The sequence below is a fragment of the Nesterenkonia sp. CL21 genome, from assembly GCF_031705515.1.
Classification (GTDB): domain Bacteria; phylum Actinomycetota; class Actinomycetes; order Actinomycetales; family Micrococcaceae; genus Nesterenkonia; species Nesterenkonia aethiopica.
Window position 1 is genome coordinate 1 of the sequence record NZ_JAUTWR010000004.1, and the last position, 115343, is coordinate 115343.

Genomic DNA, 115343 nt, shown 5'->3' on the forward strand with positions numbered 1-115343 from the left:
GAGGCTGGCTGGGGAGATCTTCCCGGCCGGGGTGGTCAATGTGGTCCTCGGTGATGGTTCGACCGGGCGGCTGCTCACGGAGCATCGGGCTGCGGCGATGGTCTCGTTGACCGGGTCGGTGCGGGCTGGAGAGGCGGTGGCCGCCTCGGCGGGGTTGAAGCGCACGCATCTGGAGCTCGGAGGGAAGGCTCCGGCGGTGGTCTTCGCGGATGCGGACCTGGCTGCGGTGGCGAAGGCTGTGGTGGAGTCAGGCACGTTCAATGCGGGGCAGGACTGTACGGCGGTGACTCGGGTGTTGGTCGAAGAGGCGGCTCATGATGAGTTGGTGGAGCATCTGGTGGCTGCGGCGGAAGCGACCCGGACCGGCAATGTCGATGATGGGCTCAATGATTATGGGCCGTTGAACAATGCGCGGCATTTCGCGGCGGTGCAGGCCAAGATCGAGGGTCTGCCGGGGCATGCGCGGATCCTCACCGGGGGTCGTCCGGTCCCGGAGAGTCCCGGGTTCTTCTTTGAGCCCACGATCATCACCGGGGTTGAGCAGTCGGATGCGATCGTGCAGGAGGAGGTCTTCGGGCCGGTGCTCACGGTGCAGGCGTTCTCTTCGGAGGATGAGGCGTTGGAGCTGGCCAATGGGGTGGATTATGCGTTGGCTTCGAGTGTGTGGACGGCTGATGGGGCGCGGGCGATGCGGTTCACCCGGGATCTGGACTTCGGGTGTGTGTGGGTCAATACGCATCTGTTGCTGGTCGCGGAGATGCCTCATGGTGGGTTCAAGGCTTCTGGGCATGGGAAGGATCTCTCCGGGTATGCGGTGGAGGAATACACCCGGGTCAAGCACATCATGCACGCGATCGACAGATGAACACGACGAGTCCTTCGCGTTGAGCGCAGGACTGTCCGCCGGATGCCGCAACGCTGCTGGGCGGGCCGCTCACGTGTGGCCCGCCCGCCTCTGAGGAGCCGGTCGCTCAGCGGAAGGCAGCCTCCCCCGTGAGCCGCTGACCGATGATCAGGGTGTGGACCTCGTCAGTGCCCTCATAGGTGCGCACCGACTCCAGGTTGTTGGCATGCCGCAGCGGCGAATGTTCGGCGGTGATGCCGTTGCCGCCCAAGATGGTGCGGGCCTCTCGGCAGATCTCGATGGCGGCCCGACAGTTGTTCAGCTTGCCTACGGAGATCATGTGGTTCTCCAGCGTGCCGGCGTCCTTCGCCCGGCCCAGCTGCAGGGCCAGCAGCTGGCCCTTGGTGAGCTCCAGGGCCATGTCCGTGAGCTTCTTCTGGGTCAGCTGGTAGCCGGAGAGCGGGCGACCGAACTGCTGGCGCTCCGCCGCGTAGTCCAGGGCCGCCTCCAAGGCGTCCCGGGCCGCGCCCATCGCGCCCCAGGCGATGCCGTAGCGGGCCTCCGAGAGGCAGGAGAAGGGGCCGCGCAGGCCCGGGTGCTTCGGCAGGATCGCATCGGCCGGCAGGCGGACGCTGTCCAGGACGATGTCGCACTGCAGCGAGGCCCGCATGGAGAGTTTCCGCTCGATGGCCTCGGCCCGGAACCCGGGGGTGTCGGTGGGCACGATGAAGCCGCGCACCACCTCGCCCGCGTCGTCGGGGCGGGTGCGGTGCTCGCCGTCGACGGCTGCCTCGGACTCCCCGGCCGCGACCTTGGCCCAGATGATCGCCACACCCGCGATGGTGGCCAGGCCGATCCAGCGCTTCGCGCCGTCGAGCACCCACTCGTCGCCCTCGCGGCGGGCGCGGGTGGCCATGCCTCCCGGGTCCGAGCCGGCGGTGGGCTCGGTCAGCCCGAAGCAGCCGATCATCTCCCCGGCGGCCATGCCCGGCAGCCACTGCTGCTTCTGGGCCTCGGAGCCGTGCTTGTGGATGGCCGACATCGCCAGCGAGCCCTGCACGGAGACCACCGTGCGGATCCCCGAGTCCCCGGCCTCCAGCTCCTGCATGGCCAGCCCGTACTCGGTGGCGCTGCGCCCTGCGCAGCCGTAGCCGCTCAGGTGCATGCCGAACAGCCCTAGCTCCGCCATCTCCGGGAACAGCTCCGTGGGCAGGACCGCCTCGTCGTACCAGCGGGCGATGTGCGGACGGATGCGGCGATCCACGAACTCCGCCACTCTGTCCCGAGTGGAGATCTCCTCGGCCGAGAGCTGAGTCTCGATGCCCATCAGGTCGGTACGGCGGAGGGTGGGGCTGCTGGTGGTCATCAAGACTCCTTCGTCGCGTGACGCGGGCGGGCTGCGGGCGGGAGGCGGAAGCGTGAGGACTCCGACGGCCTGCCCCTCACTCTGGCTGACAACACGTAATCAGCGTATGGAGCGTTTGGCAACGTGGACCCTGCGGTCCAGGGGGTCGAAGGCCGCCGGTGGCTGCCGTGCGGGGTTCCGTTCGGGGGAGCGAGGCCCGATCCGGCGCGCTATTCCGCCACAATGCATATTCTGGGGCAGATTGATACGGATTGAGGAAGAATCGTCGGCGACGTCGGCGGCTCACCGGGACGCGGAAGGCGATCGCGGATCGGGGAAGGCGTCCTGCGCGATCTCGATCACCGTGTGCAGGGCGGGATTGTCATCGGTGCGCCGCCAGATCATGCGCACTTCCAGAGGTCTGTCTTCCCCGGCGATGGAGCTGAACAGGACGCCCTCGGAGGAGACGTTGTCTCGGACGGAGTCCAGGCTGAGTCCGCACCCCATCTGTGCGCCGACCAGCACCACCTGGGTCCAGGAGTCCGGGGCCGTCTGCGCGACCCGGGGAACGAAGCCGGATGCCATGGCCAGAGAGTTCAGGCGGTTGGGCAGGGCCGCCCCCAGTCCGCCGGGCAGCGTGATCCACGATTCTTCGGCCAGGTCGGCCATGTCCACGGACGACTGTGAGGCCAGCGGATGAGCGGAGGGGAGGACGACCATGACCTCCTCCAAGGCGATCACCGCGGAGTCCACTTCGGCAGGGAGGAAGTCCCAGCGGCCGATCACCAGGTCCAAGGAGCCGTCCAACACCCGCTCCAGCCCGAGGTGGGAGAACTGGGAGCTGTAGAGCTCGAGCATCAGCCCGGGGCGGGCCGTGCGCACCTGCCGGGCCAGCTCGCCGACCTTCCTGTTGATGGAGGCGCCGGCGAATCCGACGCGCACGCGACCGGTCTCCCCCGTGAGGGTGCTGTGCACTGCCCGCTCCGCCGCCTCGGAGGCTTCGACCAGATGGCGAGCCGGATCCAGAAGGGCCCTTCCTGCCGCGGTGAGCTTCACGTGGCGGGTGCTGCGCTCGAAGAGCGGGGCGCCCAGGGAGCGCTCCAGCTGCTTGATGAGCCGGCTCAAGGGCGGCTGGGCCATGCGGAGGCGGGCCGCCGCTCGCCCGAAGTGCAGCTCCTCGGCCACTGCGATGAAGGCCTGTGCCTGATGAACCTCCACCGAGACCCTGCTTCCTCACCGTCCGGCGATTATTGCTGATGCAGCATCAGCTGTGATGCGAATCTGTCTTAGACAAAGCCTAATCACCGTGGTTGTGTGGTGCCAGACACAGCATCGACGGCGATCGGGGGACAGGATGGCAGGCACTGCGGAGGGGGGCCCCGGCCCGCTGGCTGGCGTCGTCGTCGCGGACTTCTCCCGAGTGCTGGCCGGGCCCTACTGCACCATGCTGCTGGCCGATATGGGAGCCACCGTGATCAAGGTGGAGGGTCCCGGCGGGGATGACACCCGCCAGTGGCTGCCGCCGGAGCGCGACGGAGTGAGTACCTACTATCTCTCGGCGAACCGCAACAAGCAGTCGATCGTCCTGGATCTCAAGGAGCCCGGTGATCTGCAGACCGCCCACGAGCTCCTCGACGTGGCCGACGTCTTCGTGGAGAACTTCAAGCCGGGCGGGCTGGAGAAGTTCGGCCTCGACGCCGCCTCGGTGGCTCGCCGCTGGCCTCAGGTGGTGCATGCCAGCATCACCGGATTCGGCACCGCGGGCGGCCGGACGATGCCCGGATATGATCTGTTGGCCCAGGCGGTCTCCGGCTTCATGTCGGTGACCGGGGATCCGGATGGGGCTCCGCAGCGGGCTGGAGTGGCGATGTTCGACGTCATCACCGGGCTGCACTGCGCCGTGGGGATCCTCGGGGCGCTGCGCGAGCGGGAACGGTCCGGCCAGGGGCAGCGCCTGGAGCTGGATCTGCTCTCCTCGGCACTGTCCGGACTGGTCAACCAGACCTCCGGGTACGTGGCCGCCGGCAACGTGCCGCGCCGGCTGGGGAATGACCATCCCAGCCTGTATCCCTACGGCCCGTTCCCCGCCGCTGACCGTGACCTGGTGATCTGTGTGGGCAATGACCGTCAGTTCCGTCTGCTGATGGGCGTGCTCGGGCTGCCAGAGCTGAGCGAGGACCCACGGTTCGCCACGATGGCGGGACGGAACACGAACCGTGATGAGCTGCGGCCCCTGCTGGTGGACGCGCTGGCCGCAGGATCCGCGGACCACTGGTTCGAAGCGCTGCAGGCTGTCGGGGTCCCATGCTCGCCCATCCTCGGCATCGATGAAGGCGTCGAGTTCGCGGCCTCGTTGGGACTGGCACCCGTGGCGGAGGCCGGGGAGGGCGACGACGCGGTCCCGACCGTCCGGCACCCGGTGACCTACAGCCGGACGCCAGCGACGTATGCGAAGCGCCCGCCGACGCTGGGGGAGGACCAGGAATCCGTGCTCGAGTGGCTGCGGCGGCGCCGGGCGGAGTGAAGCTCGGGCATGACGCACGCGGTGTGTGACCGCACCTCCACGTTGGTGGCGTGGTCACACACTTGGTGCGATTCCGGCGGCGTGAGTTCTGCAGGTGCCGGGCCGGGCCTCCGGTCGCTTGGCTGGCAGCTCTCGACCTCCGCAGAGGTGAGGGTTGTGCCGTGACCGTCCCCGTGGGAGCGCGTGGCGGTGTGCTCTCGGGTGGGTTGGACATCGAGTCGCACGTTGAGCCACCGGCGGAAGAGTCGCCGATGTCGACGACGCTCCCGCCGGTCGACCTCGACCAGCGCGACTCCAACGCGTGCTCTGGTGCGTGACCGCGGAGCACCGATCTGTAGGGCGCGCTGCGGCGGTGGTGGGGAGCGGGCGGCGGGCCACACTCTGACCGTGGTAGTCGACATCGTATGACGGAGCCTTTCCTCTTGGTTAGTGATGTAGACCACATCGTAGCACGGAACCTGTTAATTAAGACAGCACATGTTTGGGTGATATGGAAGGGTGCCCATTGGACCAGCGCGCCGCGGCCATGGGCTGGGCGACGCGCTGACGTTGCGGTCCTCCGGACGGGTGCATCGTCGAGGGAGTGGCTTGCATGTCGGGGGCCATTACTTGGGGTTAATGACCTGGGCGCATTCACTTGTCGGCAGGGGCACGCTGCCCGGACTGGCCGGGCCAGTCCGGACAGCGACTCATCGCCGCGCAGGCGGGGAACACCGGGGCTCGTCCGCCGGCGCCCGTCTGGGCTCGGGCTCATCCCCGCGCAGGCGGGGAACACGTCGGAAGCCCCTTCTCCCCCGCACTCCGGGCGGGCTCATCCCCGCGCAGGCGGGGAACACGGCATGCTGGTCGGCGCAGGCACTTCGCAGATGGGCTCATCCCCGCGCAGGCGGGGAACACCTGACCTTCGCCCGCGTCGCCCACGTGGGGACGGGCTCATCTCCGCGTAGGCGGGGAGCACTTCGGGCCCCGCACCACCCGTGCGCTACAGCGGGGCTCATCCCCGCGTAGGCGGGGAGCACACATCGGTGCGTGCGGCGGCGATGGACTCCGCGGGCTCATCCCCGCGTAGGCGGGGAGCACGCTGATGACGTGGATGGCTCGTGAGGTGGGTCCGGCTCATCCCCGCGTAGGCGGGGAGCACGCATCAGCAACAATGCCCTCACGGGCCACCTTCGGCTCATCCCCGCGTAGGCGGGGAGCACCCCACCACCGGCACACCCGTCCTATTGGGCGAGGGCTCATCCCCGCGTAGGCGGGGAGCACCCGACGTTCTGCATCCGGGTGCCGGTGACCAGGGGCTCATCCCCGCGTAGGCGGGGAGCACGCGGCATTCTCCGCTGTGTAGCCGAGCTGCTGGGGCTCATCCCCGCGTAGGCGGGGAGCACTCGAGGAGGGCGGAGCCGAAGTCGGCGGCCATGGGCTCATCCCCGCGTAGGCGGGGAGCACGTGGCCCTCCGGCGTCCCTTCGCCACGGAGTGGGGCTCATCCCCGCGTAGGCGGGGAGCACTCCATCCCGGAGGACACCACCCCGGCACGCCTGGGCTCATCCCCGCGTAGGCGGGGAGCACAACGGCGACGTGATCGTCATGGAGTCGATCGCGGGCTCATCCCCGCGTAGGCGGGGAGCACGACAGCCTCACGGGGCCAGCGGGGAATACCGGGGGCTCATCCCCGCGTAGGCGGGGAGCACCACATCACAGCGTTGACCCCGGTCGGTGCGACCGGCTCATCCCCGCGTAGGCGGGGAGCACGCAGATTCGCGGAGCCGGTGCAGCTCACTCTCGGGCTCATCCCCGCGTAGGCGGGGAGCACGCCGCCTGCATGGCGTTCCCGCCCGCGGCGATGGGCTCATCCCCGCGTAGGCGGGGAGCACCACGACCTTCGTCCCCACGGGCAGCGCGTCCAGGGCTCATCCCCGCGTAGGCGGGGAGCACACCTGGGCCGAGTGGGGCGAGGGCGGCGACCCGGGCTCATCCCCGCGTAGGCGGGGAGCACGTTAACCAGCTCTGCGTAGTCGTCGTCCGACAGGGCTCATCCCCGCGTAGGCGGGGAGCACTCGTCGATGCCGATCGAGGACAGCGTGCCGTTGGGCTCATCCCCGCGTAGGCGGGGAGCACTTCTGCCACTCCACCGTGGACATGCTGACAACGGGCTCATCCCCGCGTAGGCGGGGAGCACGAGATTGACCCGATCCGTCACACGGTGCGGCTGGGCTCATCCCCGCGTAGGCGGGGAGCACATGACGCAGGGGCGCGCTGACTTTGGGTGCGAGGGCTCATCCCCGCGTAGGCGGGGAGCGCAGGGGCGCGATGAATCGCCGCGTGTCGTACACGGGCTCATCCCCGCGTAGGCGGGGAGCACGAGACTTCCGGAGAACCGGCCGAGTACTCGCTGGGCTCATCCCCGCGTAGGCGGGGAGCACGGGTATGCGCGGATCTCCACCGCGGATCAGCAGGGCTCATCCCCGCGTAGGCGGGGAGCACATCGTGTCGAGAGAGGATGTCGATCCCCGAGTGGGCTCATCCCCGCGTAGGCGGGGAGCACTACATGGTCTTCCCAGATTCGACGCACTGCAGGGGCTCATCCCCGCGTAGGCGGGGAGCACTTGGGGCGCTAAGACTACGAAGCGTCGTCCGGGGGCTCATCCCCGCGTAGGCGGGGAGCACGCCTCATGCTCACTGATCTGCGCCCGCAGATCGGGCTCATCCCCGCGTAGGCGGGGAGCACGACGCCAAGTCGTACGAGCTCAGCTTCAAGGCGGGCTCATCCCCGCGTAGGCGGGGAGCACGTCACGCCGGGCATGAAGAAGGTCAACCGGCTGGGCTCATCCCCGCGTAGGCGGGGAGCACCTCCCGCTGGAGGTTGCCGTCACCGCGCCGGCGGGCTCATCCCCGCGTAGGCGGGGAGCACGGCGGTGCTGAGTACGTTTTCAATCAGTCTCAGGGCTCATCCCCGCGTAGGCGGGGAGCACGGCTCTTTGGCTGGACTTCTATCTGCGGGTGCGGGCTCATCCCCGCGTAGGCGGGGAGCACACTTCCTGACCTGCGGTTTCATCGACGGTCAGGAAGTTTCAGATGTAGTTTCTGCGTTGGAGGGATCATAGCGTCGCATCCACGAGGCGCGTCGACTGCGCACTTGTCCTCGGGCTGCACTCCAGCCGGTCTTTCTCTGCTGCGAACGCTTGTTGGTCGGCCGCTTCATCACGGTGATGCCATCCAGGTCGGTGGGCTCCCAATGATGGTCATGGACGTGAAACTCGAGGCGCTGCTCGTTGCCACTGGAATGGACCATGAGTGCGCGTCCCTCGCGGGCCATGCTGCAGACGCGTTCCCAGAGCTTCTCCCGGACACGTTTGTTCACGTTCCCGACGAAGACCCCGGGGCTGATCTCCAGCAGCCACTTCGTCAGATCTCCACGAAGCCCCGGGGGAGTGGCGGTGAGGACGAGAACGATCACGCTGTGCCCTCCTCGTGGTTCTTCCCTGCGTCGACGCCGCCGTCGGGGTCCCAGAGCTGAAGGTCGTCAGCATCCCGATTCCAGTCGTCTCCAGGATCACGAGAGGTCTCTGCGAGCAGTGATTGAACCTGACGGGCGCAGCGGGCCAGCATGTTCGTCTCCACCACGTAGTCACGAAGACGCCGTCGCACGGCGGAGGTGATCGACTCGGTGTTCTCCACTGCTGCGTCGAAAGCTGCGGGAATCGTAGTCTCAGCCTTGAACAGATCGGCCACATCGTAGACGAATGCGCGGGAGGTGCCCGAGTGGACGAACCCCAGCCCAGGAGAACAGCCGAGAGCGGTGATCACTGAATGCGTCACCCCGTAGAGGGCTGCGTTCCCCGCAGTGAGAGCCTGATTCACCGGATTGCTGGCGTCCAACTCCCCAGGCCGGTAGTACCGACCCGACCAGGGGATGCCCACCCGTTCGGCGTGCTGGCGGTATATCTTGCGAACGCGGGCACCTTCCCGGCCGCGGAGCTGATCCATCGTGAGGGACGACACGTCCTCGCCGGGGAACCTGATCTGATACATCCTGCGCGCCACGCGCAGGCGGCTCCGGGTGTTGGACACCAGAGCCGCCTGACGTTGGAGCAGCGTGGAGTTCCTCGCCGTCGCGGATCCATGGGCATAGAACCTCACTCCTTGTTCACCGCACCAGACGACGCTCACGCCACAGTCGCCGAGCAACGATATCGCTGCATGGGTGATGCGTGTGCCCGGCCCGAGCATGAGACATCCGAGCCCGACGGCAGGAAGGTGGACGGTCCCCTCGCCGTCAGTTGACGTGATCGCGTTCTCCTCGCGATGGATGACCGACCTTTCCAAGTAGACGAACGACAGGCGATCCTCTGCCCGCAACAGCTCAGTGGGCACTGGTGGTGGAACTCCGGGGATGGACATGTCAGATCCTTCTCAGGGTCAGCAGTCCGCAGCCGTAGGCCTTGCCGCGGCCGATGCCACGGACGAGTGAGTGACGCAGCCGATCCACGTCCGTCACCGTCAGCACGCCGTCGAACTGCGCCTGACGCAGAGTCACGCGACCGTACGTGTCCGTTGCGGGGTCTGCACGACGGAATCTGCGGTCACCTCGAGATGTAACGGCAACTTGCGGGCCGTCGCCCCCGGCCCCTTCAGAGCCACTGCCGGGGATCTCGAAACCCCACCGGTCTGATTTCTTCAGCAGCCACGAGATCTGCTGGGGCACCGTGACGTGAGGAATCACCTTGCCACGGGGGCCATCGCTGCGCGGGAGTGCCTTCACCGGGTTCGCACGCAGTCGGAAGCCCCACTGCTGGCCCCGTTTCAGCTGGTTCAGGAATGCCTCATAGTCGGCGGATCGGGCTGGGCTGGTCTCCCAGCCCGCCCGCTCCACGACGTTACTGAGATCAGGCTTCTCCGGAGAGACCATGTAGAGAGTCTGTTGGCCCTCCGCTTCATCGAGTCGCCACAGTACTCGGCCGTCAGCCGAGTCGGTCACGGCGTCGGGAGGGAACGCGCCCATCACTTCGGCGTGCATCGCCTGGGGGCTGCCGAGCAACTGGCGGGTCTTCCGTCGCCGCGGATTCAGTGAGAGTGTGGTGAACCATGTCATGTCGCCTGCACCGCCTCGAAGAATGGATCAGCTGACTCTGAACTGTCTGGATTGTCGAGTTCAACAGCATCGCCGGAGACGACCGTCCGCCAGTCATAGCGGCGATGGGTGGGGTCGTAGCTGACAGGGACATCGCGATGAGCGTCGCCGTCCTCTCCCGCAGCGGCATCGCGCAACACAGGGAGGTGGACGACGCGAGCGCGGGTCTTCCGGTGGGATCGCGAGGCCTGCCAAGGCACAGAGTGCAGTGCCTCCTCCACTCCGCCGGGATGTCGGCCGATCAGGATGTCCGGGTTCGCAGGGCAGGAGCGGCGTCCCAGGTAGAGCGGGAACCGGGGGGCACGCAGTGCCGCCTCGAGGACGTCGAGGAAGTCAGGATCACCGGAGACAGCCGCCACGAATCGGGCATCTGACAGGTAGTGCCTGGATGAGAGCGGCTGAGAGGACCCGTTCCGCCAGTCGATCGCTGTCTGGAAGTCGCGCAGCAGTGATCCGGGCTGATCGATCCGGACCCCGAAGGACAGGGCGGCCAGATCCTCCAGCGAGTCGGAACGACGTCGACCTTGCGCCGCCGCCAGCAGTCCGAGGACGCCGGACTTGGTGGGGGCGCGTTGCGTCTCGCGTGTGGTGTATCGGCTCTCAGAGCCCCAGGACTGCAGGGGTCCGCGAAGCCTCAGGAGCAGGGTTGTCATGCGGGCTCCTCCGTGGCCAGAGCCGACTCGAGCTCGTCCAGCAGCTGCTTCCGGCTCACCTGGGTTCCCACCGCAGACAGAGCTTCCTGCAGCGGAGCGATGGCCATCACCCAGGTCTTCTCAGCCGGCGCGTCATAGATCTCTGCGATCTGTGCGGCCTCTGCGGCGAGCTTCCGGGCTGCCTGACTCCGACGGTTCTCCTCGAGCGAGTCGACGACCGGCTCCTCGAACGCGTTGACCCATGAGACGGGTCGGTCAGACCGGAGTGAGACGACGACGGCCTCCGGCATGGTCCTGTTCGCGAACGCGTTCTGCTTGCCGGTGGGCATCGACGTCACGAAGGCCTGCACGAAGGCCTTCGCCGCTTCGGTCGCGGCTTCTCGAGATGCCAGATTCTTCTCCAGCTGAGCCATGTTGACTGTGGCGTAGCGATAGAGGGTGGACGACATCATCTGCACCGTCCCGATCATCCCCGCCCCGGTCTCATCCGCCTCTTCGACGACGTCGTCGACCGCCGTGTAGTAGTCGAATTCGGGCTCAGCCGCAGAGGTGCCCAGCGCATGTGCGACCTGGACAGCGGCATCGACGTTGTAGTTCGGCGAGTCAGCGACCATCCGTCCGAACATCGCAATGTCGACGCTGTGCTCCTCATCCAACAGCTTCTGCGCGTCCTTCTTGCTGGGCTTGGCCCCGTCGTGTTCGATGACGTGGCGTGCCACACGCTCGATCTGGTGGGTGCTCAGGAACAGCAGATAACTGGTCTCGCCGAGGAGCTCCTTCGGCTCCTCGTCGTCGGCGGGGTCCTGATCCTTCTTGGGCTTCGGACGGCTCGTCGTGATGCGCGCCGCGTCGAACACGGCCTCAACGGCCTCCGCCGCTCGGGCAGTCTCCCAGCTGCCGTCGAGCTCCCGAATCTTCGTGACGGTCTTCTCCACCACCCTTTTTGTGCGGGTCCCCAGCTTGTCCTGTGACAGGTACGTGGGGAAGTCCTTCCGGATGGCTCGCTTCCAGGCCTGGGAGGAGACGCGCTGCCGGGGGACTCCGCCGAAGGTCGCGGTCTTCGGTGCGCCGGTGTCGTCGCGGTTGATGTTGTTGGGAGGAAGCGTGTGTAATGCGTGGACGTCGATGTAGAGGGTCATGGGTCGGCCTTTCGTCGGGATCAGGTTCACAGGGTCAGGTCAGGGCGTCGAAATTGAGGGCGGTCAGCTGTCTGACGGGCCATCTTCTGGCGAGGCGGAGGCTCCCCAGGCATAGCCGCGCCCCCACCGCAGGCTCACGCGTCGGCGCCCTCCGGGGCCGCGAAGGACCGCCAAGTCTTGGGCGAGCAACCCGTAGTCGGTGGGAATCTCCTCTGTGCGGAGCAGCTGCACCATGCTCCGCAAGTGATGGCGCGCGGCGTTGTCTCCTGGGTTCAGAAGAAGCGCGTCGAAGCGGCTCTTGATCGAGGCGCTCCCCCGCCGGCTGGACAGCAGGCCCGCGGCGTAGCCCAGATTCTGGTCCCGGCGTGGGGCGGAGATGTGCATGGGCTTGCTCTGGGACTGCTGGTGCAGGGCCCAGTGGGTGATCGCGGTGTAGGCGGCCCACTCTTGGCGGCTGGGCTCGTCAGTCGGCAGCCAGTACGCGTGAATGTCGGGAACCATCTCCTCTAGGACTAGGGTCCAGGCTCGTGCGTGGTCTCCTGGGGCGAAGCCGGACGCGTTTCGCAGTGTCGCCACCACGGCGCGGGAACTGCCGGACTGCCGCGTTCTGTCGTGCGTCACCTCGCTCTGGAGGCGGTGGACCGCGGCCGATACGGTGCGGGCCAGGTCGGGTGCGACATCTGGTGCTTCGTCGGATGTGGGCGCTGTGTCAGTGGACATCGGTCTTCTCCTGTTCAGCGGGCGGGGGTGTGGCGGGGGTCGACTGGGGAAGGGCAACGGTGAGTCGTCGGAGCAGGCTGCTCCAAGCTGTGGACGCGGAAACCAGGCGCGGTCGCTCGTCGCCAATCAGCCGACCTGTCAGCGCGGCGGGGTTGGCGCCGTCGAGCTGGATCCTCGCGTGGTCGAGCACGATGCCTCGCACGGTGCGGTGCCATCGGGCCTGGTGGGTGTCCCGATCTGTGGAGGGGCCCAGGTGGATCAGCCAGTCCTCGAAGGACTCGGCCAGACTGTGCAGCGCAGCCTGTCGGGAGGCGGCATGGAAGGCGTAGTCTCCACCGGCCGCCTGTCCGAGAGCCCCGACGAACTGGCCGAGAGCCACCGTCGCTTCCAAGGCAGAGGAGACGGCGTCGACGGCTGCCTTGACAAGACCCGAATCTCCGGCAGTCAGGAGGTTCAGCTGAAACGGCACCGTGCTGCTGATGGTGTTCGCATGCGAGGACTGCTGCGCCCCGTAGACAGCGCCCACCAGTTCGGCGTGGACCAGGCGATCCTCGGGAAAGTCATCACGAGATATTCCATGGAGCCATTCCACAGTGGCGGGTTGCTGACCCGGGGGAGTGTTCTCCGCAAGAGTCACCACACCTTCCCGAACCAGGAGGCCAGGGACCCCCCGCCAGACTGTCAGGTCCTCCTGATGCTCTCGAGCCATGAATACGTCCTGCGACTTGGACGACTGATTCCGGCTGTATCGATAGCCGGTCATCGGGTCCTCGAACTGGTTCTTGGTGACGATCTTGTCACCGTTGGAGATCAGGAGGCCTGTGACCAGGTCATCGGTGAGATGCAGTCGAATCCGCCGAGACTGCCACGTCACCGCATCGCAGGGGCCGGTGGGATGCGACGCCTCGATATGCCGCGGCGCCGCGGTGTGAGGCGCTCGTTCCCAGGCCGGGGCGTCTGGTTCGTCGTCGATGCCTCGGCGGATGGTGCTCGGAGTCGTATTGAGCATCAGGGTCTCAGCGAGGGAGCTCCCGTGGAGGATGACGACGCCGGCCTGCCCTGACCATCCCGGTCCGATCGGGTAGCCCTTCCCGTTCTTCACCCGGGGATCGCCCACGGCGCCGGGTTTGATCCCAGAGTAGTCGTAGGCCTGAGCTGTGATGAGCCAGCGCGCGGCTTCGGCCAGGCTCAGAGCGTCCCGTCCTGGGCCTTCCCGCATGGTGAAGTAGTCGGATTCCGCCTCGGGGATCAGCCGCCTGACGTTCAGGATGCTTCCGTCCTGCTTCTGGAGGTCGGCGACCTGCATGAACGGGGCTGACGTGTCGAGGAGATCGAAGCGTCGACGATGCTCCTCCAGGTAATTCAGGACCGGATCATAAAGTTCAGGGCCATCCGGAGCCTCGAAGAGACGCAGCCACCATGCGCTGGCCCGCGTGCGGCGCGATGCGAGCCCACCATGGGTGAGATGGCCTCGCCAGAAAGCGGCGAGAACCACCCGGAGGACCGCAGCCGATTGAAGAGGGCTCTCACCACTAATGCGCGAGATCTCCGGGCTGAGGAGGTACACCTCTCTGAGGGACAGCTCCGTCGTCGATCCGTCGAGCATCAGGCAGCTGATCCAGGGATTGTCCAGCAGGTTGAACTCCTGGGACGTGGTTGTGGGGGCGGGTGTGGATGGAGGTCGGGCGGATGTGGGCATAGTCACTCCTGAGGGTCGTGCGCTGATCGCGCGGCGCTGTCGGTGCGTGAATGGTCGATGAGCCCCAGCTCCGGGTCGTACTCGAGACGTCGGCCAGCGACCATTGCCTGGTTCGATGCGTCGAGGGTCAGCATCAGCTGTCCTTTCAGCGGGTAGGAGTGATGCCACGCCGGATCCGTCTCCTGTTCCAGCTGTTTCAGAGCGGCCTCAAGTCGGTCCGGAAGGGAAAATGCCCTGGGCAGGCGAACCGAGCTGGCTGCGATTCTGTGCGCGTGGTGTTCCTCCGGGACGGCGTTGTGCATGATCTCGACGCTGTCCTCTGAGTTCGAATCATCGGGGTCCAGGATGCGGTAGCCATAGTCTGTGCCGCTGACGAGCAGGACTTCGATGGTCGGATCGGTGTCCCGCACCTGAGCCAACCCGCGTTCTTCGCCCCAGGAATCGCGGTCGATGTCATCAGCAGGGTTCTGGAACAGGTCAGTCAGTGTCTCTGGTGACCATGGGACGGTCAGGCGGAACGTGTCGGCTCGTCGAGACTTCTCCGCCTCGTCCGCTGCGCGGCTGGCCAGGGCCTCCTGGAAGTCGTCCTGCCAAGATTCGGGCACGACGGGATTCTCGTAGGTCTGATCCACCAGCTCGGGGATGTCGTCGGGGATCGTCACTGGCCCGGGTCCGCGCTCCAACTCCAGGGCGGAGGTGCTCGCCAGCAACAGCACCTTCGGGTAGATGAACTCGATAGTGTCGGCGAACTCTGGCGGCCTGGCAGCAGATGGGGGTCGGGTATATCCGCGGATGAGAGTGCGTGGATGCCTGGCCCACTCGGGACGGTCTTGTCGTGGCCGTGTGTGGCGATGGAGGCGCCCCATGCGTTGCAGGATCAGGTCGCTGGGTGCGATGTCGGTGATCAGCAGGTCGAAATCCAGGTCGAGAGACTGTTCGATGACCTGCGTGGCCACGACGATCCGGCGTCGCGGACGCTCACCATCACGCGTGCTCCTAGGGCCGAGCTCGTCAAGTAACTGTGCTTCCATGCGGACTCGCTGGGAGGCCATGAAGCGCGAATGCAGCAGCCGGGCGTCATCACCCGCCTCCTCTCGAGCGATCCGATAGGCGGCCTGGGCTCGATCGACGGTCGAGCAGACGACGGCCACGCATCCTCCCTGCTCCTTGACCGGGTGGAGGGCCTGCCGCAGGGCAGTGTCATCATCGTCGATAAGCTCGATCTCCACATTCTGGGGCGTCGCGCTGCCCTCGGGAGTCACCACTGTCGGCTCCCTCTCCGTCGAGAGCGTGAGCACCGGATAATGGTCCCCCGTGTCCAAGTCGGCGGAGGAGGGGGCGTCAGGGTTCAGGCCCTGGCGATACGCGTCGATGAGTTCGCGTCGCCGGGACGCCGGGAGCGTGGCCGACAGCAGAACGACAGGCGCTCGGTACTCGCCCAGCCAGGTGAGGGCTCTCCGCAGGTACTGCGACATATAGGTGTCGTAGGCATGAACCTCATCGATGATGACCACCTTCTGGGCCAATCCGAGGTGGCGGAGCATCATGTGTCTGCTCAGCAGTGCGGAGAACAGGACTTGGTCGATGGTGCCGACGACGGCATTGGCCAGGATCCCCTTCTTGCGACCTCGCAGCCATTGGTGAGCCAACACTTCACCCCCCGTATCGTCACCGATGCCCCCGAAGCGAGGAAGGCGTTGATACGCGGGGTTCAGGTGGCTCTTCGAATGACCGAGGAACAGTGACGCCGGTGTCTGTGAAGCCATCGCGTCCCGGCACCAGTCCGTGACTCGTCCCAGGAGGCCGTCGGCGGTCGCCATAGTCGGGGCAGCGACCATGATCCCGCCGGCGCCGCTGCGACGAGCGAGCTCTTCAGCCGCGAGGAATGCCGCCTCGGTCTTCCCGTGGCCCATGGGCGCCTCGATCGTCAGCAATGCTCCCTCACCTTCGGGGACTGTGGAGGCCAGTTCGAGGGCGGCGCGCTGTGCGGGGTGAGCGACACGTTCTGCCGGCCAACGGAAGCGAGTCGCAAAGGCCGCCGACGAGTCTCCCTCAGGCGGTTGCGGGGCCCAGGGGAGTCCCGGATCCACGGACTCCAGCGCCCTGAGAGGCCGGTCTGGATCGTCGTCCCGCCCGGAGGGCGTCAACGGGCATGCATCGGCGTTGGAGGCTATCCAGTCGGTCATGATCACTAGGCCTGTCAGGATCATCTGCGTCGACGCAGGCCAGCCGTCGCCGCTCAGCTGCGGCAGGAACTCATCGAATCCGATGTCTCTGCTGAGAGCCTCCAGCAGATCGTGCTGCAGCGCCTGCCAGGCGTCCGGCAGATGCTCGACATGTGCGGTGGCCTGCGACAATGACGTGTTGGCCGGAGGCAGACCATGATGAGCGCCCGCGATGGAGGCGATGCTGTGAGCGAGGGGGCCTCGCATGCCCGCCTTGTTGCGAAGAAACCGCGTGATGGCGACCCAGCTGATGTGTGAGTGGGGAAGCTTCGTCTGGAAGAGCGCCTGCGTGTGCTGGGGGAGCCCTGCCTCATAAGCCTGAGCGGAGAGATGCGCGAACTCCGGTCTGTCGGCCAGGACATCGATGAACAGCGGGTCAGCCTTCCCGATGTCATGGCTCCCGGCGAGCCACATGACCACCTGTCGGGTCTCGTGGCTGGAAGTTCCCAAGGCGCGCTCGGTCCGACGACGACATCCGGGAGCCACCCACTGGTCCCACAGGAGCCCGGCGATACGGGCGCTGTCCTTCATGTGCTGGGGGAGGCTCAGCCAGCCGTGTTCGTCACCGGACTTGGCCCACAGGCGCCACCCGAGGGTGGGCCACTCTGTGTCAGTGGTGCGTGTCATGGTGGAACCGAGCTTCCCGCTTGTCCTGTGATGTAGGTCCTACGGTATCACGGGGCTGATAATTTAAACATCACATGTTCATAAAGGGTTGACGTGCGCCCATGTGGTGGGAATCCCCGCGGAGGCGGGGAGCACTCATAATTGACACACCACATGGGCTCATCCCTGCGGCGGCAGGGCGCGCTCATTATCTCAGGCTCACCTGGATGCTGCTTCGCCGATCGGCTCTTCTTCGGGTAAGCGGGGAGCGCCTGACGTTCCACACCACACCCAGATCACCCCACCACGCGCGCCGGCGCTGACGGCTCCACATGCAGGAACCGCGGAGCGGTGAAACCCTGCTCCTCGCACACTCGGGCCGCAGCTCCGATGACCGCATCCTCGCGGTCGCGGGGCACCAGTGCCAGCACCGAGCCGCCGAATCCGCCGCCGATCAGCCGTGCGCCCAGCGCCCCGGCCCCTGTCGCGGTCTCCACCAGGGCGTCCGCCGCCGGGAAGGAGACCTCGGCGTCGTCGCGCATCGAGGCATGCCCGGCGGTGAGGATCCGGCCCACCTCAACGGCCGCCGTCGTCGGCTCCAGCCCATCACCAGTGAGGATCCGGTCCAGCTGCTCAGATCGCAGCATCTCGGTCAGCGCATGTCGCAGTCGACGTCGGCATGCCGCCGTGCTGCGCCCTTCGAGAGCCTCTGCGTCTCCAGCCAGCCCCGCGCCCCCGGCCAGCTCATCGAATCGTGCGAGCGCGGCGTCGACGTCGCCCGCCTCCGGGCGCTCCGGCAGCAGATCCCGCAGCCGGTCCACACCGAGCATCCGCATCGCCGCCTCCGAGTCGGCGCGACGGTCGTCGAACTGCCCGTCGCCCAGCCAGTGGGCCTGCCGGGTGTCGATCGCCAGGAAGGCGTGCTCGGCAAGCAGCCCGTCCGCTGGCAGGCGCGCCACCGTGAAGTCCCGGCAGTCCAGGGACACCACATGTCCGGCCCGGCCCCGCAGGCTCACCGTCTGGTCCAGACCGCCGGTGCCCGCACCGACCACCTCCACCTCGGCGCGCATGCATGCCGCCGCGAGATGGGCGCGCAGCTCGTCATCCAGCGCCGCGTCCAAAGCGGTTCCAGGATTCGCCGCGCCCAGCGGGGTGGCCAGCGCGACGAACGCCAGCATCGCCGAGCACTCCAGCGCCGCGGAGGAGGACAGCCCGCCGCCGATGGGCAGGGTCGAGCAGATCAGCAGGTCCGCACCGAAGCCCCCCGGCACCGTCAACTCTGGGATGTCCTCGCCCAGCCGAGCCAGCGCCCACAGGGTGCCGGCCACATACCAGGTCCAGCCGGACACCTGGCCGGGCACCAGCGTGTGCACATCGGTGATCACCGGCGCCTCGCCGTCGTCGGCGCCCCCGGCGTCACCCCCGACGACGGCGTCCACCGCCGCGATGCTGAGGGTCTGCACGCCGGCGTCGAGCTCCGGGTCCATGGTGCGCAGCCGCAGCAGGCCGTCCTGCCGCGGGGCGGCGGCCACATAGGTGCCATGTGCCAGCGCCATCGGCAGGCACCGGCCCCCATGGAAGTCCACGTGCTCCCCGTTGAGGTTCGCCCGCCCCGGAGCGAACCAGACGCCGTCGGGATCCCGGCCGAACTCCTCGGCGAACCGGGTGCGGAGCCCCGCGCTGATGCGGTGCGGCTCCCCGGGGGAGAGGCGGGCGGCGTCGTCGGAATGCATGGTTCCCTATTCTGCCTGGCGGACTGCCCGGACACGGCATCGGTGACACGAGCCAGGTTCACCGGCGACGTCCCGCACCCGGGGAGGACTGGTTGAACAGCGCACAGCTCTGAGCGAATACCCGCACGAACCCCTGGTCAAGGCCGGACAGATGTGTTGTTCTGATGCAGGACTGATCGTCGACCGAGAGGAGATCACCATGGAGACCCTGTACACGGCGGAGGCCATCGCGACCGGGGGAGGCCGCAACGGCCACACCCGCACCGACGACGGCCGCGTCGATCTCGACCTGGCCGCCCCGAAGGCCATGGGCGGATCCGGCGAGGGCGCCAACCCGGAGCAGCTCTTCGCCGCCGGCTACGCGGCCTGCTTCCACGGCGCGCTGCAGCTCGTCGCCAGCCAGGAGAACGCCGAGCTGGGCGACTCCTCCGTGGGCGCCAAGGTCGGCATCGGCAAGCTGCCCGAGGGCGGTTTCGGCCTGGAGGTCACCCTCGAGGTGGTCGTGCCGGACCTGCCCCAGGACGAGGCGCAGAAGCTGGCCGACAAGGCCCACGAGGTGTGCCCCTACTCCAACGCCACCCGCGGCAACATCGAGGTCAAGGTCGTCGTCACCGACGACTGATCGACCCGCGAGGAGAAGCGCCCGCGCTTCCTCCGGACACGCTGTCGGCCCGTCTCCCTGATCAGGGAGACGGGCCGACGTCGTCTCAGCGGCGGTGGACCTCCAGTGCGGCCGATCCCTGAGGGATCGGGCACCTCCGCAGAGAGGAGGGGCCCGACCCGAAGACCCGCCAGCACCACTCCTGGTGGGCGGCGGCGACCTGAGGGGCCAGCGTCCAACGGTCCGAGGCGTCTGCGGGGGACGGAGGGGCCGCCTCGGTGCGGCTGATCCTATGCTGGCCGAAGGTCGACGCGACGGTTCCGGCGGGGACGGCCGACGGAACCACGGTCTCCGGGTCGGGGGACTGTGGGGTGATGAAGCTGTGGGGTGGTGCGGCTGTGGGGTGGTGCGGTCCACGAGCGTCGCAGGCCCGGCTTGGATGCGGACCAACCCGAGCGCTTGTGACCACCTGGGCACCAGGATGACCGCTCACTGTGAGAGTCTGATGAGAGAGGCGATGCCGTGGGGCTCTCGCCCTCGCGGTCCTCTCGGATACAGTGGAGATCATCAGATGATTCAAATCTGAATGACCATCGTGGTGGATCGTCGGAGGTGCCAGCATGAGCAACGTCGAGCGCTCCCCGCAGGAGCAGATCTGTGTCAACGGCCCCCAGGGCAGCCGCGGTCTGCGCGACGGCGTCGCCGTGGCCGACTCGGGGATCGAGATCCTCGAACCTCGGGAGGTTCCGCTCGGAGGGCCGCGGGCCATGACCGTCCGCCGGACCCTGCCCCAGCGTGCGCGCTCCCTGGTGGGAGCCTGGTGCTTCCTGGACTTCTACGGTCCCGACGAGGTCTCCGCCTCCACGCCGATGCGGGTGCCCCGCCATCCGCATACCGGGCTGGCCACGGTCTCCTGGCTGTTCTCCGGACGCATCGACCACCTGGACTCCGCCGGACACTGGGCCACCGTCCGCCCCGGGGAGCTGGCGCTGATGAACGCCGGGCGCGGCATCAGCCACTCCGAGTACTCCACGGAGGACACGACCGTGCTGCACGGCGCCCAGCTCTGGTTCGCGTTCCCGCAGGGGCACCGGTCCTCCGAGCCCTCCCTGGCGGCGCACCGCCCCGAGACCGTCTCCGGCCGGGGGTGGGAGGCGAAGGTCTTCCTGGGCGAGCTGCTCGGCAGCAGGTCGCCCGTGCCCACGCCTCTCCCGCTGACCGGCGCCGAGCTGCGCCTGGAGCCCGGTGCGAGCCTGGAGCTCACGATCCCCGCAGACCACGAGCACGGGCTGCTCCCGGTCTCCGGCCAGGTGCGCCTGGACGGCGCGGACGTCCCCGCCGACCATCTGGCCGTGGCCGACGTCGGACGCACCACTCTGCGGATCGAGGCCGGTGAGGAGCCCGTGGTGGCGCTGCTGCTGGGCGGGCGACCCCTGGGGGAGCAGATCGTGATGTGGTGGAACTTCGTGGGACGCAGCCACGAGGACATCGCCGCGTATCGGGCCGCCTACCAGTCAGAGATGGGATTCGAACCACCTCCCGCGGGTTCCCCGCTGCACCGGCACCTGCCCGAAGGTGAGTCGCTCGGAGCGCCGCTGAGCGGGGAGCTGCGCGACGCGCTCACCGGTGAGACCTACGACGACGGCCGCCCCTTCCCACAGTTCGGTGACTTCCCGCCGCACACCGCGCCGCCCCTGCCTGCACCGGCGCTGCCGACCACTCGCATGAAGCCCCGGGGCTGAGCAGTCCTCTGGGGCTGTCCCCGGCGATCGCGTCGTTGAACCTCGCGTCAGTGCGTGGGTTCCGGCCGACGTTCCGGAGGCATCGTGGTGTCCGGGGCGGGGCGTTCCGGCCAGCTGGAACGGGCGCTCGAGATGCGGACGGAATCTGTCCTCATCGCTCCGTAGCGTGAGATTCATGATTACTGCAGCACCCCGCCAGTCACCCCGACAGCCGCCCTCTCCGTCCTCCCCGCCAGCGGCTGCGCCGACAGCCGAAGCTCCTGCGTCTCCGCCGCGGGTTCCCGCGCCCCGGCCGAACGACCCTCCGTCCGAAGGGCCGGACGCTCCGCCCCGTCGGCAGGATCGCGCCGCACGCCGGGAGGCGCGGCGCCGTCGTCGGGCTCTGTCCCGCGAGGTCCGACTCGTCCGCGCTCGCGAGCAGGCCCTGCTGCGACTCGACGCCGAGCGGGCGGCCCGCGGGTGGCGCCTCGGGGGCTCCGGGGACTTCCGCTGGCTCTGAGCAGGGGCGACCGGGGGCCGACTTCGTCCTCGGCGCTCGCCGTCCCGTCACCTCTGCCCGTCACCTCTGCCCGTCTGCGGGGCCAGTCGTGCCAGACTGGCACCGTCGACGACGGGAAAGGAGCGCAGATGGCGCGGATCGGGTACATCGTGGGCAGCCTCGCGGAGGATTCGGTGAATCGGAAGCTCACCGAGGTGCTGGTGGCTCAGGCCCCGGAGCGGGCAGAGCTCACAGAGATCGACATTCGGCCCCTGCCGCTCTATGACCGGCACCTCGACGAGGACTTCCCTGCCGAGATGACTGCCTTCAAGGAGCAGGTCTCGGCCTGCGACGGCCTGCTGCTGGTCAGCCCGGAGCACAACCAGAGCTTCCCCGCTCCGGTGAAGAACGCGATCGACATCCTCACCCGACCCCCGCGGCAGGGCGTGCTGCGCGGCACACCGATGGGTATCGCCGGTGCCTCGCCCAGCAGGTTCGGGACCATCAACTCGCAGACCCAGCTGCGGACCTTCCTGCCGCTGCTCGGAGTCAAGCTCATGGGCACCCCGCTGATGGCGGTGCAGGTCACCGAGGACACCTTCGGCGACGCCGGCCCCGACGAGCAGCTCGCCACGCGCGCCGCGAAGTACATGGAGGCGCTCACCACCTGGGTGGAGCAGCACTCCTGAGCGGTTCACATGAGGTCTGCGCCGCGATGACCCCGCGGTTCGGGCCCTTCTGAGCGCTCAGATCCCCGGATAAGGGCCCGAACCGCAGAGGCACCTCGGCCGGGAGGGTGTTCAACGGCCGTGCGCCAGCAGTCCGCAGGCCTGCGCCGCGGTCTGGGTGATCAGCTCGGGTGCCCGCTCCAGCAGCTGGTCCAGCTCCGCAGCCCCGGGCGCGATGGAGAACGCCCCGGTCAGGCCAGCGTCCCGGCACTCGGCGGCGGTCAGCTTCACGGTGCCGGCGATGACGACGACGGCGGCACCCGCCGGCGCGTTGCGGCGCACCGCCTCCACGACCTTCCCACCCAGCGACTGGGAGTCCAGGGAGCCTTCGCCGGTCAGCACGATGTCGGCTTCGGCCAGTGACTCGGCCAGACCCACGGCCTCGCCCACCATCTGCGAACCCGGCACCACCTCGGCCCCGAGCAGGCTCACCAGTCCCACGGGGATGCCGCCGGCGGCCCCGAACCCGGCGGCCTCCCGATAGTCCTCGGCGGCAGCGCCGGTGTGGGCGGCGAGCACTCCTGCCAGGTGGGAGAGGCCAGCGTCGAGCGCAGCGACGTCGTCCTCATCCGCGCCCTTCTGCGGACCGAAGACGGCGGCTGCTCCGCGCTCACCGGTCAACGGATTGTCCACGTCCACGGCGATCCGCCACCGCACCTCGGCGGCGCGGGGATGCAGTCCGGAGACGTCCACTGCAGCGATCTCGGCCAGCCCCTGCCCGCCGGGCGCCACCGGGGCGCCTGCGTCGTCCAGGAACTCCACGCCCAGGGCGCGCAGCAGCCCGGTGCCTCCGTCGGTGCTGGCCGAGCCGCCGATGCACAGCAGGATCTCCTCCACCTGGGTGCCTCCGGGCGCGGTGTCCAGCAGGTGCTGCGCGATCAGCCCGACCCCGTAGGTGTCGGTTCGGCGCGGCTGCAGCGGCACATCGCTGACCTGCGGGAGGCCGTTGCCCTGCGCCGCCTCCAGCACTGCGGTCCGTCCGTCTGCCGAGCGGCCCACCAGGGCCGTGGCGGGTCGCCCGATGGCGTCGAGGACCTCCAGCTCCTCGGCCTCCTGTCCCCAGACCGCCAGCAGCGCCTCCAGGGTGCCTTCGCCGCCGTCGGCGAAGGGAAGTTCGGTGATCTGCGCCTGCGGGAACACCTCCCGAGCGCCGCGGGCCAGCGCGGCGGCGGCCTCGGCGGCGGTGGCGGAGCCCTTGAATGAGTCGGGGACGCAGACGACGTGAGGCATGCGAGTGACGTGTGTCATGAGCTGATCCTAGGACAACTGGTCGCGTCAGTTGCTTCCGTGACTCTGATGGGGATGCTCAGTTGAGTGAGTCGATCACTGCGTTCGTCACGTCTTGTGTCGTTGCGGATCCCCCGACGTCAGGAGTGAGAACTCCCCGTCGGCAGGTCTCCTCAATGCCGCGCTGGAGGCTCTTGGCGGCGTCGGGGAGACCCAGGTGATCCAACATCAGGGCTGCGGAGCCCAATGCGCCGATCGGGTTGCAGAGTCCCTTACCCGCGATGTTAGGAGCTGAACCATGGACGGGCTCGAACATGCTGGGGAATCTACGCTCCGGATTGAGGTTCGCGCTGGCCGCGAGTCCCAGTGATCCGGCCAGCGCGCTCCCCAGATCCGAGAGGATGTCGGCATTGAGATTGGATGCGACCACGACGTCGAGGTCCTCCGGATGGAGGATGAACTTCGCTGACATCGCGTCCACGAGGACGCTCTCCGTCTCGACGTCGGGGTAGTCGGCGGTCACGCGCTCGAACACCTCGTCCCACAGCACCATCCCGTACTGCTGCGCATTGCTCTTGGTGACACTGGACAGCTTCCTGCGTGGACGAGTGCGAGCCAGGTCGAAGGCGAACCGGATGATGCGTTCGCATCCCACCTCGGTGAATACGGCAGACTGCGTGGCGACCTCGCCCTGGCCGGGGCGACCGTTGAAGTTTCGTCCCCCGAACCCTGCGTACTCGCCTTCGGAATTCTCCCTGACCACCACCCAGTCCAGCGGCGTGGTGTCTGCCTTGCGCAGCGGGCTCTCCACGCCGGGGAGGAAGGTGACCGGTCGGACGTTCGCCCACTGGTCGAAACCTTGGCAGAGACGCAGTCGCAGGCCCCAGAGGCTGATGTGATCCGGCACGGTCGGCCATCCGACCGCCCCGAAGTAGATTGCGTCAGAGTCCGACACCTGGTCCGGTCCGTCCTCAGGCATCATGCGGCCATGCCGAGCGTAGTAGTCGCTTCCCCAGTCGAGCTCCCGCCAGGAGAACGAAAACTCGCCCTTGGATTCCCGGGCGAGCGTGTCGAGGACCGTGCGGCCGGCATCTACGACCTCCAATCCCACTCCGTCTGCGGGGATCGCGGAGATGTCGAAGGTTCGAGTGTCTGTGGTGGGTGTCGTCATGGTGGCTCCTGATGGGTCTGAGGTTCGTCCTGACCTCCAGTACACCCACGGCCCGCGCGACTGTCTAAGACGTGATCGCGATCAGGTTCATAGGCCTGTCTTATGTGTCGTTGTCCGAGTACTCCGCGGCGAGGGCCAGGAAGGAGCGCGCTCCAGGGGTGAGGTCCTGGGACCGGTGGACGGCCGCCACGTCCAGGTGCGCGGCCGGGGCGATGCCCCGAACCCGACACCCGGCGGCGAGTGCGAGGTCCTTCCACGATTCGGGCATCACAGAGTGGCCGAGCCCGGCGAGGATAAACGGCAGGAGAGAGGTGCGGTGCGTGACTTCTGCGACGACGCGCAGGCTGTTGCCTTCGGCGAGAACTTCGTCCACCAGTTGGCGCATCAGGCTGCCTCGGGTGGATACGACGAAGTTCAGGCCCTCGAGCTCCTCTCGCCGAACTGTGCCCTCGCCCTCTGTCCCTGGAGGTGAGATGAGGATCAAGGGCTGGCGTTCCAGAGGCAGGAATTGCAGGTCGGCCGTGGCGGGCCGCCCCGATGAGCCCAGCAGGCCGATCTCGGTGGCTCCTGATCGGACCGACTCGACGACTTCGTCAGGTGTGAACGCCGCCGCGACCGAGATGGTCATGCCGGGGTGACGTTGGCGGAATCGGGTCGTCAGCGTGGTCAACGGTTCGATGGCGGGTGACGGCATGGCGACGAGGTCGACGGCCCCGTGATCGAGGTGCCTCGTCGAGCTCACCGCATCTCGAGCGACCTCCAGATCACGCAGAACCCTCCGGGCCGGATTGACGAGTTGGCGGCCAGGGTCGCTGAGCGTCACGCCTCGACCCGCTCGATGGAAGAGCCTGATTCCGAGGTCTCGTTCCAGCTGTTTGATCGCCTGCGAGAGCGAGGGCTGTGACAGGTGCAACGCTGCCGCAGCGCGCACGAACCCGCCATGGTCGACTACGGCGAGAAAGTAGGTCAGAAGCCGAGCATCCATGCACTCTCCTATAAGCGTTGCCTATGCCTGCCACAACGAAGATATCTTAGACGTGATCTGTCTCACTCCCTCAGGGTGTACTGCAACACCTGTCGAGTCAGAGGAGAGCAGCATGAGAGATGTCAGCGATACGCGGTTGAAGGTTCGGGTCTCGGAGCCTTCTGATGAACCGTCTCGCAACGGTCGGTCTCAGGAAGGGCCGGCGACAAGTTCATCTGATGGGTCTCCGCAGCGTCAGACAGGGAGACTGCGGCGAGCTGTTGGGTTCATTCTGGCCCCCGTGGCCGCTGCCGTCGTGTGGCTCGCCCCCTTGGGCATCGAGCCTCACCAGCAGAGTCTCGGCGCCGTGCTGGCTGCGGTCATCATCCTTTGGTTCTGCGAGTCCGTGCCTATTCCGGTCGGGGGTCTCATCGGCGTCGCTGCGATCGTGCTCGTCGGTGTGGCCCCTGCCGATGAGGTCCTGGCGCCCTTCGGCTCGACGACGATATTCACCTTCATCGGGGCCTTCATCCTCGCTCAGGCCATGCTGAAGCATGGAGTTGCCCAACGCCTCGCCTACTTCGTCTTGTCGCTTCCGGGCGTCGGCACGTCCACGGTGCGGATCATCGTCGCCTTCGGCGTGATCACCGCACTGCTCTCCGCCTTGATATCGAATACAGCGACAGTGGCCATGCTGCTGCCCACCGCACTGGGAATTCTGGCTGTCATCGCCAAGATGCTCGAGGACAAGGGCATCGTGAAGGCTGGGTTCGACGCGACCCGCCTGCGCGTGGGTACTGCGCTGATGCTGATGCTGGCCTACGGGGCCGGTGTCGGTGGCCTCCTGACGCCAGTAGGTGCCCCGCCGAACCTGATCGGTCGAGGACTGATCGAAGAGGCCACCGGCGAAAGGATTTCCTTCGCGTCGTGGATCGGGGCCGCAGCGCCGGTCTCGATCATCATGTTCGGGGTTCTTCTCCTGGTTCTCCTGCTGGTCAACCGACCAGAGGTCAGGCGGATCGAAGGAGTCGAGGCGTACATCGCCGAGAAGCGGGCTGAGCAGGGGCGCATCTCTCGCGCCGAGTGGAACACCATCATCGCCTTTGGGCTGACTGTCGGGCTGTGGCTCTTGCCCTCGGTGGTCGGTGTCATCGCAGGGATGAACTCTGCGGTCTACGAGTTACTCGATGTGCGGCTGAATGAGGGCATCGTGGCGGTCATCGGCGCGTCACTGCTGTTCCTGCTCCCGACTCGCTGGCGCAGAGGAGCAGCGACGCTGGCGTGGTCGGATGCGGCGAAGATCGACTGGGGCACCATCATCCTGTTCGGCACCGGCATGATCTTCGGCACGATGCTCAGCAGCACGGGCCTGGCCGAAGCGATCGGACGAGGACTGTTCGAAGGGTTGGGCGTGGCATCCCCGTTCATGATCACGGTGCTGGCCGCAGGACTGGCCATGCTGATCTCGGAGACCACGAGCAACACAGCGAGTGCCACGGTGGTGGTCCCCATCGTCCTGCCCCTTGCGCTCGCCGCAGGCGTCGACCCTGTCATTCCGGCAATGGCGGCGACCCTTGGGGCGTCCTTCGGATTCATGCTCCCCGTGGCGACTCCGCAGAATGCGATCGTCTATGGCTCAGGCTGCGTCCCGATCACGAAGATGGTGAAGAGCGGGATCGGCATGAACATCCTGGGTGGGCTCGTCCTGGTCACCGTGCTGCCGTTCACGGCGAGCCTCATGGGTATCGGCGGCTGATTCAGCGGCTGATCGACCCCGTGGCTCATGCGCATGACTCTACGACGCCTCGACCACGGCCCGGCGCATCAGATGATCGGCCAGCACCTGCTCATCCGGGGTGAAGCCCAGGCCAGGCTCCTCGCTCAGGGTGATCGTCGGACCGGCGCCGTGCAGGCGATGTAGCCGCTGCGGCCACTGCAGGAACGGCACCTCCAGCTGGACGTCCTGGCCCAGGGCGGCGATCAGCTCCGCCGAGGCGTTCAGTGCCGGACCGTAGTAGAAGCAGTGTGGGACGACGGCGACACCGGTCTCCCGCCCGGCGGCGAACACCTCCTGCATCGCGGAGATCCCGCCGATCTTGCCCACACTCGGCTGGGCGTAGGACACTGCACCGGCGCGCATCTGCTCGACCATGCCGTGGACCCCGGAGGCGTTCTCCCCGGCAGAGATCCGGCCGTGGGCGGCATTGAGCCTGGTCAGGACGCCGGTGTCGTCGGGCGGGAACACCGGCTCCTCCAGCCAGAGCAGATCGGCCTCGGCGAAGTCCTCGAGCGCCTGGGCGGCGCCGGCCTCGTCCCACCGGCAGTTCACATCCGTCATCAGGGCAGCCTCCGGGCCGGCCTGGGTCCGGGCGGCGATGACGGCTGGGGCCGTCGACTCGTGCAGCTTGAACGAGCGGTATCCCGCCTGCTGGGCGCGCCCGATGTGGTGCGCGACCTCCACCGGGTCCTCCCCGTAGTGGACCAGGGAGGCGTAGCAGTCGATGGTGTCCCGGGCCTGGGGGTCCAGCAGGCGGCGCAGCGGGACCCCGGTGCGCTGCGCGGTGAGGTCCCACAGCGCGGTGTCCACTGCAGAGAGCGCATAGTGGACCGGCCCGGTCCGCCCGAACGCATGGAACGCGTATTCCGCTTCGTGGCGGACGGCCTGCGGATCGGCGGCGCGTCCCAGGTGGAACGGTCCGACGATCTCCTCCAGGGCTGCCCACGTGGCCGGGTTGCTCCGATGTCCGAACGCCTCGCCCCAGCCCACGTGGCCGTCGGAGTCGGTGACCTTCACCATCAGTGCCTCCATGCGGGTGAAGGTCTGGGAGGAGGCGTTGTACTCGTCGACGGACTCCTCGCCCGTGACGCGGCGCGCCGCGGAGAACGGCAGGGCGGTGAGCAGCATCTCGAGGCGGGCGACGGTGGGCTGGCTGAGGCTCATGGCTCTCCTGGGCGGATTCGGCGGGGGATCGGCGGGGGATCGGCGGGGCGAGCGGGCACCGGCCTCGCAGCGGCCAGGGGCGGCGGAGCCGCGCGACGACGGCGTCTTTGAGCCTAGTGCCGCAGGGTGATGCCGTCCACGGTGGGTGCTGCATGGATTGATGCCGGAAAGGCATCATAAAAATCGATTCAATCCCTCCTGCCCGGCATTGCGCGGATGTGCGCGTGTTCACCTGGGCCGCGCTGCCCGCCGGGACCCGATCCGCGCGGTTCAGGGCCAGAGTACGGACTCCGGTGTGCTTGACCTCACAATGTGGCCTCACTTACCGTTGACGGAACGTACCTGGAAAGCGATTTCCCAAAGTTTCGAGGAGGCAGCCATGCTGTCCCAGTCGCAGAGCAGCGACCCCGCCGCGGAGCACCGCCGCACGGCGGGGCGGGAGGTGACGCCATGAGTGTCGTCGCCGAACTCCAGCAGCTCAAGAAGGCCCCTCAGGGGCAGCGCAAGCGGAGGCACAAGGACAACAAGGCAGGGCATCTGTTCCTGCTGCCGTGGACCATCGGTCTGTTCGGCATCACCCTCTTCCCGATGGCCGCCTCGCTGTACCTGGCGTTCACGAACTACAACCTGCTCCAGCCGCCCGAGTGGATCGGCATGGACAACATCACCCGGATGATGGGCGATGACCGCCTGCACAACGCCATCCAGGTGACCTTCACCTACGTGTTCGTCGGAGTGCCCATCCAGTTGGCGGTGTCGCTGGCCATCGCGATGCTGCTGGACCGCGGCATGCGCGGGCTGGCGTTCTACCGCTCGGTGTTCTACCTGCCCTCCATGCTCGGCTCCTCGGTGGCCATCGCCGTGCTGTGGCGCCAGATCTTCGGCCACTCGGGTCTGATCAACCAGCTGCTGGGCATGGTCGGCATCGAAGGTCAGGGTTGGGTGTCCAGCCCGGACACCGCGTTGGGCACGCTGATCATCCTCCACGTGTGGACCTTCGGCGCCCCGATGGTGATCTTCCTGGCCGGCCTGCGGCAGATCCCGGACATGTACTACGAGGCCGCCTCGATCGACGGTGCGGGCAGGATCAAGCAGTTCTTCACCATTACGATCCCGCTGCTGACCCCGATCATCTTCTTCAACCTCGTGCTGCAGCTGATCGGCGCTTTCCAGAACTTCACCCAGGCGTTCATCGTCTCGGGCGGATCCGGAGGCCCGGCCGACTCCACGCTGTTCTACACGCTCTACCTCTACCAGCAGGGCTTCGGCCGGTTCGACATGGGTTACGCCTCGGCGATGGCCTGGCTGCTGGTCCTGATCATCGCGGCGATCACCGCCATCAACTTCTGGCTCTCCAAGTATTGGGTGCACTACGATGACTGATTCTCCTCAGACCACCACCGGCGCGTCCACGATGAGCCGCGCCGACGCCGCCAAGTCCGACGCCACCGCCGCGCTGGCCGGGGCGAGCTCCATCGCCTCGGAGGACCGGGCGCCGATGAAGTCCGTCTCGCCGGCCCAGCGCGCGGTCAAGGCCACCGTCAAGCACATCGTCATGATCGCCGCCTCGCTGGCGATGATCTACCCGCTGCTGTGGATGCTGGTCTCCTCCCTGCGCCCCAACGAAGCGATCTTCCGCGAGCCGGGCATCCTGCTCACCACGCTGGAGTTCAACAACTACGTGCAGGGCTGGAATGCGCTGAGCCACCCGTTCAGCCACTTCCTGTGGAACTCGGCGATCGTCGTGTTCGCCTCCATCCTGGCCAACCTCATCGCCTGCTCGATGGCGGCCTACGCCTTCGCCCGGTTGGACTTCAAGTTCAAGATCCCGATGTTCGCGGCGATGCTGCTGACCATCATGCTGCCGGTGCACGTGGTGATCATCCCGCAGTACATCCTCTTCTCGAACCTCGGCTGGGTGAACACGTTCCTGCCGCTGATCGTGCCGAAGATCCTCGCCACGGACTCCTTCTTCATCTTCCTGATGGTGCAGTTCATCCGCGGCATCCCGAAGGACCTGGACGAGGCGGCCCGGATCGACGGCGCCGGCCACATCCGGATCTTCTTCCAGGTGATCCTGCCGCTGATGGTCCCGGCCCTGGCGACCACCACCATCTTCACCTTCATGTGGACGTGGAACGACTTCTTCAGCCAGCTGATCTTCCTGACTTCACCGGACATGTACACCGTGCCGCTGGCGCTGCGGGCCTTCATCGACTCCACCGGCGAGTCGAACTGGGGCGGCATGTTCGCCATGTCGATCATCTCGATCCTGCCGCTGTTCCTGATCTTCCTGTTCGGTCAGCGGTTCCTCATCAAGGGCATGGCCACCACCGGCATCAAGTGATCCGCCCGACCGTGCGACGGTCGTCCGCCGCTGCCTGCGGCGGGCGGCCGTCGTCGGCGTCTGCGGGGTGGATGCCCACGCGGCACATGTGCCATCCACGGAAGGCATGGGCGGATCGCTTCTCATTCCCCGCCGACACGGCAAGACTGCTGGGGAGGACCTCCCCGGACGCACACCACCTGTTCACCGCATGAAGGAGCTGGCTCACCCGTGAGCACTGAGAACGCCCGCACCCGCTACGTGATCATCGGCATGGGCAGCCGGTGCAGGATGTATACCGACGCGATCGCCGGCCCCCACGCCGACGTCGCCGAGCTCGTCGCCCTGGCCGACACCAACCCCGGCCGCGTCGAGTACCACCGCAGCCGCATCCGCGAGGAGCACGGCGCCGACGTCGCCACCTTCGACCCTGCCGCGCTGACCTCCGTCATCCAGGAGCAGCGCATCGACCGGGTCATCATCACCAGCCCGGACTTCACCCACGCCGACTACATCGTGGAGTCCCTGCAGGCCGGGGCCGACGTCGTCGTGGAGAAGCCGCTGACGGTGGACGCCGAGTCAAGCGCCCGGATCGCGCGCACCGTGGAGGCCACCGGGCGCGAGGTCATCGTGACCTTCAACTACCGGTACTCCCCGCGCAACACCGCGCTGAAGGCCGCGATCCTCGAAGGCCGGATCGGGCAGGTGACCTCCATCGACTTCACCTGGGTGCTGGACACCGTCCACGGTGCGGACTACTTCCGTCGCTGGCACCGGGTCAAGGAGAACTCCGGCGGACTGCTGATCCACAAGGCCAGCCACCACTTCGACCTGGTCAACTGGTGGCTCGCCGACGTCCCGGAGCGCATCTATGCCTCCGGCGGGCTGAAGTTCTACGGGGCGAAGAACGCCGCCGCCCGCGGCATCGCCCCCGCCGAGCGCGGCACCCGCGAGGGCTCGTCAGCCGACCCCTTCGCCCTGGACCTGCGCACCGACGAGACCCTGCAGAAGCTCTACCTGGACAACGAACACCACGACGGCTACATCCGTGACCAGGACGTCTTCGGCGAGGGCATCACCATCGAGGACAACCTCGCGCTGATCGTGGACTACACCCGCGGCGCGGTGCTGAACTACTCGCTCAACGCCCACGCCCCCTGGGAGGGGTACCGGGTGGCGGTCAACGGCACCGAGGGCCGGCTGGAGCTCGACGTCGTGGAGCGGGCCGCTGTGCTGCCCGCCTCCGGCGGCTCCCCGGTGGATCCCTCGGTGGCCGACGACGGCCGGTCCGGGGCGGTGCGCTCCAAGGGTGAGCGCCTGGTGCTGCAGCGCCACTGGGGCGAGGCCGAGGAGCTGGAGATCGTCCAGGGTGAAGGGGCCCACGGCGGCGGCGACCGGTTGCTGCTGGCCGACATCTTCAACGGTCCCGGCGAGGACCCGTACGCCCGCCCCGCCGGTCTGGTGGACGGCATCCAGGCCATCGCCGTCGGCGTCTGCGGCAACCGCTCCCTGCAGACGCGCGGCCCCGTGACGGTGGCCGAGGTGGAGCTGGGGCTGGCCTCCGGGGATGCCTCGGGGACTGCCTCCGGGGCGATGCCACGGGCGCTCGCGCCGACGCCGCCGTCGCGCACTGAGCAGGGACTGAGCAGGGACTGAGCAGGGGACCGATGAGGACAGCCATGGCAGAACGCATCATCGTCACCGGCGGTTCCGGGCGGCTGGGCCGCAGCGTGGTGGCCGGGTTCGCCGAGACCGAGCATGAGGTCATCAGCGTGGACCGGGAGCTGCCCGTCGAGCCCGTCGCCGGGGTCGACCACCGCAGCATCGACCTGCTCGACGCCGAGGCCACGGCCGCCCTGTTCGCGGAGATCGCCCCGACGGCGGTGGTCTCCCTGGCCGCGATCGCGGTGCCGTTCAGCGCGCCGGAGGATGTGATCCTGAAGACCAACGCCGGCATCGCGCACAACGTGACCGCCGCGGCGGTGGCGGCCGGTGCCACGAAGGTGGTCATCGCCTCCAGCCCCTCGATCATGGGTTACGGGGCGCCGGCCGGCTGGGTGCCTCCGAGGCTGCCCCTGGACGAGGAGGTGCCGCCTCAGCCGTGGCACGCCTACGGGCTGAGCAAGCACGTGGCCGAGCAGGTGGCCGCGATGTTCGCCCAGCAGACTGATGAGGTGACGTTCGTGTCCTTCCGGCCGTGCTACGTCATCGCTCCGGAGGAGTGGGAGGGTGCACCCACTCAGCAGGGGCACACGCTCACAGAACGCCTGGATGACCCGGCGCTGTCCGCCGTCGCGATGTTCAACTACGTGGACGCCCGGGACGTCACCGACTTCCTGCTGACGCTGTTGGCCAAGATCGACCAGGTCGAGAACGGTTCCGTGTTCTTCGTGGGGGCGAAGGATGCGCTCGCGCGCCGGCCTCTGGCCGAGCTCATCCCGGAGCATTTCCCGGACCTGGCGCATCTGGCCGGAGATCTCACCGGGGACGCCCCGGCGTTCTCCATCGAGAAGGCCCGCCGAGTGCTCGGCTGGGAGCCCAGGCGCTCCTGGCGCACCGAGCTGGTCGGGGAGCGGGACGGGCTGGTCGGGCACTAGGGCTGCCCGCCCCGGGCATGACCACGTCTGTCCCGACATATGACCGCATCTTTCCCCGTGGCGTTCGTTCGTACCCGTGGTATTCCGCGAGGACGAACGAACGCCGCGGGGACGAACCGGTGGGCAGGGCGGCGGGAGCCGGTCGGCCTGAACGGTACTGAATTCATCAGGCGTTGAAAAATGAATGACCGAGTCCTACCCTGAAATTCATCACACGATGAAATTCAGGAGAGGACGTCATGGCGCGCATCCTGGAGACGCTCCTCGCGGCAGTGATCGGCCGCCCGAAGTCCGCGTTGACCGCACTGCTGGTGGTGACCCTCGGCTTCATCGCCGCCGCGTCGCTCAACGACGTCGAGGTCGACATCACCCAGCTCGGGCGCGAGGACTCCGTCACCGTGGAGACCATGACCCGCGTGCAGCAGGAGTTCGACGACCCCTCCGCCGTCGTGCAGGTCATCGTGGACGCCGGTTCTGACGGGGACATCCTGACCTCAGAGGGACTGGCCGAGGTGGGCGAGGTGCAGGAACACGTGGCCGATGAGCTGGGGGACGATCTGCGAGAGCCTGCCGCCGGAAGGCCGGCCCTGCTCTCGCTGCCGGTGCTGCTCGGGCTCGATGAGCGGACCCCGACGGAGGATGACGCCCAGGACGCGGGGGAGCGGCTCCGTTCCGTCGCGGCTCAGCCGCAGGCCGCCGCCCTGATCTCCGGGGACTACGACGCCGACTCCGGCAGCGCGCGGGCCACGGTCATCGTCGCGTTCCTCCGGGAGTCCCTCAGCGAGCAGGATCGCACGCAGGCCGCGCTGCGGGTTCAGGAGGCCGTGGCCGAGACCGGTGATCAGCAGGTCGTCGTCTACAGCCAGGGGCTGTTCGTGGAGGGCATGCTCGACGCTGTCCGCGGCGAGGCGCCCGTGCTGTTCCTGGTGGCGCTGTTGGCGGTCCTGGTCCTGCTGGCGGTGACGTTCCGGTCGGCTCTGGTCGTCGGAGTCGGTCTGATCGGTCTGGCGATGACGGTGGTCTGGACCTTCGGGCTGGCCGGTCTTCTCGGACCTCAGGGGCTGGGCTGGATCGGGCCGCTCTCTCAGTTGGCGATCATCGTCCCCATCCTGCTGGTCGGGCTGGGCATCGACTTCGCGGTGCACCTCATGGCCCGCTTCCGTGAGCTCTCTGCGCAGGGGGCTGCACCCTCCCCGGCCGCCTCCGGGGCTGTTCGCGCGGTCGGCCCTGCCCTGGCCATCGCCGCGGTCACCACCGGCGTGGGATTCGGCGCGACGGCGACCGCGCCACTTCCCCTGCTGGCCACCTTCGGAGTCCAGGTGGCCCTGGGGATCCTGTGCGCCTTCCTGGTGATGATCATCCTGGTTCCCGCGACCCAGGCTCTGTGGGGACGGCGCCTCGCCGCGGCGTCTGCCAGGCGCCGCCGGCGGGACTCGGGCGCCCAGCCCACAGGGCGCGAGAGCGCGCGGCCGTCCTCGGGCGTCCTGACCCGCGCGGCGGTCCGCACCGCTGATCGGAGGCCGCTGGCCGGTCTCGTCGTGGCATTGATGCTCATCGGCCTGGCCGTCCTGGCCTCCTTCCGCCTGGACACCCAGTTCGACAGGAGTGACTTCCTCCCTGAGGGGTCCGACATCGAGGCGACCCTGGCGCACCAGGAGGAGCTCTTCGGGTCCCAGATCACCGAGGCGACCTTCGTCCTCATCGACCCGCCGGACACCCGTGCCGATCTCGGGTCGGCGCTCGACAGGGCCAGCCAGCAGGTGGCCGAGGTCGAGGGTGTGCGGGTCTCGGGCGGAGAGGCGCAGATCATGGCGCGTCAGGCCGCCGAGTCGGACACTCTGCTCTGGCAGATCCGGACCACCGCCGGCGACGGCGGAGCGGAGCAGCTGGCCGAGGACCTGGCTGCCGCGCTGGACCCCGTCACGCAGCAGGGGGCAGAGGTGTCGATCTCCAGCGAGCCGATGGTGGTCGCCGAGATGAACCGGGATCTCGCCGAGTTTCAGGTGAGGTCCATCCTGCTGACGCTGAGCATCGTGACCGTGCTGCTCATGGCCACCTACCGGCTGTGGCGTCGTCGAGCCGTGCTCGGGGTGATCGCCATGATCCCTGCGGTGACGAGCGCAGCAGGGGTGATCGCCATGATGTGGGTGCTGGGCATCGACCTCAACGTGCTCAGCGCGACGCTGACGGCCATGGCGATCGGGATCGGCGTCCCCTACGGCGTCCACGTGGTGAACCGCTTCCTCCAGGAGCTGCCCATGAGCGCTCCCGAGGGAGCGGTCTCCTCCACCGTGGGGACCACCGGGGCAGCGCTGACCGGATCCGCCGTCACCACCTTGGGGGCGCTCCTGGTCCTCTCCTGGTCTGCCCTGGTGCCGATCCAGACCCTTGGTAGGCTCGGTGCCGTCGCGATCGTCGTCGCGCTGGTCGCCGGCGTCTTCGTCACTCCGGGGGCGCTCGTGCTGTGGGCCCGCCGAGCGGGCGGAGGGGAGTCCTGATGGACGCTGACGCCGACCCTGACCCTCAGCCCGGTGAGTCGGCCCGCTACGGCAAGGGGCGCCGTGCCGGCCGGCCCGACACGAAGGGTCAGATCCTCGCGGCCGCCCGTGAGAGCTTCGCCGAGGCCGGCTACGAGAAGGCGTCCCTGCGCGGCATCGCTGCCCGCGCCGGAGTGGACCCCGCCCTGGTGCATCACTATTTCGGCACCAAGGAGAAGCTGTTCGCCGCCGCGGTGGACGTGCCCTTCGATCCGCAGGGCGTCGCCGCCGCGGTGCAGGAAGCTCCGCTGGAGCTGCGCGGCCGTCGGCTGGTCCACGTCTTCCTCGGCGTCTGGGATGATCCGGTGCGCCGCGCACCGCTGCTGGCCCTGCTGCGCGCCGCCATGTCCCAGGACTCCGCCTCTGCCCTGCTGCGCGGCTTCGGACGGCGCGTCATGGTGGCCCGGATCGCCCAGGGCATGACCGGGGAAGATCGTGAGCTGCGGGCTGAGGCCGCCGTGGCTCAGCTCTTCGGACTGGTGATCGCCCGCCACGTGCTGCGCATCGAGCCGATGGCCTCCGCATCCGTCCAGGAGCTGGAGGACCTCGTCGGCCCGGTGATCCAGCAGTACTTCGACTGAGCACGACGGCGACCCCGGCAGGTGCCGGGGCCGCCGTCGTCGTGCCGTGCGGCGGTCAGCGCGCTGTGTCGCTCACCGGGGCGTGGATCACCGGCGCGTGGCCCACCGGGGCGTGGATCACCGCCACGGGCGCCACGTGTCGTCACCGGTCAGATACGCCTCCCGGGTGTGCTCGGCGGCCTCTTCCTCGGAGAGCTGCGGCCGACCCTCCCAGGTCTCGCCGTCGGGCACAGCGCCCGGACCGGTGTTGCCGTACTCGGCCAGCAGGCTGTCCTCCCATGAGTGGCCGCCCATGTCCGCCCAGGCGGGCGTGGCGATATGGGCCCCCAGCTCGGAATCGCGCACGATCATCGACGGCTCCACGTCCGGGTTGCTGCTGGGGTGCCACGGCCGCCCCAGGTGCACGGTGCCCTCGGCCGCGTCCGAGGTGAAGGTGCTGTCCAGGATCAGGAAGCCCGGAGCGCCGGTGTGGGTGGCCGGTGCGCCCACATAGCCGTTGGTGTGCTCCTCACCGCGGTCCAGCGAGTGGATGTGGGAGTTCTCGACGACGGCGGTGGCCCCGCCGAAGAGGAAGTCCACATCGCCCTCCAGGTACGAGTCCCGCATGTAGACCCGTGCGCCCTCGTCCCGTGACGGCGTGTCCGCGAGGAACGTGTCCTGATTCCCCAGCAGGCGCACATCGTCGAGGACCACCCGATCAGCGGCGGTGCGCAGCGCCACTGCCTGGCTGGGGCCGTGCTCCTCCTCGTCATAGGCGTTCTCGATCGTCAGGCTCTGCAGGGTGACGTCCTCGGCGAGCACAGCCACCGTGGGGGAGCCGGTGAGGCCGAAGGTCCCACCGTAGAACTTCTCCTGTCCGGCGGCCAGGTCGTAGGAGATCACGACGTCCTCCGGATCACCGGGGGCGCCGCGGACGGTGATGCCCTCCATGCCGGGCCAGAGACGGACGACCTCCTCATAGACGCCCGGCTCGATGACGATGTCCACGGGACGATCAGCCCGCCAGGCGGCACCGACGGCCGCGGTCACGGATTCGTAGTCCCCGCTGCCGTCCAGGGCCACGGTCACGGTCCGGCCGACCTTCTCCGGGGCGCCGAGCGGACCGGCGTCGGCGGTCACCAGGCGGCGGACGTCGTCCACCGGGTCGGCGGTGTAGTCGTAGTGCTCGGAGGGTTCGAAGGTCGGCCCAGTGTCATCCCGGCGTCCCCGCACGTCGGTGAAGCTGTTCCCCCGCAGCTCCACCTGGGACTCCGGGTCCTTGGCGACCACAGGGTCCTCGCCATGGGCGTAGACGCTGTTCTCGATGACCAGCTGCGCGGCCCCGCGGGACATGGTGCCGTACTGGCCGAAGCCCTCCACGAGGTTGTTGTAGAGGTGGCCGGCGGCGACGTTGTCGATGCTCGCATTGCGCTGGTACGAGTTGGAGAACCAGTTGTGATGCATGGTCAGCGTGGTCTCGACATTGTCCGTCCAGCCCACCCCGATGGCCTTGTTGTGGTCCCGGAAGATGTTCCAGGACAGCGTCATCGCGGTGGAGTCCTTGCGCAGGTCGGCCTCGCCGTCTCCGATCCGGGTGAAGTCGATGTGGTCGAGCCAGACATGCGAGGAGGTATCGACACGGACGCCGTCGTGGTCGTTCTCCTTGCCGTCCCAGTCGCCGGGGACGTAGGAGTCGCGGATGCGCAGATTGCGGATGATCACGTTCTGCACCTCATCCAGGAAGAATCCGCCGCCGACGAGCGCGGCGCGGGAGTTCAGCCCCACGATCGTCTTGTCGCCGGCCACCCGGATCATCTCTCCGAGCTCCTCGACCTCGACGGCTCCCTTGATGAAGATGGTCACCGGCTCCTCCTGGCCGGCCCAGTGGGCGAGCTCCTCGGCGTCCTCGACGGTGACGGTCGGGCCGCCGGTGCCTCCGGTGGTCCCCTGGGGGAGGTCGTCGGTGGGGGTGGCGGCGAATCCGGTCGGCGTGGGGGACCACACGGGGCCCGCCTCGGTGGTGGTGTCGGGGGCCTTGATGCGGTCCAGCACCTCCTCGCCGGCGGCGACCGGGTCGGTGGGGTCGGTCCACTCCGGGGTCAGGGTCGCTCCGGCGTGCTCGTCGACGGCGTCGGCGGCGCGTGCGGCGGTCTGGACCACCCCGTGGGGGCCGGACTCACCGTCGATCTCGTCGCTCAGGGGAGCGTCCGGATGCTCCTGGAGGTAGGCGTCCAGCACGTTGACGGGCTCGCCGTCGACGAGGGTGCCCTCCTCGACGATTCCGTCGCCTCCCCAGGCGTGGATGATGTCAGCCGCGGTGACGCCGTCGCCCAGTTCGAAGGCGTTGTTCCGGGCCGTGATGCTCGACTCCACGCCGACGCCCCAGGAGTACAGATACGGGGCGGACTCGGCGACTCGGTAGAGGTTGTTGTAGACGTGGACCTGTCCGTAGCGGACGCGCGGGGCGCGCTGCACGAGGTCGGTGAACTCGTTGTGGTGCATGGTCACGCGCAGCGTGCCGCGGTCGGAGGTGCGGTCATCGCCGTTGCCGAACAGCAGCGCCTTGTCATGGCCGTCGAACCGGCTCCAGGAGACCGTCACCAGGTCGGAGGCGCGGACGATGTCCAGCATGCCGTCGTGGCGGTGCACCTGCTGGCCGAACACCTCGGGCTGGGCCGCGTGGTCGGTCTCGCCGCCGTCGAGCGTCAGGTGGTCCAGCCAGACGTGCGTGGCTCCGGAGAGCGTCACGTTGTCCCACTCGACGTCCCACTCGTTCCCCTTCCACTGGGGGAAACAGTCATAGGGGTCAGAGATCCGCAGGTTCCGCACGATGACGTTGTCCACCTCGGCGAGCTCCACCTGGAACCCGGTGAGTGTGGCGCCCTCAGCGCCGATCAGCGTGGTGTTGGAGCCAGGCTTCAGCCGGATCTGCTCGCCCTGGGCTCGGTGGGAGGCACGGCGGGCCTCCTCGAGAGGTCCCTCGGCGGCGCCGTCCCACTGCTCCGGGTCGAAGGCCTCCAGATAGTCCTCCCAGGAGTAGCCGTCGCGCTGATAGTCCTCGCAGGTCATCAGGGAACCGTCATCGGCCTCATCGGCGTGGATGTCCTCGGTGACGCGCACGATCTTCGGTTCATCCCCGGCGACGGCGTCGACGAGTTCGGCGCGGCTGGTGACTTCGACGATCTCCTCGGCCTCCGCCCCGCCGGTGGTGCCGCCGTCGACGGACGCCCAGCCGTCGCCCGGAGAAAGGGTCTCCCGGGCGAGCTGGTCCTCCGCGGACAGGGTGGTGGAGGCGGTGGAGGTGGTGGAGGTGGTGGTCGCCGGAGGCGTCACCGACAGCGGCGCCGGTGCCGACGGCGTCGCCTGTGCTGGCGTGAGGCCGGAGCCTGCCAGCAGGGAAGCGGCCAGCAGCGTCGAGACGGCGGACCGTCGGGCGCGCCGTCGGAGGTGTCTGTTGGTGGGTGGACGAGTCTGCGGGTCGGGGACGGTGAGGGGCATCGCTGGCCTTTCGCGTCGAGGGATCCATGCCGGGTCCGACCGGACGGGTAGGGACGCCATCCGGTGAGAAACCGGTTTCTCGACGGTAGATCGCCGGCCTGAGGAGGTCCAGGACCGATGGGGCATCATGTGATGCACATCACGTCATGACGCAGATGCTGTCCACCGTGTTCCCCGCTGACGCTGGGTCTGACGCTGGGCGTCAGTCCGCGTAGGTGTTGGCGATGTAGACGTCGCAGGTGGCGTTGTGGGAGACCGAGTTGGCCACGCTGCCGAGCACGCGACGCACCCCGCGCATGCGCTGGTTGCCGACGACGATGACGTCGGCGTCGATCTTCTCCGCATAGCTGATCAGGGCGTCGGCCGGCTTGCCGTGCACGGAGCGGGGCAGGATCTCCACGCCCGGGGCCTTGAGCGACTCGGAGACCTTCTCGGCGATGTAGCGGGCGTTGTCGGCGTCTGAGACGACCCACTGGTCCGACCCGCTGTTGACGACCTCGGTGCGGTCGTCGGCGTAGGCCGAGACGACGTGCAGCGGGGCGTTCAGCCTGGTGGCGAGTTCACGGGCCTTCTCCGCGGCCTTGCGGGCCGTGGGGCTTCCGTCGACGCCGACGATGATCGGACCTGGCATGGTGTGCTCCTTTGTGGACTGCGCGATGTGACGTGTTCAGCCTAATCGAGGATGCGTGGTTCCGGGAGTGGGGTGGCGCGCCGCACAGCTCCGCGCCCGTGCGTCTCATGCCCGCCGCGCATGAGGTGACACGAGAGCGGCATCATCGGATCGCCGTTCAGCTGTTGAAGTGGCATGGGTCACAGAGTACTGTGGCGCCATCCCTTCACGAGAAACCGGTTTCTCGCCGGAGTGACGCGGGACCGTCACGAGCGACAAGGAGAGTTCCATGGACATGGCACGACGCACTCTGGCCCGGTCGGCGCTGAGTCGCCGCACGCTGCTCGGCCTCGGGCTCGGCGGGGCCGCCGCGATCTCCCTGGCGGGTTGCGACCGCTTCGGGGGCGGCAGCGCCTCCGCCGGCGGGAGCTCCGAGTCGTTGAATGTGATCTGGTGGGGAGACGCCACCCGCGCGGAGCAGACCGAGGCCATGCTGGACGTCTACCGGGAACGTCACCCGGAGCTGAGCATCACCACCGACTACGCCGACTCGGGGCCCTATCAGGACCGCATGGCGACCCGCTTCGCCGCCGGAGACATCCCGGACCTGATGAACCAGCGGCGCGACGGACTCCGCGAGTACGCCGATCGGGGCGCCCTGCTGAACCTCAGCGAACACACCGACGTGCTGGACCTGAGCGGCGTCCCGGACACCTATCCGCTAGGACGAGTAGGGGATGACCTCTACGGCATCCCCGCCGGGCTGAACGCCGTGGGGTTCATCATCGACACGGACCGGGCTCAGCACTATGGCGCCGAGGTGCCGGACCATCTCACCTGGTCCTGGGAGGACCTCTGGGACTTCAGCCGGGAGATCACCGACGCCGCGGCCGCCGCCGGCGACGAGGTCTACGGGGTGGACCTCTCCTTCGCCACCGTGCAGAACCTGGTGGTCTGGGTGCGCCAGACCGGCGAGGAGCTCTACACCGAGGACGGCTTGTTCGGCGCCAGCGAGGAGACCCTGGCCGCCTGGTTCGAGATGTCGGTGGAGCAGCGTGAACGCGGCGGCCTGCCCCCGGCCGGATTCATCGACATCACCGGGAACTCGGCCGCCGAGTCCGCCATCGCCTCCGGCCTCGTGGCCGGCCAGGTCATCCCCACCAACAATCTCGAGGTCTTCGGCGACGTCGTCGAGGGTCCGCTGCAGCTCTGTCGCTTCCCCGGAGAGGTGCAGGGCGCCCGCCGCGGGATGTCCATCGACACCGCCATGTACTGGTCCATCGGGGCGGAGGCTCCCAATGTGGAGGGCGCCCTGGACCTGCTGAACTTCATGATCAACGACGCCGAGGGCAACGCCGCCGTCGGGGTCACCCGAGGTCTGCCCTCCAGCGAAGCGGTGGCCCAGGAGATCTCCGACAGCCTCAGCGAAGCCGACCAGGAGTCCATGCAGTACATCCTCGACCTCGCCGAGGAGGACCTGCCGGAGTCCCGGCCCGACCCCGCCGGCGGCTCCGCCGTGCAGGACATGCTCACCGAGGTCGACGAGGAGGTCCAGTTCGGGCGCATGACTCCGGAGCAGGCCGCCCAGCGGCTGCGGGAGACCGCCGACGGTGCCATGGGACTGGCCTGAGGGCCGCCGGGCGGAGCGAGAGGAGCCATGAGATGGCGATGACCACCACCCAGGCGCCGGAGGCCCGGCCCGAGGGGCCCTCGGGCTCCCCGGGGCCTGCCGCGACACCGTCGACGGCGCCGCGCCGCCGTCGACGGAGAGGAGGGCGAGGCCAGGTCCAGTGGGCGGGATACATCTTCCTGCTGCCCTGGTTCCTGGGGATGCTGTTCACGATCGTCCCGTTCGGGGCCTCCCTGTACCTGGGATTCACCGACTACGACCTGCTCACCCCTCCGGAGTGGGTCGGCTTCGCCAACTTCATCGAGCTGTTCCGGGACCCGCGGGTGGGGCAGTCACTGATCGTCACCTTCACCTACACGTTCGTCTCCGTGCCGCTCTCGCTGATCGCCGCACTGGGGGTCGCGCTCGCGCTGAACAAGGGCATCCGGGGGCTGCCGCTGTACCGGGCCGTCTACTACCTGCCGTCCCTGCTGGGCGGCAGCGTGGCGATCGTGATGCTCTGGCGGCAGATCTTCGGCACCCGCGGCATCGTCAACACCTTCCTGGGCTGGTTCGGCATCGAAGGCCCAGCCTGGGTGTCCGACCCCAGCACCGCGCTGAGCGTGCTGATCATCCTCAACGTGTGGACCTTCGGCGCACCCATGGTCATCTTCCTCGCTTCGCTGCGGCAGGTGCCGACCATGTACTACGAGGCCGCCTCCGTGGACGGCGCCTCCCGGTGGAGGCAGTTCCGCTCCATCACGCTGCCGCTGATCAGCCCGATCATCTTCTTCAACCTGGTGCTCTCCACGATCGGCACGCTGCAGACCTTCACCCAGGGCTACGTGCTCTCCAACGGTTCAGGCGGGCCCGCGGGCTCCACCCTCTTCTACAACCTGAACCTCTACATCGAGGGGTTCAGCCGGTTCAACATGGGCTACGCCTCGGCGATGGCCTGGCTGCTGCTGGTGATCATCGCGGCGTTCACCGCGCTGAACTTCATCGCGCAGAAGTACTGGGTCTACTACGAGAACTGAGAGAAGGCAGACCGACCATGGCGATTCCCACCAGCCCTGTGGCGCCCGCCCCCGCGCCCACCATGAGGCAGCGGCGCGGCACCGGAGGACGACGACGTCGGCACCGGGACTCCGGCGAGGCGGAGATCAGCGGCGTCGACGCCCAGGACACCGCACGCAGCCGGTTCCTGCGCCACGTGATCCTCTGCGGTGTGGCGCTGGTGATGATGTACCCGCTGCTGTGGATGCTCTCCAGCTCCGTGAAGCCGGACGCCAACATCTTCACCGAGCAGGGTCTGTGGCCCTCCGAGTGGCGGTTCGAGAACTACACGGAGGGGTGGAACTCCCTGCAGCACCCGTTCGGCCACTATCTGGTGAACTCCGCGATCGTGGTGAGCCTGAGCATCGTGGGCACCGTGGTCAGCTCGGCGCTCGCGGCCTACGCGTTCGCCCGTCTGGAGTTCCCCGGCCGCAAGCTGTTCTTCGGCCTGGCCCTGGTGACCCTGATGCTGCCGGGGCATGTGCTGCTGATCCCGCAGTACATCATCTTCTCCGAGCTCGGTTGGCTGAACACCTACCTGCCGCTGGTCGTGCCGAACTTCCTGGCCTCCAACGCGTTCTTCATCTTCCTGATGGTCCAGTTCATGCGGGCCCTGCCCCGGGAGCTCGACGACGCCGCCCGGATCGACGGCTGCGGTCCCTTCCGGATCTTCTTCCAGATCATCGCCCCGCTGTGCATCCCGGCCTTCGCGACGACGGCGATCTTCACCTTCATCAGCACCTGGAACGAGTTCTTCTCTCCGCTGATCTACATCACCAACCCCGACCTGTACACGGTGCCGTTGGCGCTGCGACAGTTCATGGATGCTGAAGGTCAGTCGTCATGGGGCCCCATGTTCGCCATGTCAGTGGTGTCCTTGCTTCCCATCGTGGCCTTCTTCATCATGGGTCAGAGGTACCTGGTCAAGGGCATCGCCACCACCGGCCTGAAGTGAGCAGCACCCCCTGAGCGAGAGGAACCGGATGGCCACGCCGTCAGCCCGTCCCGACGAGGCGCCAGGCGCGTTCACCAGCGTTTCCGCCGGTGAGGACTGGGAGCACGGCCTGCCGGTGGGCACCGGCAGGGTGGGCGCCCTCATCCACGGGGACCCCCGGGAGCACCGCGTGGACCTCACCCATGAGTGGTTCTTCCTGCCCGCGAACCCCCACATGCCGGCGCCCGACCTGCAGGCCCGGCTTCCCGCCATGCGCCAGGCGCTGCTCGAGGGCGACGCCGATTCCGCGGGAGATCTGCTCGCCGAGGCGGCCGAGGAGCACAGCCCCGGCGGCGCCCTGATCTGGACGGATCCCTTCGTGCCCGCCGCCCGACTGGTGATCACCGATCCGGAGGCGGACCCGGTGCCGGGCAGCCGGCGGCGTGATGTGGACCTGCGCACCGGCGTCGTCGAGATCAGCTGGCAGGACGCCCGGCGGGGGCGCCAGACCCTCCGGGCCGCGCCGCGCCATGGAGACGAGACCATTCACCTCTCGCTCAGCTCCGAGGCCCCGGCCGAGTTCGTCCTGCGCCTGAGCTCCGGGGCTGACGATGCCGGGGCTGATGATGCTGGCACGGTCGACCCGGCCTCCCGCGTGCGGGCCACGGCGGCTCTCGACGGCGAGCACGCCCGGCTGCGCGTCGGGGCCCGACGGGCGGAGGCCCGCCCCGCGGACCAGCACGAGACCGCCGAGACCACTGTCAGCCCGCTGCCGGCCGCCGAGCTGCACGGTGAGGGAAGCCTCGTCGCGCGGCTGCCGGTGCCGGCGGGCTCCGCGGCCAGGCTTCAGCTGCGCGTCACCGTGGACGGCGCCCCGGCCCATGACCCGCTGCTGGACGGCACGACCCTGCCCAGCCCGCCACGGGAGGAGCTGGCGGCCCGCAGCGTCTTCCATCTCGGGAAACGGCAGGACACGGGGGAGCCGCAAGGTGCTGGGAAGCGGCAGGACACGGGGGAGCGGCCGTGGTCCGCACAGCCCACGGAGGAGCTGCTGGCCGCCGCCCGCACTGGCGACCTCGCCGCTGAGGACGCGCTGGTGGAGCTCGTCTACGCCGCCTCCCGGCACACGGTCATCTCCTCCACGGGGATGCTGCCGCCGAACCTGACCGGCCTGTGGCAGGGCACCTGGACGCCCGCCTGGTCCGGGGACTACACGCTCAACGGCAACGTCACGCTGGGCGCCACCGCTTCGATGATCTCCACCGGCATGCCGGAGCTGCGCCTGAGTCTGCTGCGCCTGGTCTCCCGGCACCTTCCGGCGTTCCGCGAGAACGCCCGCCGGATCTTCGGGGCGGAGGGAGTGCTGCTGCCCGCCCGGCTGAGCACCCACGGGCACGCCAGCCACTTCTCGGTGGGATTCCCGCATCTGTTCTGGCTCGGCGGCGGCCCCTGGGTGCTGCGGCAGGGCTGGGACCTGTTCTCCGCCACCGGGGACACGGCCCTTCTGCCGTGGCTGTGGTCCTTCGCCCAGGAGGTCATGCGCTGCTGCGAGACCGCCGTCCACCACCACGACGGCGTCGCCCACCTGGTGCCCAGCTACTCGCCGGAGAACACCCCGCGCGGGGCGGCGAACCCGCTGGCCGTGGACGCCACCTCCGACATCGCCGCGATCCGCGATGCCGCCGTCGTGGCCACGCGGATCGGCCGACTGATGGGGGACGAGTCGCACGCCGCGGGCTGGGCCCGGCTGCGGGACAGCCTCCCGGTGCCGCGGCTGACCGCCGAGGGTGCGCTCGCCGAGTGGGCGCACCCCGGCTTTCCGGATGAGCCGCACCACCGGCACACCTCTCACCTGTACCCCTTCGGGACGGAAGGGGACGAGGCCTTCGCCACTGAGGAGATGCGGGCTGCGGCCCTGGCCACGGTGCGGCAGCGGCTCGCCTACCGAGAGTCGGACCCGCCGGAGAGCATGGAGATGGCCTTCGGCCTGTGCGAACTCGGCGTGGTGGCCGCCCGACTCGGTGACGCTGACCTGGCCCTGCGGGTGGTGCACACCCTCGCCGGCAACTACTGGCGTCCCAGCATGATGTCCACCCATGACCCCGGATCCATCCTCAACGCCGACGCCTCCGGCGGGTTCCCCGCCGTGGTGTCCGCCATGCTGCTGACCAGCGGCCCCGGCCAGGCCGTGCTGCTCCCTGCCCTGCCCGAGCGGTGGCCCACCGGTGCCGTCACCGGTCTCTGTGGAGCGGAAGGGCTCGTCCTCGAGGAGCTCGCATGGGACGAGGGCCGCGCCGGGGCGACGCTGCGCCGTCGCCCCGGCTCCCAGGCGGCCTGGCCGTCACCGCGGCTGAACATCATCGCAGGAGGCGGGTGGCGGCACGCCGACGGCGCGAGCAGCCGCACCGTGGAGCTGACCGAGGCCCCGATGACCCTGGAGCTGCGGCGCGGCTGAGCCGCCCCGAGGCCACGGGGGTCACGTGCTGCGTGCCGCCTGCACCCGTCCCTCGCCGAGCTCCAGGAGCCGATCCACCTCGTCGGCGTCGACCCGGCGGTCCACGACGACGGCGAGCAACTCCACCGGGTGCACCTCCCCGGCGGCCAGCTTCAGCGGGGCGCCCCAGGCCAGTGCTGGGCCCAGGCCGATGTAGTCGGAGGCCCGGACGAACCACGGGACCGGGTCCGCCGACTGCTGGGCCAGCACCAGGCTCGTCCAGTCCTCGCTGTGACGGACGGCCACTGAGACCCACCTCGCCGGCGCGCCGTGGATGTCCTGGGCGCCGGCGGAGTTCAGGACCTCCACCTCGTCCCCGGTGGCCAGCCGCCAGAAGAAGCCGCCGTAGCCGGCGCCTGGACGGCCCCGCACTGCCGGGCTGGAGATGGTCAGAGCGTGCTCGGCCCGCAGTGCGGAGGACCAGCGCAGCGCCCAGGCCTCCGTCTCCTCCAGCCCGGCGCCGGTGATCTCGCGCTGCTCGTGCAGCTGCGGGCGCTGGTCCTGGTCGATCCAGCGGATCTCCTGACGCAGCGTGGCCCCGCGGTGCAGCATCTGCGTGTGGTCCACATGCTGGTGCCCGTGGTTGGGCAGCAGCATCGGGCCGTGCTCCGGGTCGAAGGTGCGGCCTCCCCAGTAGGTGGTGCCGTCCACATCCGGGATGGTCAGCGAGACGCCGTAGTGGTGGCGGTGGTCGTCCGGGCTGCGGTCCGTAAGCAGGCGCCCGCGCAGGCTCCGCACCGGGTGCAGGTGGGGGCGCGGGCTGTGGACCGTGGGCATCCGCTCGCCGCCCATGCTGTGGGCCAGGACCAGCTCCCCGAGCTCCAGCTGCCAGCTGGCACCGCGCGCGGACCAGCGGGGCCCGCCGTCGTCGTCAGCGTGCCGGTGGGCCCGGCCCGAGAGGTCCGTGGAGGGAGCGGTCAGCGCGCGCGGGGGCGGCACGGGACCGGTGCTGGTGCGCACCGTCAGCTCCGGGACGAAGGTCTCGGGCGTCCGGCCGGAGGCGGGCACGGGCCCGTCGGCGACCACCTCGGCCAGCAGCTGCCAGGCCCGGCGGCCCAGCTCCGCGTGGGGGACGTTGACCGTGGTCAGCGCGGGGTTGGCGAAGCGGGCGAGTTCGATGTCGTCGAAGCCGGTGACCGAGAGGCCGTCGGGCACCCGCACCCCGGATTCGTTGAGCCGCGCCAGCAGTCCGAACGCGGTCAGGTCATTGAACGCGACCACCGCTGTGGCCTCAGAGGCCAGCACCTGGTCGGCGGCCTCGAAGCCGGCGTCGATCGTCGACCCTCCGGCCAGGTGGTCCACCCGCAGCTCGGGGCGGCGGGCCACGGCATCCGCCAGCGCCTCCCGGCGAGGGATGTCGGAGATGCTGCCGGCCGGTCCGCGCAGATAGGCGAGATGCCGGTGGCCCAGCCCGGCCAGATGGTCCACCAGCCGGTGGATCCCCTGGGCGTGGTCGATGACCAGGCTGGGGATGTCCTCATGTGCGGTGGTGCGGTTGACCAGAACCACCGGGCGCAGCTGGGGGAGCAGCTCCTCCAGGGCCTCCTGCGGCATCCGCGGGTTCACCAGGATCACCGCATCGCAGCGGGCCCGGGCTTCCTGGGCGACGGCGGACTCGTCTGCGGTGCGGTCGGCCGTCTCAGCCACCAGCGTGCGGTAGCCCTCCGCCTCCGAGGCGTCCATGACGCCGCGCAGCACCTGATGGAACATCGGATTGCGCAGATCCGGCACGACGACTGCCACCGTGCTGGAGCGGCCCAGGGACAGGCTGCGGGCCAGGGTGCTGGGCCGGTAGTTCAGCTCCGCGGCGGCCTCCCGCACACGGTCGGCGATGTCCGGGGCGACGGTGGACTGCCCGTTCATCACCCGGGAGACAGTGGCCCGGGAGACACCGGCGGCCGCGGCGACCTCGCCGATCTTGGGGCCGTCCTTCAGCACCCGTCCCATCACACTCTCCTGCCGTCCATGCAGACCGTCACGGCCGAGAATACCCCGTGGCCCACGGTGCCCGTCGCGGAGCGGGCACCGCCGGTCAGCGGAGCAGGGCGCCGGGCGAAGAGTCCCACCTCCGCCCCGATCCATCGGCCCTGCGTGGCCGTGAAGCCCGGGTCCACCTGGCGCCAGGGGTCCTGAGGGTGATGGCGCCAGAAGAAGGTGATCCGGGCGTCGTCGTCATGCGTCAGGGCCAGCTCGACGGCATCGGAGGCGCGCAGCTCGGCGACGGTCGTCTCCGCTGGGCCCGCTGCGGAGGCGTCATCGGCGGCGTCTGCCGATGCGGATGCGGCGGCGTCAACTGCCGCGCCGCCGGTGCGGCAGACCAGCCAGGTGCCGTCCTCGCGATGCTCCAGGCCGAGCCAGGTATAGGTGTCTCCCAGCACCGCCAGGCCCGCCTGGGCGCCGGGGCTGGGATCCTCCAGGTGGAGGCGGGTGGTCCACCGGCCCGCCTGGCCGGGCAGCTGCTGCCCCAGCACGGCGCCGTGGCGACGGAGGTCGTCCCCGGCTGCGGGCAGGGCGCGCAGCCTCGCGGTGCCGTCTCCGGGCAGGTGCAGCCAGTCTGGCTCGGGGTTGGCCTGCCAGTGCCAGCGTGGTGCCAGCACGGCGCTGCGGAACTCGTCGCTGCGGGACGGTTCGCGCTGCGCGGGGGAGCCAGGGCGCGGCATCGGGTGGGGGACCGGATGCTCGAGGACCGGACGTCCGCTGACCTCGTCCACGGGCTCTCCCAGCCGGGGCCAGCCGTCGTCGTCCCACCGCATCGGCTGCAGGTGGACCACCCGGCCGAACGGGCCGCGGTCCTGGAAGTGGAGGAACCAGTCCTCCCCGGCCGGCGTGGTGACCCAGGCGCCCTGGTGGGGGCCGTTGATGTCGGTGTCGTGCTGCTCCAGGACGACGCGGTGCTCATAGGGCCCGGCGATGTCCCGGGAGCGGAACACATACTGCCACCCGGTGGCGACCCCTCCGGCCGGAGCGAAAATCCAGTGCCAGCCGTCGCGGCGGTAGATCTTCGGGCCCTCCAGGGTGGTGCAGCCGGGGATGGCGTCGCCGTCGATGATGACCCGGGATTCGCTCAGCGGCCGACGCAGCTGCGGGTCCACCTCCACCAGGCTGATGCGGTTCTTCACCCCGGCGCGGCTGCGCGCCCAGCCGAAGACCACATAAGCCCTCCCGTCTTCGGCCCACACGGGGCACGGGTCGATGAGTCCGCGGCCCGGCAGCAGCAGATGCGGCGTGCTCCACGGGCCGCGCGGGTCCTCCGCGGAGGTGACGAAGAGACCATGGTCGGGGTCGGGGTGGACGATGTGGAAGACGCCGTCGTGATGCCGCAGGCTCGGCGCCCAGACTCCTCCGCCGCGCCGCGGCACGGCGAAATGCTCCGACGGCGGCACCGCGGGCAGCGCATTGGTGACGTGCTCCCACCTCACGAGGTCCCGGGAGTGCAGCACCGGCAGGCCTGGCGCCCGGTTGAAGCTGGAGGCGATCATCCAATAGTCCTCGCCCACCCGGACGGCGTCCGGATCCGGCCAGTCGGCGTTGAGGGTCGGATTGCGATAGGTCTCATGAGTCGCGGCGGGCGTCGGGGGCTGGGCTGTCTCGACGGGCTGTGCTGTCTCGACGAGCTGGGCTGTCAGGCGGGGGTGGTCCATGGGGTCCTTCTCCTCCTGCCGGGCCGGACGGAACAGGTCGGCCGGACCGCGCAGGATCGTACGGGCGGGACGGTGGGCCGCCCCTCTCGCACCAGAGGGGCGGCCCAGGGGAGAGGCGCACCGCTCAGGCGCCTCGCCCCGGTTCGGGGGTCACTGGAGGTCGGGGGTCACTGCAGGGCCGTCTGCATCTCGGCCATCATCTCCGCGGCGGCCTGCTCCGGGGTGAGACGCTCGAAGTACACCTCGGACTCATAGCGGAAGAGGGTCTCACGCATCGTGGAGAAGCCGATGGCCGGCACCGGCTCCGGCTCGCCGAGCTCCGGTTCGATCTCCTGGACGAACTCCGCAGAGTGTGCGTCGGCGGCGTCGAGCTCGGGCAGCACGGCGGCGCGGACGTCTTCGTCTGCGGGCAGACCGCGGTCGGTCAGCGAGATCAGGCCGGCCTCCTCGGAGCTGATGACGTGCTCGATGAACGCCCGGACCTCCTCGGGGTGCTCGGTGTCGGCCGAGGCGGAGAGCAGCATGGCGGACTTGAACCACATGCCGCTGTCCTCGGCCTGTCCGGTCTGCGAGGGGAAGCGCAGCAGCTGCATCTCGGCGCCGCTCGCATTGGCCAGCGTGGGCAGCTCGTTGGTCCACCAGCCGCTCAGGGCGGCCTGTCCCAGCCCGGCCAGGGACTGTTCCGGGCCCAGCTCCATGTCCTCGGCCAGCGCGTCGGCCGGCGGCATGCCGCCGTCGTCCATGAGGTCCAGGACGTACTGGAAGTAGTCGGCGGCGTGCTGCTCGTCGAAGCCGAGCTCGCCGTCCTCGGTGGTCAGGTGGGCGTCGTGCTGGCGCAGCCACACCTGGAAGGCGCCGGGCTGGTTCAGCGAGACCGCGCCCCAGGCGTCGTCGAGGTGGTCGCTGAGCTCCACCGTGAGGTGGTGGTAGTCGTCCCAGGTCCAGGTGGTGTCGTCCGGCATGTCCACACCGGCCGCCTCGAAGAGGTCCGGGTTGGCCACCAGGGCGAAGGAGTTGATGCCGATCGTCACGCCGTAGAGACCGTCACCGGTGCGCCCGTTGTCCACGATGTCCGGGTCCAGGCCGTCGACGTCCACGGCGGAGAGCTCCAGCAGGGCGCCGCGGTCGGCATATTCCCGCAGGTACTTGTCGTCCATCTGGACGACGTCGGGCATGTCCCCGGCGGCGGTCCGGGTGGCCATCTGATCCCAGTAGCCGGAGTCCCCGTAGGCCGTCTCCACGGTGATCCCTGGGTGCGTGGCCTCGAAGGACTCGATGATCTCCTCGGTGAGCTGGAGTCGGTAGTCCGATCCCCAGAAGGCGAACTCCAGGGTCACGTCCCCGGAGTCCGCCTGCGCGTTCCCGCCGTCGCCGCAGGCGGTGAGCCCGACGACGGCCGCCAGGGCGAGGCCCGTGGGACGAAGTCCGCGGGGGTGACGGAGTCCGCGGGGAGCACGTGCTCCAGGGCGAGAGCTGGGGGTGAACGTCATGGTCTCCATCCGCGTCATCATACTGAGAAACCGGTTTCTCGTGGCTGTTGGATCCCGACGTTAGTGAGGGGGACGGGTGGAGTCAAGGGTCAGGGGAGGCTGTGACGGTGCCGGTGCGGCATCGTGGGATGCCGCGCGGGCGGCGGGGCGCCGGCCAGGGTCCCGCCGCCCCGCCTTGCCATGCTCCCCACCCGCCGCGCCCCGTCCCTTCCGCCGATGGACGGGCTGGGAGTCAGATCCGGGCATGCGCCGTCGTCGCTGGCGCGGTGGACGGGGAGGCATCCACCTTCACCCCGTCGACGAAGGTTCCCACCACGGGGAGGGTGGCGAGGTCCTCTGCTGGGCAGTCCAGAGGGTCGCCGGCGAAGATGGTCAGATCCGCTCGCATTCCGGGAGCCAGGCTCCCCTCACGGTTCGCAAGCCCATCTGCGGCCGCCGCGTGGCTTGTGTAACCTTCCAGGGCCATCCGGGTCGTCAGCGCCTGCTCCGGCTGGATCGGAGTGACGCTCGGTCGTTCGGCGGGGCGCCGGAGCACAGCGTCGGCCATCACGGCGCGTGGGTCGTAGTGGGTGATCGGCCAGTCGGATCCGAGGGCGAGGGTTGCGCCCGCTTCGCGCAGGTCCCGGCAACGCCAGCCGCGGGAGGCGCGCGTCGGGCCCAGGCGCTGGGACCAGTTGTCGCTGCCATCGGCGCAGGTGTGGTGGGTGCCGTGGATCGGCTGCATGCTGGCGGCGACACCGAGGTCGGCGAATCGGGGCACGAGCTCGTCGGGAATCGTCTCGATGTGTTCGATGCGGTGTGTCGCCGTCGCGGTTCTGACGCCGGCCGCCTCCAGCGCGTCCAAGGTGAACCGGACCCCGTGGTCCCCGATGGCGTGCGTGGCGGTGGGGATGCCGCGACGGACGAACTGCGCCAGCGTCTGCCGGTACTGGTCCGTGTCCGTCCATACCGAGCGTGTTCCCTGTCCGTGGCTGTCCGGCTCCTCCAGCCAGGCGGAGCCGTTGTCCACCGTGCCGTCGATGAAGAACTTCACACCGCGGGCCTCCCAGCGGCGACCGCCCGTTCCCTGTGCCCGGATGATCTGCTGGATCTCCTCATGGGTCATTCCGGGCAGCACCATGGGGGAGAAGCGCAGTCGCAGCGGGAGGTCCCCGATGGTTTCGAGGTGATGCATCAGCTCTGCGGTGCCTTCGGTGAAGTCCATGACGTGGGTGGATGTGGTGCCGGTGCGAGCCATGCCGCAGAGCACTGTCAGCAACCGTGCCGCACGTGCGGGGAACGTCTCATCCGGGATGGCGGAGGTGACACGCTCGATCGCGGCGAACTCCACGAGGTAGCCCGTGGGCCTGCCGTCGGCATCGAGGTCGATGCGGGCTTCATCGGGGAACGTCTCCCGGCCGGTGATGCTGGCTGCGCGCAGGGCGGCGGAGTTGGCCACTGCGGAATGCCCGTCCCGCATCCGGAGCAGGACCGGCCGCCCGGCTGTGGCGTGATCGAAGAGCGTGCCGCGGAATCCGGTCGAGGTGAACACGTTGGGGTCCAGGCCCCATCCGAGGATCCACTCGCCGTCGCCCGCCTTTTCGCCGGCCTCGGTGAGGCGCCTCTGGACCTCCTCCAGGGGGCCGACGTCGGTCAAATTCAGTCCGCGGGTGAGATCCAGGCCCAGCACCACGTGGGTATGTCCGTCGCAGAGTCCGGGCGTGATGGTGGCTCCGGGGAAGTCGATGACTTCTGTTGCGGGGCCGTGCAGTGAGGCGAGTTCCTCGGGTTCCCCGATGGCGAGGATGTGACCGTCCGCGAGGGCGAGGGCAGTGCCTGCCTGCCCGTCGGCCAGGGTGTGGATGGCCGAGGCGATGATGATCGTGTCAGCGTGCGGCATGGTTCCTTCTTCTTCCAGCAGGTGGGCAGTTCGATGGGTGGTGAGGTGGGATGGTGGTCGCTCAGTGGGGGCGCGGTGTGGTGTCGGAGATGGCTGACGCGTCGGCAGATTCCGCCTCGGCGGGGAGGGACGGCCCGGTGTCGTGGAGCTGAACGGTCCGGGGTCGGTCGAAGTGCCTGCTGCGCCTCGAGATGATGAACAGTGCGCTGCCGAAGACGGCGCTGGGGACTGAGACGATGAATGCGTACGTCAGGGGTGTCACGAACTCGAGGAAGTAGCCGCCGGCCAGCGGCCCCAGGGCGATGCCGCACATATAGATGGAGAAGACCAGCACCGCGGTGCGTCCGGTGAGATCCATGAGGGCGGCCAAGCCGTTGACGAGCACCAGTACGGCGCCGTAAGCGATGCCCCAGATGACGATGGTCGCGGCGAACACGGTGCCGGACTCGGTGATGATCATCAGGAACTTCGCAGTCGTGCTGACCACGACGATTCCCAGCAGTGACCAACCGCGTCCGAAGTTGGCGAGCATGAGCGGGGCCAGGACCACCCCGAGAAGCCCGCCGATGACCTTCAGCGAGATGAGCACCCCGGTCGTCTCCGGGCTGATGCCGGCGTCAGCGGCCAGGGTGCCGGACATCGCGTAGACCATGTCCTCGGCCAACGACCAGAAGCCCATGGAGAAGGCCAGCACCAGGCCGGCGAGGGTGATGGTGCCGCGGCCGGGAGCACGGGGCGGGCGTGTTGTCTGGGGGCTCTCGTCGGCACTCGACGCATGCCGTGCACCAGGCGTGTTCGGCAGGCCGCGGGCGAGCAGGAGTCCGGCTGCGGCCATCGCGGCCAGCAGGACCAGGAGGCTGCGCAGATCCGATGCGATGACCGGGGCCAAGGCGAGCAGACCGGCCGCGCCCAGGCGGTTGATGACCGTAGCGATCGTCACCGTCCGATCGGGGTCATGGGTGGCGGAGAATGCGGCGGTGCCGGCGGCCAGTGCTGCGCCGCCTCCCATGCCGCCGATGATGAGTCCCACGGCTACAGCCGTCGGCGTCATGGTGGCGGCTCCGAGGGCGTACCCGATGAGCATCGTCGCCAAGCCGATGCGGGCGACTGTGGGCCGATCTGCTCGGGCGATGATCAGGTTGACGGCGAGCATCGCGGCGACGGTGCCTGCGGTCATCCCTGTGGCCAGGGCTCCCGCGCTGGAGAGCGGCAGGTTCAGGTCCGAGATGAGGCGTGAGATCAGGACGGGCACGAGGTTGGCGGCCATCAGGGCCACGACCCACGTGCCGACGAATCCAAGAAGCGTCCGTGCGGGCAGTCGGCGGCTGCCGCGGCGGGAGGGGTGGACGGGTTGTGGTGGTGCGGCGGTCATGGAAACTCCTCGGGCTTTCGGTGCCGGAACGTTCCGGCACGAGTGGATCTAGTGTGACGAAGGCCACGGATGGCGTCAAGTGCCGCGTCGGTGTCGGTCGGCCCGTTGGGGGTGTCATCCGCCTGTGTCGCCGCGGGTCATGGCGAGACGCGCCTACGATGGGGGGATGCCAGAGTCCAAGGCCACCATCGTCGCGATCGCGCATCAGCTCGGCCTGTCCAAGACCACAGTGTCGGATGCGTTGAACGGCACCGGACGGGTCTCGCCGGCCACGGTGGCGCGGGTGCGGGACGCCGCTGAGGAGGCCGGATACGTGGTCAACCGGGCCGCGCGTGCGCTGCGGCAGAAGCGAGCGGGGGCCGTGGGCATCCACCTGCCCGCCGGCTCGCGAGAGCTCGACTTCTACATGCAGTTCACCTTCGGCGTCAGCGACGTCGTCGGCGAGGCTGACCTCGATCTCAGTCTGCTGCACCGTGGCCGCGGCGAGGAGCGTGGCTTCCACCTCGACGGAGCGCTCGTGCTCGACCCGACGCCCGAGGATCCGGTGCTCGCCGCTCTGCTGAGGGCCCGGGTCCCGGTGGTCACGGTCGGCCGTCACCGCGGAGCCGGCGCGGAGCAGGTGGCCGGCATGATCCGGGCGCGTCATGAGGAGCTGCAGCGCGAGGCGCTGGCCACGCTGCCTCCGCGCGGCCGACGCCGCCCGGTGTTCCTCGGGATCGACGAGGGGCTCCCCGCCTCCTGGGCGCTCGAGGCCCGCGCGGCCTATGAGGCCTGGTGTCAGGAGCATGACGTCGAGCCGTGGGTGGTGGAGGTCTCCCCGGAGCTGCGCATCCCGGAGCTGTCCGACCTGGTCGGCTCCGTGGTGAGCGACGGCGCTGATGCCATCGTCTGCTGCGCCCAGGGGTACGCGGCCCAGTCCCAGAGCATCCTGCAGGGGCTCGGGCTCGAGCCCGGCCGGGACGTGGATCTGATCTCCTTCGCCGGTGACGAGCTCCACGAAGTGCGTGAACCACGGATCACCGCTGTCGCGCTGGAGCCGCGGGCCTACGGGACCGCTTCCGCGGACCTGCTGCTGGAGGTCATGGCGCGGCCGCAGGAGAGCGCGCGGATCCGGGATTTCGACGGCGCCCATGTCGTGCCGGCCGAAAGCCCTCCGGGAGGGTGAAGTTGCTATGGTCCTCCCATGGGTATGACACAGACGAGGGGTCCCCACGGATCTGACGTTGGGCGCTCCTCGAGCGGCCTGGCGGCGGTGCTGGTGGCCGCGGTCCCTCTGCTCCTGACCGGCTGCGTCACGTTGTCGGAGCCGGGAGAGCACGACCCTGATTCCGATCCCGACGCGATCGCACCGGCCGAGCAGGACCCTGCTGACGACGGTCGCGCTCCGGGCGACGACGGCCTGACGGTGGAGGCCCTGCTGGACGTCGAGACGTTGGAGACGCTGGTCCCCTCGGGCCGGGACGTCCCGGACGGCTACACCCTGGAGGAGCCGAACGCCTCCGAGGACGACCCCGACTGGACCTGGGAGGACTGGCGCAGTCAGATCGCCGGGGATGACGTCCTCGATGACTGGGAGGCCTCCATTCCGGACGACGCCGACCCCGTGCAGGAGGCGCTGTGCACCGCCTCCATGGCCGAGCACCGCCAGGCGATCCTCGACACGATCGACGCCCTCGAAGCCTCCGACGCCGCGGATGCCACCGGGAACTCCTGGGTCTGGGAGACCTACCGGGGCGAGGACGGGGAGGTCATCGAGGTCACGCTGGAGGGGTATCCGGCCGTCGTCGGCGGTGACCTCGACGAGGCCTGGCATCAGCGCTCCGTGGACTGCTGGCCCGTGATCAACCACGCCCAGGAGGATCCTTACGCTCGACACCTGGAGCTGGACGGGCTCCTCGGCGTCGCGATGGGGTCCACGGACGAAGGCACCGAGATCAATGTGACCGCGGACCACGGCCAGCTGTGGGTGAACTACACGGCGCTCTCAGAGCGGCCCGGCGACGTCGATGCTCTCCTGACGACCGTGCAGGAGATCCACTCACACATCCTGGATCGCCTCGGCGCGCACGCCGACTGAGGCGTCATCGCCGCAGCACGGCCGGCCGTGCCAGCCCGGCGACCTCCACCGTCGGCCAGCGCTCGTCCACGCTGAGCACATCGATCCAGAGCCCGCTGTCGTGTCCCGCGGCCCCGCCGCCGGCGGCGCGCAGCACCACGGTGTCCTCCACCTTCGCGCCCAGGCCGAGCTCCGCGCTCCAACCGGTGGGGTTCCACGCGAACGGCTGGTTCTCCCGGATCAGGTCCGGCACTCCGGGCGCCACGCGAGGATCCCGGCCCTGGTACCCGGCGGCCCCGCCCTGATGATGCTTCGTCCACTCGTCGGCGGGGAACCCATGCCGCACATAGGACTCCTGCAGCGTCTCCAGCACCGACTCCAGACGGGCTCCGGGGCGCAGCGCGGCGAACACGTCGGCCTCCACGCCGAGGATCCGTGCATCCAGGTCGTCCTCCCCGGCGACGGCGCCCCCGAAGCCCACCCAACGGGTCACGTTGGCGATCAGCCCCTGACGGCGCGCGCACACCACCGCCATGGCGCGGCGGCCCAGCGGCGCATCGGTGGGCAGCGGGTGGCGGTGGGCCGCTCGGGACTCACCGTTGACCAGCAGCACCACCGGGTCGGCGCCGGCGGCGATGATCCGCGGCGCCAGGGCGGCGGCCAGCTGCCGCTCGGTGGTCTCCGGGGTGACCTCGGAGAGCACGTCGGTCAGTGCCTTCGCGGAGGACCGGCACAGCGCCCGGTAGCGCTCCACCTCGACGTCCAGCAGCGAGGCTCTCACCGCTCGGAGCTGCTGGGCCGCCCCCGTCTCCCGGATCAGCGTCCAGCCGGCGGCCTGCGGCAGCCAGCCGACGACGTCGTCCACATCGGCGTGCCACGGTAGCTCGTGCAGGCTCACGGTGCCGGCGTCGAGCAGCGCGGCCAGCGGCGCCAGCTCCTCGTCACGGATGCGGGCGAGCTCATTGGTGAACACCCCCACCGAGACGCCGTCGCGGTGCACCACGGCCCGCAGGATCGGGGCGCCGGCGAGGCTGATGTGCACCCGCGCCCCGGCCAGCAGCCAGGAGATCGCTCCTTCGGTGTCCAGCACGACGGCGTCGGCGCCCACCTCCTCCAGCACTCCGGTCAGCCGTGTGTGCTTGGCGTGGAACTCCTGCTCGGGGGTCATGCTCCTCCTCGTGGTGGGGTGATCGGCGTTGCCTCCGCGGTGTGGGCCCTGATGAGCGACGATCAGCGCTCACACGGGCCCGCTGCGCGGACTCATCGTGAGACGCGGGTCGCGGTCAGCTCTGCCGACAGTCTGCTCCCCAGTGCGGCGGCTTCCGCACGGTCCAGCAGACCGTCGACGACGACGGCCCGTACCCGGCGTGCCACCGGCTCGCCCGGGCGAGCCACCACGGGGGCGTCCCAGGCCAGCGACCTGCCGATTCCGGGATAGCCGGAGTATCGCACGAACCAGGGGTCCTCGTCGGCGGAGGCCAGCACCAGTGTGGCCTCCCCGGCTCCCAGATGGGGGGCGACCTGCGCGGCGTCGAAGCGCCCACTGATCGCCAGCCAGTCGCTGACGCTACCGTGGACATCCTCCTCCCCGGAGGCCTGCGCGGTGAAGATCTCGGCCTCCCGCAGGGCGGGAAGCCGCCAGAAGAAGCCGCCGTAGCCGCCGCCTGCGCGCCCGTTGGAACCGGGGCTGCCCAGCGAGACCTCCCGGTCCACGGCCGGTGCGAGAGCGAAGCGGAAGTCCAGCACCCAGGACCGTTCGTCGCGGCCGGTCACCGTGACCTCCCGGTCCTCCTGCAGCAGTGCGGCACCGGTGCGGTCGATCCATTCCAGCTGCTGGGCCAGCCGCTGGCTGTGCGCGTCGTCGTCGAGCTGCTGCGCACGGATGACGATCCGGCCGTGGTCGTCGCGCCAGATGTACCGGCCGTCCTCCCGGGTGTAGGTGCGCCCGCCCCAGAAATTGGTGCCGTCCACATCCTGCAGTGCGACGCCGACGCCCAGGTGCCAGGTGTGGTCCAGCGGCTGCTGATCGGAGACCAGCACTCCGCCGCGCGTGCGCACCCGGTCCAGGAAGGGCCGTGGGGAGTCGGTGGGGGAGATGTCGTCGCCGGTGCGCAGCTCTGCCACGGTCTGCGCCTCACCCCCGTCGGCGCCGGGAAGCGCCAGGGAACCGCTCGTGGCGGCGGGGGCCGCCCAGGGTGCCCCCAGCGAGGAGAACGTGGAGGGGGCCTTCACCGCGCGGGCGGCATAGTCCTCGATATGCGGGATCACCGGGTGCCGCTCGGGGCCAGAATCCACCTGCTCCACATGCTCCTCGCCGATCTGTGCCGGATCCTCCGCGGTGCGGACCGCCTCCAGCACGCGCATTAACGCCCCGGACTCGCGCAGCGGGGAGAGCAGCCTCTCGGCCTCCCCGGTGCGCACGTCGATCAGGTTCTCCAGCAGGTTGCTGCGCTCGAACTCCAGCGTCCGCGGCTCGCCGGCCTCCCCGGCGTTGAACGGCGCCTCCCGGTTGGGCGTGATCTCCAGCCGGTCTTCGGTGTAGTAAAGCACCGCGTGGCCTTCTGTGCCGTAGATCGTCACCCACGGCGGCCGGTGGTCCTCCGGCGCGCAGAGCGTCAGCGCCGCGGTCACGGGGATTCCCTCGGTGGTGCGCAGCGAGACGGTGGACGTGTCGTCGGCCTCGATCTGGTGGGCGTGCAGCAGCTCGGTGCCCAACTGGGCGACGTCGTCGGCGTCCCGGGCGCCGGCGATGTGCAGGGCGGTGCGCACTGCGTGGGCCAACGGGTTGGTGATCACTCCGTCGACCACCTGGACGCCGTCGAGCACCCGTCGGCCCGCCCAGGGAGCGCGGGCGTAGTAGGCCTCCCGGCGCAGCCACAGCCCGGTGGCTCCGACCGCGCGCAACTGTCCGATGGCACCCGGGGCGTGGGGGGCGGCCAGCAGCTCCTCCAGCGCGGGCAGGGCATGGGACCCCAGCGACTGGAAGCCCACCTGGATGCGCCGGCCGAGCCGATCGGCGGCGTCCAGCAGCTCCTCATACTGGGCGAAGGTCGCCGTCGGCGGCTTCTCCAGCAGCACGTCGGCGCCCATCTCGAGCGCCTCCAGTGCGAGGTCCCGGTGCGTGTTGATCGGCGTGGAGACGATGACGACGTCGGGGCGGTGCCCGGCCTCGCGCGCCTCGGTGAGCGTGCGGTGCACCGGGATGTCCCCGCGGACCTCTGGGCCGGGGTCGCTGTAGCTGGCGCCGGCGATCAGCCGAGCCTTGCCCGATGCGGCCAGGCGCTGCAGGTTCAGCAGATGCTGGCGGCCGAAGCCGTCCAGGCCGACCAGCAGCACCGACGTCGGGGCGGATCCTTCAGCGGTCATGGCTCTCCTCGGAGTGACGGGCATATCGAGACTGGCATATCGAGTGGCCACGAATCCCGGCATCTGCTTCCCCGACACGGCGTGTCAGCCGGGAGATCCCGTGGTTCGTGGCCACTCGACGGGTGGGGATGGTCAGACGGCGGCGGACGGGGTGTGCGCGGACGCGGCCGTCAGGAACGGCTCCACCAGGTCGGCGTAGCGCGTCTTCATCGTCTCCAGCGTCACGGCGGCATCCTGGGCGTTGATCTCCTCGTTGAAGATCTCCACCTCGACCGGTCCCGTATAGCCCGCCTCGGCCACCCACCGGGAGATCGTGGGGAAGTCCACATGGCCGTCGCCCATCATCCCGCGGGACTTCAGGGCGTCGGCGGCGATCGGCAGGTTGAAGTCGCACACCTGGTAGCTGGCGAGACGACCCTCGCGGCCGGCGCGGGCGATCTGCTCCTGCAGCTGGGGGTCCCACCACACATGGAACGTGTCGACGACGACGCCGACCGTCTCCGCCGGATGCGGGGCCGCCAGGTCCAGGGCCTCTCCCAGCGTGGAGAGCACCGCACGGTCCGCCGCATACATCGGGTGCAGCGGCTCCAGCACCAGCCGCACGCCGTGCTCGGCGGCGTAGGGCACCAGCTCGGCGATGCCGTCGGCCACGCGGGCGCGGGCGTCCACGATCGACTTGTCCGCCCGGTCGCCCTCCCCGCCCAGCAGGTGCGCGGCGGAGGGGAGCCCGCCGACCACCATGATCAGCTCACCGGTGCCGATGGCGGCCGCCTCACGGACCGCCGCCCGGTTGGACTCCAGCGCGGCGGCCCGCCCTGCGGCGTCGGCCGGGGTGAGGAATCCGCCGCGGCACAGCGTGGTGGCGCTCAGTCCGGCGCCGGAGATGATCTGCGCGGCCTTCTCCGCCCCGCCAGCCTGCTCCAGCAGGTGACGCCAGGGGCCGATGTGGGAGAGCCCCGCGGCGGCGACGGCGTCGACGGCCTCCTGCAGGGACAGCTGCGGGGTGGTGCCCGTGTTCAGCGACAGCTCGAAGCTCATGCGAGGCCTCCGGTCTTCAGCAGGCTGGCCATGCGCTCGGCGGCCAGCTGCGGGTCGGGGAGCAGCCCGGCCTGGTCGGCCAGGACGAAGGTGTGTGCCAGGTGCGGCAGCGAGCGTCCCGCGTGCAGTCCGCCGACCAGCTGGAAGCCGGACTGGTGTCCGTTGAGCCAGGACAGGAAGGCGATGCCCGTCTTGTAGTAGAACGTCGGGGCGCTGAAGATGTGCTTCCCCAGCTCCCGGGTGGAGTCGAGGATGGCGCGCCCGCGGGCCGCATCGCCGGCGTCGTAGGCCTGCAGAGCCGTGGACGCCGCCGGGTAGATGGCGGCGAAGATGCCCAGCAGCGCGTCCGAGTGTGCCGTGTCGTCGCCGTCGATGAGCTCCGGGTAGTTGAAGTCGTCGCCGGTGTAGAGCCGCACGCCCTCGGGCAGAGCGGCGCGCAGGCGCTTCTCGTGCTCGGCGTCCAGCAGGGAGACCTTCACGCCGTCGACCTTCTCCGGGTTCTGCCGGATCAGGGTCAGGAAGGTCTCGGTGGCCTCGGCGACGTCGTCGGATCCCCAGTAGCCGGCCAGCGCCGGGTCGAACATGGGGCCGAGCCAGTGCAGCACCACCGGCTCCTGGGCGGTGGTCAGCAGGCGGGTGTAGACGTCGAGGTAGTCCTGGGCCCCGGAGGCGACCTTGGCCAGGGCGCGGGAGGCCATGAGGATCACCTTCGCCCCAGAGGTCTCCACGACCTCCAGCTGCTCCAGGTAGGCGGCGAGCACGGTCTGGATCCCGGCCTCGCCCGGCTCCACGGAGGCCGGGTCCACCTGGTCGGTGCCGGCGCCGCAGGCGACGAGGTCGCGCACGGTGTGGCCGGCCAGTGCCGGGTAGGTGCCGGCCTCGACGACCGCCGCGGCCTCCGCCGCCGAACGACGGATGAGCTCCTTGGTGGCCTCATAGTCCAGGCCCATGCCGCGCTGGGCGGTGTCCATGGCGTCGGCGACGCCGAGCCCGTAGGACCACAGCTCGTGCCGGTAGGCCAGCGTGGCCTCCCAGTCCAGCTGGGCCGGCGCGCCGGGGACGTTGTCCGCGGACATCACCGGCACCACATGGGCGGCGGCGTAGACCTTCCGGGAGGTCAGGGGCTTCTCCGGGCGGGTGAACGGCCCCAGGGAGGGGTCGGCCTGGCCGGTCATGGTGTACTCCACGGTGCTGCCGTCGAGCGACGGCAGCGTCAGCGTGGGCAGGGGCGTGGTCTGCTGCGCGGGGGCGCTGGCAGCGCTGGTGGTGCTGGTGGTGCTCACAGGGTGATCTCCGGGATGTCGAGGGTGCGGCGCTCGGCGTGGGACTTCAGGCCGAGCTCGGCGAGCTGGACGCCGCGGGCGGCGGAGAGCAGGCCGAAGCGGTGCTCACGGCCGGCGACGACGTCGGCGAGGAACTCCTCCCACTGCAGCTTGAAGCCGTTGTCCAGCTCGGCGTTGGCGGGGACCTCCATCCACTGGTCGCGGAAGGACTCGGTGACCGGGAGGTCCGGGTTCCACACCGGCTTCGGCGTGTGGGCGCGCTGCTGGGCCACACACTTGTTCAGGCCGGCGACGGCGGAGCCGTGGGTGCCGTCGATCTGGAACTCCACGAGTTCGTCGCGGTAGACGCGCACCGCCCAGGAGGAGTTGATCTGGCCGACCACCTGGTCGCCCTGCGGGGTCTCCAGGTCGAAGATGCCGTAGGCGGCGTCGTCGGCGTCGGCGTCGTAGGGCTCGCCGTTCTCGTCCCAGCGCGTGGGGATGTGGGTGGCGGTCCTGGAGGTGACGGACTTGACCGTGCCGATGATGCCTTCGAGCACGTAGTTCCAGTGGCAGTACATGTCAGTGGTCATGGAGCCGCCGTCGGCCAGACGGTAGTTCCAGGAGGGGCGCTGGGCGGGCTGGACCTCGCCCTCGAAGACCCAGTACCCGAACTCGCCGCGCAGGGAGAGGATGCGGCCGAAGAAGCCCTCGTCCACCAGGCGGCGCAGCTTCACCAGGCCGGGCAGGTAGAGCTTGTCGTGGACGACGCCGGCGGTGATGCCGGCGGTCTTGGCCTGGCGCGCCAGGTCCACGGCCTCCTCGAGGGTCTCGGCGGTGGGCTTCTCGGTGAAGATGTGCTTGCCGGCGGCGATCGCCTTGGACAGCGTGGCGGGGCGCAGGGAGGTCATGGAGGCGTCGAAGACGATGTCCACTGACGGGTCGTTGATGGCCCCGTCGAGGTCGGTGGTCCAGTGCTCGACGTCGTGCCTGGCGGCGAGCTCCTTGATCTTGGACTCGTTGCGACCGACGAGGATCGGCTCGACGGTGACCTTGGAGCCGTCGGCGAGCGTGATGCCGCCCTGGTCGCGGATGGGGAGGATGGAGCGCAGCAGGTGCTGGCGGTAGCCCATCCGGCCGGTGATGCCGTTCATGGCGATGCGGAGGACGCGGGGCTCAGTCATGGAATCGGGGCTCCTTGCAGGGGGTCTGGCGGGGCGATGATGTTGGAATGCGCTTTCCACGGTAGTATCGCTCCAAAGAGTGTGTCAACTGTCACAGGCAGGAGCTTCAGATGGCTGTCCGTCTGGCCGACGTGGCCAAGGCCGCCGGGGTGTCCCAGTCCACGGCCTCCCGAGTGCTCAACGGATCCACCCGTCGGCCCAAGCCCGAGATCGCCGACCGCGTGCGCGCGGCCGCCGAGGAGCTGGGCTATTTCCCCAATGCGCAGGCGCAAGCGCTTGCCCGGTCCTCGGCCGGCCTGATGGGCCTGATCGTCCATGACATCGCCGATCCGTACTTCTCTTCGATCGCCCGCGGGGCGCAGCGCGGCCTGGCCGGGACCGGCGTCCAGCTCATGCTGGCCTCCACGGAGCGCGAGGCCGCGGCGGAGGTGGAGGCGGTGCGCGCCTTCATGTCATACCGGACCGATGCGATACTCCTGGCCGGCTCCCGCGGCATGGAGGACGACGCCCTGCTGCAGAAGGTGCTGGAGACCTATCAGGACAACGGCGGGAAGGTCTCCATGATCGGTCAGCCCTTTCCGACCGCCGGCGGTGTGCAGATCGACAACGAGGCCGGGGCCGCCGCGCTGGCCTCCGAGCTGCTCAAGCTTGGGCACCGGCGCTTCGCCGTGCTCAGCGGAGAGCAGGAGCTGTCCACCTCGGCGCAGCGCTCCGACGGGTTCATCGCCAAGCTCAAGGCGGCCGGCGTCGTTCCGGAGGTGGTCAAGGAGGGCACCTTCACCCGCGACGGCGGCTACTTCATGATGGGCGAGCTCATCAGCTCCGGTGCGGTCTCCGCGGCGGAGGGGTCTGAGGGGGGCGCGCCGCTGTGCGTGTTCTGCGTCAACGACGTCATGGCGCTGGGTGCCCTGGCGGCGATCCGCGAGGCGGGACTGCGCGTTCCCGAGGATGTCGCGCTCGCCGGCTTCGACGACATTCCGACGCTGGCCGACCAGTTCCCCTCGATCACCACCGTCCGGCTGCCCCTGGAAGAGATCGGCCGGATGACGGCGTCGATGACGCTGGCACCCGGGGATGCCGAACGCCGCATGGTGGTGGAGGGCGCCCCCGTGCTCCGGGAGAGCACCCGGCTGCCCTGAGGCCCCACCGACCCGCCGATACGCCGTCTCCGCCCCGTGGTGGTTGCCTTCGGGGATCATCATTGACCTGTGAGGTGAGTCACCTTAGATTGTCAGGACAAGGTGAACGATCACTCTCCAGGGGGACATCATGGACCATCGCCGTTCCACGCCCGTGCCGCGCCGCCGCCGTCGCGCCACGGTTCTGACCGCCGGCCTCGCCGCCGCCACGCTGGTGCTCGCCGGCTGCGGAGGACAAGAGGGCGACGACGGCGACGTCACCCTCCGCTTCGTCTGGTGGGGCTCGGACGCCCGTCACCAGAACACCCAGGAGATCATCGATGCCTTCGAAGCGGAGCACCCGCACATCAGCATCAATGGAGACTTCGGCGACTGGGACGGCTACTGGGATCAGCTGGCCACGCAGACCGCCGCCGCCGATGCCCCGGACATCATCCAGATGGACGAGCTGTACCTGCGCGAGTACGCGGACCGCGGCTCGCTGCTGGACCTGGACGAGGTGGACACCTCGCAGATGGATGAGACCGTGGTGGACAACGGCCGCACCGAGGGCGGCCTGTACGGGGTGACCATCGGCATCAACGCCTTCACCGTCCTGGCCAATCCGGACCTCTTCGAGGAGGCCGGGGTGGACATGCCGGACGACACCACCTGGACTTGGGGCGACTACCGGGACATCGCCGTCGAGCTCAGCGAGGGCCTCGACGGCGCCTGGGGTGCTGGCGGCTTCGACGAGACCGGCGGATTCCAGACCTGGGTCCGCCAGCAGGGCGGACATCTCAGCGATGAGGACGGGCAGCTCGGCTTCACCGCGGAGGATGCCGAGAGCTACTTCGAGTACCTCGTCGAGCTGCTGGAGGCCGGAGCCACGCCGTCGGCCTCCGCGCTCGCGGAGGACCAGGGAGTGGGGCCGGATCAGTCGCTGACCACCGCCGGCCAGGTGGCGATGCGCGCCTGGTGGTCCAACCAGTCGGTGGCGCTCTCCGAATCGGCGGGCACCCAGCTGGAGCTGCTGCGGTTCCCCAGCCACACCGGCAGTGCCGAGGATGCCATGCCCTGGTACAAGTCCTCGATGTTCCTCTCCGGCAGCGCGACCACCGATCACCCGGAGGAGGTCCAGCAGTTCATCGACTTCTTCGTCAACTCGGAGGAGGCCGCGCTGATCGACATGGCCGAGCGTGGCATCCCGCCGAACAACGAGATCCGCCAGGTGGTCACCGAGGAGCTCGACGGCGCCCAGCTGGTGATGGCCGAATACATCGACCAGATCGAGGGGGAGCTCGGCCCCTCTGAGCCCGTGCCGGCCATGGGCGGGTCTGCGTTCCAGCAGATCCTCTACCGGTACCAGGACGAGGTGCTCTTCGACCGCATGTCCCCGGCCGACGCCGCGGCGGCGATGGTCTCCGAGATGGAGTCCGAGATCCGGTAGCGGGCTGCGCGCCTCTGTCGCCCTGCCCCGCGCGCCCCGTCGCACCTGTCCCGCTCCGCCGCACCTGTCCCGCTCCGCCGCGCCCGCCCCGTCCAGATCTCTGATCCCCACGCAGATGCGAGGGGCTCGAGAATCTGGTCGGGGCGCGCGGGGGCCATTCCCGCGCTGTATCGCCGCATGCCGCATCGGCACCGGAAAACGCTCTCCTCAGCATTGAGCAGTGACTCACCTCACACATAGGGTCAGGGGGTCCTACCGCCCACTCCCTGAGGAGATCCATGGATTCCCCACGCCGCCGCATCCGCCGCGCACCGCTGGCGCTGCTCACCGCCTCGGCGCTGCTGGCCACCACGATCACCGGCGCCACTGCTGCCACGGAGAGTGCCACCGGCCCCGAAGACGCCGACCGTTGGCACACCGCCCACGCCGGAGTGGGCGCCGGCGGCGAGGTCATCACCCACGACGACGGCACACTCACCTTCGACGCCGTCGGCAACAGCGGCAAGATCGCCGACTCCGAGGACGGCTTCTGGTACCACTACACCGAGGTCGACCCGGAGACGGAGAACTTCACCCTGGAGGCGACCTTCGAGGTCGAGGACGCCTCCGGCAAGGACAATCAGTCCGGGTTCGGGCTGATCGCCGTCGACGACTTCATTCCGAACTCCGGCGCCGCCCGGTACTTCAACTCCGCCGGGACGCAGGTCGCGAAGTACCACACCAGCCTCGACGGCGAGACCGGCACCCGCTACGGCACCCCCGGCGGGAAGGTCGTCCACGGCTATACGGAGGCCCCCACGCAGAACTCCTCGGACCGGGACATGACCGATTCCCGGGCCTTCGACTGGCACCACAAGGACGGCCTCGCGGAGGGGGGCAACACCAACCCGCCCCGGTTCGAGGCCGGGGACGTCTACGAGCTGAGCCTGCGGAAGTCCAACACCGGGTTCCACGCGATCTGGCACCGCGATGGCGAAGAGCTCGAGTCCATCAGCTACGACCCGGACATGCTCCTGGTCCAGGACGAGGAGCGCTACTACGTCGGGCTGTTCACCGCACGCAACATCCGCACCGCCGTCACCGACTGGAGCTTCACCACCATCCATCCGGACGACGACGAGGATCCGCTGGAGCGTCCCACCGAGCAGGTGACACCGACCCTGTCCACAGACATCACCAGCACCACCCCGCATGCTGAGATCGAGGTGCCGCTGCTCGCCGACGCCTACGGCGAGGCCGTCATCCTCGACGAGGACGGCGAGGAGGCCACCGAGACGGTGGGCCTCGAGCCCGGCCAACGCGAGCTGGTGGAGCTCGCCGGACTGGAGCCCGGGGACAACTCCTTCACCGCCCGGCTGACCCCACACGAGGAGCAGCTGCACTACGAGGACTGGGAGGAGCTGGCCTCCACCGATCCGGTGGAGCTGGAGTTGAGCTTCCATGTGGCCCGCTACGGCGACCCGGGAGAGTCCCTCCACGTGGCCCCGAACGGCGACGCCGACGGTGACGGCACCCAGGCGGACCCGCTGGACCTGCCCACCGCGGTCGCCTATGCCCAGCCGGGTCAGCAGATCGTGCTGGCCGAGGGCACGTATCGGCCGCAGGAGGCGATCGTCGTCGAGCGGGGCCGCGACGGCACCGCCGAGCAGCCCATCACGCTGATGTCCTCCCCCGAGGGCCGCGCCACCCTGGACCTCTCGGAGTCCTCCACCGGCGGCCTGGTGCTGCGGGGCGACCACTGGCACCTCCATGACCTGGAGATCACCCGCTCGCGCGGCTATCAGAAGCCGCTGCTCATCCAGGGCCACCACAACGTGATCGAACGGATCGAGACCCACCACAACGGGGACACCGGACTGCAGATCTCCGGCAACGGCAACGAGCCGTTCGAGATGTGGCCCTCCCACAACCTGGTGGTCTCCTCGGAGTCGCACAACAACGCGGACCCCAACGTCAACGACGCCGACGGCTTCGCCGCCAAGCTCACCGTGGGGGAGGGCAACGTCTTCCGCCACACGATCTCGCATCACAACATCGACGACGGCTATGACCTCTATGCGAAGTCGACCACCGGGTCGATCGGCACCGTGACCATCGAGGACTCAGTGGCCTACAGCAACGGCTGGCTCGAGGAGCAGGGTCTGGACGTCCTGCGCCAGGGCAACGGCTTCAAGCTCGGCGGCGAGTCCATGCCGGGGGACCACCTGCTGCGCAACTCGGTGGCCTACAACAACCTCTCCCACGGGGTGACCTCGAACTCCGGCCCGGATGTGCGCCTGCAGGACGTCACCACCGTGGGCAACGGGTTGGTCTCCGAGGAGATGGGTGGGTCCGGCATCCAGCTGCACACCAACGCGCCGGAGACGGCCTATGAGATCACCGGTGCGCTGTCCTGGCGGGGCAGCCGCGAGGACTCGCTGCAGCTGGACCAGGAGGACACCTCGCTGTTGCAGGACCCGAGCAACTACTTCGACGGGCAGCGGGCCGGTGAAGACGACTCCCGCCCGGCGGAGGTGACCGAGGACTGGTTCGAGTCCGTGGATGTCGACGGCGTCCGCCCCGAGATCGGTGAGGACGGTTCGGTGCAGATGCACGGTCTGCTGGAGCTGACCGACGTCGCCCCCGAGGGCACCGGCGCGCGCATCGGCGCCATCGAAGAGCCCACGGTCATCGAGCTGATGCCGGAGGTCGGCAGCGGCTCGGGTGACGGCGGCGCGGGCGACGGCGACCGCACGCCGCCGCGCGGGCCGGGCAACAACAACGGCAAGGGCCATGGCGCCGGGGAGCATCCGGTGCACGGCTGAGCGACGCTGCCGGCGCTGCCCACGCCCCACCCAGATTCTCGATCCCCAGGCAGGTGGTCGGGGCTCAGCGATCTGGGTGGGGCGTGTCGGTGCATCGGGCGATGTGCGACGGGCATCGCCGAGTATGAATCGATTCATTGACTGTGCTGTGTGTCACACATAGCCTGATGGGCAACCTGATCGCTCAGGAGCGGGGCGCGAGATTGAATCGTTGCACTTCAGACTCGGTGCCCCATCACCGCACACATGAGGGGACACGCATGAAGCACAGGAAGCTGGTCACGCTGACCGCGGCCGCCGCCGTCGGGGCCGTGACGCTCACAGCCTGCGGCGGCGCAGACGGCGGAGGAGACGCCGGAGGGGACGAGGAGGTCCACCTCCGTGTGGCCTGGTGGGGGTCCGACCACCGGCACGCCAACACTCAGGCGATCATCGACGACTTCACCGAGGAGCACCCGCACATCACCATCGACGGCGAGTTCAACGACTGGACGGGCTACCAGGACACCCTGGCCACCCAGGTCGCCTCGGGCGACGCTCCCGACGTCGTGCAGCTCGACGACGAGTTCATCCGTGAGTACGCCGACCGCGGCGCCCTGCTGGAGCTGACCGACGTCGACACCTCCGGCATCGACCCCACGATCGTGGAGGGCGGCCAGTCCGACGGTGTCCAGTACGCCATCCCCACCGGCGTCAACGCCCTGGTCATGATGGCCAACCCGGAGCTCTTCGACGAGGCCGGGGTGGAGATCCCCGATGACACCACCTGGACCTGGGACGACTTCATCGACATCTCCTCGACCATCCAGGAGGCGACCGGCGCCTACGGCACCAACAACCCCATCGCCCAGACGCTCATGGTCTGGCTGCGCCAGCAGGACAAGGGGCTGTTCACCGAGGAGGGCCAGCTCGGAGCCGAGGCCGAGGACATCGAGGAGTACTTCACCTTCCTCGAGGAGCTCATCGACGAAGGGGGCCTGCCGAGCGCCTCGGAGATGGCCGAGGAGGAGTCCGCCGTCATGGAGGACTCCCTGATCGCCACCCACCGCGCCGCCATGGGCATGTCCTGGACCAACCAGCTGCCCGCCCTGACCGAGGCGGCGGGAGTGGACCTGATCCCGCTGCGGTTCCCCAGCCCCACCGGTCAGGCCGAGGACAACGGCCTCTGGTTCAAGAACACCATGCTGCTGGGCGCCACCGCAGGCAGCGACCACCCCGAGGAGGCGCAGCTGTTCATCGACCACTTCATCAACTCGGTGGACGCCGGGAGGCACAACATGATGGACCGCGGCCTGCCGTCCAACGACGAGGTGCGCGAGGCCGTGGTCGAGGAGGTGGACGGCCAGGACCTCGTGGTCGCTGAGCTGGTGGACGAGCTCGGGGATGAGATCTCCTCGGCCGAGCCCATGCCGCCGGTCGGGTTCACCGGCATCTCCGACGAGCTCTCCCTGCGCAGTCAGGACGTCTTCTTCGGCCGCATGGACGCCGATGAGGCGGCCGAGTCCTTCGTTGACGCCGCGAACCGGATCCTCGAGTGATGGACGCCCGCACCGCACGCCTGAGCGGCGCTGCGCTCGCCGCCGTCGTGGCCCTCACGGGCTGCGGCGCCGGCGGTGCGGGCGACGGGGACGCCGACGCGGCAGACGCGGACGTCACGCTCCGCTTCGCCTTCTGGGGTTCGGACACCCGGGTGCAGAACACCGAAGAGATCATCGAGATCTTCGAGGAGGACCACCCGCACATCGAGGTGGTCATCGAGTACAACGACTGGGACGGGTTCTGGGACCAGCTGGCCACCCAGTCCGCCGGAGGCCAGGCGCCTGACATCTTCCAGATGGACGCCCCGTATCTGCGCGAGTACGGGGAGCGCGGCGCCCTGATGGACCTCTCGGCGGTGGATCTGGGCGCCATGCCGGAGGAGGTCATCGAGTCCGGCACAGTCGACGGCGAATACTACGGGCTGGCCTCCGGAGTGAACGCGGTGGCCGTGGTGGCCAACCCGCGGCTCTTCGAGGAGGCCGGCGTCGAGATGCCCGACGACTCCACCTGGACCTGGGACGACTTCGCGCAGATCGCGGAGCAGATCAGTGCGGAGCTCGACGGCGTCTACGGCGCCTCCGGACCAGCCGAGCCGCAGTCGCTGCAGGCCTGGGTGCGCCAGCAGGGCGCCCAGCTCACCGACGCGGACGGTCAACTCGGGGTGGAGGTCGAGCACCTCGAGGAGTATCTGCGCTTCACCGATGAGCTGCGCCGGTCCGGGGCCTACCCTCCGGCGGAGATCATGGTGGAGGAGCTCACGGCCCCGCAGGACCAGTCGCTGGAGGCCACCGGCGGCGCGGCGATGGCGTTCAGCTGGACCAATCTGCTGGGTGCCCTGCGGGATGCCGGCGGGGAGGAGCTGGAGCTGCTGCGTCTGCCCAGCCCCACCGGGGAGGTGGCGGACGCCCAGCAGTGGTACAACACCGGCATGATCTCCGCCTCAGCGACCACCGACCATCCGGAGGAGGTCGTGGAGTTCCTGGACTTCTTCGTCAATGACCTGCGCTCCGCGGAGATCAACATGACCGACCGCGGCCTCTCCGCCAACACGGAGATCAGGCCCCAGCTGATGGACAGCATGGACGAGGCCAATGCGGCCGCCACGGAGTTCATGGACGCCATCGAGGACGAGCTCGGCGAGCCGGTGCCGGTGCCCGCCACCGGATTCGGGCAGCTGGCCGACGTCATCCACCGCTATGAGGCCGAGGTGTTCTTCGAGCGCATGACCCCGGCCGAGGCGGCGGAGGCCATGCACGCCGAGTTCGAGTCCACCATCGGCTGAGGACGGCCGACGCCGGCCCGGTCCGGCAGAAGACGCGTCGTCGGGTCCCTGTGATCCGCCCGGCGGCGGAGACCCTGCGGGGTCTCGAGGAGGGGACGGCCTGGTGCGAGGCCGTCCCCTCCAGCACGACCACCCATCCGACACCGTTGAGAGGCACTCCATGACGCCGGCCGCTTCCCCCGCCCAGACTCGCGCTGAGACCCCCGCCCAGACCCCCGCAGAGGTTCCCGTGGGGGCCCAGGTGGCCCGGGCGGAGCTGTGGGAGGGCTTCCGCGCCCCCGACCCGGCAGCCCGGCCCATGATGCGCTGGTGGTGGTTCGGTCCGGACGTGCGCCGGGAGGATCTGGCGCGAGATCTGGACCGGATGCGCGAGGCAGGCCTGGGCGGGGTCGAGGTCGCCGTGGTCTACCCGCTCAGCGCCGGGACGGACCGCTACCTCTCGGGCACCTTCCTGGCGGATCTGCGGTTCGCGGCCGAGGCCGCACAGCAGCGGGGCCTGCGCTTCGACGTCACCCTGGGCTCCGGCTGGCCCTACGGCGGGCCCCATGTGGACGAGTCCACGGCGGCCCGGAAGATCAGCTGGACCCACGAAGAGGTCGCGATGGCCGCGCATCGGCTGCCGATCCCCGCCGTCTGGCCCGGCGACGAGTTCATCGCCGGCTACATCGGCGAGGGCACCACCTACGAGACGCCTGAGGGCTTCACCCCGCTGGCGACCGACGGCGGGGACTTGCTCATCCCGGAGGGCCGGGGGCCGCGGGTGGTCCTCATTGCAGTGTCCCGGCTGACCCGGCAGGCGCTGAAACGTGCCGCCGTCGGGGCCGAGGGCTGGGCGCTGGACCACCTCTCGGCCGAGGCTGCCCGCGCCCATCTCGACGCCGTCGCGGAGCCGCTGGTCGAGGCTGTCGGGGTCGATCGGATCGGCACCGTGTTCTGCGACAGCCTCGAGGTCTACGACGCCGACTGGACGCCGCGGCTGCCGGAGGAGTTCGCCGCCCGACGCGGCTACGACGTCGTGCCTCACCTGTGGAAGCTGCCCCTGCCCGGGCAGGAGGGCGCCGCGTTCCGCGCGGACTACCACCGCACGCTCACCGAGCTGCTGGAGGAGAACTTCATCCGCGTGATCGGCGACTGGGCCCGGCAGAAGGGTGTGCCGTTCCGGATCCAGGGCTATGGGGAGCCTGCCACCACGGTAAGCTCCTACCGGTACGCGGACCGCTATGAGGGCGAGGGCTGGGGCTGGGACGTGGTCACCGCCTGCCGGTGGGCCAGCTCCGCCGGGCAGATCCACGGCCAGCAGGTGATCTCCTCCGAGGCCTGGACCTGGACGCACTCGCCGTCCTTCCGTTCCACCCCGCTGGACATCCTGGCCGAGGCCCAGGACCACCTGCTGATGGGCATCAACCAGTTCATCGGCCACGGCTGGCCGAACTCTTCGCGGCCCGAGGACGGCAGCCTGGGGCGGGTCTTCTACGCCTCCGGGGCTCTGGATGATCGCAACACCTGGTGGGCCGCCGCTCCGGCCCTGTGGGGCACCGTCCACCGGCTGTCCTGGCTGATGCGGCAGGGGCGCCGCCTCTCCGACGTCGGGATCTACGTGCCCGCCCGGGACGTCTATGCCGGATTCGCCGCCGCCGGCCGCCGCGACCTCTACAAGGAGACCCGGCAGCACATCGGCGACGAGCTGCCGCATGCGCTGCGCACCGCCGGGGCGGACTTCGACCTGTTCGACGACGACGCCGTCGCCCACCTGGATCCGGGGCGGTTCCCCGTGGTGGTGCTTCCGTCCGCCCGCGACATCCCGGAGCCCACGCGGGCCTGGCTGGCCGCCGTGTGGGAGGCCGGCGGGGCGGTGCTGGACCTCGGCGGCACTGCGCGGCTCGGGGTGAGCGTGGACTCGGCCGCTGAGGCGACCCGGTGGGTGTCCGGCCCGGTGCGCCTGGCCGGAGCCGACGGCGCGCCGAACGAGACCGTCGCCGTGACCACCCGGCAGCTGGGGGCGGGCCGATCGGCCCTGCGGGTGCACTTCGTGGCGAACACCGGCTCCGCGCCTGCCGAGGTGACGCTGTCCTTCCGACAGGACCCCGGGCGGGACCCCGCCGGGTCCACGGTGGAGCGTTGGGATGCGGAGACCGGTGAGGTGCTCAGCGTCCATCACCTGGATCCGGGCGGCGAGGGCGGCGACCTGCCGTTGCGTCTGGAGGCCTATGAGGCCGCCGTGCTGATCCAGCACGACGGCGAGCCTCAGGAGGGTGACCAGGTGAACCCGAGCAGCACCTCGGCGGCCGGGGACGAGGCCGCCGTCGAGCTCACCGACTGGCAGGTGCGCTTTCCGGACGAGCCGGAGCCGCGTCCCGTCTCGCTGCCGCATCAGTGGGAGCAGGTGCCCGGGCGGGAGCTGTACTCCGGCACCGCCGAGTACACGACCACCCTCCGGGTGGACGACGACGCCCGGCAGGTGATCCTCGACTTCGGAGCCGCCGAGCCGCATGAGCTGGCCGATCCCGCCTCCAGCGGACTCATGGAGGCCTCCTTCCGGGCCGAGGTGACTCCGCCGGTGGGCGTGGTGGCGGTGGTTCGGGTGGACGGGCGCGAGGCCGGCGTGGTCTGGCGGACCCCGTACCGGGTGGACCTCACCGGACTGGTCACCCCCGGGGGCACCCATGTGCTCAGCGTGGAGGTCGCCAATGTCACCAGCCACCGCCTGGCCGCCGACGACGCCCTGACCCGCATGGTGGAGACCGCCCGGGAGCATCACGGCCGCCGCTTCGGCATGCAGGCCCTGGAGCTGGCGCTCGCCGACGTCGCCTCCGGGCTGCTGGCGGTGCCGCGGCTGCGGGTGGGCACGCGGTGAGTGTGACGGATCCTGCCCCTCAGAAGCCCGTTTGTCCCCGTCGTTTTCGTCTGTCCCCGTGGAATTCGGAGGGGACAGACGAAAACGACGGGGACAAACCGCTGGGCCTGGGGTCTTCCCGTCCCCTGGTCGTCCATGAGATCAATGAAGCCTGACCACAGAAAGGCGAGCCCTTCCATGCCCCCAGGTCACCAGCACATCGTCCGTCCCGGTGACATCCTCCCGGGCTCCAGGATCCCCTTCCCCGAGGAGGACCGGGAGACCAGCCCGTACACGGGATACACACGCGCCCACTGGGAGGCGATGGCGGACCACCTGGTCGGCTCGGCCTGGCAGTGGGCGAGTCCCGGCGGGGCGCATCTGAACCTGCCCGGCCCCGCATCGGGCAGCGGGGTCCGCTCGGACGGCCTGGAGGGCTTCGCACGGTCCTTCCTGGCCGCCGCCTTCCGGGTCCGCGGGGCCGACGGCGCGGACCCGCACGGCTGGCTGGACCGCTACGCCGAAGGCCTGCGGGCCGGGACCGCGTCCGCCGAGACCCCCGAGGCGGAGCCGTGGCTGACCATCCGCGACCATGACGTCCAGGGGCAGCCGATGGTGGAGTCCGCCTCCATCGCGCTGTGTCTGCGCCTGACCCGCCCCTGGCTGTGGGACCGGCTCGACGAGGACGTCCAGGACGCCGTGGAGTCCTGGCTGCGCGGAGCGATCACCTCCCTGCCGGCGGCCAACAACTGGTACCTCTTCCCCTACTCGGTGGCCGGCTTCCTGGAGTCCGTGGGCCGTGGGGACGAGCTCACCGCGGCCGCCCGGGAGCGGGCCCTGCACCTGCTGGAGCAGTGGAACCTCGGGCAGGGCTGGTACACCGACGGCGACGGGCAGAGCATCGACCACTACATCGGCTGGGCGCTGCACCTCTATCCGGTCCTGGACGACCACCTGCGGGGCGAGTCGGGGATCCACGGCTCCCGCCTGGAGGAGTTCCTCCAGGAGTACCGGCACCTCTTCGGCGCCGACGGCGCCCCGCTGTTCCAGGGCCGCTCCATGACTTACCGGTTCGCCGCCGTCGCCGCCGTCGCGCTGGGGGCGGTCACCGGGGACACGCCGATGCCCCCGGGGGAGTCCAAGCGGCTGCTGAACGCCACCCTGCGCCACTTCCTGGAGCATGGCGCACTCACCGAGCACGGGCTGCTGAGCCTCGGCTGGCACGGTCCGCATCCGGCCACGGTGCAGCGCTACTCCGGGCCGGCCTCCCCGCTGTGGGCCGCCAAGGCGTTCGTCGGGCTGCTGCAGCCCGATGACGCACCGCTGTGGCGCAGCGTGGAGGGGCGCCGACCCCTGGACGACCATGACGTCGCCTTCGGCATGTCCGCCACCGGCTGGGCGGTGCAGGCCACCCGTGACGACGGCGTCGTGCGGATCCACAACCACGGCAGCGACCACCTCCGCCCGCACCAGGGGGAGGAGTCCGGCGTGGAGGATCCGCTCTACTCCCGGCTCGCGTACTCCACGGCCACCGGACCCACACCGCGCGGCGAGGTTCCGGACAACCACGTGGCCGTCCGTTTCCGCGGGCGCACCAGTGTGCGCCGTCGGATCCACCGCATCGGGGCCGGTGGGGGCGGCGGATGGGCGTGGGCGGCCTCCTGGCACACGCCGATCTTCCCGCAGGGTGCACCGGCGATCCCCGGGCTCCGCGTGGAGTCCTGGGTGGTAGCCCGGGGAGCCGACGAGGTCCGCATCGACCGGATCATCGGTGCATGCTTCCCCCTGGAGGTCCAGCACACCGGCTGGGCCGTGCAGCCCGGCGGACACCTGCGCTCCACCCTGCAGGGGCTGCACGGCTGGCACGGCGAGGAGACGCTGAGCTCCCCCGCCGGCACGGCATTCGCTGAATGGTGCGAGATCCCTGCGCTGCAGGCCTCGCTCAGCGGCTCCGTCACGGCCGGGCCGGCCGTGCTGGTGTCGCACGCCCGCGTGACGGGTCGGACGGCCGATGTTGCCGCCGGTCACGCCGAGGGCGACACTGGCTCCACGGGAGACGCTGACCTGAGGGTCGACGCTGATGTGAGGGCCACTGCCGACGCACCGGTCGGCGTCGTGGATCTGACCGTGACCCCGGAGGAGGTCTCCTTCCGCTGGGCCGGCGAGCCGGCGCTCATCACGGTGCGGTTCGAGGCCGCAGAGGTCCGGCGCTACGACGAGGGAGAAGGATCATGACCTGGAGGCTGAGCTTCAGCACGCTGGGGATGCCCGGCCGGCCCGTGGTGGAAGCAGTCCGCACCGGGCTGGATCACGGTTGCGACGGGATCGAGCTGCGCGTGCATCCCGATGAGGAGGTCACCCTCGGCATGGGGGAGACGGCCGCCCGGGAGGCGGCGAAGCACGTCACCGACGCCGGACTGCAGATCTCCTGTCTGGCCGGCTATGCGCGGGTCTGCGGCGGCGAGGATGGGGACGACGACGCCGTCATCGAGGAGCTGCGCGCACTGATCCGGCTCGCCGAGGTCATGGAGGCGCCGGCGATCCGCGTGTTCCCCGGCGGGACCTCCGCCGGCCGCCCGGCCGCGCGGCGCAGGATCGAGGCGGTGCTGGAGGACCTCGAGGCCACCGGGGTGCAGCTGCTGTTGGAGACGCACGACTCCCACCCGACCGCCGAGGACGTCCTGGCGCTGCTGGGGCCGCTGGCCGACGACGCCCGAGTCGGCGTCATCTGGGACGTGCTGCACCCGTACATCAACGGAGAGGAGCCGGCAGACTCCGCCCGCCTGCTGGGTGAGAACGCGCACTACGTGCAGGTCAAGGACGCCTCGATGGACCGCGGGTGGACTCCGGCCGTGACCGGGGAGGGTGACCTGCCGCTGGAGGAGATCGGCCGGCTGCTGGCCGGCGGCTCCGGCTGGATCTCCCTGGAGTGGGAGCGCGCCTGGTATCCGGAGATTCCGGAGATCGCCGTGCCGCTGGCCGCCACCGCCGCATGGTTCGAGAAGACCCTCCGGTGAGGCCAGCCCCGGGACCGGGATGGTTCCGCCGGCAGGTGGAGGACCACCTCCTTCCGCGGCTCCAGGCGCGAGGTCTCGTGATGCACAGCGTGGTGGTTGTGCACGCCGGGGAGCTGCAGCATGAGACGTACTGGCGGCCCTACGGACCCAACCGTCCGCATCGGCTCTACTCGGCGGGCAAGTCACTGGTGGCGCTGGCGGTCGGGGTGCTCCTCGACGACGGCGCGCTCAGCCTGGATGACCGCATCGTCGACCACTTTCCCGAGCATGCCGACGGCGCCCACCCATGGATCCGGGCCATGGAGGTTCAGGACCTGCTGACCATGCGCACCGTGCACGGGCAGAGCACCTACACCCAGGTGGCGGACGCGGACTGGGTCCGCACCTTCTTCACCGTGGCGCCGACCCGGCCTCCCGGCGCCGTCTTCGCCTATGACACCTCCGCCACCCTGGTGCTCACCGCCCTGGTGGAGCGGCTGACCGGGCTGCCCTTCGAGGAGTTCTTCGCCGCCCGCATCGGCCGCCCCCTGGGCATGGGGCCGCTGCGCGCCCTGCGCAGCCCGCTGGGGCTCCCAGAGGAGGCCTTCGCCGGCCGACCGACCTGGCGGGAGGTCGTGGAGAATCCGGGCGGCGTCGCCCATGGCGGTTCGGGGCTGCTCGCCGCCCCGCGGGACCTGGCGCGGATCGCCCAGCTGTGCCTCCAGCGCGGTCGGTGGGGCGATGAGCAGCTGGTCTCCGCCGAGTTCCTGCAGGCCGCCACAGCGGTGCAGACGCCCACGGTCACCGGCGGCTTCGCGCATCCCGAGGCACAGTGGGGTTATGGGTACCAGATCTGGCGCTGCCGGCGAGAGAGCTACGCCGCCTGGGGGATGGGAGGTCAGATCATGCTGGTGGTGCCCTGGCTGGACGCCGCCGTCGTCGTGACCGGAGACAACCAGCACCTCGAGTCCGACGCGCAGCTGCTGCACGACGCCCTGTGGAGCGAGCTTCTCGAGCCGCTGGCCGCGTGGACGCGCAGCGGCCGGTCTCCCGAGCCTGAGTCTCCTCCCGAACTGGAGCCTGAGCCCGTCCGGACCCGGGAGCTCACGCCGGTGGCCGGCGTCGCGCTGCCCGCGTCCGCGCCGCGCGACGCCGAGAGCTTCCGCGTCCGCGTCCGCCTGGAGGGGGCGTCGTCGGCAGAGTTCGACTCTCTGGAGCTGACCTGCGGCACGGACGGCGGAGAGCTCCTGCTGACCACCGCCGACGGCGACCGCAGGGTCTTCCCCTACCGCGTGGGAGGCCACCGAGAGCACCCGCTGCCCGGCTACGGCTACGAGACCCACACCTCCGCGGCCTGGCAGGGGAATGCGTTCTTCCTGCACGCCCATGTGGTGGGAGACTGGCTCGCCCAGCTGCAGGTTCTGGTCCAGGTCGCCGCGGATGCGGACGGCGCCCCCGACGTCGTGTGCCGGATGCAGGCCTCTGCTGAGCACTTCGCCCAGGAGTACGAGGGCCTGCTCATCGGGCGGAAAGACTGACGCCGCGATGCTCGGGTGCTCACCTGAGCGCGGTCACCCATACGCGGTGAGAATCACTGCATGTCCAAGGGGCAACGGCGAAGGCCGGTCAGTCCGTTGACGCTGTCTCCGACACCGCTCTACAGTCAGTGGAAACCGCTTGCCCAGTGATGGTGGTCACACTCTCGCAGCTCGGGGGCCGGCGGTGACTCGCACCGTATCGCTCGATGAATGAGGACTCCATGACGACCTTCACACGACTGTCCAGACTAGTGGCGGTGACCTCGCTGTCAGCACTGGCGCTGACGGCCTGCGGCGGAGACGCCGACGGCGGCTCGGGGGAGGGTGGCGGGGACGAGGACGTCCAGCTGCGCTTCACCTGGTGGGGCTCGGACTCCCGCCACCAGACCACCCAAGAGATCATCGACGCTTTCGAGGAGGAGCACCCGCACATCTCGATCTCCGCCGAGTACGGCGACTGGTCCGGCTACTGGGACCAGCTGGCCACCCAGTCCGCCGGCGGAGAGATGCCCGACATCATCCAGATGGACGACAAGTACCTGCGTGAGTACGCGGACCGCGGAGCCCTGCTGGACCTCAGCGACGTCGACGTCTCCGAATTCGACCAGGACGCGGTGGACAACGGCCGCACCGAGGAGGGCCTGTTCGGCATCACCACCGGCATCAACTCCCTGGCGCTGATCGCCAACCCGGAGCTCTTCGACGAAGCTGGCGTTGAGATGCCGGACGACACCACCTGGACCTGGGACGACTTTGCCGAGATCAGCGCCGAGCTGAGCGAGAACCTCGACGACGGCTACGGCACCAATGACCCCAACGAGCCCGGCGGCTTCCAGATCTGGCTGCGCCAGCAGGACCAGCACATGACCACCGACGAGGGCGAGCTGGGCTTCGACGCCGACGACGCCGCCGAGTACTTCCAGTACTACCTGGACCTGGTGGACGAGGGCATCCCCTCGGCCGCGGTGATGTCGGAGAACCAGTCCAGCGGCCCGGACCAGTCCCTGCTGGGCACCGGCCAGGTGGCCATGGCCCCGTGGTGGACCAACCAGATCAACGGGCTCTCCGAGGCCTCCGGCGTGGACCTGGAGCTGCTGCGATTCCCCAGCAGCACCGGCAGCGCGGAGGACAACGGCATGTGGTACAAGTCCTCCATGCTGATGTCCGCCGCGGCCACCACGGACCACCCGGAGGAGGCGCAGCTGTTCATCGACTTCTTCGTCAACTCCGAGGAGGCCGGAATGCTGAACCTGGTGGACCGCGGGCTGCCGGGCAACAATGCCGTCCGTGAGGCGATCCTGCCCGAACTCGAGGGCCCTGATCTGGCCTCGGCCGAGTTCATCGCCGACATCGAGGACGAGCTGGCCGGGCCCGAGCCGGTGCCGTCCCTGGGCTTCTCCGGCCTGCAGGACATCATCTACCGGTATGAGATGGAGGTGTTCTTCGAGCGCCAGTCGCCCCAGGATGCTGCGGAGAACATGATCTCGGAGATGGAAGCGGAGCTGAACTGACACCCCGAATCACCGCCGCAGAGAAGTGGATCTCCCGGGACGGGGAACCCTGGTTCCCCGTCACCGGGGAGATCCACTTCAGCCGGATCGCGCCCGAGCACTGGTCTGATGTGCTCGGTCTGGCGCGGTCCGGCGGACTCACGTCGGTGGCCAGCTATGTGTTCTGGCGGCATCATGAGCCCCGCCCCGGTGGGTTCGACTGGACCGGTGCGCGGGATCTGCGGCGTTTCGTGCGGCTCGCCGCCGCCCACGGACTCGACGTCGTCGTCCGGCTGGGCCCGTGGTCCCATGGCGAGATGCGCCACGGAGGCTTCCCGGACTGGCTGGTGGACTCCGGCATCCCCCTCCGGCAGGACCACCCCGAGTACCTGCGCTTGGTGCGGCGGCTCTATGGGCAGATCATCGCCCAGCTGGAGGGGCTGACCCACGACGACGGCGGCCCTGTCATCGCCGCGCAGATCGAGAACGAGCTGGCGGATCAGCCGGAGCACCTGGCCACGCTGCGGGGCATCGCCGAGGAGCACGGGCTCCGCGTGCCGCTGTGGACCGCCACCGGATGGGGGCGAACCCTGCTGCCCCGGCGGGACCAGGGGCTTCCCCTGCTGCCGGTCTGCAGCGGCTACGCCGACGGCTTCTGGGCGGACTCATCCGTCGAGCAGCCGCCCTTCGCCGCCGCGCACTTCCACTACGAGGAGGTCCGCGACGACCTCGACGACGGCCAGCCCAGTGAGATCCAGCCCAGTGCGGTGCTGGCCAGTGCCGCCGACGCCCCGTTCATCACCTGCGAGCTGGGCGGCGGCATGCATGTGGCCTATCACCGCCGCCCGCTGGTCACGGCCGAGGACGTCGCCGCTCTCGCCCTGGCCACAGTGGGCAGCGGCTCCGTCTGGCAGGGCTACTACATGTACGCGGGAGGCAGCACCCCGGACGGGGACCAGGAGTCCCAGGAGGCCGGGCAGCCCCAGGATGTGCCCCGCATCAGCTATGACTTCGGCGCGCCGCTCGGCGAGCACGCCACCGTGCGGGCGCACCACGGGATGCTCCGCCGCCAGCACCTGTGGCTCGCCGCGGAGGGCTCCCGGCTGGCCCCCATGCGCAGCACGGTCGGGAGCGGGGTCGCGGATGATCCACGCAGCCTGCGCTGGGCGGTGCGCACCGACGGCGAGTCCGGCTGGCTCTTCCTGAGCACCTATCGCCCCCACGGACACCTCGACCCCCAGCCGCAGCTGCAGCTCCATCTGGGTGCCCGGGAGGGGCTGCGCCGGCCCCAGACCGTTCCTGCCCGGCCGATCGACCTCCCGGCGGGGGTCTCCACCGTGTGGCCGGTGAACCTCCCGCTCGGCGGGCCGGAGGGCCCTGTGCTGCGCTGCGCCACCGCCGAGGTGCTGACCCGGCGTCGAATCGAGGGCGGCTCCGCCGAGCTGCTGGTGCTGACCGCGCGCGCCGGCGTCGCCGTCCAGCTGCTCCTCGCCGGTGAGCCGGAGATCACCGGCCCCGGCCGCAGGTCGGTGACCTCCACCGGCGACACGCTGCTGGAGTTCAGCGCCGTGCCGGGCCCGGAGGACCTGGTCCGCTGCGGAGAGGTGCGCATCATGATCCTGGACGAGACCGACGCCGACCGGCTGGCAGTGCTGCCTGATCGGCAGGCGGGAGGGACTGCGGACCGGATGGTCCTGAGCTCGGCTCCCGTGCATGCGGATCCGGCCTCTCCGGCTGGGCTGGTGGTGCACTCCGAGGACCCCGAGGTGGAGCTCGCCGTCTTCGACGACGTCGCGGCCCGGTGGTGGCGTCATCGGGTGCACGCTCCGCGTGCCGGTGTGCTGGCGGTGCTGGCCCAGGACATGACTCCGCCCGCGACGTGTCCTCCGCAGCGCACCGGCGGGCCGGAGGGCCGGCTCGCCGCACCCGAGGACTTCAGCGGCGCCGCCGTCGTCGAGTTGGACGTCCCTGCTGAGCATCTGGCGGAGGACGGGCGGCTGCTGGTGCGTGTCGACTGGACGGGAGATGTCGGCAGGGCCTGGATCGGTGACAGGCTGGTCAGCGAGCACTACTGGCACGGGCGCGTGTGGGAGCTCGAGATGACCGCCTGGCGGGAAGAGCTGCGGGCCGCTCCGCTGGTCCTGGAGCTGCTGCCGTGGAGCGCTGAGAGCGGAGTCTGGGTGCATCCGTCCGTACGTCCGGTGCGGACGGGCGTGCATCTCAGGAGGGCGTGGCTGGTGCGCCGCGCACGACATCTCGTCGCTCCATGTTGATTCTTGTTTGATCATGGTGGTTTAATGGCTGTGACGTGAACCACCTACCTCTGTGAGGTCCCATGCTGGCAGCCCAGCGCCAATCCCGCATCGCGGAGATCGTCCAGACCGACGGCGCCGTGAGCGTCACCGCTCTGGTGGAGCAGTTCGGCGTCTCCGACATGACGATCCGCCGTGACCTGGACGCCCTCGCCGCCCAGGGCGCCCTGGTGAAGGTCCACGGCGGGGCCGTGAGGGCCGAGACCCGCCGCACCGAGGAGCCCGGCTTCGAGGCCAAGTCCGGCCAGATGGAGGCGGAGAAGGCCGCGATCGCCCAGGAGGCGGCCCAGCTGGTGCGTCCGGGCACGTCCGTGGCGCTCTCGGCAGGCACCACCACGTGGGCCCTGGCCCGCCTCCTCCGCGAGGTCGAGGACCTCACGGTGGTCACCAACTCCACCCGCATCTCCGACGTCTTCCAGGCGGAGCCGCGCGCAGACCGCACGGTGATCCTCACCGGCGGCGTCCGGACACCTTCCGACGCCCTCGTCGGACCACTGGCTGCGGCCTCTCTGCGCAGCCTGCACGTCGATCTGGCCTTCCTCGGCGCCCACGGGGTGTCCGTGCCGGAGGGCTTCACCACGCCGAACTACCTCGAGGCCGAGACCAACCAGGCCCTGTTGGCCACAGGGCAGCGACGCATCCTGTTGACCGACCACAGCAAATGGGGCGTGCTGGGCATCTCCACCTTCGCCGAGCTGACGGAGGTGGACATGGTCATCCTGGACGACGCGCTGCCGGCGGAGGCGGCGGACGCGCTCCGCGACCACATCGACGAGGTGCGTCTCGTCAGCCCGCGTACGGCGCGTGCCGCCGGCTGATCGGCCAGTCCCCTCGCCCCACCCCTCAGGAGAGAACACCGGTGAACAGAACCCAGGCCACGCTCGCCGACGGCCGCGAGATCTTCTTCTACGACGACGTCGCCCGCACCCGTCAGGTGCATGACACCCGGGGCATCAGTCGCCCCGGCGGCGGCTCCGAGCTGCGCTGGGACGCCTATCTGGGCGAATGGGTGGCCGTGGCGGCCGCGCGGCAGAACCGCACCCACAAGCCTGCCACCAACGACTGTCCGCTGTGCCCCAGCACGGAGGAGCGGGCCACCGAGATCCCCCAGTCCGACTATGACGTGGTGGTCTTCGAGAACCGCTTCCCCTCCCTGGCCGGCGGGCCCGCCCTGCCCCCGGACTTCGCGAAGGCGGCCATCGCCGCCGGAGAGGATCTCACCACAGTGCGTCATCCCGGCGCCGGACGGTGCGAGGTCGTCTGCTTCACCCCCGAGCACACCACCTCGCTGGCCCAGCTGGACGTGCGGCGCCTCCGCACCGTCGTCGACGCCTGGGCGGACCGCACCGCCGCCCTGCTGGCGATGCCCGAGGTGGATCAGGTGTACTGCTTCGAGAACCGGGGCGAGGAGATCGGGGTGACGCTGCATCACCCGCACGGCCAGATCTACGGCTACCCGTTCCCCACTCCCCGGACCTCGAGGATGGTGGAGCAGGCACGAGCGACCCGCGAGGCCACCGGAGAGGACCTGTTCGCCCGGACGCTGGCAGCCGAGCGGGCCGCCGGGGAGCGGGTCATCGCCGACAACGAGCACTGGACCGCCTTCGTGCCGTCCTGGGCCCGCTGGCCCGTGGAGATCCACCTCATGCCGCACCGCAGCGTGCGCACCCTGCCGGAGCTGACCGACGACGAGCGGGACGCCTTCGCCGCGCTGTATCTGGATGTGCTGCAGCGCGGGGATCGGCTCTTCGCCACGCCGCTGCCCTACATCTCCGGCTGGCAGCAGGCGCCGGCCTCCGCCGAGGGCACCGACTTCCGGCTGCACCTGCAGCTGTTCTCCATCCGGCGGGCGGACACCAAGCTGAAGTACCTGGCCGGCTCCGAGTCGGGCGTCGGGGTGTTCATCAATGACATCCCGCCCGAGCAGATGGCTCAGCGACTGCGGGAGGCGGGTGAGACCCGGTGACGGAGGTGCTGCTGGAACGCGCAGAGGCGGTGCGGGAGGAGTTCCGGAGGGTCTTCGGCGAGGCCGCCGACGGCGTCTGGGCCGCCCCGGGGCGGGTGAACCTCATCGGGGAGCACACCGACTACAACGACGGCTTCGTCCTGCCCTTCGCCCTGCCGCAGACCACTCTCGTCGCCGCCCGCCGGCGCGCGGACGGCCTCGTGCGGGCGCATTCGCTGTTCACGGGGGAGACCGTCGAGTTCGCGCTGGAGGAGCTGAGGCCCGGCGGCGTGGACGGCTGGGCGGCCTATGTGGCGGCCATGTGCTGGTCCCTGCGTACCGCGGGCCAGGCAGGTCTGCTCGCTGAGGACGTCGACGTCGCAGGCGTGGACCTGCTGATCGAGTCCGACGTCCCGCACGGGGCGGGGCTGTCCTCCTCGGCGGCGCTGGAGTGCTCCGTGGGGCTGGCCGTCGCCGACCTCGCCGGCGCGGCGGTGCGGCCCCTGGAGATGGCGCGCCTCGCCCAGCGTGCCGAGAACGACTACGTGGGCATGCCGTGCGGGCTGATGGACCAGATGATCTCCATGCTCGGGCAGGCCGGGCACGCGGTGCTCTTCGACACTCGCAGCCTGCGGCCCACTCTGGTGCCGCTGGCCCCGGACGGAGACGCCGAGGTGCTGGTCATCGACACCCGAGCCCCGCATCGTCTGGTCGATGGGGAGTATGCGGCCCGACGTCGGCAGTGCGAGGAGGCTGCCCGCGTCCTCGGTGTGGAGTCGCTGCGGGTGCTCAGCGACACGGAGGCCGACGTCGCCGAGATCCTCACCCCGGTGGAGGACGAGGTGCTGCGGCGCCGGGCCCGGCATGTCATCACGGAGAACCGTCGCGTGATCGAGACCGTCGAGCTGCTGCGCGCCGGCGACCTGGCCGGCGTCGGGGACCGGATGCGCGCGTCTCACCTGTCCCTGCGGGACGACTATGAGGTCACGGTGGAGGAGATCGATGTGGCCTTCGAAGCGGTCTCCGCCCAGGGCGTGCACGGCGCGCGCATCACCGGAGGCGGCTTCGGCGGCTGTGTGATCGCCCTGGCTCCGGTGGGGCTGCATGAGCGGGTGCGGTCTGCGGTGAGGGAGGCCTTCGCCGCGGCCGGGTTCACCGAGCCGGAGGTGTTCCGGGCACCGCCGGCCGCCGGTGCCCGCCGCGTGGTGTGACGGGGGTGACCCACCCGGTCACGCCCGCAGGCCGAGCACCTGTCGCAGGCCCTCGTCGACTCCGTCCATCAGGTGAGCAGGCACCTGACCGACAGGGTGAGCATCGAGGTCCCGACGGTCGACGGTCATGAGTGCCGTGACATTGGCGACGGAGTCACGAGGAAGACCCGTGAGGGCTGCTGGCAGGAACCTGTTGCCCGGTATGGCAGCGAGTGCGGTGTTGGAGGTCAACGCCACGACGATCGTGGTCGCCAACCGACTGGCATTGTATGAATCGTCCTGGATGATCAGCACGGGGCGCCGCTTGGCGGGGGCGCTCGAGGTCGGAGGCGGGAGGTGGCACCAATGGATGTCGCCCCTCCTCACCATTCGTCGTCCCCGTCAGCCATGCGATGTCCGGAGGCGACGGCGAAGCGAGCCGATTCGTCGGCATTGACCACATCCACGACGCTGTCGATGGTCGCTGTCGTGTCGTGGGCATCGAGCTCGTCCGCGTAGCGCTCGGCGGCCTTCGCGTAGAACTGCGACCTGTTCATGCCGTGTCTCAGTGCCACGCGCTCGGCGCGTTCGAAGGTCCCGTCGGGTACTGATATCGCAGTCTTCATGAATCGAGTATAACCGGGTATGACTCGGAGCTCCAGGAGCTCACCGCTTGTGCTCGAGCAGCTGGATGAGATTGCCGCAGGTGTCGTCGAAGACCGCCATGATCGCGGGGCCGATGTCCATGGGCGGCTGGGTGAACTCCACGCCGCGGGCGGTGAGGCGCTCGTGCTCGGCGGCGACGTCGTCTACGGCGAAGGAGGCGAACGGGATGCCGTCAGCCACCAGCGCCTCCTTGAACGGAGGGACGGCCGGATGGCCGCTGGGCTCGAGCACCAGCTCGGTGCCGTCGGGGTCTTCGGGCGAGACCACGGTGATCCAGCGGGCCTCGCCCATCGGGATGTCGTGGCGGACCTGGAAGCCCAGCACGTCGGTGTAGAACTGCAGTGCGCGGTCTTGGTCGTCGACCATCACGCTCATCTGGTGAAGTCTCATCGGGGTTCCTCCTGGTCAGGTGGGGTGGTGTGCGTCGGACTCAGCCAGCGGTCCACGATCGGCTGCAGCGGGGCGGTGTTGATGCGGTGGATCTTGTAGCGGCCGCGCCGGGAGGTCTCCACCAGCCCGGCCTCCTCCAGGACGTCCACATGCTGGGAGATCGCCTGCCGGGACGAGCTCAGCTGGTGCTTCGCGTAGAGCCGGGAGCAGATCTCGAAGAGCGTCTGTTCCTCGTTCTCCGTGAGTCCGTCGAGGATCGCCCGGCGCGTGGGGTCGGCGAGGGCTTTGAAGACGTCGGCCATGCTGCGCACATTACGCAAGTGTCTGCTTGCATGTCAAGCATTCCAGGGTCGTCATTCCCGTCGGGGGTGACGGTCTTCTGGCAACGTCGGGCCTATATCGATACAGTGATGCTGATCACCAGTTCATGCCAGACCTTCCCATGCCTCGAGGAGAGACGATGTCTCAACCTGTCCGGATCGCGGTCATCGGCCATGCCTTCATGGGTGCGGCCCATCTGCACGCCTGGCGCACCGCGCCGCGCTTCTTCGATCTCCCGCGTCGGCCCGAGGTCGCGCTGCTCGTCGGACGGGACGAGGCCCGCACCCGCGCGGCGGCCGAGAAGCTCGGCGTCGAGGAGATCGCCACCGACTGGCGCGACGCCGTGACCCGGGAGGACATCGACGTCGTCGACATCTGCACCCCCGGTGACACCCACGCGGTGATCGCGGAGGCCGCCCTGGCCGCAGGCAAGCATGTGCTGTGCGAGAAGCCGCTGGCCAACTCGGTGCAGGAGGCGGAGTCCATGGCCGCCGCCGCGGCGCAGGCGGCCGAGCGGGGTGTCCACACGTTCTGCGGCTTCAGCTACCGCCGCACCCCGGCGCTGGCCCTGGCTCGCCGCTTCGTGGAGGAGGGGCGGCTGGGCGAGATCCGGCATGTGCGGGCGCAGTACCTGCAGGACTGGCTCTCCGACGCGGACGCGCCGCTGACTTGGCGACTGGACAAGGAGACTGCCGGCAGCGGCGCCCTGGGTGACATCGGCGCCCACTCCATCGACGCCGCCCAGTGGGTGACCGGCCAGCAGATCGATGGCGTCTCGGCGCTGCTGCACACCTTCGTCACCTCCCGCCCGGTCTCCGGCTCTGCGGAAGGGCTCGGCGGCGCGGGGGACGTGTCCGGGGAGCGCGGGCCGGTGACGGTCGACGACGCGGCCGCCTTCACCGCCCGGTTCTCCGGCGGCGCGGTGGGCGTCTTCGAGGCCACCCGGTTCGCCCTGGGCCGGCGCAACGCCAACCGGCTGGAGATCAACGGCTCCCGAGGCTCGGTGGCCTTCGACTTCGAGCGGATGAACCAGCTGGAGTACTTCGACGGCGAGGACCCCCAGCAGGCCCAGGGCTTCCGGACCATCCAGGTCACCGACGCCGTCCACCCCTACACCGACCACTGGTGGCCGGTGGGTCACGGCCTGGGCTACGGGGACCTCTTCGTGCACCAGGTGGCCGACGTGCTGACCGCTCTGGACGCCCCCGAGGGTGCCCGGCCCGACTTCGGGGAGGCCCTCGACGTCCAGCGCGTGCTCGACGCCGTGGAGCGCAGCGCCGAGGATTCCAGCCGGTACACCTCCGTGACCCGCTGAGGGCCGCCTGATCGTCTGACCACCCCTTCGTCTGACCACGTTTTCGTCTGAGGAGATCCATGACCAAGAGAGCGCTCATCGTCCGCGGCGGCTGGGACGGCCACCAGCCCGTGGAGGCCACCGAGCTGTTCCTGCCGTTCCTTCGGGAGAACGGCTACGACTGCCAGGTGCACGAATCCCCCGAGGTCTACGCTGATGCGGACACGATGGGGGAGGTGGACCTGATCGTGCAGTGCATGACCATGTCCACCATTGAGGCCGACCAGCTCACGGGCCTGCGCACCGCCGTCGCCGGTGGGACCGGTCTGGCCGGCTGGCACGGCGGCATCGCCGACTCCTACCGGAACAGCGACGGGTACCTGCAGCTGATCGGCGGCCAGTTCGCCCACCACCCGCCGGTGGCGCCGGAGGAGCGCACGGGTGAGCAGTCCGACTACTACATCCCGTATCGGGTGGACGTCCAGGAGAAGGACCACCCGATCACCCGCGGCATCGAGAGCTTCGACCTGGTCACCGAGCAGTACTGGGTGCTGCATGATGACCTGATCGACGTGCTGGCCACCACCACGCTGCCTCGTCGGGACTTCGACGAATGGGAGCGCCCGCACGTCAACCCGGCCGTGTGGACTCGCCGCTGGGGGAAGGGACGGGTCTTCGTCTCCACTCCGGGCCACCGCGTGGAGGTCCTGGAGCATCCCAGTGTCCGCACCATCATCGAACGGGGGATGCTGTGGGCGAGCCGATGAGCGAGCAGGGAGGCCAGGTGCGGCCTGGAGCGGAGCGTGTGCGCCTCGGCATGGTCGGCGCCGGGAACATCAGCGGCCAGTACCTGGAGACGATCAGCCGGCTGGAGGCCCTCGAGCTCGTCGCCGTCGCGGATCTTGACCTGGACCGTGCGCGAGCCGTGGCCGAGCCCCACGGGGCGGCCGCGGAGGACCTGGACGGGCTGCTGGGGCGTGACGATGTGGACCTCGTGCTCAACCTGACGGTGCCGCAGGCCCACGCCGACGTCTCCTCCGCGGCGATCCGTGCGGGCAAGGGCGTCTACGTGGAGAAGCCCTTCACCGCCGACGTCGCCTCCGGACGCGAGGTGCTCCGGCAGGCGCGCGAGGCCGGGGTGGTCATCGGCAGCGCCCCGGACACTGTGCTGGGCACCGGGGTGCAGACGGCCCGCGCCGCACTCGACGCCGGGCAGATCGGCACCCCCATGAGCGCCACGGCGACCATGATCATCCCCGGGCACGAGGCCTGGCACCCGAACCCGGACTTCTACTACCAGCCCGGCGGCGGCCCGCTGCTGGACATGGGCCCCTACTACCTGACCACCCTGGTGACCCTCTTGGGTCCGGTCCGGCAGGTCATCGGTGCCGCCGGCGCGCTGCGGGACGAGCGGGTCATCGGCTCCGGCCCCCGAGCCGGGGAGCGCATCCCGGTCACCACGCCGAGCCACGTCACCGGCGCGCTGGTCCACACCTCAGGCGCCATCTCCACCGTGGTGATGAGCTTCGACGGCGCGGCCACCCATGCCGCGCCGATCGAGATCCAGGGCACCGCGGGCGCGCTCGCAGTGCCCGACCCCAACCGCTTCGACGGCTCCGTGTCCCTGTTCCGCGGCGGTGCCGGCTGGCAGGAGCTGCCGGTTGCGGCCGGTTACCGGGAGGCCGCCCGCGGCTATGGGATCGCCGATCTGCTCTGGTCCGGCGCCTTCGACGGGGACCCCCTGCGAGGGCGGGCCCAGGGAGAGCTGGGGCTCCACGTGCTGGAGGTCATGGACGGGCTGCTGTCCTCCGCGGAGTCGGGTCGGGCCGTGGACATGACCACCACCGCGGAGCGGCCGGAGCCGGTGTCGCTCAGCTCCGCCGCTCTCATTTGATCCCTGTGTTGGCGATCCCCTGGACGAACTGCCTCTGAAAGATGAGGAACACCGCCAGCAGCGGCAGGACGGTCACGGTCGCCACGGCCATCACAGCACCCCAGGGGGAGCTGAACGCGGGATTGTTGGTCAGCGTCGACAGCCCGACCGGGACGGTGAGGTTCTCATTGCCCTGCAGCACCACCAAGGGCCAGAGGAAGTCGTTCCACCGCGTCATGAACCCGAGGATGACCAGCACGCCGACCAGTGGTCCGCAGGTGGGCAGGACGACTCGAAGGAAGGTGGTGAACTCTCCGGCCCCATCGAGCCTCGCGGCCTCGAGCAGCGCGTCGGGAAGACCGAGCATGTACTGCCGGGCGATGAAGATGCCGACGACGTCGAAGAGGGTCGGGAGGATCACGGCCCAGGGTGAGTCGACCAGGCCCATGCGGGCGACGATGAGGAATGCCGGGACCAGGGTCACCTGGATGGGCATCGTGATCGTCACCAGGAACGACGCGTAGATGACTCCCCTGCCCCAGAACCGGAACTTCGCCAGGGCGTAGCCGGCACCGAGGGAGACGCATACGCTGAGCGCGGTGCCGAGTCCTGCGATGACCAGTGAGTTCCCGAGCCACTGCCAGACGGGCTGCTCCGCGAAGACCTCCGTGAAGTTCTGGGTGGTCGACTCGGCGGGCCAGAGGTAGGGGTCTTGGGACTGCGACTGTCCTCCGGGGGTGAAGGCCGTGACCGCCATCCAGTAGATCGGAAAGACCATGAGGGCGGCCAGCGCGGTGAGCGCCGCTGTCAGCATCCACGGACGACTGCGACTGCGACCGTGACGGCGGCCGGTGCCGGTGTCGGTGGTTCTCATGCGATCTCCTCTGCACGTCGTGCGGCGCGCTGTCTCAGGACGGTGAACACCAGAAGGATCGCCACGAGGAGCAGACCGAGTGCTGCGGCGTATCCCATGCGGGCGTCGGCGAATGCCGACCGGAAGATGTACTGGATGAGTACGGTGGTGGAGAATCCGGGTCCGCCGCCGGTCATGACGTAGATGACGTCGAACGCTTGGATGGAGAACACCACGTTGAGGATCAGCAGGATCCAGGTGGTCGGCCCGAGGAGGGGCCAGGTGATGCTGCGGAATCGTGTCCAGGCAGATGCTCCATCCACCGTCGCGGCCTCCTGAAGCTCTGCGGGGACTGATTGCAGCGCGCCCAGGTAGATCACCATGCAGAACCCGATGCGGGTCCAGACGACGACGGCGATGAGCGTGCCCATGGCGAACTGCGGCGATGTCAGCCATGGCACCCGATCGCCGCCGAGGGCGGCGAGGACGTTGTTCACGACTCCGTAGTCACCATGGAAGATCCAGGACATCACGACGCCGACGACCACCCCGGCGGCGACCATCGGGACGAAGAACGCCGCACGGAGCACCGATCGGCCAGGCACGTCGCGGTTGAGGGCGATCGCGAGGACCAGACCGACCGCCATGGAGGTCGGGACGGTGCCGAGGGTGAAGACGACGGTGTTCAGCAGGGCCGTCACCAGGAGCCGGTCCTGGGTCATCGAGGCGTAGTTGTCCAGCCCGACCCAGTCACCGCCGCCGAGGGCAGTGGTCTCCTGGAAGCTGAGTGCCACCGCGATGACGATCGGCAGCAGGGAGAACGTGAGGAACAGGACCGCCGCCGGTGCGACGAACAGGTAGGGGGCGGTGGTCCGATGACGCCGGCGGCGGCCCTCCGGCTGGTGGGATGCCGTGCTCGTCCTCCGATCACGCGGGTGCTCGCTGGTCTGCCGGGGGGCTTCACTGGTCAGTGACACTCTCCATCGCCTCCATCATCTGTCGGGCGGTCTCGTCGGGTGAGAGCTCGCCGAGGAAGCACAGGTCGAGGTAGTCGGCGAACACGGCGTTGAGGGAGCTGAAGTAACGGCCCGTCTGGGCGCGGACCATCTCGATCGGGATGGTCGAGCCTTGGTCGATGAACCGCTGCATGGTCTCGCGATGGGACGAGTACCCGATGTCATCGGCGTCGAGCGAGGCGCGGGCCGGCAGCCAGTTGCCGTGGTGGCAGAACTCGATGACCTTCTCCCGGCTCGTGATGCGGGCGACCAGCTCGGCGGCGAGGTCGGGATGCTTCGATGAGCGCGTGACGGCCAAGGCGTTGCCGCCGAGGTCAGAGGCCTCGTGGGTGTTCCTGATCATGGCTGTGGTGCCCCACTCGTCGGGCATCTCCTCATCCAGCTGGGCGATGGATTCGGGGTTGTTCAGCATCAGGCCGATCTGCCCTGTCAGGAACAGGTTCCGTGCGACGTCACCGCCGCCGGACTTGGCCATGTTCCCAGGTGAGACCAGGCCGTCGGCGTACCACCGTCTCCCGAAGGCCAGCGCCTCGACGGCCTCGGGAGAGTTCATGGACGGCGTCTCCCCGTCGTCCCCGAGGAACGTCCCTCCGTTCTGGTGGATGAGGGGCATCCACCGGTAGGCGGTCTCCGGCCCGGTCCACCCGAACCCGAATCCGTACCGTCCGGTGACCTTCTTCGCCTCGCCGGCGATCTCCAGGAATTCGTCCCACGTCCAGGCCTCCTGCAGCGTCTCTGGCGGGGTGACGCCGATCGTCTCCATCACGTCGTGCCGGTAGTAGGTGACGAAGTTGTCGGTGTGCTGGAAGACGCCGTACAGCCCGTCCTCCCGCTCGCCGATCGCCCAGAAGGCGTCCGAGTAGTCCTGCCGGTAGCTCTCCGGCACGGCCCCGGAGAGGTCGACCAGGCTGCCGTTGGCGGCGTAGCGCCCGATCTGCTGCGGTGTGATGCGGATGATGTCCGGAGCCAGGTCGGCTGCCAGCCGGGTGATGAACCATTGGTGGAACTGGCCGGTGGTGACCTCGACGGCGACGGAGGTGCCCGGGTGATCGGCGACGAACTCATCGGCGATCCTCTGATAGGACTCGAGATCCAGGGGGATGTTCCAGGAGGAGAGTCGCAGATGGGTGGTGTCGGTGGGCTCGCCGGAGCAGGCGGCCAAGGCGCCTACCGCAGAGATGCCGGCCAATGCGATGAACTGTCGCCGATTCGGTCCGCGTGCTGTCCTGGCTGCTCGGGGGAGTCCTCGTCGCTGAGGGCGCATGGTTCAGCTCCGCAGCGCATCCGGCAGCAGCGCAGCGTGCGCGGTGAGCAGCTCCTCGGTCATCTCACGGATCTCCTCCACGGTGAGCAGGGCGGCAGTGAGCGGGTCCAGGGCGACGGCGTGATGGACGTGCTCGCGCGAGCCCTCCAGAGCTGCGCGCACGGCCAGCTCCTGTACGTTGACGTTGGTCCGGTTCACCGCGGCCAGCTGCGGGGGCAGATCACCGAAACGGGTGGGCCGCACCCCGGCGCCGTCCACGAGGCAGGCGACCTCCACGCAGGCTGATCCCGGCAGGTTCGTGATCACGGAGCCTTGGGAGCCGGGGGCGAATCCGGCGTCGCTGTTGGGGACGTTGCCGTGCACCACGGCCGGCCGGCCGGTGACCATCGCATTGACGATGATCGCCCCGTACTCCACTGACGGCTTCAGCTCCGCCTGCAGCTCGGCCAGCTGATCGCTGAGATCCCCGGATTCGTCATGGGCGGCACAGATCTCGTAGTAGTCCCAGCGGCTGGGGATGTACTCCTCCACCAGCTCCGGAGTCTTGCGGAAGTAGGGCAGGTATTCGGAGGCGTGGTGGCTGGACTCGGTCTGGAAGTGTCCGAAGGTCTGCATGATCGCTGTACGGACCTGCTCGTTGCCGCCCTCGTAATCGCTGGCGGCGTCAGCCTCGCCACTGTGGTCGCCGTCGTCGGCGGTCAGCGATGCCGCCGCCCGTCCGCGCCGGTGCCGGGCGCCCATGACCTCTCGCAGCCGCGGGTACAGGTCCTCCTCCCCGCGGCGGAAGGAGAGGATCCAGGCCTGGTGATTGATGCCCGCGCTGGTGAAGGTGACGTCCTCATAGGGCACGCCCAGGGTGCGGGCCAACATCCGGGTGGTGCCCTGCACGCTGTGGCACAGCCCCACGGTGCGGAGCCCCTTGGCGTTCAGGTAGGCGGTGGCCATGGCCATGGGGTTGGCGTAGTTGATGAACTGCGCGTCGGGGCACAGCTCGAGGGCGTCCTCGGCGATCGCGTCGTAGGCGGTCACGGAGCGCAGGAAGCGGAACACGCCGCCGGGGCCGAGGGTGTCGCCCACCGCCTGGTCGATGCCGTGGCGGCGGGGGATCTCGACGTCGTGCCGGTAGGACTCGATGCCGCCCACCTGGAAGGTGATGATGACGACGTCGGCGCCTCGGAGGGCTTCGCGGCGGTCGGTGGTCTGCTCGACGACGGTGGGGAACCCGTGATGCTCCACCAGGCGACGGGCCGCGCCGGCGACGCGGTCGAGCCGCTGCGGGTCGATGTCCATCAGGGCCAGCGTCGCGCCGCGCAGGGCGGGGAAGCTGACCAGGTCTCCGATAAGGCGGAAGGGGAACACGAATCCTCCGGCGCCGATGATGGCGATCCGGGGTCCTGCGGGTGCGTGCTCGATGCTGACGGGGGCGGGGGCTTCTGCTGTGATGTGGCTCATAGTTGCTACGCTAGACCGGGTGATGTTGAAGAAACTTCCGGATATCCCCCCAGATCCTCCTGGATCCTCAGCTGTGCAGGACATGCCTCCGGCGCTGTGGGTCCGGCGCGGCAGCCCCCCGGTGATGGAGCGGGCGCATCGGCATGATGATCTTGAGGTCAACATCGTGGTCAGCGGTCAGCTCGACTACCTGCTGGGCGGACGCCGGGTCAGCATCGGTCCCGGGCAGATCGCCCTGTTCTGGGCGGCCTTCCCGCATCGGCTCATCGACCCCGGTGAGGCGGACGTCTGCTGGGTGCACCTGCCGCTGAGCACCGTGCTCAGCTGGGGGCTGGGTGAGCGGGACATCGGGATGCTGCTGCGGATGCAGCCTGTGGTGGTGCCTCTGGAGGACGTGCCGGTGCGCGCCGTCGACCTCTTCGAGGTGTGGCGCACCGAGCTTGCCGGCGACGACGCCGAGATCGCCCTGCTGGAGGCGCAGGCGCTGGTGCGCCGGGTGCTCGCCTGCCACCGTGCGGGCACGGAGCCCTCGCCGTCTGCGCCGGGCCAGGGTGCGGCCGAGCATGCGGTGGTCATGGCGCGCTTCCTGGCCACCCATCACCGCCGTCCCGTCACCGTGGCCGACGCCGCCGGGGCCGCCCACCTCTCGCCCACCTATGCGATGGGCGTGTTCAAGAAGGTGCTGGGCATGACCGTGGCCGACTATCTGACCATGTGCCGGCTGGCGGAGGCCAAACGCCTGCTGCTGACCACGGACTGGTCCGCCGCCGACGTCGCCCATGCCGCCGGCTTCTCCTCGCAGAGCAGCTTCTACGTGCACTTTCGGCGCGACGCGGGCACCTCGCCTTCCGGGTATCGCCGGCGGTATGACTCCATGCCGGACTGACATGCTGGGCGGCGTTGACCGTGACATGGGCCACTCATAGTCTTATGGAACGATTAAATCCCGAGGAAGGCCCGCCATGCCCCGGCACGTGTCCCATCTCTTCTCACCTCGCGGGCTCCGGAGCGTCGCCGCCTGCGGAATCGGCGCCCTGGTGCTGACCTCCTGCTCCGCAGGGGACGCCGGCACCGCCGACGGCGACGTCGACCTGCGATTCTCCTGGTGGGGCAGCGGCCTGCGCATGGAGCAGACCGAGGCCATCATCGACGCCTTCGAACAGGAGCATCCGCACATCAGCATCGAGGGCTCGTACTCGGACTTCGGCGGCCACTGGGAGCAGCTGGCCACGCAGACCGCCGGCGGCGACGCCCCCGACATCATCCAGATGGACGACAAGTACCTGCGCGAATACGCCGACCGCGGCGCGCTGCTGGATCTCACCGCCGTGGACACCTCCGGCATCGACCAGGATGCCGTGGACAACGGCCGCACCGAGGACGGGCTCTTCGGCATCACCACGGGCATCAACTCGCTGGCTCTGGGGGCGAACCCCGAGCTCTTCGCCGAGGTGGGGGTGGAGATGCCCGACGACGAAGCCTGGACCTGGGAGGACTTCGCCGCAATCACCGAGGAGCTCAGTGCGAACCTCGACGACGCCTACGGCACCAACGAGACCAATGAGCCCGGCGGCTTTCAGGTCTGGCTGCGTCAGCAGGGCCAGCACCTGACCACCGACGAGGGAGAGCTGGGATTCGAGGCCGACGACCTCGCCGAGTACTACGACTACTGGCTGGATCTCCTGCACGCCGGGGCCATGCCTCCGGCCGGAGTCATGGCGGAGAACCGCGGCGCCGACCCGGAGCAGCAGCTCATCCACACCGGGCGGGTGGCTCTGGCGCCGATGTGGACCAGCTCGCTGGCCGGGATCTCCGAGTCCGCAGGAGTGGACATGGAGCTGCTGCGCTTCCCCAGCCGCACCGGCAGTGCGGAGAACAACGGGCTCTGGTACAAGTCCTCCATGTTCCTCTCCGCGTCCTCCCAGACCGAGCACCCGGAGGAGGCGCAGCTGTTCATCGACTTCATGGTCAACGACGTCGACGCCGGCCTGCTGGGCCTCACCGACCGGGGCCTGCCGGCCAACCCGGCGGTGCGCGAGGCGGTCCTGGACGCCATCGACGGTCAGGACCTGGTCTCAGCCGAGTTCATCGCCGACATCGAGGACGAGCTCGCCGGGCCCGAACCGGTGCCTGCGCTGGGATTCTCCGCACTCCAGGAGATCATGATGCGCTACGAGGACGAGCTGTACTTCGAGCGGCTCACCCCGCAGGAGGCGGCCGAGCGCGTCCATCAGGAGATGGAGGGCGTCCTTGACTGAGGTGTCCGGGCCTGAGGCGTCTGTGCCTGAAGTCTCCGTGCCTGAACTCTCCGTGCCTGAGCTCTCTCCGCCCGCGGCGCAGGCGCTCGCCCGCCTGCGCGAGGCTGACCGATCCGCTCTCTCCTCCGCGCTCGCGGAGGGACTGGCCGCCACCGGGGCGGGCTTCGCCGCCGTCGGGGGCCCGCTGCAGGAGAGGTGGGGCCAGGCGCTCGCGGACCTGGACGCCTGCCTCCGGGAGCAGCGTGGGGTCACCGTGCTGCATGAGGGCGGGGCGTACGACGGCGCCTGGGTCGAGTCCACCGGCACCATCAGTGCCGAGGTGCTCTCTCGGTTCGCCCCGCAGGCCGCCGCCGACACCTTCGCCCTCTTCGCAGAGCACCAGCGCGGCGACGGGCTCATCCCCTATAAGGTCACGCGGGACGGTCCGGCCTTCAGTCAGATCCAGATGGTCACCCCGCTGGCCCGCTCCGTGTGGACCCACCACCGCCTGCACGCCGAGAGCACCGCGTGGCTGCGCCGGATGTATGAGGCGATGTCCGCGCACGACGCATGGCTCGCCGCGCACCGGGACACCCGCGGCACCGGGGCGGTGGAGGCCTTCTGCACCTTCGACACCGGCCATGACCTGTCCCCGCGGTTCTGGTTCGCCCCGGACCGATGCCTCGGCGGCGAGGCTTCCCGCTGCGACCCCGAGGCGCCGGGGGTGCCGTACATCGCCCCGGACCTCACGGCGAACGTGGCCTGCCAACGGACCTATCTGGCCCAGATCGCCGAGGAGCTCGGGGAGGACCCGACGCCGTGGCGGGCGGCCGCCGCCGCCAGCGGGGAGGCGCTGTTCGCCCACTGCTGGGATTCCTTGGACGCCGCCTTCTACGACCTCGACGCCGCGGGGCAGCCGGTGCGGGTGCTCAGCGATGTGCAGCTGCGCGTCATGGCCTGCGAGATCGGCGACGACGACCTCTTCGCCGAGGTGCTGCGCCGCCACCTGTTCGCCACCTCCCGGTTCCTGTCCCACTACGGGCTGACCTCCCTGGCCATGGACGACCCTCGTTTCGACGGCGACCACACCCGCAACTCCTGGGCTGGGCCGGTGAACATGCTCACCATGATCCGGGCGCCGCATGCCTTCGAGCATCACGGCCGTCCCGCCGAGCTGGCCGTGCTCCTCAAGCCCGTGCTCACCGCGCTGGCCGTCGCGGACCGCTATCCGCAGTGCCTGGACCCGTGGAGCGGGGAGGCCGGCTACACCTCCCGCTACTCCCCGGCGGCGCTGTGGCTGCTCGACGCCGTCGAGCGCCTCTGCGGCATCCTGCCGATGCCCTCCGGCGGCTTTGCGGTCACATCCCTGGCGCCGACCCGACTGGAGCTCGGCGCCGCGGCCGAGGCGGTGGCCGCCTCCCGCAGGCTGGGCGGGGTGACCTGGGAGGCCGTGTCCGACGACACCGGCACCGTGCTGCTGCGCGACGGGGCGGAGCATCTGCGGATCCCGCGCGGTTGGCGGGCCGAGCTGACCGAGGACGGCACGCTCACCGCCGTCGTCGGGGTCGCTCCACGGCCGGTGACAGGGCGGCTGACGGGACCGGGCGCGCCGGGCGCCCCGGACGGCGCAGCAGGTGGCGGTGAGCTCACCCTGGCTCCGGATGAGCGGGTGCGCTGGGCCGAGGGGGTCGTCGTGGGCCGCGGCGGACCGACGTTCATCGCTCCCCGAGCGTGAGGGGCGTCTCGGACGGCGCTTTCCCGGGCGTATTGACAGGTGAGTGGGATCACATCTATCGTGAGAAAAAATCGTTTCAATTCTCTGGGACGAGTTGCACCCCCTCACCTAGACGGAGAATCCCATGCCCCTCACCGGATCCCACCTGTCCGGCCGCATCGGCCGCTTCACCTCGCTCGCCGCGGCGGCCACCGTCGGCACCCTGGCCCTGACCTCCTGCGGCGGAGGCGGCGACGACGACGGCGACGTCGAGCTGCGCTTCGCCTGGTGGGGTTCCGACTCCCGTCATCAGGCCACCCAGGAGATCATCGACGCCTTCGAGGAGCAGAACCCCGGCATCACGGTCACCCCGGAGTTCGGCGACTGGTCCGGCTACTGGGACCAGCTGGCTACTCAGACCGCCGCCGGCGAGATGCCCGACATCGTCCAGATGGACGACGCCTACCTGCGCGAGTACGCCGACCGTGGTGCCCTGCTGGACCTCGACCAGGTGGACACCTCCGGGCTGGACCCGGACGTGGTGGAGAACGGTCGCACCGAGGACGGGCTGATCGGCATCACCACCGGCATCAACGCCATGGTGATCATGGCCAACCCGGACGTCTTCGACGAGGCCGGGGTCGAGATGCCGGACGACTCCACCTGGACCTGGGACGACTACCTGGAGATCACCTCCACCATCACGGAGAACGTGGACGGCGTCTATGGCGCCACCGGCCCGGGCCAGCCTGCGGACCTGCAGATCTGGCTGCGGCAGCAGGACAAGAACCTCACCACCGAGGACGGTGAGCTCGGCTTCGAGGAGTCCGACGCCGCCGAGTACTTCGAGCACCTGCTCGAACTGATGGAGGAGGGCGGCTACCCGCCGGCCTCGGTGATCGCGGAGGACCAGACCCCCGGTCCGGACGAGTCCATGACCGCCTCCGGCGAGGTCGCCATGGGCATGTGGTGGACCAACCAGCTGGCGGCGATCTCCGGGGCCGCAGGCGCGGACATGGTGCCGCTGCGCATGCCCTCCCACACCGGCAGTGCCGAGGACAACGGCATGTGGTTCAAGTCCACCATGCTGATGTCGGTGGCCTCCACCACCGATCACCCGGAGGAGGCCCAGCAGTTCGTGGACTTCATGATCAACTCCGAGGAGGCCGGCGAGGCCAATCTGACCGACCGCGGTCTGCCCACGAACCTGGACGTCCGGGACGCCGTCGTCGACCAGATCGACGGCGCCGACCTGACCTCGGCTGAGTTCATCGAGGAGATCGACGCCGAGATCGGCGACCCCGAGCCGGTCCCCGCCATGGGCTTCTCCGGGATGCAGCAGATCCTTCAGCGCTACGAGCTGGAGGTCTTCTTCGAGCGGCTCTCCCCGGAGGACGCCGCCTCCCAGATGATGTCCGAGATGGAGAACGAGCTGCGCTGACCCTTCCGCGCTGACCTGTCCTCGCTGATCAGGCGTTTCGTCCCCGTCGTCTTCGCGTGTCCCCGTGGGTTTCCATGGGGACCCGCGAAGACGACGGGGACTGACGCACATCCGGCCCCACCACCAGGAGATGAGACGCATGACCGCCTCGGAGCACGACACCACCGCCCGCGATGAGTCCACCCGCCTCGGCTGGCCCGCCGTCCACGGCCTCGCCTACGGCGGCGACTACAACCCCGAGCAGTGGCCCCAGGACGTCCGGGAGGAGGACGTCGAACTCATGGGGCAGGCCGGGGTGAACCTGGTCAGCGTGGGAATCTTCTCCTGGGCCATGCTCGAACCCCGCGAGGGCGAGTATGACTGGGGCTGGCTCGATGACGTTCTGGACCGTCTCCATGCGCAGGGGGTCTCCGCGGCGCTGGCCACCGCCACCGCCTCGCCCCCGCCGTGGCTGACCCACCGTCACCCGGAGATCCTGCCGCAGGATGCCGACGGCACGATCCTCTGGCCGGGTGCACGGCAGGCCTATTCCGTGTCCTCCCCGGTCTTCCGCGAGTATGCGCTACGGATGACCCGGGCGATCGCGGAACGCTATGCACAGCACCCGGCCCTGGCCCTGTGGCATGTGGACAATGAGTTGGGCTGCCACAACGCCCATGACTTCTCCGACGACGCCGCGGCGGCCTTCCGCGCCTGGCTGGAGGCCCGGTACGGCACGGTGGAGGAGCTCAACGCCGCCTGGGGGACGGCGTTCTGGTCCCAGCGGTACAGCAGCTTCGAGGAGGTCCTGCCGACGCGCAGGGCCCCGATGTTCGTGAACCCCACCCAGCAGCTGGACTTCCATCGGTACTCCTCGGACGAGTTCCTGGCCTACTTCCGGGAGATGAGGGCCATCCTGCGGGAGGTGACCCCGGGCGTCCCGGTGACCACGAATTTCATGTGCACCACCCGGTCCAAGACCATGGACTACTTCTCCTGGGCCGCAGAGATGGACGTCATCGCCACCGACCACTACACGATCGCCGACGACGACGAGCGGCACATCGAGCTGGCCTTCAGTGCGGACCTGACCCGCGGTGTGGCCGCAGGACGCCCCTGGATGCTGATGGAGCACTCCACCAGTGCGGTGAACTGGCAGCTGCACAACCGCACCAAGTCCCCGCAGGAGATGCTGCGGGACTCGCTGGGGCATGTGGCCCGCGGGGCGGATGCGGTCATGTTCTTCCAGTGGCGGCAGTCGGCCGCCGGGGCGGAGAAGTACCACTCGGCGATGGTCCCGCATGCCGGCCCGGACTCCGACGTCTTCCGCACCACCGTCCGGCTGGGGGAGGCGCTGCGGGCCCTGGAGCCGGTGAAGGGGTCCACCGTGCGGGCGCAGGTGGCGCTGGTGTTCGACTATGAGGCCTGGTGGGCCTCCGAGCTGGACTCGCACCCGCGCAATGACTTCTCCTACCCGGAGGAGGTCATGCACCTCTACCGGGCGCTGTGGCTGGCCGGGATGACGGTCGACGTCGTCCATCCCTCCGCCGACATCTCCGGCTACCGTGCCATCGTGGTGCCCTCCCTGTATCTGGTCCGGGATGAGCACGCGCAGGCGCTGGCCGACGCCGCCGAGGCTGGAGCGTCGGTGCTGATCAGCTTCTTCAGCGGCATCGTGGACGAGCACGACGCCGTCCGGCTGGGCGGCTACCCCGGGGCGTTCCGTGAGCTGCTGGGCATCCGCACCGAGGAGTTCTGGCCGTTGCAGGGCGCGGAGTCCCACGCCCTCCACGGCGGCGGCCGTGGCGAGTTCTGGGCGGAGAACACCCATCTGGAAGGAGCGGCTGAGGTGCACACCTGGGCCGAGGGCCCGTTGGCCGGGCGGCCGGCGGTCACGCGTCGTCCGGTGGGCCAGGGTGCGGCCTGGTATCTGGGCACCCGCCCCGACGCGGAGACGCTGCAGTCCCTCGTGGGCCGGGTGCTCGATGAGGCCGGCGTGGCGGCTGAGGCCGAGGCGCCGGAGGGCGTCGACGTCGTGCGGCGCCACGGCGAGGACGGAGCGACGTACCTCTTCGTGCTCAATCACACGGCGCAGGACGCCGTCATCGGCGCCGACGGCCGTGAGCTGATCACCGGCGCCGAGGTGGCGGGAGACCTCACCGTGCGGGCGGGGGAGGTCGCCGTCGTCGCGGAGGGTTGCTAAGGTTCCGGCACGGCCACGCGAGTGCCGCAAGGAGGCGCCATGGACCTGCCGGAGAGCTTCGTCATCCGCGAGTCGGGCTCACGCATCCTCAATCCTCTGGACCCGGCCAAGCTGGACCAGCTCGGCCGCTCCCTGCGTCTGCCGCCCGGCAGCCGCCTGCTCGATCTGGCCTGCGGCAAGGGGGAGGCGCTGTGCACCTGGGCGCGTGATCTCGGGTTCACCGGCACCGGCGTGGACATCAGTCGGGCGTTCTTGGCCGACGCGGAGGCTCGTGCGGAGGAGCTCGGCGTCGCGGAGGCGGTGCGCTTCGTGCACGGGGACGCCGCCGAGCACGTCGCGGAGGAGCCGGTGGAGGTGGTCTCCTGTCTGGGGGCCAGCTGGATCGGCGGTGGCGAGAGCTGGGAGACCCACGTGAGCGGCACGGTGGCCCTCATGCGCCGCAGCCTGGCCCCGGGCGGGATGCTGCTGCTCGGTGAGCCCTGGTGGCGCAGGGTCCCGGAGACGCGGGAGGCGTTGGACGGATGCTACGCGAGTTCCGTGGAGTCCTACGCGGAGCTTCCTGCCTTGCTGGATCTCCTGGACCATGAGGGCTTGGACGTCGTGGGCGCCACTGTGGCGGATCCGGACAGCTGGGACCGCTACGCCGCTCCGCAGTGGCTCTCGGTGCGACGCTGGTTGGACCGTCATCCGCATCACCCGCTGGCCGACGAGATGCGGGAGGATCTCTCGGTCGCCCCGCGGCGCCATCTGCTGCACCAGCGCGAGCATCTGGGCTGGGGTGTCTTCACTCTGATGCCACGGTGAGGCGGCCCTGACCTCAGAGCTCGTCGAGCAGCTGCTCCAGCCGGGAGATCTCCGCGGTCTGGTCGGAGTGGACGTGGCCGGCCAGCTCCTGGACGGCCAGGTCGATGCCGTGCGCCTGGGCACCTTCGCTCATCTCCAGGGCGCCCTCATGGTGGACGATCATGCCTTCGAGGAAGAGGCGGTCGAACTCCTCGCCCTCGGTCTGCCGCAGCGCGGTCATCTCCTCCTGGCTGAGCATCCCCGGCATCGGGGTTTCGCCGTGGGAGTGGGTGTCCGGCGAGGGGATCTCGCCCTCGGCGACCTCCCGGGCCTCCTGGGGGACCGGCTGGTCGCGGGCCTCCAGCCAGTCCGCCATGTAGCCGATCTCGCCCTTCTGGGCCAGGTGCATCCGTTCGGCGAAGGTCTTCAGCTGCTCGGACTCTGCGCGGGCCGGGACCAGGGCGGTCATCTCGAGGGCCTGGGCGTGATGGGCGATCATCATGGTCATGAACTCCGCGTCCACGTCATTCCACTCGTCGCTGAGGCCCTGTACGCCCTCATAGTCCTCCGGGTCCACCCGCTCGGTGTCCTCGCCGGGCCCGGAGGGCAGCAGGACCGAGGACGACGGCGCGGCCGCCTCCTCGGGCTCCGGGCCCTCGTTCCCGCAGCCGGCGAGGGCGAGTGCGCCGCCCAGCAGCGCTGCGCACAGGGCCGTCCGCGGCCGGTCAGATGTCGGCCGTACGGCCGTTCCTTCGCGCTGACCTGGGGTGATGCGGGCGAGGCGTGTCACAGAGAAATCTCTCCATCGATAGGTGATCAGGCGAACAAATATGTCGTCAACCCTAGACCTGAAGCAGTTGATTCGTAATACTACCTCTATCCGATCTAGGAGGTGTTGACGCCCGTGCGTCTTCCACGAATCACTCGACAACAGGCGAAGGCTGGGGCGGGGGCGACCATGTCCGTGCTGCTGGCAGGAGCTGTCCTGTCCCTGTCGGCCCCTCTCGCCGCCGCCACTCCGGACGACGGTTCCACCGTCCCCGAGGACGCCTTCAATGAGGACTTCTTCAGCGAGGAGGAGGTCAGCGAGGAGGCCTTCGACGAGGAGGAGGTCATCGAGCGGCTGAACCAGCTGGAGAGCGGCCCCGGGGAGCCCGACGTCGGGCCCGGCGAGGTGGCCAGCCACAATATGGAGCACCTGAGCAACGTCCCGAAGAATGGGCCGCTGCAGTCCACCGGCTCCGACATCGCCTTCCAGGGCGAGTACGCCTATGTGGGCAACTATGACGGCTTCACCGTCTACGACCTCGCCGACCCGGCGAACCCCGAGCAGCTGGTGCAGGTCCACTGTCCGGGCCCGCAGAACGACGTCTCAGTCTACAAGGACGTCCTGGTGCTCTCTGTGGATGCCCGCATGGAGGACGACACCTGCGGCGCCGACCGCACCTCCGACACCGAGGAGTACTGGGAGGGCCTGCGGATCTTCGACATCAGCGACCCTGCCGAGCCGGAGTACGTGAAGGCTGTGGAGACCAAGTGCGGCTCCCACACCAACTCGCTGGCGCCCTCGAAGAACGGCAACATGCTCTACGTGTACGTCTCCTCGTACTCGCCGAACCCGGCGCTGGCGAAGTGCCAGCCCCCGCACGACCTGATCTCCGTGGTGCAGATCCCGGTCAACGCCCCGCACGCCGCAAAGGTGGCCTCCGAGCCGGTGCTGTTCCCCGACGGCGGCTATGAGGGTGACGACCGCGGCGGATACACCGAGACCAGCGGCTGCCACGACATCACCACATACATCGAGCATGACCTGGCCGCCGGCGCCTGCATGGGCGACGGCATCCTGATGGACATCTCGGACCGCAAGCAGCCGAAGGTCATCAGCCAGGTGCGCGATGTGGAGAACTTCGCGTTCTGGCACTCGGCGACGTTCAACAACGACGCCAGCAAGGTCGTCTTCACCGATGAGCTCGGGGGCGGCGGCTGGGCCACCTGCACCGAGGAGTTCGGCGAGACCCTCGGCGCGAACGCCATCTATGACATCGTCGACGGTGAGCTGGAGTTCGCCTCCTACTACAAGATCCCGCGCATCAACTCGGAGAACGAGAACTGCGTGGCGCACAACGGGTCGCTGATCCCGGTGGAAGGCCGCGACCTGATGGTGCAGTCCTGGTACCAGGGCGGCATCTCGGTGTTCGACTTCACCGACTCGGCGAACCCGGAGGAGATCGCCTGGTTCGACCGCGGTGAGGGCATCAGCGACGGTGGCACCTGGTCGTCGTACTACTACAACGGCTACGTGTACTCCTCGGACCTGTCCATCGGCTTCGACACGTTCCAGCTGGACCCGTCCATCGACGGTGACGCCCGCCGGGACCTGCCGGAGCTGAACCCGCAGGGTCAGGAGAGCTTCTGATCACCCCTGACTGATCCACCCCTGGCTGATCACTCGTGACTGATCAGCGCTGACCTGCACAGACGGAAGCGCCGAGCCGGATCACCGGCTCGGCGCTTCTGCGTGTGGGGAGGGTGGGGTCAGCCGTTGAGCTGGATCTGCCCGTCCACCCGTCGGTTGAGGTGCCACGGGTTGGCGGCCTGCACGGGGGCGGGCAGCAGCTCCTCGGGAAGGTTCTGGTAGGCCACGGGGCGCAGGAACCGCTCGATCGCCAGCGTGCCCACGCTCGTGGTCCGGGAGTCGGAGGTCGCGGGGAAGGGACCGCCGTGGACCATCGCGTGGCCCACCTCGACACCGGTGGGCCAGCCGTTGGCCAGGATGCGCCCGGCCTTCTGCTCCAGGACCGGCACCAGGGGCCGGGCGGTCTCGTGGTCGCCGTCGGTGAGGTGCAGGGTGGCGGTGAGCTGCCCCTCCAGGCGACCGGCCGCGGCCAGCAGGTCCTCGACGCCGTCATAGCGGACCACCAGGGAGGCCGCGCCGAAGATCTCCTCGTGCAGCACCGGGTTGTCCAGGAACTGCGCGGTGGTCGCGCTGAACACCACCGGGGCAGGGGCGTTGGCGCCCTCGCCGGTGCTGCCGCGGCCGACCAGCGCCACGCCGGCCTGCGCACCCAGCTGCTCCACGCCGGCGTTCCAGGATTCGGCGATGGACCGGGTGAGCATGGTCTGGCCGCTGTGCCCGGCGGCGGCTTCACCGACGGCGGCGACGAAGGCGTCACCGGCCTCGCCGGTCGGCACGAAGACCAGGCCCGGGGAGGTGCACAGCTGGCCGGAGGATCCGGTCACGGAGGTCAGGTAGGCGGAGGCCAGGCTCTGCACGGACTCCGGGCCGCCGGAGAGTGCGCCGTCGAAGAGGAACACCGGGTTGATGGAGCTCATCTCCGCGTACACCGGGATCGGCACCTCCCTCGCCGCGGCGGCCTTCATCAGGGACACCCCGGCTGCACGGGAGCCGGTGAAGCCCACCGCCTGGATGACCGGGTCGGAGGCCAGCGCCTGGCCGATGGAGGCGCCGGGTCCGTAGATCAGGGAGAACACTCCGGGGTGCAGGTCGAAGGCCGCGACGGCGTCGGTGATGGCCCGGCCCACCAGCTCCGAGGTGCCGGGGTGGGCGTTGTGGGCCTTGAACACCACGGGGCAGCCGGCGGCCAGCGCGGAGGCGGTGTCGCCGCCGGCGGTGGAGAAGGCCAGCGGGAAGTTGGAGGCGCCGAAGACGGCCACCGGCCCCAGGGGGATGCGGCGCTGGCGGACGTCCGGCTTCGGCAGCGGGCTGCGCTGCGGGTCCGGGGTGTCCAGCCGGGCGCCCCGGAAGTCGCCCTGACGCACGACGGCGGCGAAGAGCCGCAGCTGGTTCACGGTGCGTCCTCGTTCGCCCACCAGGCGGGCCTCCGGGAGGCCGGTCTCCGCCATCGCGCGGGCGGTGAGCTCCTCACCGAGCGCGTCGATGTTCGCGGCGACCTGCTCCAGGAAGGCGGCGTGGGTCTCCGGGGCGAGCTGGGAGAAGCTCGGGTACGCCTCGGCGGCCGCGCCGGTGGCCTCGGCGAGCTGGGGCTCGTCAATCAGCGAATAGCCGGGTTCGAGTGCCTCATCGGTGGAGGGGTCGAAGCCGGTGACGGTGCGGCCGGTGCCGGCCACGGAGCGTCCGGCGATGATCGACTGCCCGGTGAGGGCGGTTGCGGTGGTCTGTGCGGTCATGCTCAGCTCCTTGTGGGTGCGTGGCGTCTGATGTCGATCCTCTCAGACGGCGGAGAGGGCGGGGGAGGGGTTCGCGGGGCGGACTCCGGCGGCGTCGATCAGGTCGCGGAGGTCCTGCAGGTCGCCCTCTGTGAGGTCCTGCAGCGGCGGGCGGACCGGGCCGGCGTCGCGTCCCACGGCCTTCAGTCCGCCCTTGACGATGGAGACGCCGTAGCCCTTCACCCGGTCTCGGATCTCCAGGTACGGCAGCACGAAGCGGGTGAGCTTCTCGGTGACGGCGGCGCGGTCCTGGCGGCGCACGTCGGCGTAGAACTCCAGGGCGAACTCGGGGACGAAGTTGTACATGGCCGAGGAGTAGGTGCTCATGCCCAGCTGCAGCATCGGCAGGGCGAAGGTCTCGGCGGTGGGCAGTCCGCCCAGGTAGAAGAGCCGGTCGCCGTTGGCGGCGACCACCTTCGTGACGGCCTCGATGTCACCGGTGGCGTCCTTGAAGCCAATGAAGTTCTCGTGCTTCTCCGCCAGCCGGGCGACGGTCTCGGCGGAGTAGACCGCATTGGCGCGGTTGTAGACGATCACGCCGATGTCGGTGGCGGAGCAGACGGCGTCGACGTGGGCCTGCAGGCCCTGCTGGTCGCATTCGGTGAGGTAGGGCGGAAGCAGCAGCAGCCCCTGGCAGCCGGCGGCCTCGGCGGCCTGCGCGTTGGCCACGGCCTGGGAGGTGGACCCTCCGGCGGAGCCGAGCACCGGCACGTGGGCGCCGGCCTCCTCCACCGCGAGCCGCACGACCCGGGCGTTCTCCTCACCGGAGAGGCTGAAGCCTTCGCCGGTGCCGCCCGCGGCGAACAGCCCGGCCACGCCCTGGCGCGCCTGCCAGTTCAGGTGCTCGCGGTACGCGTCCTCGTCCAGGGCGAGGTCCTGGGTGAAGGCGGTGACGGGGAAGGAGAGCAGGCCGTCCTTGAGGTGCTCGGCGAGCTCGAAGGGGGTGAACTGCTGGATGGAGTGCTGGGACACGGGGGGCCTTCCTGGATCGGGATGCGGCGAGCACCGGGGGCGACTCGTGACCTTCACTGTAGGAAGGCGGTCAGCCGGGCGTCCAAGGCCGCTTCGGCATGAGCTCATGTTGAGCTGACATGACCGTCGAGGGCGGCCAGGAGGCGGTGCAGGGCAGGGTTGCGCTGACCCCTGCGCCAGATGGCATGGAGCTCGACGACGTCGGTGGTCTGGTCGGCCAGCGGCAGGTGGGTCACCCCGGCGACGCCCAGGCGCTGGGCGGAGGCGGGCACCAGGGCCACGCCGCGGCCGGCGGCGACCAGGGACACCATGGTGAGGATCTGGCTGACGGTGTGCACCACATTGCCGTGTTGGATGGGCACATTGCGGATGGCGAGGTCGTAGAAGTACCGAGCCTTGGTGGGGGAGTACATGATCAGCGGGACCTCGCGGAGGTCGGCCCCGGCGACGGGCCGGTCCAGGGCGGCCAGCGGGTGGCCCTCCGGGACGACCAGCTCGAGGGCTTCGGAGAGCAGCAGGCGGGACTCGAAGAGCTCATGGTCGATGGGCGGGCGGGCCAGGCCCAGGTCGATCTCGCCGTTGACCAGCGAGTCGACCTGTTCCCGGGTCACCTGTTCCCGCAGGTCGACGTCGACGTCGGGCAGCTGCTCGGAGAGGGTGGAGAGCAGGGTGCCCAGCACGGAGAATCCGGACGCGGCGGTGAATCCGATGCGCAGCACGCCGGCCTGACCGCGGGCGATGCGCCGGGCGGTCAGAGGCGCCTGCTCCGCGGAGACCAGCAGCTTGCGGGCGTCGGCGAGGAAGGCCTTGCCGGCGGTGGTGAGGGCGACCTTGCGGTTGTCGCGTTCGATGAGCTGCACCCCGACCGTCTTCTCCAGCTTCTGGATCTGTCGGCTCAGCGGCGGCTGGGTCATGTTGAGGCGCTCGGCGGCGTGGCCGAAGTGCAGCTCTTCGGCGACGGCGACGAAGCTGCGGATCTGGTCCAGCGTGAACACTATGCACTCCAAGTATTGATCAGGTGGTGAGTGATCCCTTCAGTGCATCATGGTGTCATGCGCGTCACAGCCCTTCAAGGCGTCGTGGCTCTGATGCCGAAGGGGCATCGCGCAGTGCAGAAAGAGACGTCGCGCAGTGCTGAACGGGTGGTTCGGGAGTGATGTCAGGCCAGGACCCGGCGTCGGGAGGCGGTGAGGTGGGCGCGCATCGCGGAGGACGCCGCACGGGGATCGGCCTCCGCGATCGCGTCGAGCACCGCATGGTGCTCCGCCAGCGCCGCAGTGGCCGGGGCCTCGCCATCCGGCGACTCGGCGCCCTGTGGTGCTTTCTTCCCGCCCTCCAGCCGGCGGCGCGGCATGGCGATCATGGAGGCCCCGAGCTGCTCGACGGCGGTGAGCAGGTGCGGGTTCCCGGAGGCGGCGGCGATCTCCCGGTGGAAGGCGAAGTCCTGTTCCACCGCCGTGGCCGGATGGGTCGCTCCCGCGGCGAAGGCGGCCAGGGCCGCCCGCAGGTTCTCCAGCTGCGCGGGGCTGCGGCGCTCGGCGGCGAGCGCCGCAGCCTCACACTCCAGCGCCATGCGGAACTCGATGAGCGTCGCGCGCTCCTCCGGGGTCCGGGGCGGGGGCGGGGAGCCCTGCGCATGCTCGGCAGGCGGGGTGAGCGCGAAGCTGCCGGCGCCGCGCCGGGTGCGGATCAGGCCGGCGGCCTGGAGCCGCCCGAGCGCCTCCCGCACCACGGTGCGGCTGACGCCATGCGCGGTGATCAGCTCGGCCTCGGAGGGGAGCTTCTGGCCGACGGTGATCTCGCCGTCGAGGATCTGGCGACGCAGGGTCTCGGTGAGCCGGGCGGTGCGGTTGGTGCTCATAGGCCGATTCTGCCTCAGCGGGTGCCGAACTCCACGGTCTCGGTGGTCCAGGCGCGGGCCTGCTCGCTCAGCGTGATGCCCAGTCCGGGGCGGTCAGGCACCATCATGCGGCCGTCGGCGATCTCCAGGCGCTCCTCGAACAGCGGGTTCAGCCAGTCGAAGTGCTCCACCCATGGTTCGGTGGGGTAGGCGGCCGCCAGGTGCAGGTGGATCTCCATGGCGAAGTGCGGGGCCAGTGTGAGCCCAGCATGGTGGGCGAGTCCGGCCAGTCGCAGGAACTGGGTGATGCCACCGACGCGCGGAGCGTCGGGCTGGATGATGTCGCAGGCGCGGGCGGCGATGAGCCGCTCATGCTCGGCAACTGAGGCCAGCATCTCACCGGTGGCGATCGGTGTGTCCAGGGCGGAGGCCAGGGCGGCGTGGCCCTCGGCGTCGTAGGCGTCCAGCGGCTCCTCGATCCAGACGAGGTCGAACTCCTCCAGGCGGCGACCCATCCGCAGGGCGGTGGCCCGGTCCCACTGCTGGTTGGCATCCACCATGAGCGGAGTGTCGGGGCCGAGGTGTTCGCGGACGGCGGTCACTCGGCGCAGGTCCTCGGCGGTGTCCGGCAGGCCGACCTTGATCTTGATGCCGCCGATTCCGGCGGCCAGCGACTCATCCGCCCGGGCGGTGATCTCCTCCACCGAGGCGTGCAGGAAGCCTCCGGAGGTGTTGTAGGTGCGCACCGAGTCTCGGTGGGCGCCGAGCAGCTTGGCCAGAGGGAGCCGGGCGCGGCGGGCCTTCAGGTCGTACAGAGCGATGTCGAGCGCGGCCAGGGCCTGGGTGGCCACCCCGGAGCGGCCGACGGAGGCGCCGGCCCAGAGCAGCTTGTCGTAGAGCTTGGCGATGTCGTTCGGGTCCTCGCCGAGGGCGTTCTCGGCGACCTCTCGGGCGTGGGCGTACTGGGCGGGGCCGCCGGCGCGCTTGGAGTAGGAGAAGCCGACGCCCTCGTGGCCCTGCTCGGTGGTGATCTCCGCGAAGAGGAAGACGACCTCCGTCATGGGCTTCTGCCGACCGGTGAACACTTTGGCGTCGGAGATGGCGGTGGCCAGGGGCAGGGTGGCAGTGGAGAGGCGGATGTGGCGGATGGTGTCGGGAGTGTAAGCCATGCCACAGATCGTACAAGTCGACTACTTGTATGACTACTGCCGGTCGTGCATGACGCGATGCCAGTACGGTGAATCTCCAGCGGGGTGCTGGTCCCGTGACGCCGACGGGCGGGGCCGCCTACAGTGGCTCTCCCGACCAGGATGGAGGAGATCATGAGTCCAGCCTCGACGCCCCAGAAAGGTCGCCCCGGTCCCGAGCCGGAGGAGACTCCGGGTCTGGAGCCTGGAGGCGGTGTGCCGCCGGGCGAGACGCCGCCCGAGTCGGGGAGCACCGCGGAGGCCCATCCCGAGACTGCGCCTCGTCGGCCGCCGCGGGCGAAGGCCGTCGTGACGGTCATCGCCGTGCTGGTAGGACTCCTGCTGCTGGTCTTCCTCGGCTACATCGCCGGCATCCTCGGCTGACCGGCGGCTGAGCTCAGGCTCCGACCGTGGACTCCCGCGGCACCAGGGTGGGAGTGAACACCGGGTGCTGGACCGGGGAGTCAGGGTCGTCGATCGCTGCGACCAGCAGCTCAGCGGCCCGCTCACCCATCTCCGCGGCGGGCTGCCGCACCGAGCTGATCGGAACCGTTGCGGAGGCGGCGAACTCGATGTCGTCGTAGCCGATCAGCGCGATGTCCTCGGGGACGCTCACGCCGGTCCGTGCCAGCTCCTGGAGCACCCCCAAGGCGACCAGGTCGTTGGTCGCGAAGATCGCGTCCGGCCGCTGCCCGGAGGGCAGGTCCAGCAGCTCGCGGGTGGCCTGCCGACCCGACCCGACGTCCATCGCGCCGGTGTCGCACATCCGCACCGAGACGCCGTCGTGCTCCGCCGCCGCGGCCTCGGCGCCGGCCAGACGGTGGGCCACCTGCCGAATGCCCATCGGGCCGCCGATCACTGCGATCCGTCGGCGCCCCTGGGCGATCAGGTGCTCGGCGGCCAGGCGGCCCCCGAGCCGGTCATCGGTGGAGACGGAGGAGAACTCGTCGGCCCCGGACTTGCGATCCACGATCACCACGGCGGTGCCGTGCTCCTTGAGCCGACGCAGCCGGGCGAGCACGTCGCCCACCGGGGAGATGAGCAGTCCGGAGACGCGCTGCTCCTCGAACAGCCGGAGGTGGGTCAGCTCCCGCTGGCGGTCCTGCCCGGAGTTGCCCAGCAGCAGGGGCCGGTTCATCTCGCCGAGGCTCTTCTCGGCGCCGGAGGCCACATCGGCGAAGAACGGGTTCGCGACGTCGAGGACGATCATGCCGACCGCGCGATTCTGCCGCTGACGCAGCTGCCGGGCAGCCTCGTTGCGCACGTAGCCCAGCTCCTCGATGGCGGCCTGGACGCGCTCGCGGGTGGTCTCGGAGACCTTCTCCGGATGGTTCAGGGCGTTGGAGACCGTGGCCGGCGAGACGCCGGCACGTGCCGCGACGTCCCGCACTTGAGCCATAGCCATGGGGACAGAATACCCATCCCGTCCCGGGCGGGGGCGATTCCGACCTCGCATGGCTCAATGCCTTCAGTGTTGCTAGCATCACATCGGACTGACCAGGGAGGATGCGATGACGCAGACGGCACACCGGTTGACGGCCTTCGGCCCGGACTTTCCGTTCCCCTATGACCGGTGGCTGGAACACCCCGCGGGGCTGGGCCAGGTTCCCGCCGAGGCCCATGGACGGGAGGTGGCGATCATCGGCGGCGGCATCGCTGGTCTGGTGGCCGCCCATGAGCTGATGCGCCTGGGGCTGCGCCCGGTGGTCCATGAGGCCGAACGGCTCGGCGGCCGGCTGCGCTCCGAGGCGTTCCGCGTCCCCGGGGAGGAGGACTCCCAGGTGATCGCCGAGCTCGGCGGGATGCGGTTCCCCCGCTCCTCCGCGGCGTTCTTCCACTACGTGGACCTCCTGGGCCTGGAGACCGCTCCCTTCCCGAACCCGCTCACCGAGGCGGCCGGCAGCACCGTCATCGAGCTGGGCGGGCAGGCCTGGTACGCCCGCACCCTGGAGGACCTGCCCGCGCTGTTCCAGGAGATCGCCCAGGCCTGGGACGGCGCCCTGGACTCGGTGCTGCACCTGAGTGCCCTGCAGGAGGCCATGCGTCGTCGTGATGCCGCTGCGGTCAAGCAGATCTGGGACGAGCTGGTGCCCGCCTGGGACGACCACAGCTTCTACGAGTTCATCGCCTCCTCTGAGGAGTTCTCCCGGCTCTCCTTCCGGCACCGGGAGGTCTTCGGCCAGGTGGGGTTCGGCACCGGCGGCTGGGACTCCGACTTCCCCAACACCATGTTGGAGATCCTCCGTGTGGCGGTCTGCGAGTTCGACGACGACCAGCACCTCATTCGCGGCGGCGTCGAGCAGGTCCCCCGCGGCCTGTGGGCCCAGCCGGTGGACGACGCCGCCCACTGGCCGGCCGGCACCTCGCTGGCGGATCTGCATGGCGGACAGCCCCGGGGTGCGGTGACCCGGGTGTTCCGGGCCGGGGACGGACGTTTCGCCGTCGTCGACCAGACCGGGGAGGAGCGCCGCTACGACGCCGTGCTGGCGACCTGCCAGTCCTGGCTGCTGACCACCCAGGTGGAGGTGGAGGAGGAGCTGCTCTCCCAGGACCTGTGGATGGCGCTGGACCGCACCCGCTACATGCAGTCCGCGAAGACCTTCGTCATGGTGGACCGCCCCTTCTGGCGGGACGTGGACCCGGAGACCGGACGGGAGGCGATGAGCATGACGCTGACCGACCGGCTCACCCGGGGGACCTATCTCTTCGACGACGGCCCCGACCGGCCGGGGGTGATCTGCCTGAGCTACTCGTGGATGAGCGACGCCCTGAAGATGCTTCCGCACCCCGTGCAGCGGCGAGTGGACCTGGCCCTGGACGCCCTGAGCAGGATCTACCCGGATGTGGACATCCGCTCCCACGTGGTGGGGGAGCCGATCACCGTCTCCTGGGAGAACGACCCCTATTTCCTGGGGGCGTTCAAGGGGGCGCTGCCGGGGCACTACCGATACAACGAGCGCATGTACTCGCACTTCGTCCAGCGGGGCCTCCCGGAGTCCGAGCGCGGCATCTTCCTGGCCGGAGACGACATCTCCTTCACCCCCGCCTGGGCGGAAGGGGCGGTGCAGACCGCGCTCAACGCCGTCTGGGGGATCATGACGCACTTCGGTGGGCGGAGCGCCGCTGAGAATCCCGGGCCTGGTGATGTGTTCGACGAGCTGCGGCCTGTGCGGCTCCCGGACTGAGGCGGGTGT

86 protein-coding genes and 1 CRISPR repeat array are annotated in these 115343 nt (G+C 69.5%); of the genes, 44 read left to right on the forward strand and 42 right to left on the reverse strand.

Features of this window, described 5'->3' with window-relative positions; translation table 11 throughout:
• Positions 1-865 (forward strand): aldehyde dehydrogenase family protein (locus tag Q7C18_RS08165; protein ID WP_311024944.1); only part of this gene is annotated, 865 nt, incomplete at its 5' end.
• Between the two features lie 106 nt (positions 866-971).
• Here Q7C18_RS08165 and Q7C18_RS08170 read toward each other — a convergent pair.
• Together Q7C18_RS08170 and Q7C18_RS08175 are read right to left on the reverse strand one after the other, a co-directional pair.
• Positions 972-2210 carry an acyl-CoA dehydrogenase family protein gene (locus Q7C18_RS08170; RefSeq protein ID WP_311024945.1) on the reverse strand — a complete coding sequence of 413 codons (1239 nt, stop codon included), beginning with the start codon at positions 2208-2210 and terminating at the stop codon, positions 972-974.
• Positions 2211-2492: 282 nt separating this feature from the next.
• On the reverse strand, positions 2493-3407 hold the full coding sequence (locus Q7C18_RS08175; protein WP_311024946.1) for a LysR family transcriptional regulator: 915 nt from the start codon (positions 3405-3407) through the stop codon (positions 2493-2495).
• 136 nt (positions 3408-3543) lie between these two features.
• Between Q7C18_RS08175 and Q7C18_RS08180 the strand changes: the two genes are divergently transcribed.
• Positions 3544-4713, forward strand: coding sequence for a CoA transferase (locus tag Q7C18_RS08180; protein WP_311024947.1), 1170 nt, complete (start codon positions 3544-3546; stop codon positions 4711-4713).
• A 685-nt stretch (positions 4714-5398) separates the two neighbouring features.
• Positions 5399-7745: a CRISPR direct-repeat array (repeat unit 28 nt; unit sequence GGCTCATCCCCGCGTAGGCGGGGAGCAC).
• Between the two features lie 28 nt (positions 7746-7773).
• On the opposite strand, the gene cas2e is transcribed toward Q7C18_RS08180, so the two are convergent.
• From cas2e to Q7C18_RS08225, 9 genes are all read right to left on the reverse strand, one after another.
• A complete protein-coding gene (gene cas2e / locus Q7C18_RS08185; RefSeq protein WP_311024948.1) occupies positions 7774-8169 on the reverse strand; it encodes a type I-E CRISPR-associated endoribonuclease Cas2e in 396 nt (131 codons plus the stop codon).
• Positions 8166-9113, reverse strand: a complete 948-nt coding sequence (cas1e, locus tag Q7C18_RS08190) for a type I-E CRISPR-associated endonuclease Cas1e (RefSeq protein ID WP_311024950.1) — start codon at positions 9111-9113, stop codon at positions 8166-8168. Before cas1e ends, cas2e begins: the two co-directional genes overlap by 4 nt.
• A 1-nt stretch (position 9114) precedes the next feature.
• A complete protein-coding gene (cas6e, locus tag Q7C18_RS08195) occupies positions 9115-9804 on the reverse strand; it encodes a type I-E CRISPR-associated protein Cas6/Cse3/CasE (protein WP_311024951.1) in 690 nt (229 codons plus the stop codon).
• Positions 9801-10496 carry a type I-E CRISPR-associated protein Cas5/CasD gene (gene cas5e / locus Q7C18_RS08200; RefSeq protein WP_311024952.1) on the reverse strand — a complete coding sequence of 232 codons (696 nt, stop codon included), beginning with the start codon at positions 10494-10496 and terminating at the stop codon, positions 9801-9803. Before cas5e ends, cas6e begins: the two co-directional genes overlap by 4 nt.
• Positions 10493-11635, reverse strand: a complete 1143-nt coding sequence (gene cas7e / locus Q7C18_RS08205; protein WP_311024953.1) for a type I-E CRISPR-associated protein Cas7/Cse4/CasC — start codon at positions 11633-11635, stop codon at positions 10493-10495. Before cas7e ends, cas5e begins: the two co-directional genes overlap by 4 nt.
• Before the next feature lie 63 nt (positions 11636-11698).
• Positions 11699-12355, reverse strand: coding sequence for a type I-E CRISPR-associated protein Cse2/CasB (gene casB / locus Q7C18_RS08210; protein WP_311024955.1), 657 nt, complete (start codon positions 12353-12355; stop codon positions 11699-11701).
• Positions 12345-14054, reverse strand: coding sequence for a type I-E CRISPR-associated protein Cse1/CasA (casA, locus tag Q7C18_RS08215; protein WP_311024956.1), 1710 nt, complete (start codon positions 14052-14054; stop codon positions 12345-12347). Before casA ends, casB begins: the two co-directional genes overlap by 11 nt.
• Positions 14055-14056: 2 nt before the next feature.
• A complete protein-coding gene (gene cas3, locus Q7C18_RS08220; protein WP_311024957.1) occupies positions 14057-16906 on the reverse strand; it encodes a CRISPR-associated helicase Cas3' in 2850 nt (949 codons plus the stop codon).
• A 275-nt stretch (positions 16907-17181) separates the two neighbouring features.
• Complete coding sequence (locus Q7C18_RS08225) at positions 17182-18618, reverse strand: galactokinase family protein (protein WP_311024958.1); 1437 nt, start codon at positions 18616-18618, stop codon at positions 17182-17184.
• 199 nt (positions 18619-18817) lie between these two features.
• Between Q7C18_RS08225 and Q7C18_RS08230 the strand changes: the two genes are divergently transcribed.
• The 3 genes from Q7C18_RS08230 (at position 18818) to Q7C18_RS08240 (ending at position 22128) form a co-directional block, all read left to right on the forward strand.
• Entirely contained in the window at positions 18818-19240 is a 423-nt protein-coding gene (locus tag Q7C18_RS08230) for an organic hydroperoxide resistance protein (protein ID WP_070161354.1), read from the forward strand.
• 599 nt (positions 19241-19839) lie between these two features.
• Positions 19840-20961, forward strand: coding sequence for a pirin family protein (locus tag Q7C18_RS08235; protein WP_311024959.1), 1122 nt, complete (start codon positions 19840-19842; stop codon positions 20959-20961).
• Positions 20962-21588: 627 nt separating this feature from the next.
• The gene (locus Q7C18_RS08240; RefSeq protein WP_311024960.1) at positions 21589-22128 is read left to right on the forward strand and encodes an NAD(P)H-dependent oxidoreductase; all 540 of its coding nucleotides are present in this window, start codon (positions 21589-21591) and stop codon (positions 22126-22128) included.
• A gap of 111 nt (positions 22129-22239) precedes the next feature.
• Here Q7C18_RS08240 and Q7C18_RS08245 read toward each other — a convergent pair whose 3' ends face one another.
• From Q7C18_RS08245 to Q7C18_RS08255, 3 genes are all read right to left on the reverse strand, one after another.
• Complete coding sequence (locus Q7C18_RS08245; protein WP_311024962.1) at positions 22240-23415, reverse strand: glycerate kinase; 1176 nt, start codon at positions 23413-23415, stop codon at positions 22240-22242.
• A 58-nt stretch (positions 23416-23473) separates the two neighbouring features.
• A complete protein-coding gene (locus Q7C18_RS08250; RefSeq protein ID WP_311024963.1) occupies positions 23474-24565 on the reverse strand; it encodes a tartrate dehydrogenase in 1092 nt (363 codons plus the stop codon).
• 100 nt (positions 24566-24665) lie between these two features.
• The gene (locus tag Q7C18_RS08255; protein ID WP_311024964.1) at positions 24666-25550 is read right to left on the reverse strand and encodes a LysR family transcriptional regulator; all 885 of its coding nucleotides are present in this window, start codon (positions 25548-25550) and stop codon (positions 24666-24668) included.
• On the opposite strand from Q7C18_RS08255, the gene Q7C18_RS08260 reads away from it, so the two are divergent.
• A complete protein-coding gene (locus Q7C18_RS08260; protein WP_311024965.1) occupies positions 25549-27285 on the forward strand; it encodes an SLC13 family permease in 1737 nt (578 codons plus the stop codon). The genes Q7C18_RS08255 and Q7C18_RS08260 overlap by 2 nt on opposite strands.
• A gap of 39 nt (positions 27286-27324) precedes the next feature.
• Here the strand turns inward: Q7C18_RS08260 and Q7C18_RS08265 are convergent, their stop codons facing one another.
• The gene (locus tag Q7C18_RS08265; protein WP_311024966.1) at positions 27325-28470 is read right to left on the reverse strand and encodes a mandelate racemase/muconate lactonizing enzyme family protein; all 1146 of its coding nucleotides are present in this window, start codon (positions 28468-28470) and stop codon (positions 27325-27327) included.
• Positions 28471-28920: 450 nt separating this feature from the next.
• Between Q7C18_RS08265 and Q7C18_RS08270 the strand changes: the two genes are divergently transcribed.
• From Q7C18_RS08270 to Q7C18_RS08295, 6 genes are all read left to right on the forward strand, one after another.
• Positions 28921-29853 (forward strand): carbohydrate ABC transporter permease, encoded by a 933-nt coding sequence (locus Q7C18_RS08270; protein ID WP_070162302.1) that lies wholly within the window; start codon positions 28921-28923, stop codon positions 29851-29853.
• A 31-nt stretch (positions 29854-29884) separates the two neighbouring features.
• The gene (locus Q7C18_RS08275; protein ID WP_311025118.1) at positions 29885-30817 is read left to right on the forward strand and encodes a carbohydrate ABC transporter permease; all 933 of its coding nucleotides are present in this window, start codon (positions 29885-29887) and stop codon (positions 30815-30817) included.
• 210 nt (positions 30818-31027) lie between these two features.
• Positions 31028-32452 (forward strand): Gfo/Idh/MocA family oxidoreductase, encoded by a 1425-nt coding sequence (locus Q7C18_RS08280; RefSeq protein ID WP_311024967.1) that lies wholly within the window; start codon positions 31028-31030, stop codon positions 32450-32452.
• A 23-nt stretch (positions 32453-32475) separates the two neighbouring features.
• On the forward strand, positions 32476-33393 hold the full coding sequence (locus tag Q7C18_RS08285) for an NAD(P)-dependent oxidoreductase (protein ID WP_311024968.1): 918 nt from the start codon (positions 32476-32478) through the stop codon (positions 33391-33393).
• Between the two features lie 239 nt (positions 33394-33632).
• Positions 33633-35891: an MMPL family transporter gene (locus tag Q7C18_RS08290; protein ID WP_311024969.1), complete on the forward strand. Its 2259-nt coding sequence runs from the start codon at positions 33633-33635 to the stop codon at positions 35889-35891.
• Positions 35891-36511 (forward strand): TetR family transcriptional regulator, encoded by a 621-nt coding sequence (locus Q7C18_RS08295; protein WP_070162294.1) that lies wholly within the window; start codon positions 35891-35893, stop codon positions 36509-36511. The genes Q7C18_RS08290 and Q7C18_RS08295 overlap by 1 nt, the downstream gene beginning before the upstream one ends.
• A gap of 117 nt (positions 36512-36628) precedes the next feature.
• On the opposite strand, the gene Q7C18_RS08300 is transcribed toward Q7C18_RS08295, so the two are convergent.
• Both Q7C18_RS08300 and Q7C18_RS08305 read right to left on the reverse strand, forming a co-directional pair.
• Positions 36629-39988 carry a pectinesterase family protein gene (locus Q7C18_RS08300; protein ID WP_311024971.1) on the reverse strand — a complete coding sequence of 1120 codons (3360 nt, stop codon included), beginning with the start codon at positions 39986-39988 and terminating at the stop codon, positions 36629-36631.
• 202 nt (positions 39989-40190) lie between these two features.
• Positions 40191-40619, reverse strand: coding sequence for a universal stress protein (locus tag Q7C18_RS08305; protein ID WP_311024972.1), 429 nt, complete (start codon positions 40617-40619; stop codon positions 40191-40193).
• Positions 40620-40887: 268 nt separating this feature from the next.
• On the opposite strand from Q7C18_RS08305, the gene Q7C18_RS08310 reads away from it, so the two are divergent.
• Genes Q7C18_RS08310 through Q7C18_RS08325 form a run of 4 tightly spaced genes read left to right on the forward strand, consistent with a single transcriptional unit; the run spans position 40888 to position 46652 of the window.
• A complete protein-coding gene (locus tag Q7C18_RS08310; RefSeq protein WP_311024974.1) occupies positions 40888-42228 on the forward strand; it encodes an ABC transporter substrate-binding protein in 1341 nt (446 codons plus the stop codon).
• A 32-nt stretch (positions 42229-42260) separates the two neighbouring features.
• Complete coding sequence (locus tag Q7C18_RS08315; RefSeq protein WP_311024975.1) at positions 42261-43244, forward strand: sugar ABC transporter permease; 984 nt, start codon at positions 42261-42263, stop codon at positions 43242-43244.
• A gap of 17 nt (positions 43245-43261) precedes the next feature.
• Positions 43262-44218, forward strand: coding sequence for a carbohydrate ABC transporter permease (locus Q7C18_RS08320; protein WP_311024976.1), 957 nt, complete (start codon positions 43262-43264; stop codon positions 44216-44218).
• A gap of 28 nt (positions 44219-44246) precedes the next feature.
• Complete coding sequence (locus Q7C18_RS08325) at positions 44247-46652, forward strand: glycosyl hydrolase family 95 catalytic domain-containing protein (protein WP_311024977.1); 2406 nt, start codon at positions 44247-44249, stop codon at positions 46650-46652.
• 21 nt (positions 46653-46673) lie between these two features.
• On the opposite strand, the gene Q7C18_RS08330 is transcribed toward Q7C18_RS08325, so the two are convergent.
• The 5 genes from Q7C18_RS08330 to Q7C18_RS08350 form a co-directional block, all read right to left on the reverse strand.
• Positions 46674-48638 (reverse strand): DUF6807 family protein, encoded by a 1965-nt coding sequence (locus Q7C18_RS08330; protein WP_311024978.1) that lies wholly within the window; start codon positions 48636-48638, stop codon positions 46674-46676.
• Complete coding sequence (locus Q7C18_RS08335) at positions 48638-50332, reverse strand: family 43 glycosylhydrolase (RefSeq protein ID WP_311024979.1); 1695 nt, start codon at positions 50330-50332, stop codon at positions 48638-48640. The genes Q7C18_RS08330 and Q7C18_RS08335 overlap by 1 nt, the downstream gene beginning before the upstream one ends.
• Positions 50333-50499: 167 nt before the next feature.
• Positions 50500-51831: an extracellular solute-binding protein gene (locus tag Q7C18_RS08340; RefSeq protein ID WP_311024980.1), complete on the reverse strand. Its 1332-nt coding sequence runs from the start codon at positions 51829-51831 to the stop codon at positions 50500-50502.
• 223 nt (positions 51832-52054) lie between these two features.
• Positions 52055-53701: an amidohydrolase gene (locus Q7C18_RS08345; RefSeq protein ID WP_311024981.1), complete on the reverse strand. Its 1647-nt coding sequence runs from the start codon at positions 53699-53701 to the stop codon at positions 52055-52057.
• 61 nt (positions 53702-53762) lie between these two features.
• Positions 53763-55073 carry an MFS transporter gene (locus tag Q7C18_RS08350; RefSeq protein WP_311024983.1) on the reverse strand — a complete coding sequence of 437 codons (1311 nt, stop codon included), beginning with the start codon at positions 55071-55073 and terminating at the stop codon, positions 53763-53765.
• Between the two features lie 166 nt (positions 55074-55239).
• Between Q7C18_RS08350 and Q7C18_RS08355 the strand changes: the two genes are divergently transcribed.
• Both Q7C18_RS08355 and Q7C18_RS08360 read left to right on the forward strand, forming a co-directional pair.
• On the forward strand, positions 55240-56238 hold the full coding sequence (locus Q7C18_RS08355) for a LacI family DNA-binding transcriptional regulator (RefSeq protein WP_311024984.1): 999 nt from the start codon (positions 55240-55242) through the stop codon (positions 56236-56238).
• Between the two features lie 24 nt (positions 56239-56262).
• Positions 56263-57150, forward strand: coding sequence for a hypothetical protein (locus Q7C18_RS08360; protein WP_311024985.1), 888 nt, complete (start codon positions 56263-56265; stop codon positions 57148-57150).
• Between the two features lie 4 nt (positions 57151-57154).
• Here the strand turns inward: Q7C18_RS08360 and Q7C18_RS08365 are convergent, their stop codons facing one another.
• The 5 genes from Q7C18_RS08365 to Q7C18_RS08385 form a co-directional block, all read right to left on the reverse strand.
• Positions 57155-58297 (reverse strand): M24 family metallopeptidase, encoded by a 1143-nt coding sequence (locus Q7C18_RS08365; protein WP_311024986.1) that lies wholly within the window; start codon positions 58295-58297, stop codon positions 57155-57157.
• A gap of 92 nt (positions 58298-58389) precedes the next feature.
• Positions 58390-60495, reverse strand: coding sequence for a DUF6807 family protein (locus tag Q7C18_RS08370; protein WP_311024988.1), 2106 nt, complete (start codon positions 60493-60495; stop codon positions 58390-58392).
• Between the two features lie 132 nt (positions 60496-60627).
• On the reverse strand, positions 60628-61533 hold the full coding sequence (locus Q7C18_RS08375; protein WP_311024989.1) for a sugar phosphate isomerase/epimerase family protein: 906 nt from the start codon (positions 61531-61533) through the stop codon (positions 60628-60630).
• The gene (locus tag Q7C18_RS08380) at positions 61530-62759 is read right to left on the reverse strand and encodes a dihydrodipicolinate synthase family protein (protein WP_311025119.1); all 1230 of its coding nucleotides are present in this window, start codon (positions 62757-62759) and stop codon (positions 61530-61532) included. Before Q7C18_RS08380 ends, Q7C18_RS08375 begins: the two co-directional genes overlap by 4 nt.
• Positions 62760-62812: 53 nt before the next feature.
• Positions 62813-63979 carry a Gfo/Idh/MocA family oxidoreductase gene (locus tag Q7C18_RS08385; protein ID WP_311024990.1) on the reverse strand — a complete coding sequence of 389 codons (1167 nt, stop codon included), beginning with the start codon at positions 63977-63979 and terminating at the stop codon, positions 62813-62815.
• Positions 63980-64089: 110 nt separating this feature from the next.
• Here Q7C18_RS08385 and Q7C18_RS08390 point away from each other — a divergent pair, with 110 nt between their 5' ends.
• The 14 genes from Q7C18_RS08390 (at position 64090) to galK (ending at position 86497) form a co-directional block, all read left to right on the forward strand.
• On the forward strand, positions 64090-65118 hold the full coding sequence (locus Q7C18_RS08390; protein ID WP_311024991.1) for a LacI family DNA-binding transcriptional regulator: 1029 nt from the start codon (positions 64090-64092) through the stop codon (positions 65116-65118).
• Between the two features lie 130 nt (positions 65119-65248).
• Positions 65249-66547 carry an extracellular solute-binding protein gene (locus Q7C18_RS08395; RefSeq protein ID WP_311024992.1) on the forward strand — a complete coding sequence of 433 codons (1299 nt, stop codon included), beginning with the start codon at positions 65249-65251 and terminating at the stop codon, positions 66545-66547.
• Positions 66548-66825: 278 nt separating this feature from the next.
• Positions 66826-69351, forward strand: a complete 2526-nt coding sequence (locus Q7C18_RS08400; RefSeq protein ID WP_311024993.1) for a right-handed parallel beta-helix repeat-containing protein — start codon at positions 66826-66828, stop codon at positions 69349-69351.
• A 260-nt stretch (positions 69352-69611) separates the two neighbouring features.
• A complete protein-coding gene (locus tag Q7C18_RS08405; RefSeq protein WP_311024994.1) occupies positions 69612-70889 on the forward strand; it encodes an ABC transporter substrate-binding protein in 1278 nt (425 codons plus the stop codon).
• On the forward strand, positions 70889-72172 hold the full coding sequence (locus tag Q7C18_RS08410) for an extracellular solute-binding protein (protein ID WP_311024995.1): 1284 nt from the start codon (positions 70889-70891) through the stop codon (positions 72170-72172). Before Q7C18_RS08405 ends, Q7C18_RS08410 begins: the two co-directional genes overlap by 1 nt.
• 160 nt (positions 72173-72332) lie before the next feature.
• Complete coding sequence (locus Q7C18_RS08415; protein WP_311024996.1) at positions 72333-75026, forward strand: glycosyl hydrolase; 2694 nt, start codon at positions 72333-72335, stop codon at positions 75024-75026.
• Between the two features lie 177 nt (positions 75027-75203).
• Complete coding sequence (locus tag Q7C18_RS08420) at positions 75204-77240, forward strand: DUF2264 domain-containing protein (protein WP_311024997.1); 2037 nt, start codon at positions 75204-75206, stop codon at positions 77238-77240.
• Positions 77237-78022 carry a sugar phosphate isomerase/epimerase family protein gene (locus tag Q7C18_RS08425; RefSeq protein WP_311024998.1) on the forward strand — a complete coding sequence of 262 codons (786 nt, stop codon included), beginning with the start codon at positions 77237-77239 and terminating at the stop codon, positions 78020-78022. The genes Q7C18_RS08420 and Q7C18_RS08425 overlap by 4 nt, the downstream gene beginning before the upstream one ends.
• Before the next feature lie 89 nt (positions 78023-78111).
• Positions 78112-79539: a serine hydrolase gene (locus tag Q7C18_RS08430; protein ID WP_311024999.1), complete on the forward strand. Its 1428-nt coding sequence runs from the start codon at positions 78112-78114 to the stop codon at positions 79537-79539.
• 221 nt (positions 79540-79760) lie between these two features.
• Positions 79761-81050: an extracellular solute-binding protein gene (locus tag Q7C18_RS08435; protein ID WP_311025000.1), complete on the forward strand. Its 1290-nt coding sequence runs from the start codon at positions 79761-79763 to the stop codon at positions 81048-81050.
• A gap of 29 nt (positions 81051-81079) precedes the next feature.
• The gene (locus tag Q7C18_RS08440) at positions 81080-83302 is read left to right on the forward strand and encodes a beta-galactosidase (protein ID WP_311025120.1); all 2223 of its coding nucleotides are present in this window, start codon (positions 81080-81082) and stop codon (positions 83300-83302) included.
• Between the two features lie 62 nt (positions 83303-83364).
• Complete coding sequence (locus Q7C18_RS08445; RefSeq protein ID WP_311025001.1) at positions 83365-84159, forward strand: DeoR/GlpR family DNA-binding transcription regulator; 795 nt, start codon at positions 83365-83367, stop codon at positions 84157-84159.
• A 41-nt stretch (positions 84160-84200) separates the two neighbouring features.
• Complete coding sequence (galT, locus tag Q7C18_RS08450) at positions 84201-85307, forward strand: galactose-1-phosphate uridylyltransferase (protein ID WP_311025002.1); 1107 nt, start codon at positions 84201-84203, stop codon at positions 85305-85307.
• Positions 85304-86497, forward strand: a complete 1194-nt coding sequence (gene galK, locus Q7C18_RS08455; RefSeq protein WP_311025003.1) for a galactokinase — start codon at positions 85304-85306, stop codon at positions 86495-86497. The genes galT and galK overlap by 4 nt, the downstream gene beginning before the upstream one ends.
• A gap of 18 nt (positions 86498-86515) precedes the next feature.
• Here galK and Q7C18_RS08460 read toward each other — a convergent pair whose 3' ends face one another.
• The 4 genes from Q7C18_RS08460 to Q7C18_RS08475 are packed head-to-tail and all read right to left on the reverse strand — an operon-like array spanning position 86516 to position 87834.
• Positions 86516-86866 carry a type II toxin-antitoxin system PemK/MazF family toxin gene (locus Q7C18_RS08460; RefSeq protein WP_311025004.1) on the reverse strand — a complete coding sequence of 117 codons (351 nt, stop codon included), beginning with the start codon at positions 86864-86866 and terminating at the stop codon, positions 86516-86518.
• The gene (locus Q7C18_RS08465; protein ID WP_070159772.1) at positions 86860-87102 is read right to left on the reverse strand and encodes a hypothetical protein; all 243 of its coding nucleotides are present in this window, start codon (positions 87100-87102) and stop codon (positions 86860-86862) included. Before Q7C18_RS08465 ends, Q7C18_RS08460 begins: the two co-directional genes overlap by 7 nt.
• A gap of 40 nt (positions 87103-87142) precedes the next feature.
• Positions 87143-87532 (reverse strand): VOC family protein, encoded by a 390-nt coding sequence (locus Q7C18_RS08470; RefSeq protein ID WP_070159770.1) that lies wholly within the window; start codon positions 87530-87532, stop codon positions 87143-87145.
• On the reverse strand, positions 87529-87834 hold the full coding sequence (locus Q7C18_RS08475; RefSeq protein WP_311025005.1) for a metalloregulator ArsR/SmtB family transcription factor: 306 nt from the start codon (positions 87832-87834) through the stop codon (positions 87529-87531). Before Q7C18_RS08475 ends, Q7C18_RS08470 begins: the two co-directional genes overlap by 4 nt.
• Before the next feature lie 158 nt (positions 87835-87992).
• Between Q7C18_RS08475 and Q7C18_RS08480 the strand changes: the two genes are divergently transcribed.
• Genes Q7C18_RS08480 through Q7C18_RS08490 form a run of 3 tightly spaced genes read left to right on the forward strand, consistent with a single transcriptional unit; the run spans position 87993 to position 91041 of the window.
• A complete protein-coding gene (locus Q7C18_RS08480; protein ID WP_311025006.1) occupies positions 87993-89168 on the forward strand; it encodes a Gfo/Idh/MocA family oxidoreductase in 1176 nt (391 codons plus the stop codon).
• Positions 89169-89227: 59 nt separating this feature from the next.
• Entirely contained in the window at positions 89228-89914 is a 687-nt protein-coding gene (locus Q7C18_RS08485; RefSeq protein WP_311025007.1) for a ThuA domain-containing protein, read from the forward strand.
• Positions 89911-91041 (forward strand): Gfo/Idh/MocA family oxidoreductase, encoded by a 1131-nt coding sequence (locus Q7C18_RS08490; RefSeq protein WP_311025008.1) that lies wholly within the window; start codon positions 89911-89913, stop codon positions 91039-91041. Before Q7C18_RS08485 ends, Q7C18_RS08490 begins: the two co-directional genes overlap by 4 nt.
• Here Q7C18_RS08490 and Q7C18_RS08495 read toward each other — a convergent pair.
• The 4 genes from Q7C18_RS08495 to melA form a co-directional block, all read right to left on the reverse strand.
• Positions 91034-91894: a carbohydrate ABC transporter permease gene (locus Q7C18_RS08495; protein ID WP_311025009.1), complete on the reverse strand. Its 861-nt coding sequence runs from the start codon at positions 91892-91894 to the stop codon at positions 91034-91036. The two genes, Q7C18_RS08490 and Q7C18_RS08495, sit on opposite strands and share 8 nt — an antisense overlap.
• Positions 91891-92850 carry a sugar ABC transporter permease gene (locus tag Q7C18_RS08500; RefSeq protein WP_311025010.1) on the reverse strand — a complete coding sequence of 320 codons (960 nt, stop codon included), beginning with the start codon at positions 92848-92850 and terminating at the stop codon, positions 91891-91893. Before Q7C18_RS08500 ends, Q7C18_RS08495 begins: the two co-directional genes overlap by 4 nt.
• Positions 92834-94078, reverse strand: coding sequence for a sugar ABC transporter substrate-binding protein (locus Q7C18_RS08505; protein WP_311025011.1), 1245 nt, complete (start codon positions 94076-94078; stop codon positions 92834-92836). The genes Q7C18_RS08500 and Q7C18_RS08505 overlap by 17 nt, the downstream gene beginning before the upstream one ends.
• Positions 94079-94156: 78 nt before the next feature.
• Positions 94157-95605, reverse strand: a complete 1449-nt coding sequence (gene melA, locus Q7C18_RS08510; protein ID WP_311025013.1) for an alpha-galactosidase — start codon at positions 95603-95605, stop codon at positions 94157-94159.
• Positions 95606-95687: 82 nt separating this feature from the next.
• Between melA and Q7C18_RS08515 the strand changes: the two genes are divergently transcribed.
• From Q7C18_RS08515 to Q7C18_RS08540, 6 genes are all read left to right on the forward strand, one after another.
• Positions 95688-96491, forward strand: coding sequence for a helix-turn-helix domain-containing protein (locus Q7C18_RS08515; protein WP_237090011.1), 804 nt, complete (start codon positions 95688-95690; stop codon positions 96489-96491).
• 76 nt (positions 96492-96567) lie between these two features.
• Positions 96568-97863, forward strand: coding sequence for an ABC transporter substrate-binding protein (locus Q7C18_RS08520; protein ID WP_311025014.1), 1296 nt, complete (start codon positions 96568-96570; stop codon positions 97861-97863).
• A gap of 37 nt (positions 97864-97900) precedes the next feature.
• On the forward strand, positions 97901-99577 hold the full coding sequence (locus tag Q7C18_RS08525; RefSeq protein WP_311025015.1) for an MGH1-like glycoside hydrolase domain-containing protein: 1677 nt from the start codon (positions 97901-97903) through the stop codon (positions 99575-99577).
• A gap of 124 nt (positions 99578-99701) precedes the next feature.
• Positions 99702-100997, forward strand: a complete 1296-nt coding sequence (locus Q7C18_RS08530; RefSeq protein WP_085437366.1) for an ABC transporter substrate-binding protein — start codon at positions 99702-99704, stop codon at positions 100995-100997.
• Between the two features lie 139 nt (positions 100998-101136).
• Positions 101137-103179 carry a beta-galactosidase gene (locus Q7C18_RS08535; protein ID WP_311025016.1) on the forward strand — a complete coding sequence of 681 codons (2043 nt, stop codon included), beginning with the start codon at positions 101137-101139 and terminating at the stop codon, positions 103177-103179.
• 39 nt (positions 103180-103218) lie between these two features.
• Positions 103219-103983 carry a methyltransferase domain-containing protein gene (locus Q7C18_RS08540; protein ID WP_311025017.1) on the forward strand — a complete coding sequence of 255 codons (765 nt, stop codon included), beginning with the start codon at positions 103219-103221 and terminating at the stop codon, positions 103981-103983.
• A 13-nt stretch (positions 103984-103996) separates the two neighbouring features.
• Here Q7C18_RS08540 and Q7C18_RS08545 read toward each other — a convergent pair whose 3' ends face one another.
• Positions 103997-104752: a DUF305 domain-containing protein gene (locus Q7C18_RS08545; protein ID WP_311025018.1), complete on the reverse strand. Its 756-nt coding sequence runs from the start codon at positions 104750-104752 to the stop codon at positions 103997-103999.
• A gap of 114 nt (positions 104753-104866) precedes the next feature.
• Between Q7C18_RS08545 and Q7C18_RS08550 the strand changes: the two genes are divergently transcribed.
• On the forward strand, positions 104867-106378 hold the full coding sequence (locus Q7C18_RS08550) for a hypothetical protein (RefSeq protein ID WP_311025019.1): 1512 nt from the start codon (positions 104867-104869) through the stop codon (positions 106376-106378).
• 119 nt (positions 106379-106497) lie between these two features.
• On the opposite strand, the gene Q7C18_RS08555 is transcribed toward Q7C18_RS08550, so the two are convergent.
• From Q7C18_RS08555 to Q7C18_RS08575, 5 genes are all read right to left on the reverse strand, one after another.
• Positions 106498-108111, reverse strand: a complete 1614-nt coding sequence (locus Q7C18_RS08555; protein ID WP_311025020.1) for an aldehyde dehydrogenase (NADP(+)) — start codon at positions 108109-108111, stop codon at positions 106498-106500.
• Positions 108112-108153: 42 nt separating this feature from the next.
• Positions 108154-109107, reverse strand: a complete 954-nt coding sequence (kdgD, locus tag Q7C18_RS08560; protein ID WP_311025121.1) for a 5-dehydro-4-deoxyglucarate dehydratase — start codon at positions 109105-109107, stop codon at positions 108154-108156.
• 119 nt (positions 109108-109226) lie between these two features.
• The gene (locus Q7C18_RS08565) at positions 109227-110117 is read right to left on the reverse strand and encodes a LysR family transcriptional regulator (protein WP_070159754.1); all 891 of its coding nucleotides are present in this window, start codon (positions 110115-110117) and stop codon (positions 109227-109229) included.
• A 164-nt stretch (positions 110118-110281) separates the two neighbouring features.
• Positions 110282-110983, reverse strand: coding sequence for an FCD domain-containing protein (locus Q7C18_RS08570; protein WP_311025021.1), 702 nt, complete (start codon positions 110981-110983; stop codon positions 110282-110284).
• 14 nt (positions 110984-110997) lie between these two features.
• Positions 110998-112131 (reverse strand): L-talarate/galactarate dehydratase, encoded by a 1134-nt coding sequence (locus Q7C18_RS08575; protein WP_311025022.1) that lies wholly within the window; start codon positions 112129-112131, stop codon positions 110998-111000.
• A 153-nt stretch (positions 112132-112284) separates the two neighbouring features.
• Here Q7C18_RS08575 and Q7C18_RS08580 point away from each other — a divergent pair, with 153 nt between their 5' ends.
• The gene (locus tag Q7C18_RS08580; RefSeq protein WP_070159784.1) at positions 112285-112533 is read left to right on the forward strand and encodes a DUF6480 family protein; all 249 of its coding nucleotides are present in this window, start codon (positions 112285-112287) and stop codon (positions 112531-112533) included.
• Positions 112534-112546: 13 nt separating this feature from the next.
• Here Q7C18_RS08580 and Q7C18_RS08585 read toward each other — a convergent pair whose 3' ends face one another.
• Entirely contained in the window at positions 112547-113554 is a 1008-nt protein-coding gene (locus Q7C18_RS08585; protein WP_311025023.1) for a LacI family DNA-binding transcriptional regulator, read from the reverse strand.
• Between the two features lie 106 nt (positions 113555-113660).
• On the opposite strand from Q7C18_RS08585, the gene Q7C18_RS08590 reads away from it, so the two are divergent.
• Positions 113661-115334, forward strand: coding sequence for an NAD(P)/FAD-dependent oxidoreductase (locus Q7C18_RS08590; RefSeq protein WP_311025024.1), 1674 nt, complete (start codon positions 113661-113663; stop codon positions 115332-115334).
• Positions 115335-115343 lie beyond the last annotated feature (9 nt).

Coding starts and splice junctions, on each gene's coding strand:
- Q7C18_RS08570 (WP_311025021.1), bottom strand. CDS start 110,983: ATGAGCACCAACCGCACCGCCCGGCTCACCGAGACCCTGCGTCGCCAG.
- Q7C18_RS08300 (WP_311024971.1), bottom strand. CDS start 39,988: ATGCCCCTCACCGTCCCCGACCCGCAGACTCGTCCACCCACCAACAGA.
- Q7C18_RS08320 (WP_311024976.1), top strand. CDS start 43,262: ATGGCGATTCCCACCAGCCCTGTGGCGCCCGCCCCCGCGCCCACCATG.
- Q7C18_RS08350 (WP_311024983.1), bottom strand. CDS start 55,073: ATGACCGCCGCACCACCACAACCCGTCCACCCCTCCCGCCGCGGCAGC.
- Q7C18_RS08345 (WP_311024981.1), bottom strand. CDS start 53,701: ATGCCGCACGCTGACACGATCATCATCGCCTCGGCCATCCACACCCTG.
- Q7C18_RS08375 (WP_311024989.1), bottom strand. CDS start 61,533: ATGAGCTTCGAGCTGTCGCTGAACACGGGCACCACCCCGCAGCTGTCC.
- cas3 (WP_311024957.1), bottom strand. CDS start 16,906: ATGACACGCACCACTGACACAGAGTGGCCCACCCTCGGGTGGCGCCTG.
- Q7C18_RS08285 (WP_311024968.1), top strand. CDS start 32,476: ATGGCAGAACGCATCATCGTCACCGGCGGTTCCGGGCGGCTGGGCCGC.
- Q7C18_RS08445 (WP_311025001.1), top strand. CDS start 83,365: ATGCTGGCAGCCCAGCGCCAATCCCGCATCGCGGAGATCGTCCAGACC.
- Q7C18_RS08410 (WP_311024995.1), top strand. CDS start 70,889: ATGGACGCCCGCACCGCACGCCTGAGCGGCGCTGCGCTCGCCGCCGTC.
- Q7C18_RS08425 (WP_311024998.1), top strand. CDS start 77,237: ATGACCTGGAGGCTGAGCTTCAGCACGCTGGGGATGCCCGGCCGGCCC.
- Q7C18_RS08465 (WP_070159772.1), bottom strand. CDS start 87,102: ATGAAGACTGCGATATCAGTACCCGACGGGACCTTCGAACGCGCCGAG.
- Q7C18_RS08385 (WP_311024990.1), bottom strand. CDS start 63,979: ATGACTGAGCCCCGCGTCCTCCGCATCGCCATGAACGGCATCACCGGC.
- Q7C18_RS08580 (WP_070159784.1), top strand. CDS start 112,285: ATGAGTCCAGCCTCGACGCCCCAGAAAGGTCGCCCCGGTCCCGAGCCG.
- Q7C18_RS08520 (WP_311025014.1), top strand. CDS start 96,568: ATGCCCCGGCACGTGTCCCATCTCTTCTCACCTCGCGGGCTCCGGAGC.
- Q7C18_RS08435 (WP_311025000.1), top strand. CDS start 79,761: ATGACGACCTTCACACGACTGTCCAGACTAGTGGCGGTGACCTCGCTG.
- Q7C18_RS08515 (WP_237090011.1), top strand. CDS start 95,688: ATGCCTCCGGCGCTGTGGGTCCGGCGCGGCAGCCCCCCGGTGATGGAG.
- Q7C18_RS08310 (WP_311024974.1), top strand. CDS start 40,888: ATGGACATGGCACGACGCACTCTGGCCCGGTCGGCGCTGAGTCGCCGC.
- Q7C18_RS08225 (WP_311024958.1), bottom strand. CDS start 18,618: ATGCATTCCGACGACGCCGCCCGCCTCTCCCCCGGGGAGCCGCACCGC.
- Q7C18_RS08360 (WP_311024985.1), top strand. CDS start 56,263: ATGACACAGACGAGGGGTCCCCACGGATCTGACGTTGGGCGCTCCTCG.
- Q7C18_RS08390 (WP_311024991.1), top strand. CDS start 64,090: ATGGCTGTCCGTCTGGCCGACGTGGCCAAGGCCGCCGGGGTGTCCCAG.
- Q7C18_RS08405 (WP_311024994.1), top strand. CDS start 69,612: ATGAAGCACAGGAAGCTGGTCACGCTGACCGCGGCCGCCGCCGTCGGG.
- Q7C18_RS08535 (WP_311025016.1), top strand. CDS start 101,137: ATGACCGCCTCGGAGCACGACACCACCGCCCGCGATGAGTCCACCCGC.
- Q7C18_RS08585 (WP_311025023.1), bottom strand. CDS start 113,554: ATGGCTATGGCTCAAGTGCGGGACGTCGCGGCACGTGCCGGCGTCTCG.
- Q7C18_RS08265 (WP_311024966.1), bottom strand. CDS start 28,470: ATGAGCCTCAGCCAGCCCACCGTCGCCCGCCTCGAGATGCTGCTCACC.
- Q7C18_RS08340 (WP_311024980.1), bottom strand. CDS start 51,831: ATGGAGACCATGACGTTCACCCCCAGCTCTCGCCCTGGAGCACGTGCT.
- Q7C18_RS08420 (WP_311024997.1), top strand. CDS start 75,204: ATGCCCCCAGGTCACCAGCACATCGTCCGTCCCGGTGACATCCTCCCG.
- cas1e (WP_311024950.1), bottom strand. CDS start 9,113: ATGTCCATCCCCGGAGTTCCACCACCAGTGCCCACTGAGCTGTTGCGG.
- casA (WP_311024956.1), bottom strand. CDS start 14,054: ATGCCCACATCCGCCCGACCTCCATCCACACCCGCCCCCACAACCACG.
- Q7C18_RS08295 (WP_070162294.1), top strand. CDS start 35,891: ATGGACGCTGACGCCGACCCTGACCCTCAGCCCGGTGAGTCGGCCCGC.
- melA (WP_311025013.1), bottom strand. CDS start 95,605: ATGAGCCACATCACAGCAGAAGCCCCCGCCCCCGTCAGCATCGAGCAC.
- Q7C18_RS08460 (WP_311025004.1), bottom strand. CDS start 86,866: ATGGTGAGGAGGGGCGACATCCATTGGTGCCACCTCCCGCCTCCGACC.
- Q7C18_RS08230 (WP_070161354.1), top strand. CDS start 18,818: ATGGAGACCCTGTACACGGCGGAGGCCATCGCGACCGGGGGAGGCCGC.
- Q7C18_RS08365 (WP_311024986.1), bottom strand. CDS start 58,297: ATGACCCCCGAGCAGGAGTTCCACGCCAAGCACACACGGCTGACCGGA.
- Q7C18_RS08290 (WP_311024969.1), top strand. CDS start 33,633: ATGGCGCGCATCCTGGAGACGCTCCTCGCGGCAGTGATCGGCCGCCCG.
- Q7C18_RS08470 (WP_070159770.1), bottom strand. CDS start 87,532: ATGAGACTTCACCAGATGAGCGTGATGGTCGACGACCAAGACCGCGCA.
- Q7C18_RS08245 (WP_311024962.1), bottom strand. CDS start 23,415: ATGACACACGTCACTCGCATGCCTCACGTCGTCTGCGTCCCCGACTCA.
- Q7C18_RS08330 (WP_311024978.1), bottom strand. CDS start 48,638: ATGGGACGGGTGCTGAAGGACGGCCCCAAGATCGGCGAGGTCGCCGCG.
- Q7C18_RS08400 (WP_311024993.1), top strand. CDS start 66,826: ATGGATTCCCCACGCCGCCGCATCCGCCGCGCACCGCTGGCGCTGCTC.
- casB (WP_311024955.1), bottom strand. CDS start 12,355: ATGTCCACTGACACAGCGCCCACATCCGACGAAGCACCAGATGTCGCA.
- Q7C18_RS08260 (WP_311024965.1), top strand. CDS start 25,549: ATGCACTCTCCTATAAGCGTTGCCTATGCCTGCCACAACGAAGATATC.
- Q7C18_RS08305 (WP_311024972.1), bottom strand. CDS start 40,619: ATGCCAGGTCCGATCATCGTCGGCGTCGACGGAAGCCCCACGGCCCGC.
- Q7C18_RS08240 (WP_311024960.1), top strand. CDS start 21,589: ATGGCGCGGATCGGGTACATCGTGGGCAGCCTCGCGGAGGATTCGGTG.
- Q7C18_RS08540 (WP_311025017.1), top strand. CDS start 103,219: ATGGACCTGCCGGAGAGCTTCGTCATCCGCGAGTCGGGCTCACGCATC.
- Q7C18_RS08575 (WP_311025022.1), bottom strand. CDS start 112,131: ATGGCTTACACTCCCGACACCATCCGCCACATCCGCCTCTCCACTGCC.
- Q7C18_RS08335 (WP_311024979.1), bottom strand. CDS start 50,332: ATGGACCACCCCCGCCTGACAGCCCAGCTCGTCGAGACAGCACAGCCC.
- Q7C18_RS08485 (WP_311025007.1), top strand. CDS start 89,228: ATGACCAAGAGAGCGCTCATCGTCCGCGGCGGCTGGGACGGCCACCAG.
- cas7e (WP_311024953.1), bottom strand. CDS start 11,635: ATGACCCTCTACATCGACGTCCACGCATTACACACGCTTCCTCCCAAC.
- Q7C18_RS08480 (WP_311025006.1), top strand. CDS start 87,993: ATGTCTCAACCTGTCCGGATCGCGGTCATCGGCCATGCCTTCATGGGT.
- cas6e (WP_311024951.1), bottom strand. CDS start 9,804: ATGACATGGTTCACCACACTCTCACTGAATCCGCGGCGACGGAAGACC.
- Q7C18_RS08355 (WP_311024984.1), top strand. CDS start 55,240: ATGCCAGAGTCCAAGGCCACCATCGTCGCGATCGCGCATCAGCTCGGC.
- Q7C18_RS08255 (WP_311024964.1), bottom strand. CDS start 25,550: ATGGATGCTCGGCTTCTGACCTACTTTCTCGCCGTAGTCGACCATGGC.
- Q7C18_RS08555 (WP_311025020.1), bottom strand. CDS start 108,111: ATGACCGCACAGACCACCGCAACCGCCCTCACCGGGCAGTCGATCATC.
- Q7C18_RS08235 (WP_311024959.1), top strand. CDS start 19,840: ATGAGCAACGTCGAGCGCTCCCCGCAGGAGCAGATCTGTGTCAACGGC.
- Q7C18_RS08495 (WP_311025009.1), bottom strand. CDS start 91,894: ATGAGAACCACCGACACCGGCACCGGCCGCCGTCACGGTCGCAGTCGC.
- cas5e (WP_311024952.1), bottom strand. CDS start 10,496: ATGACAACCCTGCTCCTGAGGCTTCGCGGACCCCTGCAGTCCTGGGGC.
- Q7C18_RS08180 (WP_311024947.1), top strand. CDS start 3,544: ATGGCAGGCACTGCGGAGGGGGGCCCCGGCCCGCTGGCTGGCGTCGTC.
- Q7C18_RS08325 (WP_311024977.1), top strand. CDS start 44,247: ATGGCCACGCCGTCAGCCCGTCCCGACGAGGCGCCAGGCGCGTTCACC.
- Q7C18_RS08475 (WP_311025005.1), bottom strand. CDS start 87,834: ATGGCCGACGTCTTCAAAGCCCTCGCCGACCCCACGCGCCGGGCGATC.
- Q7C18_RS08395 (WP_311024992.1), top strand. CDS start 65,249: ATGGACCATCGCCGTTCCACGCCCGTGCCGCGCCGCCGCCGTCGCGCC.
- Q7C18_RS08250 (WP_311024963.1), bottom strand. CDS start 24,565: ATGACGACACCCACCACAGACACTCGAACCTTCGACATCTCCGCGATC.
- Q7C18_RS08170 (WP_311024945.1), bottom strand. CDS start 2,210: ATGACCACCAGCAGCCCCACCCTCCGCCGTACCGACCTGATGGGCATC.
- Q7C18_RS08270 (WP_070162302.1), top strand. CDS start 28,921: ATGAGTGTCGTCGCCGAACTCCAGCAGCTCAAGAAGGCCCCTCAGGGG.
- Q7C18_RS08275 (WP_311025118.1), top strand. CDS start 29,885: ATGAGCCGCGCCGACGCCGCCAAGTCCGACGCCACCGCCGCGCTGGCC.
- Q7C18_RS08315 (WP_311024975.1), top strand. CDS start 42,261: ATGGCGATGACCACCACCCAGGCGCCGGAGGCCCGGCCCGAGGGGCCC.
- Q7C18_RS08415 (WP_311024996.1), top strand. CDS start 72,333: ATGACGCCGGCCGCTTCCCCCGCCCAGACTCGCGCTGAGACCCCCGCC.
- Q7C18_RS08370 (WP_311024988.1), bottom strand. CDS start 60,495: ATGACCGCTGAAGGATCCGCCCCGACGTCGGTGCTGCTGGTCGGCCTG.
- Q7C18_RS08590 (WP_311025024.1), top strand. CDS start 113,661: ATGACGCAGACGGCACACCGGTTGACGGCCTTCGGCCCGGACTTTCCG.
- Q7C18_RS08530 (WP_085437366.1), top strand. CDS start 99,702: ATGCCCCTCACCGGATCCCACCTGTCCGGCCGCATCGGCCGCTTCACC.
- Q7C18_RS08490 (WP_311025008.1), top strand. CDS start 89,911: ATGAGCGAGCAGGGAGGCCAGGTGCGGCCTGGAGCGGAGCGTGTGCGC.